The organism is Caballeronia sp. LZ032, assembly GCF_031451315.1.
Taxonomy (GTDB): domain Bacteria; phylum Pseudomonadota; class Gammaproteobacteria; order Burkholderiales; family Burkholderiaceae; genus Caballeronia.
The window spans coordinates 322791-438133 of sequence record NZ_JARUXP010000002.1 but is presented as its reverse complement, the minus strand read 5'-3'; the positions used below and the strand labels follow the sequence as shown (position 1 = coordinate 438133).

Annotated in this window: 79 protein-coding genes (2 of these 79 cut by a window edge); 28 read left to right on the top strand and 51 right to left on the bottom strand. The window is 66.9% G+C overall.

What is annotated here, in order from left to right:
• The 22 genes from QCE69_RS17475 to QCE69_RS17370 form a co-directional block, all read right to left on the bottom strand.
• A protein-coding gene (locus tag QCE69_RS17475; RefSeq protein ID WP_309932079.1) for a hypothetical protein crosses the window boundary here: on the bottom strand, window positions 1-228 show its start. It extends 1521 nt beyond the left edge of the window; the window shows 228 of its 1749 coding nt (coding positions 1-228); it begins with the start codon at window positions 226-228; its stop codon lies off the left edge, out of view.
• A 65-nt stretch (window positions 229-293) separates the two neighbouring features.
• Window positions 294-1439 (bottom strand): type VI secretion system protein TssA, encoded by a 1146-nt coding sequence (gene tssA / locus QCE69_RS17470; protein WP_309932078.1) that lies wholly within the window; start codon window positions 1437-1439, stop codon window positions 294-296.
• The gene (locus QCE69_RS17465) at window positions 1436-5563 is read right to left on the bottom strand and encodes a type VI secretion protein IcmF/TssM N-terminal domain-containing protein (protein WP_309932077.1); all 4128 of its coding nucleotides are present in this window, start codon (window positions 5561-5563) and stop codon (window positions 1436-1438) included. Before QCE69_RS17465 ends, tssA begins: the two co-directional genes overlap by 4 nt.
• A 55-nt stretch (window positions 5564-5618) precedes the next feature.
• Window positions 5619-6371 (bottom strand): DotU family type IV/VI secretion system protein, encoded by a 753-nt coding sequence (locus QCE69_RS17460; protein WP_309932076.1) that lies wholly within the window; start codon window positions 6369-6371, stop codon window positions 5619-5621.
• 49 nt (window positions 6372-6420) lie between these two features.
• A complete protein-coding gene (gene tssK / locus QCE69_RS17455; protein ID WP_309932075.1) occupies window positions 6421-7755 on the bottom strand; it encodes a type VI secretion system baseplate subunit TssK in 1335 nt (444 codons plus the stop codon).
• Window positions 7752-8213, bottom strand: a complete 462-nt coding sequence (locus QCE69_RS17450; protein WP_309920817.1) for a hypothetical protein — start codon at window positions 8211-8213, stop codon at window positions 7752-7754. The genes tssK and QCE69_RS17450 overlap by 4 nt, the downstream gene beginning before the upstream one ends.
• A complete protein-coding gene (locus QCE69_RS17445) occupies window positions 8210-9634 on the bottom strand; it encodes a cation:dicarboxylate symporter family transporter (protein ID WP_309932074.1) in 1425 nt (474 codons plus the stop codon). Before QCE69_RS17445 ends, QCE69_RS17450 begins: the two co-directional genes overlap by 4 nt.
• Window positions 9631-10332, bottom strand: coding sequence for an amino acid racemase (locus tag QCE69_RS17440; RefSeq protein WP_309920811.1), 702 nt, complete (start codon window positions 10330-10332; stop codon window positions 9631-9633). The genes QCE69_RS17445 and QCE69_RS17440 overlap by 4 nt, the downstream gene beginning before the upstream one ends.
• A 20-nt stretch (window positions 10333-10352) precedes the next feature.
• The gene (locus QCE69_RS17435; RefSeq protein ID WP_309920808.1) at window positions 10353-11627 is read right to left on the bottom strand and encodes a cation:dicarboxylate symporter family transporter; all 1275 of its coding nucleotides are present in this window, start codon (window positions 11625-11627) and stop codon (window positions 10353-10355) included.
• A 48-nt stretch (window positions 11628-11675) separates the two neighbouring features.
• The gene (locus QCE69_RS17430; RefSeq protein WP_409017869.1) at window positions 11676-12608 is read right to left on the bottom strand and encodes a substrate-binding periplasmic protein; all 933 of its coding nucleotides are present in this window, start codon (window positions 12606-12608) and stop codon (window positions 11676-11678) included.
• 11 nt (window positions 12609-12619) lie between these two features.
• Complete coding sequence (locus QCE69_RS17425; protein ID WP_309920805.1) at window positions 12620-12850, bottom strand: hypothetical protein; 231 nt, start codon at window positions 12848-12850, stop codon at window positions 12620-12622.
• A gap of 9 nt (window positions 12851-12859) precedes the next feature.
• Window positions 12860-13246: a DUF4280 domain-containing protein gene (locus tag QCE69_RS17420; RefSeq protein WP_309920802.1), complete on the bottom strand. Its 387-nt coding sequence runs from the start codon at window positions 13244-13246 to the stop codon at window positions 12860-12862.
• A gap of 30 nt (window positions 13247-13276) precedes the next feature.
• Entirely contained in the window at window positions 13277-13969 is a 693-nt protein-coding gene (locus QCE69_RS17415; RefSeq protein WP_309920800.1) for a toxin-antitoxin system YwqK family antitoxin, read from the bottom strand.
• An 8-nt stretch (window positions 13970-13977) separates the two neighbouring features.
• Window positions 13978-15897, bottom strand: a complete 1920-nt coding sequence (gene tssI, locus QCE69_RS17410; protein WP_309932073.1) for a type VI secretion system tip protein TssI/VgrG — start codon at window positions 15895-15897, stop codon at window positions 13978-13980.
• A 4-nt stretch (window positions 15898-15901) separates the two neighbouring features.
• Window positions 15902-18589 (bottom strand): type VI secretion system ATPase TssH, encoded by a 2688-nt coding sequence (gene tssH / locus QCE69_RS17405; protein ID WP_309932072.1) that lies wholly within the window; start codon window positions 18587-18589, stop codon window positions 15902-15904.
• Window positions 18590-18594: 5 nt separating this feature from the next.
• Window positions 18595-19677, bottom strand: coding sequence for a type VI secretion system baseplate subunit TssG (tssG, locus tag QCE69_RS17400; RefSeq protein ID WP_309920793.1), 1083 nt, complete (start codon window positions 19675-19677; stop codon window positions 18595-18597).
• Complete coding sequence (gene tssF / locus QCE69_RS17395) at window positions 19632-21389, bottom strand: type VI secretion system baseplate subunit TssF (protein ID WP_309932071.1); 1758 nt, start codon at window positions 21387-21389, stop codon at window positions 19632-19634. The genes tssG and tssF overlap by 46 nt, the downstream gene beginning before the upstream one ends.
• 1 nt (window position 21390) lies before the next feature.
• Window positions 21391-21822, bottom strand: coding sequence for a type VI secretion system baseplate subunit TssE (tssE, locus tag QCE69_RS17390; RefSeq protein ID WP_309932070.1), 432 nt, complete (start codon window positions 21820-21822; stop codon window positions 21391-21393).
• A gap of 74 nt (window positions 21823-21896) precedes the next feature.
• On the bottom strand, window positions 21897-22388 hold the full coding sequence (locus tag QCE69_RS17385; RefSeq protein ID WP_309920785.1) for a type VI secretion system tube protein Hcp: 492 nt from the start codon (window positions 22386-22388) through the stop codon (window positions 21897-21899).
• Between the two features lie 63 nt (window positions 22389-22451).
• Complete coding sequence (gene tssC, locus QCE69_RS17380) at window positions 22452-23957, bottom strand: type VI secretion system contractile sheath large subunit (protein WP_309920780.1); 1506 nt, start codon at window positions 23955-23957, stop codon at window positions 22452-22454.
• Window positions 23958-24054: 97 nt separating this feature from the next.
• On the bottom strand, window positions 24055-24564 hold the full coding sequence (tssB, locus tag QCE69_RS17375) for a type VI secretion system contractile sheath small subunit (protein WP_309920777.1): 510 nt from the start codon (window positions 24562-24564) through the stop codon (window positions 24055-24057).
• A gap of 1238 nt (window positions 24565-25802) precedes the next feature.
• On the bottom strand, window positions 25803-26591 hold the full coding sequence (locus tag QCE69_RS17370) for a hypothetical protein (protein WP_309920775.1): 789 nt from the start codon (window positions 26589-26591) through the stop codon (window positions 25803-25805).
• A gap of 258 nt (window positions 26592-26849) precedes the next feature.
• On the opposite strand from QCE69_RS17370, the gene QCE69_RS17365 reads away from it, so the two are divergent.
• From QCE69_RS17365 to QCE69_RS17350, 4 genes are all read left to right on the top strand, one after another.
• Entirely contained in the window at window positions 26850-27677 is an 828-nt protein-coding gene (locus QCE69_RS17365; protein ID WP_309920773.1) for an aminoglycoside phosphotransferase family protein, read from the top strand.
• A gap of 93 nt (window positions 27678-27770) precedes the next feature.
• On the top strand, window positions 27771-28787 hold the full coding sequence (locus QCE69_RS17360) for a sensor domain-containing diguanylate cyclase (protein ID WP_309932069.1): 1017 nt from the start codon (window positions 27771-27773) through the stop codon (window positions 28785-28787).
• 7 nt (window positions 28788-28794) lie between these two features.
• Window positions 28795-29409 (top strand): HAD family hydrolase, encoded by a 615-nt coding sequence (locus QCE69_RS17355; RefSeq protein ID WP_309932068.1) that lies wholly within the window; start codon window positions 28795-28797, stop codon window positions 29407-29409.
• Between the two features lie 191 nt (window positions 29410-29600).
• Window positions 29601-29804: a hypothetical protein gene (locus QCE69_RS17350; RefSeq protein ID WP_309920766.1), complete on the top strand. Its 204-nt coding sequence runs from the start codon at window positions 29601-29603 to the stop codon at window positions 29802-29804.
• Between the two features lie 30 nt (window positions 29805-29834).
• On the opposite strand, the gene QCE69_RS17345 is transcribed toward QCE69_RS17350, so the two are convergent.
• On the bottom strand, window positions 29835-31142 hold the full coding sequence (locus tag QCE69_RS17345; protein WP_309920763.1) for an MFS transporter: 1308 nt from the start codon (window positions 31140-31142) through the stop codon (window positions 29835-29837).
• 274 nt (window positions 31143-31416) lie between these two features.
• Entirely contained in the window at window positions 31417-32340 is a 924-nt protein-coding gene (locus QCE69_RS17340) for a LysR family transcriptional regulator (RefSeq protein WP_309920759.1), read from the bottom strand.
• A 125-nt stretch (window positions 32341-32465) separates the two neighbouring features.
• Here QCE69_RS17340 and QCE69_RS17335 point away from each other — a divergent pair, with 125 nt between their 5' ends.
• A complete protein-coding gene (locus tag QCE69_RS17335) occupies window positions 32466-33176 on the top strand; it encodes an SDR family oxidoreductase (RefSeq protein WP_309920756.1) in 711 nt (236 codons plus the stop codon).
• Window positions 33177-33188: 12 nt separating this feature from the next.
• Here the strand turns inward: QCE69_RS17335 and QCE69_RS17330 are convergent, their stop codons facing one another.
• The 16 genes from QCE69_RS17330 to QCE69_RS17255 all read right to left on the bottom strand — a co-directional run bounded on the left by QCE69_RS17330 (window position 33189) and on the right by QCE69_RS17255 (window position 81207).
• The gene (locus QCE69_RS17330; protein WP_309932067.1) at window positions 33189-35672 is read right to left on the bottom strand and encodes a penicillin acylase family protein; all 2484 of its coding nucleotides are present in this window, start codon (window positions 35670-35672) and stop codon (window positions 33189-33191) included.
• A 45-nt stretch (window positions 35673-35717) separates the two neighbouring features.
• Window positions 35718-37364: a cyclic peptide export ABC transporter gene (locus QCE69_RS17325; protein ID WP_309920751.1), complete on the bottom strand. Its 1647-nt coding sequence runs from the start codon at window positions 37362-37364 to the stop codon at window positions 35718-35720.
• A 48-nt stretch (window positions 37365-37412) separates the two neighbouring features.
• On the bottom strand, window positions 37413-45332 hold the full coding sequence (locus QCE69_RS17320) for a non-ribosomal peptide synthetase (protein ID WP_309932066.1): 7920 nt from the start codon (window positions 45330-45332) through the stop codon (window positions 37413-37415).
• A 2-nt stretch (window positions 45333-45334) separates the two neighbouring features.
• A complete protein-coding gene (locus QCE69_RS17315; protein ID WP_309932065.1) occupies window positions 45335-53641 on the bottom strand; it encodes a non-ribosomal peptide synthetase in 8307 nt (2768 codons plus the stop codon).
• A gap of 6 nt (window positions 53642-53647) precedes the next feature.
• On the bottom strand, window positions 53648-54634 hold the full coding sequence (locus QCE69_RS17310) for a YqcI/YcgG family protein (protein ID WP_409017866.1): 987 nt from the start codon (window positions 54632-54634) through the stop codon (window positions 53648-53650).
• Window positions 54635-54804: 170 nt separating this feature from the next.
• The gene (locus QCE69_RS17305; protein WP_309920741.1) at window positions 54805-56235 is read right to left on the bottom strand and encodes a peptide synthetase; all 1431 of its coding nucleotides are present in this window, start codon (window positions 56233-56235) and stop codon (window positions 54805-54807) included.
• 147 nt (window positions 56236-56382) lie between these two features.
• Window positions 56383-58518 carry a TonB-dependent siderophore receptor gene (locus tag QCE69_RS17300; RefSeq protein WP_309920739.1) on the bottom strand — a complete coding sequence of 712 codons (2136 nt, stop codon included), beginning with the start codon at window positions 58516-58518 and terminating at the stop codon, window positions 56383-56385.
• Between the two features lie 44 nt (window positions 58519-58562).
• Window positions 58563-58778 (bottom strand): hypothetical protein, encoded by a 216-nt coding sequence (locus QCE69_RS17295; protein ID WP_309932064.1) that lies wholly within the window; start codon window positions 58776-58778, stop codon window positions 58563-58565.
• A gap of 153 nt (window positions 58779-58931) precedes the next feature.
• Entirely contained in the window at window positions 58932-60947 is a 2016-nt protein-coding gene (fhuB, locus tag QCE69_RS17290) for a Fe(3+)-hydroxamate ABC transporter permease FhuB (RefSeq protein ID WP_309932063.1), read from the bottom strand.
• A 1-nt stretch (window position 60948) separates the two neighbouring features.
• The gene (locus QCE69_RS17285) at window positions 60949-61890 is read right to left on the bottom strand and encodes an ABC transporter substrate-binding protein (RefSeq protein ID WP_309932062.1); all 942 of its coding nucleotides are present in this window, start codon (window positions 61888-61890) and stop codon (window positions 60949-60951) included.
• Entirely contained in the window at window positions 61887-62678 is a 792-nt protein-coding gene (locus tag QCE69_RS17280; RefSeq protein ID WP_309932061.1) for an ATP-binding cassette domain-containing protein, read from the bottom strand. Before QCE69_RS17280 ends, QCE69_RS17285 begins: the two co-directional genes overlap by 4 nt.
• A gap of 65 nt (window positions 62679-62743) precedes the next feature.
• The gene (locus QCE69_RS17275; RefSeq protein WP_309932060.1) at window positions 62744-68179 is read right to left on the bottom strand and encodes a non-ribosomal peptide synthetase; all 5436 of its coding nucleotides are present in this window, start codon (window positions 68177-68179) and stop codon (window positions 62744-62746) included.
• Window positions 68176-79125, bottom strand: coding sequence for a non-ribosomal peptide synthetase (locus QCE69_RS17270; RefSeq protein ID WP_309932059.1), 10950 nt, complete (start codon window positions 79123-79125; stop codon window positions 68176-68178). The genes QCE69_RS17275 and QCE69_RS17270 overlap by 4 nt, the downstream gene beginning before the upstream one ends.
• 73 nt (window positions 79126-79198) lie before the next feature.
• A complete protein-coding gene (locus tag QCE69_RS17265; RefSeq protein ID WP_309932058.1) occupies window positions 79199-80173 on the bottom strand; it encodes a TauD/TfdA family dioxygenase in 975 nt (324 codons plus the stop codon).
• The gene (locus QCE69_RS17260) at window positions 80161-80958 is read right to left on the bottom strand and encodes an alpha/beta fold hydrolase (RefSeq protein WP_309920721.1); all 798 of its coding nucleotides are present in this window, start codon (window positions 80956-80958) and stop codon (window positions 80161-80163) included. The genes QCE69_RS17265 and QCE69_RS17260 overlap by 13 nt, the downstream gene beginning before the upstream one ends.
• Before the next feature lie 3 nt (window positions 80959-80961).
• Complete coding sequence (locus tag QCE69_RS17255; protein WP_309812671.1) at window positions 80962-81207, bottom strand: MbtH family NRPS accessory protein; 246 nt, start codon at window positions 81205-81207, stop codon at window positions 80962-80964.
• 384 nt (window positions 81208-81591) lie between these two features.
• Here QCE69_RS17255 and QCE69_RS17250 point away from each other — a divergent pair, with 384 nt between their 5' ends.
• The 4 genes from QCE69_RS17250 to QCE69_RS17235 all read left to right on the top strand — a co-directional run bounded on the left by QCE69_RS17250 (window position 81592) and on the right by QCE69_RS17235 (window position 86877).
• The gene (locus QCE69_RS17250) at window positions 81592-82224 is read left to right on the top strand and encodes a nitroreductase (protein WP_309920718.1); all 633 of its coding nucleotides are present in this window, start codon (window positions 81592-81594) and stop codon (window positions 82222-82224) included.
• A gap of 96 nt (window positions 82225-82320) precedes the next feature.
• Window positions 82321-83508 carry an efflux RND transporter periplasmic adaptor subunit gene (locus QCE69_RS17245; protein ID WP_309920715.1) on the top strand — a complete coding sequence of 396 codons (1188 nt, stop codon included), beginning with the start codon at window positions 82321-82323 and terminating at the stop codon, window positions 83506-83508.
• Window positions 83502-85496, top strand: coding sequence for a MacB family efflux pump subunit (locus tag QCE69_RS17240; RefSeq protein WP_309932057.1), 1995 nt, complete (start codon window positions 83502-83504; stop codon window positions 85494-85496). The genes QCE69_RS17245 and QCE69_RS17240 overlap by 7 nt, the downstream gene beginning before the upstream one ends.
• Window positions 85497-85503: 7 nt before the next feature.
• On the top strand, window positions 85504-86877 hold the full coding sequence (locus tag QCE69_RS17235; protein ID WP_309932056.1) for an efflux transporter outer membrane subunit: 1374 nt from the start codon (window positions 85504-85506) through the stop codon (window positions 86875-86877).
• On the opposite strand, the gene QCE69_RS17230 is transcribed toward QCE69_RS17235, so the two are convergent.
• Window positions 86874-87380, bottom strand: a complete 507-nt coding sequence (locus tag QCE69_RS17230) for a MarR family winged helix-turn-helix transcriptional regulator (RefSeq protein ID WP_309932055.1) — start codon at window positions 87378-87380, stop codon at window positions 86874-86876. The genes QCE69_RS17235 and QCE69_RS17230 overlap by 4 nt on opposite strands.
• A 113-nt stretch (window positions 87381-87493) precedes the next feature.
• Here QCE69_RS17230 and QCE69_RS17225 point away from each other — a divergent pair, with 113 nt between their 5' ends.
• Window positions 87494-88492 carry an ABC transporter substrate-binding protein gene (locus QCE69_RS17225; RefSeq protein ID WP_309932054.1) on the top strand — a complete coding sequence of 333 codons (999 nt, stop codon included), beginning with the start codon at window positions 87494-87496 and terminating at the stop codon, window positions 88490-88492.
• Window positions 88493-88496: 4 nt separating this feature from the next.
• On the opposite strand, the gene QCE69_RS17220 is transcribed toward QCE69_RS17225, so the two are convergent.
• Both QCE69_RS17220 and QCE69_RS17215 read right to left on the bottom strand, forming a co-directional pair.
• Complete coding sequence (locus QCE69_RS17220; protein WP_409021208.1) at window positions 88497-89804, bottom strand: MFS transporter; 1308 nt, start codon at window positions 89802-89804, stop codon at window positions 88497-88499.
• Complete coding sequence (locus QCE69_RS17215) at window positions 89801-91000, bottom strand: M20 aminoacylase family protein (RefSeq protein ID WP_309932053.1); 1200 nt, start codon at window positions 90998-91000, stop codon at window positions 89801-89803. The genes QCE69_RS17220 and QCE69_RS17215 overlap by 4 nt, the downstream gene beginning before the upstream one ends.
• A gap of 126 nt (window positions 91001-91126) precedes the next feature.
• On the opposite strand from QCE69_RS17215, the gene QCE69_RS17210 reads away from it, so the two are divergent.
• Window positions 91127-92050 (top strand): LysR family transcriptional regulator, encoded by a 924-nt coding sequence (locus QCE69_RS17210; RefSeq protein ID WP_309920704.1) that lies wholly within the window; start codon window positions 91127-91129, stop codon window positions 92048-92050.
• Here the strand turns inward: QCE69_RS17210 and QCE69_RS17205 are convergent.
• A complete protein-coding gene (locus tag QCE69_RS17205; RefSeq protein ID WP_309932051.1) occupies window positions 92047-92985 on the bottom strand; it encodes a LysR substrate-binding domain-containing protein in 939 nt (312 codons plus the stop codon). The genes QCE69_RS17210 and QCE69_RS17205 overlap by 4 nt on opposite strands.
• A gap of 101 nt (window positions 92986-93086) precedes the next feature.
• Here QCE69_RS17205 and QCE69_RS17200 point away from each other — a divergent pair, with 101 nt between their 5' ends.
• Complete coding sequence (locus QCE69_RS17200; RefSeq protein WP_309920698.1) at window positions 93087-94307, top strand: MFS transporter; 1221 nt, start codon at window positions 93087-93089, stop codon at window positions 94305-94307.
• 10 nt (window positions 94308-94317) lie between these two features.
• Here QCE69_RS17200 and QCE69_RS17195 read toward each other — a convergent pair whose 3' ends face one another.
• Entirely contained in the window at window positions 94318-94518 is a 201-nt protein-coding gene (locus tag QCE69_RS17195; protein WP_309932049.1) for a hypothetical protein, read from the bottom strand.
• Between the two features lie 321 nt (window positions 94519-94839).
• On the opposite strand from QCE69_RS17195, the gene QCE69_RS17190 reads away from it, so the two are divergent.
• The 4 genes from QCE69_RS17190 (at window position 94840) to QCE69_RS17175 (ending at window position 98587) form a co-directional block, all read left to right on the top strand.
• A complete protein-coding gene (locus tag QCE69_RS17190; protein WP_309932047.1) occupies window positions 94840-96012 on the top strand; it encodes an epoxide hydrolase in 1173 nt (390 codons plus the stop codon).
• A gap of 276 nt (window positions 96013-96288) precedes the next feature.
• Window positions 96289-97263 carry a ferritin-like domain-containing protein gene (locus QCE69_RS17185; RefSeq protein WP_309932046.1) on the top strand — a complete coding sequence of 325 codons (975 nt, stop codon included), beginning with the start codon at window positions 96289-96291 and terminating at the stop codon, window positions 97261-97263.
• 253 nt (window positions 97264-97516) lie between these two features.
• The gene (locus QCE69_RS17180) at window positions 97517-98185 is read left to right on the top strand and encodes a hypothetical protein (protein ID WP_309932044.1); all 669 of its coding nucleotides are present in this window, start codon (window positions 97517-97519) and stop codon (window positions 98183-98185) included.
• A 45-nt stretch (window positions 98186-98230) separates the two neighbouring features.
• Window positions 98231-98587 carry a hypothetical protein gene (locus QCE69_RS17175; protein ID WP_309920685.1) on the top strand — a complete coding sequence of 119 codons (357 nt, stop codon included), beginning with the start codon at window positions 98231-98233 and terminating at the stop codon, window positions 98585-98587.
• Between the two features lie 10 nt (window positions 98588-98597).
• On the opposite strand, the gene QCE69_RS17170 is transcribed toward QCE69_RS17175, so the two are convergent.
• Window positions 98598-99845 carry an ABC transporter substrate-binding protein gene (locus QCE69_RS17170; protein WP_404987398.1) on the bottom strand — a complete coding sequence of 416 codons (1248 nt, stop codon included), beginning with the start codon at window positions 99843-99845 and terminating at the stop codon, window positions 98598-98600.
• A gap of 67 nt (window positions 99846-99912) precedes the next feature.
• Window positions 99913-101157, bottom strand: coding sequence for a DUF1479 domain-containing protein (locus QCE69_RS17165; RefSeq protein ID WP_309932042.1), 1245 nt, complete (start codon window positions 101155-101157; stop codon window positions 99913-99915).
• Between the two features lie 94 nt (window positions 101158-101251).
• Between QCE69_RS17165 and QCE69_RS17160 the strand changes: the two genes are divergently transcribed.
• Window positions 101252-102208: a helix-turn-helix domain-containing protein gene (locus QCE69_RS17160; RefSeq protein ID WP_309920678.1), complete on the top strand. Its 957-nt coding sequence runs from the start codon at window positions 101252-101254 to the stop codon at window positions 102206-102208.
• Between the two features lie 15 nt (window positions 102209-102223).
• Here QCE69_RS17160 and QCE69_RS17155 read toward each other — a convergent pair whose 3' ends face one another.
• Window positions 102224-103267 carry an AraC family transcriptional regulator gene (locus tag QCE69_RS17155; protein WP_309920676.1) on the bottom strand — a complete coding sequence of 348 codons (1044 nt, stop codon included), beginning with the start codon at window positions 103265-103267 and terminating at the stop codon, window positions 102224-102226.
• Between the two features lie 309 nt (window positions 103268-103576).
• Here QCE69_RS17155 and QCE69_RS17150 point away from each other — a divergent pair, with 309 nt between their 5' ends.
• The 3 genes from QCE69_RS17150 (at window position 103577) to QCE69_RS17140 (ending at window position 104783) form a co-directional block, all read left to right on the top strand.
• Window positions 103577-104410 carry a class I SAM-dependent methyltransferase gene (locus QCE69_RS17150; protein WP_309932040.1) on the top strand — a complete coding sequence of 278 codons (834 nt, stop codon included), beginning with the start codon at window positions 103577-103579 and terminating at the stop codon, window positions 104408-104410.
• The gene (locus tag QCE69_RS17145; protein ID WP_309920671.1) at window positions 104407-104583 is read left to right on the top strand and encodes a hypothetical protein; all 177 of its coding nucleotides are present in this window, start codon (window positions 104407-104409) and stop codon (window positions 104581-104583) included. The genes QCE69_RS17150 and QCE69_RS17145 overlap by 4 nt, the downstream gene beginning before the upstream one ends.
• Before the next feature lie 68 nt (window positions 104584-104651).
• Window positions 104652-104783 (top strand): DUF3563 family protein, encoded by a 132-nt coding sequence (locus tag QCE69_RS17140; protein ID WP_309920669.1) that lies wholly within the window; start codon window positions 104652-104654, stop codon window positions 104781-104783.
• A gap of 24 nt (window positions 104784-104807) precedes the next feature.
• Here the strand turns inward: QCE69_RS17140 and QCE69_RS17135 are convergent, their stop codons facing one another.
• Both QCE69_RS17135 and QCE69_RS17130 read right to left on the bottom strand, forming a co-directional pair.
• Window positions 104808-105656 carry an oxidoreductase gene (locus tag QCE69_RS17135; protein WP_309932038.1) on the bottom strand — a complete coding sequence of 283 codons (849 nt, stop codon included), beginning with the start codon at window positions 105654-105656 and terminating at the stop codon, window positions 104808-104810.
• A gap of 225 nt (window positions 105657-105881) precedes the next feature.
• Entirely contained in the window at window positions 105882-106115 is a 234-nt protein-coding gene (locus QCE69_RS17130) for an adhesin (protein ID WP_309812610.1), read from the bottom strand.
• A gap of 374 nt (window positions 106116-106489) precedes the next feature.
• Here QCE69_RS17130 and QCE69_RS17125 point away from each other — a divergent pair, with 374 nt between their 5' ends.
• Window positions 106490-108025 carry an NADH-quinone oxidoreductase subunit M gene (locus QCE69_RS17125; RefSeq protein ID WP_309932036.1) on the top strand — a complete coding sequence of 512 codons (1536 nt, stop codon included), beginning with the start codon at window positions 106490-106492 and terminating at the stop codon, window positions 108023-108025.
• Window positions 108026-108064: 39 nt separating this feature from the next.
• On the opposite strand, the gene QCE69_RS17120 is transcribed toward QCE69_RS17125, so the two are convergent.
• On the bottom strand, window positions 108065-109009 hold the full coding sequence (locus tag QCE69_RS17120) for a LysR substrate-binding domain-containing protein (RefSeq protein ID WP_309932034.1): 945 nt from the start codon (window positions 109007-109009) through the stop codon (window positions 108065-108067).
• Between the two features lie 172 nt (window positions 109010-109181).
• On the opposite strand from QCE69_RS17120, the gene QCE69_RS17115 reads away from it, so the two are divergent.
• The 7 genes in view from QCE69_RS17115 to QCE69_RS17085 are tightly spaced (at most 42 nt apart) and all read left to right on the top strand, a layout consistent with a single transcriptional unit that may run on beyond the window.
• Window positions 109182-110249: an ABC transporter substrate-binding protein gene (locus QCE69_RS17115; protein WP_309932032.1), complete on the top strand. Its 1068-nt coding sequence runs from the start codon at window positions 109182-109184 to the stop codon at window positions 110247-110249.
• 42 nt (window positions 110250-110291) lie between these two features.
• On the top strand, window positions 110292-111380 hold the full coding sequence (locus QCE69_RS17110) for an ABC transporter ATP-binding protein (RefSeq protein WP_309920654.1): 1089 nt from the start codon (window positions 110292-110294) through the stop codon (window positions 111378-111380).
• Window positions 111367-112239 (top strand): ABC transporter permease, encoded by an 873-nt coding sequence (locus QCE69_RS17105; RefSeq protein ID WP_309812592.1) that lies wholly within the window; start codon window positions 111367-111369, stop codon window positions 112237-112239. Before QCE69_RS17110 ends, QCE69_RS17105 begins: the two co-directional genes overlap by 14 nt.
• 16 nt (window positions 112240-112255) lie before the next feature.
• Window positions 112256-113053, top strand: coding sequence for an ABC transporter permease (locus QCE69_RS17100; RefSeq protein ID WP_309834186.1), 798 nt, complete (start codon window positions 112256-112258; stop codon window positions 113051-113053).
• Window positions 113050-114186 carry an FAD-dependent oxidoreductase gene (locus tag QCE69_RS17095; protein WP_309932030.1) on the top strand — a complete coding sequence of 379 codons (1137 nt, stop codon included), beginning with the start codon at window positions 113050-113052 and terminating at the stop codon, window positions 114184-114186. Before QCE69_RS17100 ends, QCE69_RS17095 begins: the two co-directional genes overlap by 4 nt.
• Before the next feature lie 7 nt (window positions 114187-114193).
• Window positions 114194-114556 (top strand): (2Fe-2S)-binding protein, encoded by a 363-nt coding sequence (locus QCE69_RS17090; RefSeq protein WP_309920647.1) that lies wholly within the window; start codon window positions 114194-114196, stop codon window positions 114554-114556.
• Window positions 114546-115343, top strand: the 5' portion of a protein-coding gene (locus QCE69_RS17085) for an FAD-dependent oxidoreductase (protein ID WP_309932028.1). The gene runs 609 nt beyond the window's last position; only the first 798 of its 1407 coding nucleotides appear in the window; the start codon lies at window positions 114546-114548; its stop codon lies beyond the right edge, outside the window. Before QCE69_RS17090 ends, QCE69_RS17085 begins: the two co-directional genes overlap by 11 nt.

Here is a 115343-nt window from a genome sequence, read left to right as displayed (position 1 = left end):
ATAGACCTTCATCTGGTTGTAGAGCAGGTGCGCCGCGTAGCGTTCCTGATCCGGCGACTTGTTGACCTGCGCGTAGAACGCCTTGTAGCACTCGTCCATGGCGAGCGTAGACGGACTGCGTTTCGAGAACGTCAACGAAGTCTTCTTGATCCATTCGTCGGGGCTCGGCAAGGCGCCCAGCGTGGGCGTGAGCGACGAAATCCTCGGAAAGCTGGCAGGCATGTTCATGACAGGACCCGTTGGTCAATGATTGTTGTCTTGGTGATGGAGCGAACCCATGGAGCGAACCAGCGTCATTCGATGCCGAGCATCGACAGATAACGGGCCATGTCGCCTTCGCTGCGCACGACTTCGCGCATCAGTTCGGGCAGCGGCATCTTGCCCCAGGCCACCGCGCGCCACAACAGGAAGGGCGTCGGGCTGTGCGGTTCCTGCTCGGCGAGATAGTCCGCCACGAGTTCGAGCAACTGATACGCATGCGCGCGACTCTCCACGCGCGAGAGCGGGACGGCGCCCGCCACGCTCAGCGGCATCGCGGGAGCAACGGGCGTCGTCGGGAGTTCGTGCAACACGGTGTCCATGGCGTGCTCCTGCGAGGCAAATTGAGTGTGGGCGAGTGCAGCGCCGACATGGATCGGCTCGGCCGGCGCCGGCCGCGCGTTGTCGCCGAGCAGGCTCGTCACCGCTTGCAGCACGCGTCCGAGCGTGTCCGCGACGCGCCCCAGATGCGGCGCGTCGTGTCCCAGCCGCTCGTCGAGCCGCGCGCTGAAGGTACGCCACGCGGCCTGCGCGGTCTCTACCTGCTGATGCAGCGACACCAGCGCCGCGAGGTTGCCGGCGCGGCGCACGTGCTTGTCGAGCAGATCGCGCGTGAGCGTGGCGCCCTCGCCCGCCTGCGACGTGATGACGTGCTGCCATTCGTCGAGGTTCACGTACTCCGGCTCGCGATCCTCGATCATCAGCAGCGGCAGATGCACGGTGAGCACGAGCGGCAAGGCTTCGTTGAGCCACGCGAACGGCGCAGTGCGCGCGTCTGCGTCGCCGGGTTCGAGTTCGGGCCATGCGTGCGGCCAGTAGCGGTCGGCAAGCGCAATCATCAGCCGCGTGCCCGCGATCAACCCTTCGACGCGATGCATCCGCGTCCACGCCTCGCACAGCCACGCCGCCAGCTGGAAGTCCTTGCTGCGGGTGGCGAGCGCCTCGGAGCACAGCGCCGCGACGCGCTTCCAGTCCGCCTTGACGAGCGGCCGTTCCCATTCGCCCATCGGCAGCGTGGCGTCGTCGTGACGGCGCGCATCGCGGATCTGCTGATACACCGGGTCATAGCGCAGCGACACACCCGCGCCGTGGTTGTCGTCGTCGTTGCTGACCGGTTCGAGCAGCGCGTCGAAGTCGATCACGACCGTCGCTACGGTTTCCATCGGATAGGCCTGTTTCATAGTGCGCTCCATTCGGGTGCCCGAACCGGGAAGCTGCCGGGCCACGGCAGCGGCGTCTTCTTGCCCGCGGGCATCAGCGTGACGCGCATGAAGAGGCGCCCGCGCGCCTGCTTCGGCAACAGCGAAAGATCGGCCGGGTTGGCCGTGCTCAACGGGAATTCGAGGCGCAGCAGTTGCGACATGCGATCGCCGCGCGGCCCCGCATCCGCCACGCGCTCACGGTTCACGAACGAGATCAGCGCCCACGGATCGTTGAACTGCCAGGTCAGCGTGCGGCCGTCGGTGCTGTAGCCGCGTTGCTGCGGATCGGCGGCGGCGGCCAGCGGCGAGTCCTTCGCGAAGTGCACCGTGAGCACGACCGGCGTGCCGAAGTCCCAGTGCAGCGTGCGCGGCGTGTCGTTCATCGACAGGCTTTGCGAGCCGGTCGTGAGCGTCCAGTCGATCATCTGGTTGCCGGCCACTTCGGCATTGCGGTTCACGCGGAACTCGACGTTCAGGTCATAGCCGTTGGGTGCGCCGTCGTCGGACGGATAGAGCGGCGCGAGCAGCGTCTTCACCTGATCGAAGTTGTCGATGAACTGGCGCACCTTGTTGTTGGTCAGCGACGCCGTGGAGCCCGAGGCATGGAAGGTCTCCGACACGGCGTCATAACGCTTCAGCACCTGCCCCAGTTCGCCGAAGTCCGCGACGGTCGGCGTGGCCGCGTTCGCGCGCGCCGCCACCGGCTGCATGCTGGCGCTCTCGAACGGCAGGCGGCCCGCGACGCTCTCGTTGAACGCGCTCGCGAAATTGCCCCATTCCTGCCGCAGGTCGAACACGTAGCCCGAGCGGCAGCGCGCCAGCAGACGGTCATAGAGACGCGCATGCAGGGTCGCGAAGAAATCGTCGCCGCCGCCGCTCGACACGCGGCCCGAGAACTTCGACATGCAGCCCGCGCCATTCGGATCCGCCGCCACCGACAAAGCAAATTGCTCCAGACGCAGCAGGCTGCTGTTCGGGTTCTTGAGCCGATAGCGTTCGAGATCGCGTTCGATGGCCTGCCAGCGCTGCGCCAGCGGCGAAGCGGCATCGGCGCTATCGAGCGCGGCGAGATAGGTCGCGGCCTGCTTGCCGAGCGCCAGCGCGCGCTGCGCCTGCTGATCCAGATACGGCGCGAGACCGGCCGCATCGTTGACGCCGAAGGCCGCTAGAATCGGCGCACGCGTGCTGTGCGCGGTGTCCGGCAGGTCCTGACGCGTCGCGTACAGCTCGGATTGCGAGAGCCCCTCGTCGACCCGCTGAAGGTGCTGCATCGCATCGCCGGACACGAGCGAATTCAGTTCGTCGATCTGCGCGCTCGCGCCGAGCTCCGTCAGCAACGCGCCGATGCGCGCGATCCGCGCCCGCGCCGCGTCGAAGGCGGCGGTGTCGGCATCGCTCAGCGGCGCTGCGGGACCGATGTTCGCCGCCGACGCCGTCTGCGCAATCAGCAAGCGCGCAAACTGCTGGTCGAGCGCCGTCTCGACAGCGGGACGCGCCGTCGCCGGCAGGTTCACGAGGCCATCGGTCAGGAAGCGCTTGCGCATGTCGCCGAGCGCGAGCGCCTGATCGAGCTGCGTGCGGTCCCAGACGATCGCGGTGCCATCGACGAGCGTCGGCAGTTCGCGGTCGCGCGGCGCGATCATGAACGGCTGGTTCAGCAGGTTCGACAACGCATCGCGCAGCGCCGCGCGGCCCGGCGACACCGTGTAGCGCGCGTCCTTGTCCGACCAGACCACGCCGCTGTCCGCGCCGCCGAAACGCAGCGCCAGTTCGCTGCGGAAGGCCTGGAAGCCGGTGTCGTCGCGCTGGCGCATCTGGTTCGCGAGATCGGCGCCCAGCAGGCGGTTCTGCGCGATACGCGAGAGCGTGCGGTCATACACCGCGCCCGGCATGAACTGCGCCTGATGCAGCCAGCCGCCCTTGCCCGAGGCCAGCAGTTCGCGCTGCGTATCGACGCCCGCCACCACCGCGCGATAGCCCGCCGCGATACGCGTGATGTCGCCGGCGTTGCCATCGGCCATGCCGAGTCCATTCAGATGCTCGCTGATGCCGCGTTCCGCCGTGAGCAGCGGATTGTTCGCGAACAGGCCGTTGTCGAGTTGCTGCGCGCCCTTGTCGAGGGTGCAGCGGAACGCCTGGCGCACCGCATTCACGTCGACGCCCGCATCCGTGCTCGCCACGCCGTCGCGGCCCGCACGGGCGCGATGAAAGTACGGCACGCTGTCCGCGACGCTGCCCTGCAACTCCGCGCCGAGCGCATAGCGCACGACGAGCCGCAGCGCGTCGGCGTTGCCCGACGAGGGCTGCTGCAAGCGTTGCAGCGCCTGCAGCGCGGCGTCGAACTGATCGACGTTGTTCACGTACAGCTGAAGCGCGCGCATCTGGGGCAGATCGTCGATGGCGAGGCTCGCGGGCGCGAGCGCATCGCTGCGCGCGCCGGCGGGCGCGGCGCAGTCGTCGCCGATGATCAGTTGCCCCGTGCTCGGGTCGCGTCCCACGCCGGTCAGCGTGCTGACGCGCGCGACCATCTGGCGTTCGAGCGCGGCCACCGCAATCTCGCCGAACTCACGCTCGAAGCGCTCTTTCACGCGCGCGTTGAGATCGTCGATGAAGGCCCACGAGCCCGGCATGAACACGGTCCACCCCGTGCCGGTCTTGATGTTCTGATTCAGCGCGATCAGGCCGAGCGCCTTGCGCCGGTACCAGTCGGCCGGCATGTCCTGGCCTTGCTGCGCGGCGGCGGCACGCTCGGCCGCATCGCGATGCAGCGAACCGAGCGCCGCGACGAGTTCGCCGTTGCGATGACTCAGCTGCGCCGTCGCCACTACCAGTCCGATGCCCCAGCCGCCCAGCAGCGCCACGCCGCCCCAGCGCAGCGCGCGATTGAGCACCGGCCGCGTCAGATGCTGCGACCGCGAAGGACGTGTGAGGCCGTACTCGGAGAAGATCTTCTTTTCGAACAGATCGCGCAGGAACGCGGGCTGCAACATCAGGTCGTTGATGTGCGCGTTCGGTTCGCGGCGGCCATCGCCGAGTTCGTGTTCTGCTTCGGGCGCTTCGTCTCCCGGCAATGCTTCCGGTGCGGCGGTCATGGCGTCCTGAGCCACGCTCCACTGCGCGAACTCGCTCGCATCGCCGGTCAGGTAGATGCCGCGGAAGAAGAACGGCTCGTGGTACGCGCTCGCGCGCAGCAGTTCATCCACGTAGGACTGAAGCTGCGCACGCATGGCGTCGATGCGCGAAGGCAGTTGCAGGAACTGGCGTGCATCCAGATGCGCGGGATCGAGCGCGAACAGTTCCGCGCTCGCATCCGACACCGAACGCATCACGCTGTTCATCGCGGTATCGACCCAGCCGGGCTGATACGTGGTCGAGAGATCGTAAGGCGACGACCAGCCGAGCATGCTGGCGCGCAGCGGCTCCGGCAACGCGCGCGCGAAGGTCGCGAAACCCGGCAGCGCATCGCAACCGGTCACCACGACATACACCGCGAAACGCATCGCGAAGCGGTTCTGCGCGAGCCACAAACGGCGATGCGCAAGCTTCGCGTGGCGCACGAGTTCGAGGCGCGCATCGGTGTCGTCGGCGAGCAGGGTTGCTGCGGGCACCGTGATGACCACCGAATCGAACGGACGCTGCGGCCGATAATTCCGGCACAGGCTCAGGAACTCGTCCCACGGCTTGCCTTCGTCGTCATCCGGCGAGCCGAGATAGGCCGCCTTGATATCCACGACGATGCCGCGATCGAAGAAGTGCCACGAGATGCCGTCGGTAGCCGCGAGACTCGACGCATCCGCGCCGAGCACGCTCGCCACGCCCGCCTGCGCGATCGGCAGCGGACGCGGATCGTCGCCTTCGTTGAGGATCATCACCCACGGAATGTTGTAGCGTTCCGCGCGCGTGGCGATATTGCCCTCGATCAGTTCGACCGCCTGCCGGAACGCGCTGCGCAGCGAATCCGAGCGCAGCCGCACGATCTTGCGCTCGGCCTGCGGCTTCGCATGCGAACCATGCAGCGCGAAGTAGACCACCGCGCCGAGCACGGCCAGCACGACCAGCGTGAGCACGCCGATCGACAGCAGAAAGAGATTGCTCGTCAGCATGGCCGCGCTCCTTGCTGCGCGCGGCGCGCCGTGTTCATCGTCGAAATCATGCGCTTCATTGGCTCACTCCCGCGACCGGATCGGCATGCAGCGCTTCGCGCACGGGCCACGACTGCCACAGCCACAACAACTCCGACACCGCGAGCAGCGACACCGCCGCCAGCATGACAATCACGGCCCAGCGGCTCACGGTCGGCAGCTTGCGCGGCGCGACGTGCGACAGCGTGTTCGCATACGCGGCCTCGGACAGCACGCGGTCGCGCCCGCCGAGATCCGCGCGGCGCTGATACACGAACTCATACAGTTCCTCGCGATAGCTGCGCAGGCGCGCGGCGGCATCGGTGCCGCGAAAACGGCCCTGGAAGCCCATCGCCAGCGTGAACAGATACAGCCGCGCGATATTGCGGCGCGACGGCTCACGATCCGACAGCAATTGCTCGATACGGCGAAACACCAGGTCGCCCGCAACATTGGTGCGGAACAGCGTCGATTCGAGCAGATACGCGGTCCAGCGCTCCTGCCCGGCCCACGGGGTGTTGAGCAGCAGTTCGTCGGCGAGGACGGCCTTCAGATAGCGCGCGTCCGACACCGTCTCCATCTCGAAGCGCGTCGTGTCGCGGCGCGATTGCAGCGTCTGGATTTCGAGCAGATTGATCAGGTGCCGGCTCATGCCTTGCGCGGCGAGGTCCGGATCGGCGTCGGGCAGTTCGGAGAGGCGCGCCTGAGCCTTCACGAGTTCATCGAGAAAGGTACGGAACTGCTCCGTGACGACGTCGTCTTCTTCGGGTTCGGGTCGGTTGCGTGCCATGCTTAACCTGCTTTCGTCTCTGCTTTCATCTATGTGGATGCGCTGCGCGTCAGCCCTTCACGAACAGCAGCATTTCCTGCGGGCGCTGCGCGCTCGCGCCTTCATTCGGGTTGCCGATCACGAGCAGTTCGCTGGCGAGCACCAGCGCCGGCTCCGCCATCAGCTCGAACAGCAGATAGCCCGAGCCCGAGCGCAAGCCGAGATCCTCGGCATAGTCGATCCCGCGTCGAGCCGCGCCGAGCACACGCCGGCTGCGCAGCGACGCATACACCGACTGCGAGCCGATCACCGCGCCGTCCATCCACGCGAGCAGGTCGCGATCCGACTGGCCGCGCAGGCCCACGACGAGCCGCTCGCCGATCCAGTCCGGATCGAGCGCCAGTTCGAACGCGCCATGACGGAACTCGAACTTGTGCTCGCGATATTCCTCGTTCACTTCGGACATCGATTCGCGCAGCGAGCGCAGGAGCGGCGTGAAGACGCCCAGAGGATCGGCGTGATCGTAGTCGGGCGGCGCGGGCGGCAGGCCGCCGGGCTTGAGCGTCGCGAGCGAGCCGTTGAGCGCCGCGAGCGCGTGATACAGCCCGAGCGGATGCAGATGCGGCGTGCGCAACACGGCTTCCGCGAGCGGCAGCGCGCTCATCAGGCTGCGCAGGCGGTCCTTCAGTTCGAGCTGTGTCAGACGGTCATCGACCTTCGACGAAGGATTCGCCGTCTGACGCGCGACGAAGGCGGCCTTGCCGCGCAACTGACCCAGCAGCGATGCAACGCTCGTCCACAGCGGATTGTCGCGGGCGATTTCGAGCAGCGGCGGCTGATGCTCGCCGAGATGCACGACTTCATTGTCCTTGTAGAGCGAGCCGAGGCGCAGCCACACGTGCATCGCGGAAGGCACGTCACCTGCCGATAGCGCGAGGTTCGGCACGAGGCGCGGGATATCGGCGGGCGGGGCATCGGAGACCTGGTCGTCCACCGGCTCGCCGGAGGTCGAACGGAAGCGGCGCACCTGCGCGGCGCGGCGCATCGCGCCTGCACCCGGCAGCGTCAGGTAGAAGTCCAGCGGCCCGTTCGACAGCTGCTCCGCGAACGGCTCCAGCGAAAGTTCGAGGCGCGCGCCGTCGCTGTGCTGCGCGTCGTAGGTGACGGCGGTGCCGTCGGGCAGGATCGCGTCGAGTTCGAGCACGCGCAGCAGGCCCGCGGGCAGCAGGCCCTGATCGAATCTCAGTTTGCGCACGCCCCAGCTGAACGGCGCGGCGGCGAGCGTCTGCCACGCGACGAGCGTATCGACGCGCGCAGCCATCTGCTGGAAATGCTGCGGCGAGAGCAGCATGCCCTCGTACCACTCGATACGCTCGGTCACCGCCGGCGTGCGGTCATGCATCATTTCGAATCCGTCACGATAAGGTTGTTGGCATTCAGCTGCACGACCATGCGGCCGCTGAAGCGCTCGATCCGCACGCGATGCGCGCCCGGGTCCCGATAGTTCGCGAACACGAATGCGCCCGCGACGCGCGGACCCGCAAACGTCTCGCCATTCACCTCGATGCGAAAGCCCGGCACGATCTCCCAGCTTTTGTAGCGCAGCGCCTTCGGGAAGGTGCGCGCGAGATCCTCGCGGCCCGCGAACCACTTCGACGCGGGCAGTTCCGCGATGCGCGCGAGCATCGCCTCGTCGCTGACGAGCACGATGTCCACCGCGACCGGGCTGTTGTTGTTGATGTCGTCGCTCGCGTCGAGCGTGACTTCCGACCACTTCGCCTTTTCGCCCGACAAGCCCAGCGCGCCGCAGCCCGAAAGCGCGGCCGCCAGCAGCAGCATCACGATCAGATTCACCTTCTTCATCTTGCTCCCACTCCAATTCCCAGCAGCACGATCAGCGAGGCCACCGTCATCAGGCAGCCGGTCGCGAGCGCGAGCTGGCCGCGCGTGAACGTGAAGCGCAGTGTCGTATCGAGGCGCGCCACGCCGCCCGTCGCCTCGACCGCCGCATGGCGCTCCGAAGGCAGGCCCGCCGACACCAGCGCGATCACCATGCACGCCGACAGCAGGCTCAGCGCATTGCGCGGCCCTTCGCAGATCAGGTCGAGCGTCACGAACAGCACGCCGGCCGCTTCCACCGGCAGGTTCAGCATCGACAGGACGATGCCCATGTAGCCCACCGACGCCACGCCGCCCTGTCCCGCCGACACCAGCGCGGCGATCACCGACGCCGCGCAGACGATCAGGATCTCGCCCGCGCCGAGCGGCCGGTTGTAGAGGTTCGCGACGAACACGGCGGCGAGCGCGTAATACAGCGCGGCGCCGGCGCGCACGAACACGGAGCCGAACGGCACGACCAGTTCCACGACGCCGCGCGAGAAACCCAGCCGCTGGCTGAGCGCTTCGATGGTGTGCGGGATCGGCGCGGTCGCGCTGCCCGACGTGAGGCCGACCAGCAGCGGCGCCTTCAGCTGGCTCAGCACCTGCATGAAGGGCTGGCCGGCGCGCACCGCGATGGTCACGAGCGCCAGTCCGCCGAGCGCGCACGAGGCCAGACCGAAGCACACGAGGAAGCTGCTCATCGCGTGGAGCGTCGCGGCTTCGGTGTTCGCCACCAGATGCGCGGCGACGCCGAACGCGAGCACCGGCAGCAGCAGATTGGCGCGCGCAATGATGGTTTCGAGCGCGCGATACACGCCTTCAAACACGCTGCTCAGCGTGCCGGTCTGTTCGCGCGACAGCGCCGCGAACGCGAGGCCGAACAGGATGGTCGCGGTGAAGATGCCGAGCGAATGACCCTGCGCGAGCACGCGATAGAAGTTGTCCGGAAAGATGTCGCCGACGCCGACGAAGCTCGCACCCGCTGCGGCCGCCGCGCCGTGGTCGAACAGCGCGACCTGCACGTCCTCGGCGCTGCTGGCGCTTTGCAGCACGAGGCGGCCGAGTTGCGCGCGCGCTGTGGCGGACAGGTCCTGACCCGGGCCGGCCATCACGCCGATCAGCGTGCCCGCCACGCTGCCCAGCACCACGAGACCGAACGCGACCAGCAGCATCATGCCGATGCGGGTACGCGGACGCGGCAGCGCGATTACCTGGCGCAGCCCGAAGAAGGTCGCGACGACGAGCAGCGGAATCGCTGCCATGTTCACCACCGCGAGATACATCTGGCCGACGAAATACGCCGCCGCGCCGGCCGGCTCCGCAAAGACGCCGCACAGCGCGCCCACCGCGATACACACGATGAGCCCGAGCGTGCTTTGCGAGAGCGTATGCAGTGCCTTCATTGCGGGCGGTTCCAGCCGCGTTCGCACGCGTAACGGACGGTGGCGCGCGCGAGTTCCAGCGTGCTGTCGATCAGCGTGACCGGCGGCTTCCCGATGCGCCGGGCCGCCAGCGGAATCTCGGTGCAGGCCATCAGCGCCGTGCCGATGCCCTGTTCCGCGAGCAGCGTCAGCGCGGCTTCGAGATGCGCGGCGGCGGCATCGAGATCGCCGGCCTTCACTTCGCGGATGCAGTCGCGCACCAGCGGCTGCATGGCCGCGTCCGGCACGACGGGTTCGATGTCGAGCTCGGTCAGCGCCTGCTGGTAGAAGCCCGACACGAGCGCGCCGCCGGTCGCCAGCAGCGCCACGCGGCGGGCCGTGCGCGGCACCGCCGCCACGCAGGTCTGCGCGATGTGCAGCACCGGCGCGGCGCTGCGCGCGCGCATCGGCTCGTACCAGTGATGCGCCGAGTTGCACGGAATCGCGATCAGGCCCACGCCGTTGCGGTTCAGCAGGTCGATGCCGTCCAGCAGCGCCGGCAGCGGATCGGCGCCGTTGTCGATGATCGCGCTCGACCGGTCGTCGATGTGCGGCAGGTTCGCGACGATCATCGGCAGATGGTCCTGGTCGCGGCTTGCCTGCGTGAGCCGCACGACCTTGTCCATGAAGTCGACCGTGGCGAGCGGTCCCATGCCGCCGAGAATGCCGATCAGTGCCATGACGGTGGGCTCCTCGATTCCTAGATCTTCAGCGGACGTGGGCAGATCACTGAAACCGCCGCCGCGTTGCCGATCACCAGCACCAGCGTGCGCAGCATGTCGCAGATCGGATCGACGGCGAGGAACAGGATGAACGCGGCTTCAAACGGCAGTTGCAGGTACGAGCAGGTCATGCCGACCAGCGACACCGTGACGAGACCCGTCATGCCCGCCGACGCGAAGCCCGCCAGCACCGACGCGAGCAGCACCGTCACGATCTCGACCACGCCGAGCGAATGCCCGTACAACTGCGCGATGAACAGCGTCGCGCACACGTAGTACACCATCGGGCCGACGCGCAGCAGCGAAATGGTCAGCGGCACGAGCAGCTCGACACGCGAGCGCGCGAAGCCCAGGTCATCGACGAGGCTCTCGATCATGCTCGGCATGCAGGCGGCGCTGTTGCGCGTGGCGAGCGCCAGCGCGAACGGGGCGCGCAGTGCGTCGAGGGTCTTGCCGAGGCTGTGATTCGAGCGCTTCCAGATGATCGCGGCGGCCAGCACGATCAGCAGCGCCGTCGCGATGACGAACGCGATCACGAATTGCAGCATCGCGTGCAGCGGGCCGACGCCCGACTTGCCGAGTTGCGTCGCGCTCATGCAAAACAGGATCAGCGGCAGCGGATAGCTGAGCCAGTGCATCAGCTTCTGGCACGCGTGATAGACGGTTTCGAGCGACTGGCTCAGGCCCACCGAAATGCGCTCCGGCACACGGCCCACCGCGAGGCCGAACAGCAGCGCGAACACCAGCGCCTTGAGTGCGTCGCCGCTGGCGAGCGCCGCGAAGATGTTGGTCGGCACGAGGCTCGACAGCACGTCGGCCAGGCTCAGCGTCTTCTGCGGCAGGTCGGCGCCGTAGAGGTTCATGACCGTGTCGCTCGACGAGCTGTCGCTGCCCACCATCAAGCCGAAGGTCTGCATCGTCGCCGTCGAAATGTTCGCGCCCGGATGCATGACCAGCAGCACGATGGCGCCCACCGCGGCGACCGTCGCCGACGCGCCGAGGAACACCGTCAGCACGCGCACCAGCAGGCGCGAGGTGCCGCCGTCGCGGAACAGGCGCTGCAGGCTGAAGATCACCGCCGAGATCATGAAGGGCAGCGTGGTCATCTTGAGCAGATCGACATAGATGTCGCCGAGCAGGCCGAGCTTCTGTGCTTCGGCGGGCATCAGCAGACCGAACGTGCCGCCGAGCGCCAGGCTGCCGATCACCACCCACGGGTTGAGTACGAATGCATAGATCCTGCTGGAATTCATGGCTTTCTCTTAGGGAAGTCTTATGGTCTCGTCGCGTACCGCCAACGCTCAGTGGTCCGCCGCCTGAAGTACCGAACTCACGTTCAGCTTCACGCTGCGTTCCGAGAGGAACTGGTTGATGAAGGACAGCAGCGCCGGGGCGTTCACATTCACGCCGATGGCGAGCGTATCTTCGAGGTCCTGCAAGGTCACGACGCGCAGGCGCAGCGAAGCGGTCGGATCGACCTTGAGCACGCGCTTGACTTCGAACTCATCGCGGTAAGCGGCGGTGATTTCGCCGGCATTGAGCGCCTTCAGCACGTCTTCCCAGGTCGCGAAGCTGCGCACCTGCGCATGCGGGAAGTTATTGACCACATAGCCCGCATACGACGAATTCGCGACCACGCCGATGGTGCTGTCGTAGTTGCGGATCACTTCCGGCACCGAGCGGCCGTGCGCCAGTTGCGCGAACTTCACGCGGTTCAGCAGCAGCGCGCGTTCGAGGCGCAGATAGGGCGTGCTGAAGGAGATCACCGTCGCGCGCGTCAGCGTGCGGGAGAGCTTGCTCACGGCGATATCGGCCTGGCCGCGCGCCAGCAGATCGACGACTTCGTCGAAGGTCTTCGCGTCGCGGTTGAAGCGGACCTTCACGCGCAGCTTTTGCGCGATGTCCTTGGCCAGATCGATGTCGAGGCCCGTGAGCGTGCCGTTTTTCTCTTCGAAGAACGGCGGCTGATCGACGCTCAGCACCGCGACCACCAGTTCACCGCGCCCGATGATGCGTGCGAATTCCGGCGCGAGCAGGCGTCCGTCCGGCATCTGCACGAGGCCGGTCGAGGTGAGTGTCTGCGGTGCGGCGGGTGCGGCTGTCGTTACGGGAGCGGCGAGCGGAGGCGTTGCAGCGAACACGCTTGCCATGGCAAACAGCATCGGCACGGCGGCGGCCAGCGCGCCGATGCGGCGAAGGTGTGTCGAAAGCAGGCGGATGAAGGTCAACGGCATGAAAGACGGTCTCAATTGGAAGAAGCAGAAGCGCTCGACGCCGCGGACGGATCCTGCGGCGGCAACAGGTCGGTGGGCGCGGACGCGGCGATGGCAGGCGTTGGGCTTGCCGACACCGCCGCCGGATGCCCCATGCGCGCGCCGATCTCGACGCCCAGCAGGAACAGCAGCACACACAGCAGCAACGCGCTCGCCGCGGCGATTGTCACCATGCGCGAGGTCATCGAAAAAACGTATTGCATCGTCGGTCCTCAGGCGGTCATCGTCGTGACCTGGGCGGGCGCGACCACCTGGATCACGCCGGCCCACATGCACATCAATTTGGAAGAGTTCTGCAACGCGGGCAGCGAGCCGATCAGCACCGTCGGCGAACCCGGCGCCCACGGCGCGGTGGTGGCGGGCACGCACGGCATCGGCGTCAGCGCGCCGAGCGCGGCGGCCGTCGCGGCGGCCACGACCGGATTCGCCATCGAGGTGCAGGTGCCGAACGGCAGCACGTTGACCATCGGCACGTTGTCCATGATGGTCGCCGCCGGCGTGCCGCACAGCACGCGGTTCACGGGCAGCACCTGCAGCGTGCCCGGCGCCGCGCCAAAGCTGCATTGCAACGTCGCCCCCGCTGTCACCTGGATTCCCATGTCCCTGTTCCTCGTTCTCGTGCGGGCCGATCAGCCGCGCACCCACTTTTCCAGCTTGTTCACCAGACGCGGACCGCGCGCGCCGTCGCCGGGCTGCGCCCCGGCCTCGACCGCGCGCCATTCGCCTTGCGGCTTGCCGAGCTTGTAGCTGCGCTCGTGCGTCACCGCGCCGTCCGGCGCGTAGCGGCGCGCCGTGCCGTGCAGCAGTCCCGCGCGATACGGCAGGCTCGCCGCGAGCCCGCCGTGCATGTCGTACTCGCGCGTCTCGCCTTCGAACTGGCCCCGCGCGTAGCGCACGCGGCGCGTGACCACGCCGTCGTGCATGAACACCGCTTCGCCGTCGGGCTTGCCCGCTTCCATCTTCATCCGCGACGTCACCAGACCCGACGGCGCATACGTCACGCTCTCGCCGTGCAGCACACCGAGCACATAGTGCTGACGTGCCGCGAGCCGCCCGTCCTGATACAGCGACATCACGCCGTCCAGCCTGCCGCCGCGATAGTGCGACGCCTGCACCGGCGCGCCTTCCGCGTCGAAGGTCTGCGTCGGGCCGTCCAGCACGCCGTGCGCGTACATCGCGCGCAGCAGCGTCGTGCCTTCCGGCGTGCACTGCATGGCCTCGCCATGCGGCACGCCGTTCGCGAAGTGCATGTGGCCGACCCGATTGCCGAGCGCATCGCGCGTTTCGACCAGGGTGGTGTCCACCGCAGCGGCTTCCTTCATCACACGCCTCAGTTCAACTGCACGACGCCGCCCTTCAGGGCCAGCTGCGCCGATGCCTCGACGGTCTGCGTCGCCGAAGCCTTGTGCGAAATCATCGCGCCCTCGGTGCTGAGCGTCGTCGCCGCCTTGCTGGCGTGCGTCGTGCCCGCTTCGGTCGCGAACGAGGTTCCGGCCTTGATACTGACGGAGCCTGTCACCTCTATCGTCAGATTGCCGCCGACCTTGAGCGTGTAATTGCCATTCACCGTGTGGGCGTGGTCGCCGCTCACGGTGTGGGTGAACTTCGCGTCGTTGGTATGCGCTTCGTCGCCGGTCACGGAGAGCGTGCGCTTGCCCTTCACCGAGTGCGTTTCGTTGCCTTCGCTCACCGCCACCGTGCGGTCGCCCTTCGACACCGTGTGGGTTTCCGCGCCCGCCTTGACCGTCGTGGTCAGCGCGTTCTCGATATCGACCTTCATGTCCTTCTGCGCGCGGAAGAACAGCTCTTCGGCATCGAGCTTGTCATCCATGCGGATCTCGTTGCCCGCCGCGCCGTTCTTCGACGAGCGCGAGCGGATCACGCTCTGCGTCTGGTTGGCCGGCAGCGTGACGGGCGGCGCGTTCTGGCCGTTGTAGACGCAGCCGGTGACGATGGGCCGGTCCGGATCGCCGTCGACGTAACTCACCACCACTTCCTGGCCGATGCGCGGCAGGAACAGGTGTCCCCAGCCCGCGCCGGCCATCGACTGCGCCACGCGCACCCAGCACGAGCTGTCTTCGTTCGAGCCTGCGGAGCGGTCCCAGTGGAACTTGAGCTTCACGCGACCTTGCGAGTCGGTCCAGATTTCCTCGTCCGACGGCCCGACGACCTTCGCCGTATGCGTACCGGCCACCAGCGGACGCCGGCTCGCGTGCGGCGCGCGGAACGGCACGGTGGCCGGGAACACGTCGAAGGTATTGCGATACGACGCGTTCGACGCCGTGTGCCGCACCGCGCGCACCACATAGCTGGTGTTGAGCGCGGCGCTCGGATGGCCGCTCAGCGTGAACTTCGCGCCCGCCGCGAGGCTGTAGCAGCCGCCCTCGCCATGGCCGGTCTGCGCTTCGAGCGTATGCGCCTTCAGGTGCGTGCCGATCAGCGCGCCGCCGCGCGTCGTGTCCGTATACTTGCCCGGAAATAGGTAGCGCGGCGCGGTCTGGATGGTCGAGCTGCCTTTGTCCGTCGTCAGCAGCGCGACGTCCGGCGCCGTGTAGTCGTAGTCGCCCGTGATGTGCTCGCCCGCCGTCACGCCCTGCGACATCGAGAAGCGGCCCAGATGCTGCGCCTGCGACACCTGGCTCTCGGGCATGTAGTAAAGCGTGCTCACGGGGCCGTCGAGGTGCGCGGAGGTGTCGTCGGCGAGCACCAGCGTGTGCTGGTCCGCCGCGAACTCGAAGAAGAAGAAGATGCCTTCCTCTTCCATCAGCCGCGACATGAACGCGAACGGGCTCTCGTCGTACTGCACGCAATATTCGCGCGCCGTGCTGCCCGCGCTCTTGGTGCGGTCCGCGAAGGTCACCGCATACGTGTTGAGCAGCTGCTTGATGATGTCGAGCGGCGTCTTGTTCTGCCAGATCACGCGGTCCTGGCCGAGCGCGAGCAGCCACAGGCGCGGCGCGAGTTCGGCGGAATAGAACGCGTGATTGCCATCCGCGCCCGCATGCGCGAAGCGCGTCACGATGCCGTTGAAGCAGCGCGGCGTGCCGCTGCCGTCCTTGAGCGTCACGGTGACGCTCTTGCCGACGATCTGCGCCGCATCCAGCGACATCTCCGTCGAACGCATCCGCAGGTCGAAGCGAAACAGCTCCGACAGCGCCTCGTGTCCGCCGAAACCGTCGAGCAGCAGCACATCGGCTCCGAACGGCGTGGAGACGGTGGCGAAGCTGTTGGTCTGGGTCGGCGTGGACATGCGCTTACGCCTCCGCCGGGGCGAAGCGGAACACGATCTCGTCCGCCGCCGACAGCGTCAGATGCACGCCGCCGAACGGCTCGGAGATCGAGATCCGTTCCAGCACCTGTTGCGCGAGTTCCGGCAAGACGGCCTGCGTCAGGATGTGATCGACATTGCGCGCGCCGCTGTCCACTTCCTTGCAGCGTTGCGCGATCAGCGTGGCGACGCTCTCGTCCCACGTCAGCGGCGCATGATGATTGCGCTCGAAGCGCTTCGCGATGCGCTCCAGCTTGAGCGTCACGATCGCGTTGATCTGCGCGTCGCCCAGATGGTAGTAAGGCACCAGCACGAGCCGGCCGAGGAACGCCGGGCTGAACTGGCGCAGCAGCGCCGGGCGCAGCTTCTCGATGATCTCTTCCGGCGGCGGACGGCGCCCGCCCCGGCAGGCGTCGGTGATGACGTCCTGCGCCGCGTTCGAGGTGAGCAGGATCAGCGTGTTCTTGAAGTCGATCGGCACGCCTTCGCCGTCTTCCATCACGCCCTTGTCGAACACCTGGAAGAAGAGTTCCAGCACGTCCGGGTGCGCCTTCTCCATTTCGTCGAGCAGCACGACGCTGTACGGACGGCGCCGCACCGCTTCCGTCAGCACGCCGCCGCGCCCGTAGCCGACATAGCCCGGCGGCGCACCCTTGAGCCCGGACACGCTGTGCGCCTCCTGGAACTCCGACATGTTCACGGTGATCATGTTGCGCTCGCCGCCGTACAGCATGTCCGCGAGCGCAAAGGCCGTCTCCGTCTTGCCGACGCCGCTCGGCCCCACCAGCATGAACACGCCGACCGGCTTGCCCGGATCGTCGAGATCGGCGCGGAAGGTGCGCACGCGGCGCGCGATGGCGTCGAGCGCTTCGTCCTGCCCCACGACGCGTTCCGCCAGCTTGTCCTGCAGATACAGCACGGTATGCAGTTCGTCGGCGAGCATGCGGCCCACCGGAATGCCGGTCCAGCCCGAGATGACCTTGGCGACCGTCTCCGAATCGACGCACACCGGCACCAGCGGCTCGTCGTTCTGCACCGCTTCGAGACCCTTCTCCAGACGCGACAGATTGGCGGTCAGCGACTCGGCGTCGTCGCCGTCCTCGTGTGCAGCGGGCGTGTCCTGCTCGACGAAATCGCGGATCTTCTTGCGCCACGCGAGGATTTCATCGACAGCGCGCTTTTCGGTGGCGAGCTTGTCGGTCAGGCGCGCGCGCTGCGTGCGCTCCTCTTCCAGCGTCTTCGACAGCGCCGCGATGGCTTCCGCGCGGTCCGTGCCCGTCGCCGCTTCGTGGCGATAGATGCGCAACTGGTTCTCGGCGGTATCGATGGAGCGGCCCAGCGCCTCGATGTCCTCCGGCACGCCGTTCTGGCCGATCGCGACGCGCGCGCAGGCCGTGTCGAGCACGCTGATCGCCTTGTCCGGCAACTGCCGTCCCGAGATATAGCGATGCGACAGCTTGACGGCGTCGCGCACGGCGTCGTCGAGAATTTCCACGCCGTGATGTTCTTCCAGCTTGCGTACCATGCCGCGCAGCATGTCGATGGCGACCGCCTCGCTCGGCTCCTCCACCTTCACCACCTGGAAGCGCCGCGCGAGCGCCGGATCGCGCTCGACGTACTTCTTGTATTCGGCCCACGTGGTGGCTGCAATCGTGCGCAGTTCGCCGCGCGCCAGCGCCGGCTTGAGCAGATTGGCGGCATCGCCCTGCCCTTCGCTGCCGCCCGCGCCGATCAGCTGATGCGCCTCGTCGATGAACAGGATCACCGGCACCGGCGACGCCTTCACTTCCGCGATCACGGACTTGAGCCGGTTCTCGAATTCGCCCTTCACGCCCGCGCCGGCCTGCAACAGCGCGAGATCGAGCGAACGCACCGAGACGTTGACGAGCGCGGGCGGCACGTCGCCCTGCACGATGCGCTGCGCGAAGCCTTCGACCACCGCCGTCTTGCCGACCCCCGCCTCGCCCGTGAGGATCGGGTTGTTCTGGCGGCGGCGCAGCAGCACGTCGATCAATTGACGGATCTCGCTGTCGCGGCCGCGGATCGGATCGATCTTGCCTTCGCGCGCGAGACCGGTCATGTCGACGGTGAACTGGTCCAGCGCCGACTGCCGGCCGTTCGCGTTCGGCGCCATGGTCGGCATGGCTATCGCCGTTTGGGCATCGGGTGCGGCCGCGGGCGTTTGTGCGCCGCCCGCATCTTCCGCCGATCCCGCGAGAATCGCCGCGAGCCGCTCGCGCAGGTTCGCGCGCGGGATGTTCAGCAACGCGGGCGCGGATTCGAGCAGCATGCCGCGCAGGCTGTCCACTTCGAGCAGCGCGAGCGCCAGCGTGCCCGAACGGATCTGCTGTTCGCCGAGCAGCATCGAGCTGAGCAGCCACGCTTCCTGGAACAGCGGCGCAAAGTTCGGCGACAGCGCGGGCGTGCGGCCATTGCCGCGCTTGAAGGCATCGACGGCTTTTTGCAGCTGCGCCGTCAGCGTCTCCGGCTTGATGCCGAAGTGCCCGAGGATCGCCTTCAGGTCGGGGGCGTCGGCTTCGAGCAGCACCAGCAGCAGATGCTCGACATCGACGTTGTAATGGGTCTGGCGCACGCACAGTTGCGCGGCCTGCTCCATGGCGAGCTTGCATTCGGGATTGAGACGGCCCAACAAGGTGCGGATATCGATGTCCATGCGCTTCAGGAGTTCGTCGGCGCGGCTGCGGGCGTCTCGCGCAGGGCGAGGCGCACCGGAGCCGGCGCGTGATCGGACCCGCGCGAACCGCCGAGCCACGAGGTCCAGCCGAGGCGGGACGCACGCGGGCCGCCGGCCTCGCAGGCAGTGCGTTGCGGCGCGAGATGCAGAACGAAATGCACCTCGAGGTCCTGCTGGAGATACGCGCGCGTCAGCCAGGCAGCGAGCGCGTGAAGGCGTCCGCCGGGCAGGAGCGCGTCGAAGTGTTCCTTCGACAGATCGGGAAACACGAGACTGATGCCGCTCGCCTGATCCCAGGTCCGCTGGCCGAGCACGGTGAAGGACGTGAGACGCGGCGCGCCCGAGCCGGCGCGCGCAAGGCGCAGCGCATCCGCGCGATCCAGTTCGCGCCAGCCGCCTTCGAACTGCGTGCCGCGCACGGTCAGGCCGAGCCGGTCGGACAGCAGCGCGACGAGACCGCTCATCGAACGCGGCGCGGCGCTCATCAGGCCCGCGTGACGCATCCAGAGCCGCACGCCTTCCGGGCCGCGCACGCCCGCGCGCAAGCCGAGATTCGACAGTGCGTCGAGCGCCCCCGCCAGCGCCGATGCATGCGGCGAACGCCAGTTCAGACCCGGCGCGTGCTTCTTGCGGCTGCGGTACAGGAACGACAGGAAGCGGTGATTGAAGATGTCGAGCAGGTCGGCGGTCGCGTGATCGCGCTTTGCGCGGCGTTCCAGCACGAGTTCCGTGAACGACACCGGCAGCGGACCGTTCGCACCCGCCAGCGTGAGCACCGGCGTGGTCAGCGTCCAGGCAGCGCGCGGCGTGTAGTCGGGCGTGGCGGCATCGGCTGCGGTGTGCGCCTGCACGCGGCGCACATCGCTCGGTTCGAACGCGAGCGACACATGCCCCGTCAGCCGCACGCCTTCGCCAAGACCGTTGCCGCGCCCGAGCGGACGCGCGGACGGCACGGCGCGTTCCAGGAGACTGATCGCCTGGAACAGATCGAAACGCTGCGGATTCGCCTGGAGACGGGCGATCAGAGCAGCTGCTGGCAGCCGGTCATCGGCTCCCATTGCTTCCATGTCTCGTCTCCGCGGCGCACGACCAGCCGCACGAATGAATTGACCGAGGTGTACATCGCGAAGAAGCGCGCGAGCACGGCGCCCATCAGCAGCGGCGAGCCGCCCACGAAGGTGTCGGGATCGAACTCGACCGCCACTTCGGTGCCACGGCAATAGCCCCGCCACGCGTCGCTGCCGACGTGCGCCGTCACGCTGCGCGCCTCAACACTGCGGATGCCGCGAATCTGTTCCTGCTCGCGGGTGGTTTCGGCGGCGAACAGGCGCAGCATTTCCTGCAACTGCGCGCGGCCCGTCGCGCCGCTCACCAGCGAGTGATAGTTCAAAGTGAGCAGCGAGATCAGGCGCCACAGCGTTTCGCTGCCGAGCGCCGGACTGCGCTGCGCGGTGGGCTCGTACAGGCAGCGCACGCGGGCGTTCTGCGAAACCTTTTCGACGAACATGCGCGCGCCGATCGGCACGTGTTCCGCGAGGCGCCGGTTGGTACAGAGCACGTTCGCGTAGACCACCGGCGCGCCGGGTTCGGCGAGCGCGCTGGCCGCGTTGACGAAGCTCAGGAAGGTGTCGGTGCCCTGCACGTTCTCGCGCAGGCTGTGCTCGCGCCGCGCCGACCAGAACACGGTTTCGCCATCGGCTTCGACGTGGTCGATCGCGGAAAAGCACGGCACGGTTTCCGCGCGTTCCAGCGAAGGATCGGACGCGACGACCGAGACCACCGAATGAATCTCGGTGATCGACTCGCGGCGCTGATCGGCGACGAGGCGGTATTCGTAATGACGCTGATCGACGACGATCGGCTCGCTCGTCTGCGAGAACAGGTTGATGACCGGCGTGCAGCCCAGCTGGAAATTGCCCGCGTTCAGCATGCCGAGACCGCGCGGCGCGCGCGTCAGGTGCAGGATGATTTCGCAGCTGCGGCCACGGCCGAGACGCCCTTGCAGATGATGCAGGTCGAAGAAATGGAACTTGCGCGGAAACGCGAAGTATTCCTGCATCAGCGCGTAGGCCGGTTGCGCGTTCGGCGGACGCGGCAGCACGTCGTCGTGTTCGCCGTAGCCCACTTCGCGGAACGCGCGCGCGGGCAGCAGCGTCGCGGCGCGCGCGCCTTCGGGCCGCACCGAGACATCGGCGACGCCGGACACGAGCAGCTCGTAGAGCGGCATCGTCACCATCCAGTCGCCATGCAGATGCACGCGCAACTGCGTCAGTTCCAGTTCGCTGAAGTCCGCGCCGCCCGTGCATTCGAGCGTGAGACGCAGCGTAGCGTCGTCGCCGAACTGCGCGCGGCTTATGACGAGCGGCCACAGCGTGGTATCCCACGCGGTGCGGAAGCGGCACACGTCGCCGCTTTCGGTATGGGCCTGCAAAGACGTATGGCGCGGCACGGCGAAACCGGCCGTCACCTTGCCCTGGCTCGGATCGAGTTCGAAGTGCGCGACCGTCATCGACGGCACCGGCTGCACGAGCGTCGGACAGACGTTGTCGAGCAGCGCCGACGCCACTTGCGGAAACTCCTGATCCAGGTCGCGATGCACGCGCGCGGCGAGAAACGCCGTGGCCTCGATCAGGCGTTCGGTATGCGGGTCCAGCGATTCCGTGCCATGCAGCGCAAGCCGCGCCGCGATTTTCGGATAGCGGCGCGCGAAGTCCGCGCCCTGGATCCGCAGATAGGACAGCTCGCGCTTGTAGTACTGAAGGATGTCGTCGGGGGCCATGTCAGACCGCTTCCGCTTCGCGGACGGCGAAGGCGTCGCCGTCGGCGGCCAGTTCGAAGGCCACGTGCTGGACGTTGCGGCCGGCGCGCAGCTCGCCGCCCACCGAGACCACGGCGCGCGCGTCGAACTTCACGCTGACATTGACGAGACGCGGCTCGAAGCGCGCGATGGCTTGCTTCACCGCGGCGGCGATGGCCTCGCGGTCGAACGCCGATTGCAGCGAGCGATCGGAGAAATCAGGCAGGCCGTAATCGAGCACGGTGCCGTCGCTGGCGGCGAAGGCGTCGAGCGTCAACGGCGAGCGCGTATTGAACAAGCGGCCGAGTTCGCGCGCGACCGACTCCCGCAGCGCATCGGCGCCCGAGAGCTGCGCCTCGCCGTCGCCGGCGAGGCGGTCGAACAGAGGCATCGGTGAACCGCTTGCTGCCGGCATGGCGCGCGTACTCCAGAAAACCACGACTGCGCGGCACGCTTCGCTGGTGCGAGGCGCGCCGCGTTGGGACAGGATCAGCTTGCGGCAGGCGCAGCGTCGGCGTCGGCGGCGACATCCCAGCCGAACGACGTCTTGCCCTTCTGCGTCGAGTCGGTCTTCTGCTGCGTGTAGACCGCCGTGATCTTCGAGTAGCCGATCGCGAATGCATCGCTCGGCTGGCCCGCGCCCGACGTGTTGACGTTCGAGATCATCGCGTCGGTCAGCACGTAGGTCATCAGCTCCATGAACTTGCCGTTTTCCGTGCGGCCGATGCTGATGGTCGCGTCGCCCAGCTTGTCGCCGGCGGCGCACGCGCGGTACAGCGACGGCGTGGCCAGATCGGTGATCTTGGTGCAATGCACTTCGCTGAACATCGCGCGGCCGAGCGTACGTTCGGTCGCCGAGGGATCCGGGTTCATCGGCAGCTGGATGCCGAACGAATAGCTGCTGAGGATGATCTGGTCGGCGTGGCCGGTCAGCGCGCTGTTGCCCTTGATCTTGTCAATCTTGAGGAGAATCGTATCCATGACCAATTGTTATCAATGAAGTGGAATCGGGTCGGCGCGCGGCATGAACCGCACGCCGTGCCATCACGCTGCGGCTGCGGGCAGTTCCGCGACCAGGCGAATCGAAGCGGTCAGCTCTTCCATCTGGAAGTGCGGCTTCAGGAAGCAGGTGGCGCGATATGCGCCCGGCTTGCCGGGCACTTCCGTCACGTCCACGCGTGCTTCGCCGAGCGGGAAGCGCGCCTTCTGCGCCTGCGAAGCCGACGGGTTCAGCAGCACGTAGTCGGCGATCCAGTTGTTCAGATACGACTCGATGTCGCTGCGCGTCTGGAAGCTGCCGATCTTGTCGCGCATCATCACCTTCAGGTAATGCGCGAAACGCGAGGCCGCGAGCACGTACGGCAGACGCGCGGACAGTTGCGCGTTGGCGTTGGCCGAGTCCTTGTTGTAGACCTTCGGACGGTTGGTCGTCTGGCCGCCGAAGAAGGTCGCCGAGTTCGAGCCCTTCGAGTTCACCAGCGCGATGAAGCCGAGGTCGTTCAGTTCCTTCTCGCGGCGGTCGGTGATGGTCACTTCCGTCGGGCACTTGAGGACGATGTCGCCCTCGCCGGTCTTGAACGCGTGCGCCGGCAGGCCTTCCACCTTGCCGCCGCCTTCCACGCCGCGGATCGCCGTGGACCAGTTGTACTTGGCGAAGGCATCCGTGATGCGCAGGCCGAGCTGATAGGCCGAGTTGGCCCACAGGTACTTGCCGTGCTCGGTGCCGTCGACGTCTTCCTCGAAGCTGAAGCTGTCGACCGGATTCGTCTGCGCGCCATACGGCAGGCGTGCGGCATACGAGGGCAGCACGAGCGACACATAACGCGAGTCTTCCGAATCGCGGAAGCTGCGCCAGCCGGCGAGTTCGGCGCTTTCGAAGACCTTCGACAAATCGCGCGTCACGCCGAGTTCGGTGAACGACTTCAGGTCGAACAGGCTCGGCGCCGCTGCTGCGACGAACGGTGCGTGCGCGGCGGCGGCCACCTTCGAGATGCGCTCGAGCAGCGCGATGTCCTGCGGATGTCGGCCGAACGTGTAGTCGCCGATCAACAGCGAGTACGGCAGGCCGCCGAACGTGCCGTATTCGTCTTCATAGACCTTCTTGAAGAGCGTGCTCATGTCGTGATCGACCGCGGTTTCGAGGTCTTTCAGCAGTTCCTTCTTGGTCACGTTCAAGAGGCGCAGCTTCAGCTGCGGGCCCGTTTCCGTGCCGTAGACCATGTCGTGCAGGCCGGTCCACGACGCTTCGAGCGCCTGGAATGCCGGGTCGTGCATGATCGCGTTGAGCTGGTCCGTGAGCAACTGGTCGATTTCGGCGACGCGCTCGTTGATCATCGCGACGACGCTCTTGTCCGGGCTCGTGCGCATGCCTTCGTCGAGGATCTGCGATGCGAGCTGGCCAATCAGTTTCTTCGCGTAGCCGCTTTGCGACGGCTCCACGGCCATGTTGCCTTCCTGGACGATGCGCTCCAGGAGGCTCAGTTCGGCGGTGGCCGCGTCGAGCGTCCGGGCTTCGCTGCCGGCCGCGCCGGCTGCAGTCGTGCTTTCCATCTGAATCACCTTTGCAAGTTCGTTGCGCTCACGATCGGACGCTTCTCGTCCCGATCGCGTCTGCTATGCGGGTTGGGGCCTGAGGCCTGTGGCTGTCTCAGGCGCCCGGCGTGGCGCTGGCTTGCGCCTGGCTCTGAACCGCCTTCAGTTCTTCGCTGCTCAGGACGATGCGCTCGAGCATGGAGTCGAGTTCGTCGTTGCCGTCGAGCTTGCCGAGCAGATCGCGCAGTTGCTGGCGCGCTTCGAGCAGCTTCGCGAGACGCGGAACCTGGTTGACGATGCTTTCGGGATGGAAATCGGAGAACTGTTCGAACTTGAGTTCGACCTTGAGGTTGCCCTCGCCCTTCATCGTGTCGGGCACGGACAGGTCGAGACGCGGGGCGATGTTGCCCATGATCTCGTCGAAGTTGTCGCGGTCGATCTCGACCAGGCGACGCTCCTTGAGCTTGGGCAGCGGCGTTTCCGGCTGACCCGAGAGGTCGGCCAGCAGGCCCACCACGAGCGGCAGCTCGCGCTTTTCGGTGGCATCGCCGACTTCGACGTCATAGGTGATCTGGACACGCGGCGGACGGTTGCGGCCCACCCACTTTTGCAAACTGTTCGACATGGATCTCTCCGGAGACGCTTGACTCTGTTTAGATGACTGACTACCCGCATTGCCCGCGAGCCTGGGTACGACGTGCAAAAGCCGGTGGAGAACGCAACGTTGTGGTGCAAAGGACGCGCGAACGCCTTCCCGCTGACGCTGGCTAACGTCAGCGCGGGCATGTTTCTTTAGCTTTCGTGGAACCGGACTACCCCACACGAAGGGTCGAGCGAGCCTTGCGCGAACAGCAAGCCGCCATGAAGAACACCGAAAAGCAGAGTCAGCGCTCGTCCCCGTTTCCTCAAGGGCCATGAGCACTACCCTGGTCGGAGGTAATGGCCTGCATGGAGGAAAAATTACTTGCTTGAATCAGGCGGAAGTGTGTCTCGTGAACGTTTGTTTGCCTGATGATTTCGGCAGCATTAGAGCACAGACTTTTTACGTCTACAAGACGGAAAACCGTGAGCCGATAACTTTTTTTAGCGCATCGGTATAAGCGCTTGTGGGTGGGTTGCTTATGCGCTGATGCAGTGCGTCATTGTAATTTCTTACCTTGGACGCGGCACGCGGGGCCGCTGTGGCGGGGCTTTCGGGGCCTGCGCGAGCGTCAGGGGCGGAGCTTGATTCACGCATTTCTAAAAACCGTCTGGTTGAATATCAATTATCAAGTCAGAGCGCGCTTTTAAGAGGAAGCCTGCGGTGTTAGATTTATTATCTTTGCGGATCTGATTAAACAATAATCGATGCATTAGACACGGCACGACAGGTAACTATTTCTTTTAACAAAGTTGTCATGTGGCCGGAAAGCCTGAGATAACCCGTGTCATGCGATCGCGCCTGACCGTTGTTTAGCACGTGGCGCATGCTTGTTTCCCAAGCGTGGCAAGGACGTGCGGTGAGTCTTTGTTCATATGATGCTACGCAAACGCGACGCAGTCTTCGTAACAATGCCGTAAGCGCTTTAGCAGTGGATGCTTAAGTGCGCCGAGCGTCGCGCTAAAGCACGTGCAGATGTGTCCGGTCAAGCAGATCCACCTGGTCGGAGGTACCGCGTGAAACCTTATATCCTACGTTTCCAAGGCCGATTTAATCCGTTCGATTTCACACATAGCAATGAAGCCGTGACCGGCGCGTTCCTTCGCGATGCCGGAAGCTATCAGCAGAGGAAGAAGCGGCACACTCGTGCGTTTTGTAAAGTGCGCCGCCCATGCATGAATCGGCAAACGATTGCCTTGCGCGCGTCCGGGTTGTGAAGCAGTTCAAGGCAGGCGGATGAACGGACTATTCAGGAATGGCGAGTTCTTGAAGCGGTCGGGCAGCGTGTCGCGCAGCAATTCCTGGAGCTTGCTTGCGCGCGACACCTTGAGCTCCGTGATCATCGACAAGGTGGATCCGGGCGGAACGGAGACGTCCTTGTTGAACAACGGATTGAAGCCGGTGAACGACACGACCGGCAGCACCGTCACCTGGCCGAACGGCGGCGGCGTCTCGGTGATCGGGCCATTCGTGATGACCGCGACGGTCGTGCCGGTGACATCCAGTCCGCTGTAGTTCGGCACTTCGAGGCTCGCCTGGGTCGGCTTGAAGCCGAGGCCGGTCATCGAGAGCGTGATGGGCGATGAGGTCTTGTTCAGGATATCGACCTTTTCGGTGATGCGCGAACTGAGCGACCCGGACGTGTCGCCCTCGACGGTATAGACCACGCCGCCCACGACCGTGGCTGCATTGGCGCCCGTCACATAGCCGAGCATCAAACCCTGCACGTGGATCTGATTCGCACCGACGTGCGCATTGGAATGCATGTGGCCGAGATCGAGGAAACTCGACGGCCCCGAGGGATAGACCAGGATGCGCCGTCCATCGACGGTCCATTCGAGGGTTCTCAACAACTGCACGGGGTCGCTGGGTAGCGCGAGGTTATAGATGGGATCATCGCGCGTGACCTTCAGCGTGGAATTGTTGCTGGAGATGCTGACACTTTCCGCCAGCACTTCGCTTGAAAACGCCATCAACACGCACGCACACAGCAGAGTGGGTTTTGCTCGCATTTCAACCTCCGTCGTCAGGCTCGGTCCCACGGGACATGACGGGGCGCTGGGCACACATCGTCCCGTCCGCTTGAGCCGTTCGAATCGGTTGAGGAAGAAGGCGGCCTACCGGGTTGAATCGGCATCCTATCGGAAACGTTAGCTCACGATTTGCAAATTACAAGGTGCCGACATAACTTTTCAATCAGCCTGTGAATGAAGTGCAGAATGGGAGGGGGGTTGAATGAAATCTCGCCCTCGCATTCCACCGATCGACTCATGGCACAACCTGAAAGACACTCCAGCATGTTCGAGCCATACCTGAAGCGATGGGAGCTCACGATAGACGGCGAACCCTTCTCTTCCCGGAATGCCTGTCTTGTTCCGGTACGCCACCGTGATACACCTGCCATCCTCAAGATCTCTTCCGAGCCCGAAGAACAGGCAGGAGGCGCAGTCATGGCGTGGTGGCGCGGCGGCGGCGCAGCGCCCGTGCTGGCTCACGACAGCGAAGCGTTGCTGATGGTGCGTGCGCAAGGCTCAACCTCGCTGACCGAGATGGTGAAAGAAGGCCGCGATGATGAGGCGACCCGCATCCTGTGTGCCGCCGCTTCACGCCTGCACGGGCCTCGTTCAGAGCCGCTTCCTGCGTTGGCGCCGTTGAAGCAATGGTTCAATGCCTTGCTCTCCGGAGCCAGCACTCATGGCCGCCTGTTCGAGCACTGTGCGCGTACCGCCGACGAACTACTGCGCCTACCACGCGATATCACGGTCCTGCACGGCGATATCCATCACGGCAACGTGCTCGACTTCGGGCCGCTCGGCTGGCTCGCGATCGACCCGAAAGGACTGCACGGCGAACGCACCTTCGATTACGCCAATCTCTTCTGCAATCCCGACGCCGAGAGCGCGCTGACGCCGGGCATCTTCGCGCGGCGCATCGATCAAGTCGCCGATGCGGCGAATCTCGAACGACGACGTCTGCTGCAATGGGTGCTCGCATGGACCGGTCTGTCGACGGCCTGGATACTCGAAGACGGCGGCCACCCGGGCAGCACGCTCGACGTGGGAAGACTCGCCGCAGCCGCGCTCGGCATGATCGATTGACGGTCTCCAAGGGCACGCAAAGCCGCCCCGCCCTGCAAGCTCCATTCTTTCCCGTTTACAATCCTGCTTCCCCAAGACTCGCGGACAGGATCCATGGAATCGATGCTTGAGCGGCTGTCGGAAACGGTGGCCGCGGCAGAAAGTCTCGAACAACTCACCCGGCCACTCCTCGAAATGCTCGAGATCGTCACCGGTCTGGAGTCTGTCTACCTGACGTCCGTCGATGAGGCCGCCGGCATCCAGACCGTCGACTTCGCGCGCAACTCCGGCGATCTCGACATCAGCGAAGGCCTCGAAGTGCCGTGGTCGGACACATTGTGCCGGCGCTGCATCGACGAAGGACGCCGCTTCACCTCCAATGTGAGCGAGATCTGGGGCGATTCCCAGGCAGCGAAGGCGCTCGGCATCGAGACCTACGCCAGCGCGCCGGTCTGCGGCAGCAATGGCGCGGTCATCGGCACGCTGTGCGCCGCGAGCCGCCGCAGCAAGGCGATCGGTCCGCGCGCGCGCAGTGCGCTCAACCTGTTCTCGAAGATCATCGCCCAGCACGTGGAACGTGAACGCCTGATGGGCGAACTGCGCCGTTCCAACGAATATCTGACACGCTTCGCGCTGACGGACGCGCTCACCGGACTGCCCAATCGCCGCGCCATGCAGGACGAACTCGGGCGGCTGCTCGCGCGCGCGGCCCGCGATGGATCTTACGTGCTCGTCGGCATGATCGATCTCGACGACTTCAAGAAGATCAACGACGAGTTCGGCCATGCCGCGGGCGACAGCCATCTGAAGCAGTGCGCCAACCTGGTGTCCGGCGTCACGCGCGACACGGACATGCTCGCGCGCATCGGCGGCGACGAGTTCGCCTTCGTCGGTCCAGGCGCTCTCGATGCGGACGAAGCGCATCGCATCGCCGAAGAAATCCGCGCGCGCATCATGGAAGCGGGCAACGGTACGAGCGCATACGGCGAACACGCCGGGTTGAGTGTCGGCGTGGTCGCCGTGCGTTTCGTGACCGCGGATCAGGCCATCGCGCTCGCCGATACCGCCATGTACGAAGACAAGCGTGAACGCAAGCGCCGCCGCCGCGAAGCCCAGGCGACGCAGGAGTAACGCGGTCATGACCATCAAGGCCGTGGTCTTCGATGCATTCGGCACGCTGTGCGAGATCGGCGACCCGCGACGGCCTTATGTGCGGCTCTTACGGCTCGCGCAGCCGCAACCGGACCGGCTCGAAGCGCGCGCGCAGCTGATGAGCGCTCCGTTGTCGCTGCGTGATGCAGCCACAGCACTGAATGTCGGGCTCGACGGTATCGATGCGCTGGAGCGCGACCTCCAGGCGGAACTCGCGAGCATCCGTCTCTATCCGGAAGTGCCGCGCGTGCTGCGGGCCTTGCGCGCGCAGGGCTATGCGCTGGCTGTCGCGTCGAACCTGGCGCTTCCCTATGCGGCGCCGTTGCAGGCGCTGTTGCCCTTCCCCCTCGATGCGCATGCATGGTCGTTCGAAGTCGGCCATGTCAAGCCCGACCCGCGCCTGTTCGACTTCGTCTGCCGCACGCTCGACGTGCGCCCGAACGAGGCATTGATGATCGGCGACACCTATGCGGACGACTATCTCGGCGCGACCCGCAGCGGGCTCGCGGCGCTGCATCTCGACCGTGGCGCCCAGCCGCGCGCCGGTTCCATCCGAAGCCTCGACGCGGTGCTCGAACACCTCGCCATCCCGCTCGACTGAAAACGCCACACTGTTGGCGCGCCGCTGACCGGAAGACGGCGAATGGTGGTTGCCGGCCCACACGACCGCGTGCTTCATGCACGGAGAGCACGGCGAGCACGGCCCGCGCGAATGGCATAACAAATGCATCGGCTCCTGCAAGCGACCGGCCGCCCATGTGTTCTCTTTTCAACCTTGCCAGGAGCGCAACCATGAACCTATTGACCATCAGCGACATTCCCGTCGCCGTCGATCTCGACAGCCAGCAGATGAAGGACATCCACGGCGGCCGCATGAAGCTGCCCGGACAACAGCCCAAGGGCGCGATTCTCGTCTCGCCCGACGGCGAGCCGGTCTCCGTGTACGTCGACGGCTCGCTGCAGAACTCGGTCAGCGACGGCTTCTATCACCTGTGAGATCGAAGCCGGATGGTGCGCCGTCCGGCTTCACACCTGCTCGCGATCCAGACGTGCTTCTGGCGCACGCGTCTCGACCGGCGCGGCGTGCTCACTCGCCGCCTCATGCAGGTTGCTGCCGCTCGTTTCCGGAAGGAACACGGCCGCGATGAACGCGACGCCATACGCGCACAGCGCGCACGTCCCCATTGCAGTACCGAGCGGCAGGTTCGCGGCAAGCAGCCCGACCGTGGCCGGCACGACCGATCCGAACCCACGCCCGCCGCCCAGACAGAATCCCTGACCGCTCGCGCGGATGGTGGTCGGGAACAGTTCGGCGAAGGTCGGCAGCATGCCCGACGCCAGCGCGCCCTGAAACGCACCGAGGAAGAAGCTGAGAATGACGGTCACGCCGGCGCCGATCGGCGCGAGCAGATAGATGGCCACGTTGATGGCCTGCAGGACGAGGAAGGTCATGAACGCGGGCCGCCGGCCCAGCCGGTCCGAGAGCAGCCCGTACAGCAGCGGACCGACCAGCGACCCCAGGATATTGCACGCCAGATACCCCGCACTCGATCCGACCGACAGATGCAGCGCGGTGCGCAGGTACGTGGGCAGCCAGGTGATCATCACATACGCGCCGCCGAAGATGCCGGTCGCCATGATGACGGCGGCCAGCGTGCGGCGCAGATGGCGGGTCGCGAAGATTTCCCAGAACGGGCTGGCGGAGACGCCGTTGGCGCGGGCCACCTTGGCTTCCGCATAGACGCCCGATTCGGGCACCAGCCGGCGGATGAAGAACACGAGGATGGCGGGCACCACGCCGAGCGCGAAGAACACGCGCCAGCCGAACTGCTCGGGAAACAGTGACGCGATGACCGGCAGCAACGCCACCGACAACGCATAGCCCAGCGCATAACCGCTCTGCACGGCAGCGGCGACCCGGCCGCGCAGCACGGGACGGATCACTTCGCTGATGAGCACGCCGCCGACCGCCGCTTCACCGCCGTAGCCCAGGCCTTGCAGGAAGCGGATGCCGAACAGCACCGGGAAGGTGCTGGCGAAGGCTGCCGCGATGGTCGTGATGGCCACCCAGACGATGGTGAATTGCAGGATGCGCACGCGTCCGATCTTGTCGGCGAGAATACCCGCGCCCCAGCCGCCGATCGCGGTGCCGATCAGCGCCGCCGTGGCCAGATAGCCCACTTGAGGATGCGTGAGCCCGAGGGTGGCGATGAGCGCGGGGATGACCAGCGAGAAAATGCTCGAATCCATCGAATCGAGACCGAATCCGGCGAAACACGCCCAGAACGTTCGCCGCTCGACCGGCTTGAGGCTTGAGTACCAACCCAGACGCATGCTTCCCTCTTGATCTTGCTTGCAAACGGCGGACGTTAGCCAGATCGGGGATCGTAAGCAGGCTAGGGTTTACCCATGGCAAAGAGCGCAGCGGCAAGCAGCGGCACAGGGGTGTGCCGCTGTTCGACGGCATGAGAAGGGATTCCGGCATCGCACCAGGGCCCGGAGCGATGTCCTTTTTGCAGCGTCGTCCGATAAACAAAACTGATGGCATTGGCTGCACATCGGAAGCGGGAAGCGGGAACGACACGATCCCGCGCAACCGTCTACGCGATCACTCGTCGAGCGCGTCGCGGCAAACGGAAATGAAGATGTCGCGCAGCCACTTGTGCGCGGGTTCGCGGTCCATCCTGGGGTGCCACATGGCGGAGACCACGATCTCCGGCGCAAGCACCGGCAGTTCGAAAGCGACGAGGCCCTCTGCAAGCGCGGCCGCACCGGGCAAGCGTCCGCGCATCAGGCTGCGCGGCACTTGCGCGAGCACATCCGAGTCGCGGGCGATCCGTAACGCATCGGGAAAACCGGGCACGACGGCCACGATGGACCGCCTGAGCCCGAATTCGGCCAGCGCCCGGTCGATAGGGCCTTCGAAGTCGGCCTTGCGCGAAGCAACGACATGCTGGCAGGCAGCGTATGCCGCGGGCGTGACGGGATCCCGCAGCAACGGATGGCCGATACGCGCCACGCCGACGAAGCGATCCCGGAAGATCGACCGGGTCCGGACTTCGGGTGCGGATTGCCCGAGCACTCCGATCTCGAGATCGACCTGCCCTTCGCGCAGTGACACCGCATCCTTCACCACGCGGGGAACGAAACGGAGCCGCACGCGCGGCGCCTCCCGCGCGACCGTGGTCACCAGCGCCGCGGCAAGCAGTGCGATGAAGCCTTCGTTCGCCCGCACGACGAAGGTCCGCGCAAGCGTGGCGGGATCGACCTCGGTGGCTTGCGGGCCAAGCAATGTCCGGGCATCCCGGGCGACATCGCGCACCCGGTCCTGCATCGCCATGGCGCGCGGCGTCGGCACCAGTCCGTTGCCCGCGCGCACCAGCAAGGGATCTCCGGTCATCGATCGGAGGCGGGCAAGCGTACGGCTCATCGCGGAAGCGCTCAGGCCGAGGCGCCGCGCCGCAGCCGTCACGCTGCATTCGTCGAGCAAGGCATCGAGCGCCGGAAGAAGATTCAGGTCGATATCGGTCATGACTGCGTTCGGTGGATTGCACGGCCGGCGTGGCGCGGCGTGCAACACCATTGTGCACGCCACGCGTCTGGCGCACGACGGCAGCGGCGCCGATACTGGACGCATCCTCACCACCGGAAACACTCATGAGCGATGCAAAATCCCCACGACCCTCGATCCTGCTGATCGGCGCCTCGCGCGGCCTGGGCCATGCAATGGCGGAGGAATTCGTGAAGCGCGGCTGGAACGTCGTCGGCACGGTGCGCGGCCATGCCAGAACGGCACTGCACGCCCTCGCGGATGATCACCCGGAGAACGTGACCATCGAATCCGTCGACATCACGGATCCGGACCAGTTGGCCGCGCTGCGCGATCGGCTGGCCCCACGACGTTTCGATGCGCTCTTCGTGAATGCGGGCACCGCCAACGAGCAGCACGAAGATACGATTGCGGAGATCACGACGGAAGAATTCATCAGGGTCATGGTCACGAACGCGCTCAGTCCCATGCGCGCCGTTGAAACCCTCGAGCCGCTCGTCGCGGAAGGCGGCTTGATCGGCGTCATGTCCTCGGGACAGGGCAGCGTGGCGGGCAATGAGAAAGGCGGGCGTGAGCTCTATAGAGGTTCGAAGGCCGCGCTGAACATGTTCATGCGCAGCTATGCCGCCCGGCAAGCGAACAGCCAACGCTCACTGCTCCTGATGGCGCCAGGCTGGATTCGCACGGACCTGGGTGGACCGGACGCGCCATTCACGATGGCCGACACCATTCCCGACGTGGTCAGCGTGATCATCGATGCGCAGGGCAAGCCGGGGCTGCGCTATGTCGATCGCAACGGCAAGACGGTTGCGTGGTGACGGCGGCAGGTCTCACCGCGCCGCCGTCCGCGCCCCCGTCAGCACCGTCTTCGTCACATCGGGAATCGCGTCCAGCGCCTGCTCGCTGAACGGGAAGCGGGTCCAGGTCTTCTGCGCATAGACGCGTGTGGTCGCGCGATACCACGGCGACGCCGGATCTTCGGATACACCGGTCGTCAGCATCGTGTCCGCCTGCGGACCCTCCGCACCGAAGCTCACGACCTGCATATAGCTGTTGCCATGGGCATCGCTGTCCAGCGACTCACCGGTCTTGTTGAGCGGCTGCATCGCGCACGCCACCGTGAAATAGCCTTGCAGATCACAGCCGCCGTACAGCGGAATGCGCCGGGCTCCGTCGCTGATGTAATGCATCTCGCCGCGCGTCGCGTCGACGGCAAAGTCATTCGCACGCAACGCCAGCACCGCGCCGCCGAGCGCATCGCCAAGCGCCCGCACCGTCGCGGGATTCGACGTGTCGAGGCCATCGGGCGTGGTGAGCGGATGCGCGGCATCGAAGGGCGTCGTGTAATGCTGGAGCGCCGGCATCGACGCGGCGCGCTGCCAGAACGCATCCCACAGATTCGCGCCGCGCGCATTCACATTCGCCGTGCCATCCCATTGCCGCAGCGCCGCGCAGGCAGCGCGAATATCCACCTCCTGCGCCTGATCCGGCTTCGCCGGGTCCGCCGTCACGCGCACGATGGCCGTCTTGCAGACCGCATCGGTCATGGGCTTCAGGAACAACTGCGCGGACATCGACGTACTGGCCAGCACCGTCCGCTCCAGCGCCGCGCGATCGACCCCGCCGGGTGCAGACATGGCCTGCGCGGCGATGCCATGTCCCAGGCGGGTGCGCAGGGACTGCACCGTGCCCGTTTGCCCGAGCACTTGTGCGTAGCCCGTCAGCGGTGCGTGCGGATTCGTCAGCCAGTAGCTGCCGTTGAAGTTGCCGACATAGTCCGCGCGCCGCAACTCAGGCATCGATGCCACCGGCATGCGGCTTGTGCGCACTGCGCCGGACAGCTTTTGCGCCGTCCAGTCGCACGCCGCGCGCGAACCGTCGAGGAACGGCACGCCGGGCAGGCGCGCATCCACCGCGCGGCCCGCAGGCGTCGTGCAGGCGTTGGCAAGCGCATCCGTCACGCCCGGCACGGCGCCGATATCCGCGAACCAGACATCGGCGCTACCGCGCCCGATGGCGAACGTGTTGACCCATGGCATCGATGCCGCGTGCTTCTGCGTCGCGATGAAATCGTCGAGCGAGCTGGCCTGATTCCATTGCAGGAAGTTGGAGAAGGTGCCGGGGTTGTCGGCGTTGACATCGGCGAGTGCGAACGCATGCTCGCCGTTCCACGCCAGCGCTGGCGACAGCGACGACAGATCCGCCACCGGCCCGAAGCGCGTCCGGTACAGCGTGCGCGTGACGGGCGCGAGCGCGCCGGTCTTCATGTCGCGCACCTGCACGGTGACGGGCACGGCGCGCATCGCTTCATCGCGGCCTTCGTAGCGATAGTGCGTCGGCGCGCCCGGCACGAGCGACAACTGGAAGATGCCGAAGCGCCGCGCGCTCGACACCGTATGCGTCCACGCAATGTTCTCGTTGAAGCCGATCATCACCATCGGCACGCCGAGGAACGCCGCACCCGCCGCATCCATCTGCTGCGGAATGCGCAGCTGCATCTGATAGAACCGGTCCGGACCTTGCCAGAACCAGTGCGGATTGCCGAACAGCAGACTCTGGCCGTCCTTCGTGCTGGCCGCACCGAACGCCAGCGCATTGCTGCCGATGCCGGCCTGCCCGCCTATTGCGAGTCCATTGGCGCTGGCGAGCGTCGCAACCTCGCCGCCCGTCGCTGCTGCACCCGCAGCCCCCGGCGGCTGCGCCCGCGCGATGCCGCGCAGGAACGGCATCGTGCCGCCCGCCAGATTCGCGGCGATGAAACGTCGATACAGATCGTCGGTATCGATATGCGTGACCCAGCGCGCGCCCGCACAGCTTGCATGCGCGCCCGGAAAGTGTCCCGCATGAAGCTCGTCGATATAGCGGTTGTAGCCATCCGCATAGCCCGCGACGAGCGCACGTTCGCGCGGCGGCTGGGCATCGCGGAAACGCGTCACCGCGTCATGATCGATCACCGAGCGGAAGAAGAAATCGGCATCGAGATTGGCGGGCTGGCCGAAGGTCGATGGCCCCGGCGGATGCCCTTCCGCGCCGAAGTTCGCCGACCGCTCGCCGCGCCAGGTGACGAAGCCATCGGACAGCGTGCACAGCGCATCCTGCGCCTGCGCGAAGCCGACGCCATAGCCGAGGCTGCCCCAGTCGGCGGCATCGATATGCGGCACGCCGTCCGGGGTCCGCTTGATCGTCACGTCGTAGGCCGCGCCGGATGCTTGTTCCGCCGGCGTATGACACCCCGACACCAGCACCAGCAGCACGGCGCTGCCACACATTGCCGCCAGCTTCCGGGCGGTCTTCGAAATACTCAGTACAGGCATGTTCGCGTTACGTGGTTCTTTGCAGCACTGCGGGGAAATATGGGCTCAGGCGGCCGCGTCGAGCGAATGCTGCGCGAGCTCGCGTCCGTCGCCTGTCGCGGCGATCTGGCCGTAATCCAGCTTGATATAGCGGTCCGCCAGCGAGAAATAGCGGTCGTCGTGCGTGATGACCAGCACGGTCTTGCCGCGCGCCTTCAGGTCGGGCAACAGCCGCCGGTAGAACACGTCCTTGAAGGCCGGATCCTGATCCGCGGCCCATTCATCGAACACATAGAACGGACGGTCTTCCAGATACGCCACCAGCAACGCAAGACGCTTGCGCTGGCCCTGCGAGAGATCCGTGGTCGAGAACCGGCCGTCGCGGATCGTCACCTTGTGCTCCAGATGCAGCAGTTCGAGCAGCTCCTGCGCCTGCGCGTCGAGTCCGTCGATGGCAAAGCCATGCAGTTCGTCGAACAGGAAGAAGTCGTTGAACACCACCGAGAAATGCTGCCGATAGCGCTCGCGGTCCGCCTCGTTCACCGGCCGGCCGTTCAGTTCCACCGTGCCGGTCTCCGGCGCATACAGGCCCACGATCAGCTTGGCCAGCGTGGTCTTGCCGCTGCCGTTGCCGCCGATCAGATAAACCAGCTCACCCGGCTTGAACGCGAGGTTCGCGGGACCGAGCTTGAACACTTCGTTCTCTTTCTCGCGGAAATAGCTGTGCGTGATGTTGTTGAGCGCAATGCTGTCGAACGCGGTTGCCGCTTCCGAGGGCTCGACGTTTTCCTTCGGCAGGTCGCGGTTCACCTTGTCGATGCGTTCCAGCGCGACCTTCGCCGAACTGAGCGACGGAATGGACGACAGCAGGCCTTCAATCGGCATGATCATGTACAGGAACACGACCGCATAGCCGGACAGCACGTGCACGTCCACCGCATGAAAGCGCGTCAGCACGAACAGCACGCAGCCGATGAACGCCAGCAGGATCATGCTGCCCCAGCTGGCCGCCGCCGTGTACAGCACATAGCCGCGCGTACGCTGCACGCGCACGGCTTCCACATTCGCGGCGATGGCGTCATCGACGAACGCGGTCCTGCGGCGGCGATGCAGCTTCAGTTCCTTGGCGCCGTCGAAGAGCGCGCGGAAATGCTTGACGAGATCGTCCTCGCGATTGCGCGAGCTGCGCAGATGGAACATCGCGCGCGTGTTGGCCAGATGGAAACCGAGCGAGCCGATCACCACCGTGACCACCGCGAACACCAGCACCTGCCACGACAGAAAGCCGAGATAAGCCAGGCAGCCGATCACGATGGAGCCGTTCATCGCGAGCGAGGGCAGGCTCAGGAAGAACACGACGATGGTGTCCAGGTCCGAAGTCAGCACCGTCAGCGCGCTGGATGCGCCTTGCCGTTCGAGGTTCTGGTACGAGGCCTCGGTGACGCTGTGAATGGTCCGCATGCGCAATGCGGCCTTGGTGTTCTGGCCGAGCTGCACGAAGGCGGTCTGCGACAGCGTGCGCGTGACGAGCACCGCGAGCGCCAGCAGCAGGAACTGCCAGCCCAGCGTGGGCAGCCGTTCGGGCGTGGCGCCGAGCGCCTGGTTGATGATGGCCACGAGACCCGCATTCGCGAAGCCGCCGACGACGCTGATGATCAGCGCCAGCAGCAGGATCCAGCGCGACTGTCGGATCAAATTCAGGAGCAGGGACATGTCGATCCTCAAAAACTTGTTATCTGTTCGGTGTTCACGTGCGCACCGTCACAACTGCGCAAGGATATCGCGCATTGCGCCGGCCATCGCCGCGTCATCGGCAACGGAGTGTTTCAGCGCGTCCAGCGCGGCCGCGAGTTCATGCAGCGGCTGATTGCGCATCAGGTCGGCGAGCGGCGCGTCGATGCCGAGCTTCGCCCGCAGCGCGGACTGCACCTGCATCGCCGCGAGCGAATGGCCGCCCAGTTCGAAGAAGCGGTCGGAGCGGCGCACCGGCGATACGTCCAGCACGCCCGACCAGACTTCGGCCAGTGCGGTTTCCATCTCGCCTTCGGGCGGATCGGCCAACGCAGCCGACGACGACACGCCCGGCGCGGGCAGCGCATGCCGGTCTATCTTGCCATTCGGGTTGAGCGGCATGCGGTCGAGCACCGTCACGGCCGCGGGCACCATGTAGTCCGGCAGGCTCGCGGCCAGCTGGTCGCGCAGTTGCCGCCCATCGAGCGTCGCGCCCGCCGCCACGGCATACGCCAGCACGCGCACGCCGGTGGGACCATCGCGGGTGATGACCACCGCTTCCCGCACGTTCGGCTGCTGCGCGAGCAGTGCTTCGATCTCGCCCAGTTCGACGCGAAAGCCCCGCACCTTCACCTGATGGTCCGTGCGACCGAGATAGGCGAGCGTGCCGTCCTCGTTCCAGCGGACCACGTCGCCGGTGCGATACAGCCGTGCGCCCGGCGTGCGCGCATGCGGATCGGCGATGAAGCGGGTCGCGGTGAGTCCCGAGCGCCCGAGATAGCCGCGTGCAAGCAGCGCCCCGCCGATACACAATTCGCCCGCCGCGCCCATCGGCACCCGATTGAGTTGCGCATCGAGCACGCGCAGCGTGCGTCCGTCGAGGGGCGTGCCGAGCGGAATCTGCGCGGGTAAGGATGCGTCGTTGCGCACGTAAGGCGTGCAGTCGAACAAGGTTGCCGTCACGACTGCTTCGCTCGGACCATAGGTATTCGCCAGCGCCACATGCTCGAGACCCGCCGCGCGCCATGCCCGCACGCCATCGGCGGGCATGGCTTCACCGCCCGCATGCACGCGCCGCAGCGTGCCACAGCGCGCACGCACTGCGTGCGCGCCGCGTTCTGCAAAGTCCTGAGCAAGCGCGTTCCAGTACGCCGTGGTCAGGTCGGCGACGGTGATGCGCTGCTGCGCCACCTGTTCGAGGAAGCGCTCGCTGCTCCATAGCTCCGGTCCGCGCAGGATCAGCGTCGCGCCGGCGGCGAGCGTCGGAAAGACCTGTTCGACGAAGCCGTCGAAGTTGAAGGTCGAGAATTGCAGCACGCGGTCCCGCGACGTGATGCCGAACATGCCGATCGACACGTCCGTATGACGCGCCAGCCCGTCGTGCGTGATGCCGACGCCCTTCGGCCTGCCGGTCGAGCCTGATGTGTAGATCACATAGGCGAGGTGCGAGGGCACGATTGCAGCGGGCGCTGTTGAAGGCGTTGCACCGTCCTCCGTCATGCGATGCACGTCCAGTGTCCTGACGCCGAGGCGCGCGAGCGCATCGACCGGCACATCCGAGGTCTCTTCCGTGGGCGCGGTCAGCGCGACCGCAATGCCGCTGTCCTCGATCATGAACGCGAGACGCTCCGCCGGATACGACGGATCGAGCGGCACATAAGCACCGCCCGCCTTCAGCACGCCGAGGATCGCGACGATCATCGTCAGCGAGCGCTCGAGCAGCACGCCCACGCGCGCTTCGGGTCCGACACCCGCCGCGCGCAGATGACGCGCGACGCGTTCTGCGCGGCGGTCGAGCGTGCCGTAGTCGATCGATTCGTCATCGAGCACCAGCGCCTGCGCATCCGGCGTGCGCGCGGCCTGTTGCGCGATGCGCAGATGCACGGGCGCGGACGCTGCGACATCGGGCGCGCTGCCCCAGCCTTCCAGTTGCGCGCGCTCGCCGGGGGCCAGCATGTCGAGCGCTCCGAGCGGTGCATCCGGCGCGGCGATGAACGCATCGAGCAGCGCCGACAGATGCGCTGCCATGCGGGCGATCTGCGCGGCATCGAAGATATCGCTCGCGTAGTCGAAGTCGATGCGCAGCGCTTCCTCGCCCGCCCTGCCTTGCGTGACCGACAGCGTCAGCGGATAACTCGTGCGGTCCTCGTTGCGCAAGCTTGAGAACTGCAACTCGCGCGCGCCGGAAGCATGCAGGATGTCATCGACCGGATAGTTCTCGAACACGACGATGCTGTCGAACAGCGCCTGTCCGCCTTCGATGCGCGCCCAGCGCTGGATGTCGTAGAGCGCGACGTGTTCGTGCTCGCGCGCCGCGACGCCCTGCCGCTGCACGCGTTCGAGCCACGCCGAGACGCTCGTCGCGGGATCCGGCGCGCCGATCACCGGAATGGTGTTGATGAACAGGCCGAGCGTGCGGTCCGCGCCCGCGAGCGCTTCCGGACGGCCCGCGACGGTCGCGCCGAAGCTCACCGCGCGCTGCCCCGTATAACGTTGCAGCAGCACGAGCCACGCGGCCTGCACCAGCGTATTCGGCGTCACGCGGCGGGACTTCGCAAAGCGGCCAAGCGACGCGGCACGCGCGGCGTCCCACGTCAGTGAATGCGTGCCGTATGAAGCGGCGCTCGCTGCATCGGCGCGTGACGGTGCGGGCAATGCATGGCTCAGCAGCGTCGGGCCTTCGAGTGCGCCGAGTTGCTCGCGCCACCAGGTCTCGCCGACAGCCTGCGGCCGCTGGCCCAGCCACGCGATGAAGTCCCGATAGCGTCCCGGCACGCCGGTAGCCGGTCGTCCCTCATAAGTCGCCAGCACTTCGGCGAGCAACTGCGCGGCGCTCCAGCCATCGAGCAGCGCGTGATGGAACGTCCACACGAAATGATGTCGATCCACGTCCGTGCGCAGCACGTCCACCCGCCACAACGGCGCGCGCGCCAGATCGAAACCCTGCGTCACGCGCGCGGCGGCGAAACGGTCGAGACGCGCATCGAGTGTCGATGCTTCTTCGTTACGCCAGTCCTCGGTGAAGAACGGCGTCGCGATGCTGCGCGCCACCCATTGACGCGGGGCATCGTCGAAGGACAGAAAACCGGTACGCAAGGTGTCGTGACGCGCGGCAACGGCAGTCCATGCCGCTTCGAAACGCGCGCCATCCAGCCGGCCGATATCCACGCGCAACTGGTTCACATAGGCGCCCGGCTGCTGTCCGAGCAGGCTATGGAACACGATGCCCGTCTGCATCGGCGCGAGCGGATACAGGTCCGCGACGTCGGCGGCACGCACGGGCAACGCATCGAGACGCGCCTGGTCGATGCCCGCAAGCGGCACATCGGAAGGCGTCAGCCCGGATGCGCCGCTTTCGCAGTGCGCCAGTACGGCCAGCAGTTCGCGCTGCAGCGCGTCGGCGAGCGTCGTCAGCGTGGCTGCGTCGTAGCGGTCGCCGCGCGGATGCAGCAGCGTGAGCGACAGTGCGCCCCGATGAACCTGCGCCGAAATTTCGAGTGCATGCGTCGCGCGATTCAGTTCACTCGACGTGCGCCCGCTCGCCTCCGTGGCGAGTTGCCAGCCTTGGCCGGGGTCGTCGTCGTCGAACTGGCCGAGATAGTTGAACAGCACCTCCGCGTGACCGATGCCCGCCAGCGCCGCGCGACTCGACGGCGTACCGAGATACTTGAGCAGATTGAAGCTCAGGCCGCGATGCGGCACCGCGCGGCGCGCTTCCTTCACGCGCTTGAGCGCCGCGCCGGGCTCGCCGGTCGGCGCGAGTTCGAACGGATACACGCTCGTCAGCCAGCCGACCGTGCGGCTCAGATCGGCGTGGCCGGAGAGCGGCTCGCGTCCGTGACCTTCGAGGTCGATACGCAACGCCGCGCTGTCGGAGAACGCGCACAACGCGCGGCCCGTGGCGAGCAGCAGCAGATCGACGAGTTGCGTCCGATAAGCCGCCGATGCGTCCTGTTGCATACGCCGCGTCGTCGCGCGATCGAACTGCACGACGGCGCGCTGCGGCACGCCAGATGCGTGCGGCATGCCCGGCGGCAAGGCCGCGCGCACTTCGGCGAGGCGTTGCCAGTGCGTGAGGTCGCGCTCGACGTCCGGTATGCGCGCCGCTTCGTGCAGCTGGCGTGCGAAAGCCTGACACGAGGTCGTGCGTTCGGGCAGCGTTGCCGCTTCGCCGCGCACGCGTTGAGCGTGAACGCGTTGCAGGTCGTCGATGAGAATGCGCCACGACACGGTATCGACCACCAGATGATGGATCGCGATGAACAGCCGCCACGTGCCGTCTTCGATGCCGAGCGCGATCGCGCGAAGGAGCGGGCCGTGCTCGATGTCGAGGCTGGCCTGCGCCGCGTCGCAATGCTTCCCGATCTCCGCGAGCGCGACGCTTTCAATGACATCGAGGGACGGCGCGGCTTCATCCTCCGTGGCATAGCGTTGACGCCAGCCCGACTCGCACGGCTCGAAGCGCACGCGCAGGCTGTCGTGATGCGCGACCACCGCGCTCAGCGCGTCTTGCAGCGCGCCGGTATCCAGCGTGCGGCCCACGTCGAGCAGCACCGCCTGATTGAAGTGATCGCGCGCCGCGAATGCTTCGCTGAAGAACCACGCCTGGATCGGCAGCAAGGGAACAGGCGCGCTTGTGTCCACAGTCGAATCCGGCAGCGCGGCTTCGGCGGGCGACGCACCGAGCGGCGTGACGACGCTCGCCAGTTGCGCGATGGTCTGCTGCTCGAAGATCTGTCGTGCGCTGAGGCCGAGGCCCGCGCGACGCGCACGCGCAACGATCTGCAAGCCCATGATCGAATCGCCGCCCAACTCGAAGAAGTTCTCGTGACGTCCGATGCCCTCGCGCCGCAACAACTGCGACCAGATTCCGGCGAGCGTGATTTCGGTATCGCCCTGAGGCGCTTCGGAGAGCGGCGCCGCGACGATCTCCGGCGCAGGCAGCGCGCGCCGGTCGATCTTGCCGTTCGGCGTCAACGGCAACGCATCCAGCACGGTCAGCCAGGAGGGCACCATGTAGTCGGGCAGCGTGGCGCCGAGCGCCGCGCGCAGGGCGGCCGGGTCGAGTGGCTGTCCCGCTGCTGCCGTGACATACGCTGCAAGACGTCTGGACGCCGTGCCGTCGGCTGCATCCAGCGCGACGACGACCGCCTCCGCGACGCCGTCCTGCATGCGCAGCCGCGCCTCGATCTCGCCAGGTTCGATCCGGAAGCCCCGCACCTTCACCTGCTCGTCGAGGCGGCCCAGATATTCGAGCTGACCATCGGCGCGCCAGCGCACCAGATCGCCGGTGCAGTAGAGGCGCGCGCCGGGCGTGTCGGAAAACGGGTCCGGCACGAAGCGCGCCGCGCTCATGCCGGGCTGGCCAAGATAGCCGCGCGCCAGCGCCGCGCCGCCGATATGCAGTTCGCCCGGCACGCCAGGCGGCACCGGGTTCTTGCGCGCATCCAGCACCCATGCGCTGCGTGCGCCGACGGGCTGGCCGATCGGCGCATAGGCGCTGTCGAACGCGGGCTCATCGGCTTGCCAGACGGTCGGCGTGATGACCGTTTCCGACGGACCGTAGGCGTTGAAGACGCGCTGCGGCGCGAGCCGTTCGCGCACGGCATCGAAGCCCGCGCGCGACCACGCCTCGCCGCCGACGATGCAGGTCCGCACGCTCACCGCGCCCGCCGCCGTTTCGCGCGCGAAGGCATCGATATAGGCCGGCGGCACGTTGAGCGAGGTGACGCCGTGCGCGCGGATCTCATCGACCAGCCGCCCGGCCGACCACACTTCGTCGTCGCGCATCAGGACCGAAGCGCCGTGCGTAAGCGGCACCCAGAGCTCTTCGGCGGCGACGTCGAAACTGATCGACGCGAAATGCAGGCAGCAATCCGACGCGTCATAGCCGAACAGTTCGCCGATCGCCCGGCAGTGCGACGCCAGCGCGCCATGCGCCACCGCGACGCCCTTCGGACGGCCCGTCGTGCCCGATGTGTACACGACATATGCAAGATTGTCAGGATGCAGGGCGGGCGCGGGATCGGTGTCGGGTTCGCCGGACAGGTCGAGCGTGTCGAGGTTCAGCACGGGCACGCTACAGGCGTCGCGCATGTGCGCTTCCGACGCATCGTCGACGAGCAGCAGCGCGATGGCGCTGTCGTTTGCCATGTGCGTGAGGCGCGCGGGCGGGTACGCCGGGTCGAGCGGCACATACGCGCCGCCCGCCTTCAGGATGCCGAGCATCGCGGCCGTCAGGCCGGCGGTCCGCGACATGGCCAGGCCGACACGCACTTCGGGACCGACACCCTCGCGCATCAGACGCGCCGCCAGACGGTTCGCGCGACGATCGAGTTCGGCATAGGTCATCCGGCCGTCGATGCCGGTGACGGCGAGCGCGTCCGGTGTGGCCTGTGCGCCGGCGGCGATGCGTCGGTGAACGAAGTCGTCGGCTTCTTGTGCTTGAGTGGAGCCGCTGCCCCATTCGCGCAGTTGCCGCCATTGCGCCGCATCGAGCAAGGCAATTTCACCGATGCGCTGCGCCGGGTCATCCGTCAGCGCTCGCAACACGTTCGCGTAATGCGCGCCGAGCCGCTCGATGCTCGCGGCATCGAACAGTTCGTCGGCGTAGATGAACTCGGCCTCCAGCGTGCCGTCCGTCGATTCGATGATGTTCAGCGTCAGTTCGAACAACGCCGCTTCGTCCGGCAGGGCGTAGGGCTCGATGCTCAGGCCCGGGAGTTGTTCCAGCACGCGCCAGTCGCTGCGCTGATGGTTGAACATCACCTGGAACAGCGGCGTGTGGCTCAGGCTGCGTTCGGGACGCAGGGCATCTACCAGTACGTCGAAGGGCAGGTCTTGATGCGCCTGTGCGTCGAGCGTCGTCTGGCGGGTTTGTTGCAGCAGGGCTTCGAGACTTGCTTCGCCATCGATCTCTGCACGCAACACCTGCGTGTTCACGAAGAAGCCGATCAAGCCCTCCGTCTCCACGCGATGTCGGTTCGCCACCGGCACGCCGATGCGGATATCTTCCTGTCCCGTATAGCGATGCAGCAGCGCCTGGAACGCCGCGAGCAGCACCATGAACGGCGTCGTGGACGTACTTTGCGCGCGCGACTTCACCGCTTGCGAAAGCGCTTCAGGCATCTTCAGCCGATACCGCGCCGCACGATACGATGCATTCGCCTGACGCGGCGAGTCGGTGGGCAGTGCCAGCACCGGCTGTGTATCGCCCAGCGCCTTGCGCCAGTAGGTCAATTGCTGTTCGCGTTCGCCTGCGTCCAGCCAGTCGCGTTGCCATGCCGCATAGTCCGCGTATTGCACCGGCAGCGCTGCCAGCTTCAACGGCTCTTTCAACACCGCTGCGCGGTAATGCGCCACCAGTTCTTCGAGCAGCACACGCACCGACCAACCGTCCGAGACGATGTGATGCATCGCCAGTACGAAAAGGCTTTTGCCCGCTTCCTGCGTGTGAAAAAGCCCTGCACGCAGCAACGGTCCTTGCGCCAGATCGAACGGACGGCTCGCGAGCACGCGTGCTGCGTCATCGATCTGCGTCGCCGGTAATGACGCTTCCTGCCAGTCAAGCGTTCCCTGCGGTTCGATCCACTGCTGCACCTGACCCGCGTCATCAGCGACAAAGCGCGTACGCAATACCTCATGCCTTGCGACGATCGCCTCGACGCTCGCCTTCAACGCAGAAGCATCCACGTCACCATTCAGCAACAAGCCACCCGCCACGTGATACGCGCTGCTCTCCGGCGCCAGTTGCCACATGAACCACTGACGCTGCTGCGCATGCGAAGCCGCCACGCCCTGCCCTGCCTGACGCGTGCGCGGCAGGATAGGGAACTGCGCGGGCGCGACGCCCTGCTCGTTCATCTTCTGCCAGAACACACGCCGCTTCTCCGGCGTCAGTTCGATAAAGCGTTCAGCGATGCGTCGCGCCGCGTCCTTGTCCATAGCCATGCTCACAGCGTATCCATGAAGAGATCCAGGCGATTCAGCGCGTCGTCGGAAGGCTGCGCGGCGCGCGTCTGCGCCACCATCGCGGCTTGCGCGGCCAGCGTCGGCGCATTGAACAGCGTGGCGAGCGGCAGACTCGCGCCCAGATCGAGACCGATGCGCGCGTTCAGTTGCACCGCGAGCAGCGAATGCCCGCCCAGATCGAAGAAATCGTCGTGACGTCCAATCCGCTCGACGCCCAGCAGCGTCGACCACACCGTCGCCAGTTCCGTCTCCATGCCCTCGTGCGGCGCTTCGAAAGGCGCGGCATCGTCGAACGCGGGCTGCGGCAGCGCATGCCGGTCCACCTTGCCGTTGGCGTTGAGCGGCATCACATCGAGCGGCACGATGCGCCACGGCACCATGTAGTCCGGCAAAGTTCGAGCGAGGGCGATGCGCAGGGCATCGGCATCGGACACAGCGCCCGTCACCCACGCGATGAGCCGGTCATCGCGCGCCATCACCACCGCTTCGCGCACGCCCTGGCCGAGCAAGGCCGCCTCGATTTCGCCCAGCTCGATACGCAAGCCGCGAATCTTCACCTGGTGATCGACGCGGCCCAGATAGTCGAGCGCGCCGTCTTCGCGCCAGCGCACGACATCGCCCGTGCGGTACAGGCGCGCGCCGTCCGCGCCGAACGGATCGGGCACGAAGCGCTCGGCGGTCAGCGCCGCCCGGCCCAGATAGCCGCGCGCGAGGTTCGCGCCGCCCAGATACAGTTCTCCCGGCACGCCCGGCGGCACCGGCGACAGGCGCGCGTCCAGCACCCAGGTCTGCGTTGCGTCGATAGGACGGCCGATCGGCACGGCTCGCGCCGCTTCGTCCACGCAGGTCCACGCGGTCACGTCGATGGCCGCTTCCGTCGGGCCGTAGAGGTTGTGCAGCGTCACCGAGGGCAACGCTTGCGCCGTCGACTGGCGCAAGCCGGCGGACAGCGCCTCGCCACTGCACACGATGCGCGTCAGCGACTCGCCGCAGTGAGAGGCCGCGCCGCTGTCGATGAAGGCTTGCAGCACCGACGGCACGAAGTGCAGTGTGCTCACCGCATGGCGACGCATCGTCGCGGCGAGCAGCGCCGGATCGCGATGCGCGTCGGGCGCGGCGATGGCCAGCCGTGCGCCGACGCGCAACGGCCAGAAGAACTCCCACACCGAAACGTCGAAGCTGAACGGCGTCTTCTGCAACACGGTTTCGCCGCGCCGCAGCGCATAGGCGCGCTGCATCCATTCGAGCCGGTTGAACAGCGCATCGTGACGGTTGCCCACGCCCTTTGGCCGGCCCGTCGAACCGGACGTGTAGATCACGTAGGCGAGATTGGCGCCGTGCAGCACGGCATCCGGGTTGTGCGCCGGACAGGCGCGTGTATCGATGTCCTCGAGCACGAAGCACGGCACGCCGCCCTCCGGCGCGGGCAGTGCGATGCCGCGCTGATGCAGCACCAGTTGCGGCCGGCTGTCGCCGATCATGTAGGCGAGGCGATCGGCCGGATAGGAGGGATCGAGCGGCACATAGGCCGCGCCCGCCTTGACGATGGCATACAGCGCGACCAGCAGATCGAAGGAACGCAGCGCCGCGATGCCGACGCGCGTTTCCACGCCGACGCCCTGCGCGAGCAGCCAGTGCGCGAGCCGGTTGGCGCGGGCGTTGAGTTCGCCGTAGGTCAGGGTGGCGTCGTCGAGCAGCAGGGCGATGTTGTCCGGATGACGCTCTGCGTGACGCTCGAACGCGCGGAAGACGGGCTCGGCGCCTTCGTTGTGTGCCGGGTTCACGCTCCAGCGCGCGAGCGTGGTGGCTTCGGCTTCGTCCACCATCGCGATCTCGCCGACGCTCTGGCGGCTGGCCGCAGCGTCCGCGAACGCCGCGAGTATCCGTTGGTAATGCTGCGCGAGACGGGCGATGGTCGCTTCGTCGAAGAGTTCGCGCGCGTAGGTCAGTTCCAGCGATAGCGTGCCGTCCGGCTCCTCGCGCGTGTCGAGCAGCAATTCGAATTGCGCCATCGGGGCGGGCAGCGGATACGGCTCGATGGTCAGGCCCGGAAGCTGTTCCAGCACGCGCCAGTCGCTGCGCTGATGGTTGAACATCACCTGGAACAGCGGCGTGTGGCTCAGGCTGCGTTCGGGACGCAGGGCATCTACCAGTACGTCGAAGGGCAGGTCTTGATGCGCCTGTGCGTCGAGCGTCGTCTGGCGGGTTTGTTGCAGCAGGGCTTCGAGACTTGCTTCGCCATCGATCTCTGCACGCAACACCTGCGTGTTCACGAAGAAGCCGATCAAGCCCTCCGTCTCCACGCGATGTCGGTTCGCCACCGGCACGCCGATGCGGATATCTTCCTGTCCCGTATAGCGATGCAGCAGCGCCTGGAACGCCGCGAGCAGCACCATGAACGGCGTCGTGGACGTACTTTGCGCGCGCGACTTCACCGCTTGCGAAAGCGCTTCAGGCATCTTCAGCCGATACCGCGCCGCACGATACGATGCATTCGCCTGACGCGGCGAGTCGGTGGGCAGTGCCAGCACCGGCTGTGTATCGCCCAGCGCCTTGCGCCAGTAGGTCAATTGCTGTTCGCGTTCGCCTGCGTCCAGCCAGTCGCGTTGCCATGCCGCATAGTCCGCGTATTGCACCGGCAGCGCTGCCAGCTTCAACGGCTCTTTCAACACCGCTGCGCGGTAATGCGCCACCAGTTCTTCGAGCAGCACACGCACCGACCAACCGTCCGAGACGATGTGATGCATCGCCAGTACGAAAAGGCTTTTGCCCGCTTCCTGCGTGGGAAAAAGCCCTGCACGCAGCAACGGCCCTTGCGCCAGATCGAACGGACGGCTCGCGAGCATACGCGCTGCGTCATCGATCTGCGTCGCCGGTAATGACGCTTCCTGCCAGTCAAGCGTTCCCTGCGGTTCGATCCACTGCTGCACCTGACCCGCGTCATCAGCAACGAAGCGCGTACGCAACACCTCATGCCTTGCGACGATCGCCTCGACGCTCGCCTTCAACGCAGAAGCATCCACGTCACCGTTCAGCCACAAGCCACCCGCCACGTGATACGCGCTGCTCTCCGGCGCCAGGTTCCACATGAACCACTGACGCCGCTGCGCATGCGAAGCGAGCGTGCGCCCTCGCGATGCCTCAGGCAGGCGCGGAATCGTGCTCTGCGGCGCCGCCTTGACTGCCGACGCCTCATCGAGCCGCGCCGCCAGTTGCGCCAGCGTGAGCCGCTGGAACAGCAGCTTCGGCGTGATCGACAGCTTGGCCTTGCGGGCCTTCGCCACCACCTTGAGACCGAGAATCGAGTCGCCGCCCGATTCGAAGAAGTTGCGATGCCGGCTGATCGATCCCGGCTCCATGCCGATCACGTCAGCCCAGATCCGCGCGAGCGCGACTTCGGTTGCGCCATGCGGCGCATCGGCGGCGTCCGCAGGCGCGCTCTCCGACACCGACGGCAACAGCGTCCGCAAAGCCACACGGTCGAGCTTGCCGTTCCCGTTCAGCGGCAAGGCCGCGACGGTGACGATATCGGCGGGCACCATGTATTCCGGCAGCCATGCCGCGAGCGCGCCGCGCACCGTGTCCGCCGTTGCATCGCCGGTCACGACGGCCGCCAGGCGCAAGCCGCCCGCCGCTTCATGCCCGAGCACGGCAGCTTCGCGAACGCCTTCCACACGCCGCAGCGCGCGCTCCACCTCGGCCGGTTCCACGCGGTAGCCCCGGACCTTCAACTGATCGTCCGCACGGCCCAGATACTCGAGCAGGCCGTCCGCATGGATCCGCACGCGATCCCCCGTCCGATACAGCCGCTCGCCCGAAGCGAACGGATCCGGCACGAAGCGCTCCGCGCTCAGCGCCGCACGGCCGTGATAACCCCGCGCGACGGACGGCCCACCCACGTACAGTTCGCCAATTGCACCTGATTCGACCGGCTGGAGCGCATCGTCGAGCACGTGGAGGCGCGCGCGGGGCAGCGCGGCACCGAGCGGCAGATCGCGCTGTGCGTCGAGCGGGCCGCGCTGCGCGTACATCGCGACGCCCACCGTCGTTTCTGTCGGGCCATAGTGATTGAAGATGCGGCACGCGGGTGCGAGCGCCTGCAAACGCGCGAGCAGCGCGGCGGAAGTCGTCTCGCCGCCGACGATCAACGCATCCCACGGCAACACGTCGCGCGGGCGAGCCGCACTCAGCAACGCCGACAGATGCCCCGGCACGATCTTCAGCACGCCCACTTCATGTTCCGCCATATAGCGCGCGAACTGATCGGGATTGAAGGCCAGTTCCGGTGCGAGCAGATGCAGCGTGCGCGCCGAGCACAGCGCGCCGAACAGCACGGTATGGCCGAGATCGGCGGCGGGTGTCGAGACCATCGCGAAGGACGCGTCGGGGCTCGCGCGCAGCGTGTCCAGCATGCCGCGCACATAGCTGCCGAGCGCGCGATGCGAGACCACCACGCCCTTCGGCTCGCCCGTCGAACCCGACGTATAGATCATGTACGCGGCCTGATCGGGATGAACCACGCACGGCAACTTGGCTTGCGTGTTCTCGCCGGCCGCGAAGCTCACGTCGAGCGGCACGGCCTGCGCCGTGTCCAGCCCGTCGGGCAACGCGGCGGCATGCAGCAGCACCCGCGCGCCGCAATCACGCAACTGGGCGCTCAGGCGCGCGGCGGGCGCGGCCGGATCGAGCGGCACCCAGGTCGCGCCCGCCTTCAGCGCGGCCAGCATGCCCAGCACATGTTCGATCGACCGCTCCGCCAGCACGCCGACCCGCGCCTCCCTCACCGCGCCATGCTCGACGAGACGCGCGGCGAGCACGCTGGCGGCGGCGTCGAGTTCGGTGAAGGTCGCGCTGCGTGCGCCATCGCGCAAGGCGATCTTGTCCGGATGACGCGCGACGCTGTCGGCCCACATGGTCAGCACGTCCGCTGACGGCGCTTCGTCCAGATGGCGTCCGATCGCTTCCTGCGGCGCATCGGTCAGGCGTTGTGCCAACGTCGCGAACAATCGAGTCAGACGCGCGATGAACGCGGCATTGAACACGGCATCGTCATAGGCGACGAGGAAATCGATCTGCGCACCGGTATCGGTGAAATCGACGGCGAGGTCGAAGTGCGGGGCATCGTTCAGCAGCACGTGCAGCGACGCATCGAGCGGTGCGAATCCATGCGCCGCGAACGGACGCTGTTCGGTGAGCTTCACCTGAAACAGCGCGTCGCCGGCTTGCGCGCGCTTCGGCAGCAAGGCGCTCATCAGCCGGTCGAACGGCACGTCCTGATGCTCCTGTGCCGCGAGCACGGTTTCACGGGCGGCATCGACCAGCGCGCCGAAATCCTGCTGCCGTTCGACGCGCGAACGCAGCACCTGCATGTCGATGAAATAGCCGATCAGATGCTGCGCCTCAGGCCGCTTGCGCGACGACACCGGCGCGCCGATGCGGATATCGTCCTTGCCGCTCAATACATGCAGCACCACGTTGAAGACAGCCAGCACCGTCATGAACAACGAAGCGCGATGTTCGCCCGCGAGCCGTCGCATGCGGGCGGCCAGATCGGCTTCGAGCGCAAACTTTGCGCCGCGCTGGCGGCCGCGCGTGGCCTCCGCCGCAGCCGGGAACAGACGCGCGGCTTGCGCGGGATCGCCGTCGGCGGCGAGTTGCGCGCGCCAGTAGTCGAGTTGACGGGCGAGCGTGGAAGCATCGGCCGAGGCGCGGCTCCACGCGGTGTAATCGGCGGACTGCACGCGCCGCTGCGTGGCTTCGGGACGCGCGTAGTACGCATCGGCCAGCGCTGCGAGCAGCACGTTCACCGACCAGCCATCCGCGATGATGTGATGCAGCGCCAGCACCAGCCGATGCTCGTCTTCGCCCACGCTGACCAGATGCGCCCGCACGAGCGGACCGGTTTCCAGATCGAATGGCGCGCGGGCGATGCGGTCCGCGAGTGCTTCAAATGTGCCTTCATCGCACGAGTGGCCCAGCGTGATATCGAGCGTGTCGTCGATGAGTTGCACGGCCTCGCCTTCATCGTCGATCACGAAGCGAGCGCGCAAGATGTCATGCTGCTTCACGACAGTCTGGAAAGCGCGTTGCAGCGCGGTCACGTCAAGCGCGCCGTGCAGCCGCAATACGCCGCTCATGTTGTACGCGGCGCTCGATGGATCGTGCGACCACGTCAGCCATAGGCTGCGTTGCGCGTCCGAGGCACGCGAACGGGCGCGCTGTGCGTCGTCGAGGAGCGGCAGTGCTTCAGTCTGAGCCTGCCCTTGCGCCACGTGTGCCATCCGCTCGCGCACGCGGGCTGCCGCGTCGCGCAACACGGGCGCGGCAAAGACATCGCGCGGCATGAAATCGATCGACCAGCGCGCGCGGATCGCCGCCGCGACCTGCACGGCCGCGAGCGAACTGCCGCCATGCGCGAAGAAGTTGGCGTCGGCAGTGAGCGCGCCGGCGCCGTGCAACGCATCGCGCCACAGCGCGGCCAGCGCCGCTTCCATTTCGTCCAGCGTCACAGGCGCGGCTTGCGGCGCTTCGTCGCTATCGATGCGGCGGCCTTGCAGGAACCATGCGTACGCGTCGAGCGAACGCTTCCGCCAGCCGAGCGCACAGGCCGCGCGCTGCACCTTGCCGCTCGACGTCTTCGGCAAGCCGCCCGGATCGAGCAGCACGATCGCGCCGGCCGTTTCGCCGCACGTCTGCGCGACGGCTTCCGTCAAGGCCGCCGCGATGTCCTGCGCCGCAACCAGCTTGCGCATCTTCGGCGACACCTCGGCTGCGATGCCGATCGCCGCCTGCCCGTCGATCTCGACGGCGAACGCCGCCACCCGGCCCCGCCGCACAAGCTCGACCTCGCGTTCGATCGCCAGTTCGAGATCCTGCGGATACAGATTGCGTCCGCGCACGATCAGCAGATCCTTGATGCGTCCCGCCACGTACAGCTCGCCGTCGTGCAGGAAACCGAGATCGCCGGTATGCAGCCAGGTCACGCCGCCGCGCGTCCTGAACGCCGAGGCGCTCGCGTCCTCGCGCCGCCAGTAGCCCGCCGCGACGCTCGGCCCGCTCACACAAATCTCGCCAATGTGGCCCGGCGCGAGCACCGCGCCGCTGTCCGTATCGACGATGGCAATCTCATGCCCCGGCGCGGCCTTGCCGCACGACACCAGCGCGGCGGAATCGGCCTCGCCCGCCGCGACGGCAACGCGGCCCTGCTCCATCGCGGCCTGATCGAACGATGCCGCGCGCACACCCGCACCGCGCGCCACGCCGCTCACGTAAAGCGTCGCTTCGGCAAGCCCGTAGCAGGGAAACAGCGCGCCTGCATCGAAACGCGCGGAAGCAAAGCGTGCGACGAAGGCATCGAGCGTCGGCTTGCGCACCGGCTCCGAGCCGGAGAACGCCACGCGCCAGCTCGACAGATCGAGCGCATCGCGCTGCTCGTCGCCGACGCGGTCCGCACACAGCCGATACGCAAAATCAGGACCGCCGGAAATGCTGCCGCGATGCCGCGCAATCGCTTCGAGCCAGCGCACCGGCCGCTCCAGGAAATACTGCGGCGACATCAGCACGAGCGGAATGCCGCTGAACACCGGTTGCGACAAGGTGCCGATCAACCCCATGTCGTGATACAGCGGCAGCCAGCTCACGAACACGTCGTCGCCCGTGACGCTCAGGCCCGCGCGGATCGCCGCTTCGTTGGCCCACAGGCTGCCGTGCGTGACCATCACGCCCTTGGGGCTCGAGGTCGAACCGGACGTGTATTGCAGGAACGCCACATCCACCGGCGCCGCGCGATACGGCTCGAACCTGGATGCATCCGGGTCAGGCACGAGCGCGTCCATCGACACGCGCACGGCTTGCGGCGCGATCTCGGCGAAGGCGTCGCCCAGGCTGGCTTCGAGCGCAGCCGTCGTGACGATGAAGGCAGCGTCGGCATCGGCGGCAATCGCCTGCAAGCGCGCCAGGTGCTGGCCGCGCCGCGACTCCGGCGGATACGCCGGCACCGCCGTCGCTCCGGCATACAGGCAGCCGAAGAACGCGGCCACATAGTCGATGCCGCTATCCATCATCAGCAGCACGCGCATGCCTTCGGTCCAGCCGTCCGCGCCGCGCAGACGCCGCGCCAGCGCGGTCGCGCGGCGGTCGAGTTGCGCGTAGTCGTAACGCGTGTCGCCGTGCGCATCGACCGTCACGAGCGCCGTGTCCGTGCCGCGCGAAGCGGCCAGCGCCCGCAACCGCTCAATCATGTTCTCAGCCATGTCCATCCCGTCCGCGCCTTGTGCCTGTGATGCCATTACGCCTCAGTCCTCGTCATACTCGCGCACCGTCCGCTCGCCGTACGACACCGCGTGCCGCTCCACTTCGAGATGCACCGGACGCAGCGGATAACGCGCCTCGTCCGGCGACACGGGCCGCGGCTGCCACCACGTCGGGCGCGCGGGATCGGCGGGCGGCTTGCGCGTCTCCACGACAGGCGCTTCCTGCTGCGCCATGCGCTTGCGCTTGAGGAACGGACAACGGTCGTCGGCGGGGGTGTTGGCATCGTCGAGGAAGTATTGCTTCCATTCGAGATTGCCCGGATCGCCGAAGAAACCGAGATCCGGATGCGCGCCGATCTCGTCCCAGGTCTCCAGACGCTTGCGCACCTGATTGCGCGCCTCGCGGCCGATGACCTTGTTGGTGATCGTGTCGACGAACACGCTGCGCGGCTGGAACAGCAGCACCATGCCCGGACCGAGATTGCGGCTGTGCCGCGCGCGGAACGACGGGCACGCGCACACCACGAAGGTCTCCACACCCGCGAAGGAGAACTCCCAGTCCTCGCTCGACGGCTCCGGCTGCGCGTCCGCGTGCGGGTCCGGATCGACATCGTGCAGATGCTGGAGGATCTTCCAGAACAGTGCGTGATAGGCGTCGTGCGAGAGCGGCTCGGCATCCGGCTCGAAGAACACCGCAATATTGTTCTTGCGATACTCCGGCAGCGAGACCAGTTCCGCGAAGGTCTGCATGGTCGCGGCAAGCTGGCCGATGTCCTTGCCGTTCACATACGAATAGAACATCTCGCCGCGCTTCTCGGCCATCGTGCCGAAGAAGCACGGATAAGCCGGATCCATGACCTGCGCGCGCAGCGTCTCGTAAGAGGCATCCAGCCACGCGGGCGGCTGCACCTCCGCACCCGTGGCGCGCCCGGCGATGATGCGGCTCTTCCAGTCGCCCGGATCGAACCCGCTGCCTGCGGGCGCGCCCGCTTGCGTTTCAGCATTGACGCTCTTTGCTTGATCGTCCACTGTTTCCTCGTTCCTTTGCATCGTCGATATCCTCGTTCTTCACGCGCGCCCCTGCCTCTTGCACGGGCGAACGCGCGCGCGAGCCGCAGACGCCGCGGCTCGTCGATGAAAGCGTTTCTTGCAGGGAAACAGGCGTCCTGTGCCGGACGCTCTGGGATGATGCTTTTCGTTCAGGCCGACGCCTTCGCGTCGAGCTCCGCAACCAGCGCGCGGACCCAGTCGTCGGGGATGATCGGCTGGTGATAGGTGCATTCGCCCGATACCACCGTCGAGCCATGCAGACGGCCATCGGGAATCAGCACCATGTCGCCTTCGTTCATCTTCAGCTGCATGCCGAGATTGCCCCAGAAGAGCATCTCGCCTTCCTGGATGGTCACGAGCCGGTGATCGTTGTGAACGTGCGTGGTCGAGCACATCTCATGCGGCTCGATGAAGGTCTCGCGATCGATGTCCGGACATTCGGCGTCGATACGCGTGCTGATGCGGTGCGCGAACGCCACGTAATGACGGATCGACGACAGCCACAGCAATTGTTCGCCGAGATCCCAGCGCGCGCGTTCGGCCAGCCGTTCGCCGGCAGCCATGCCTTGCGCGGTCATCGCCACGGCAGAGGCACCGTAGGCCGCGCCGATCGTTTCGAGCGCCTGCGCGCCGCGCCGCAACAGTGAATCCTTGCGCGACTGCGCATCATCGTTGCTACGGTTCGCAGGCTTCAGATGCGCACAGGCGCGTTCGAGCGCGATGCTGAATGCCAGCGCTTCCGCTTCCGCCGCGAACGCCGCGCCCACCAGCCCGAACGCGCGATCCGGCCGGCGCGCGAGCGCATACAGCAGGTTGCACTTGGCCAGGCTGGTCGGCAGATAGAACTGCCAGTACGCATGCTGCTGGCGCGTCACGCCGCACGATGCCGCCACTTTCGCGTACAGCGCGGCATCGGTTGCATCGGTGTCGGGTGCGGGACGCTGGTCGGCGGGAAGCATGTCGAACAGGCCGCTCGCCGCCGCCCGCGCCAGCGCGCGCTGCTTCGACGGCGCCAGCGACCAGCGCTGCACCATGATGAAACGCAAGCCTTCCTCGAGGTAATCGTTGCGCATCAGCCGCGCAAACGTTTGATCCCAGAACTGCAGTTCGGCATCGAGGATGCGGGCGAGTCCTTGCGTCGCATCCGAAGCCTGCCCGGGAGCGGTCTGCTCCTGGCACAGATACTCGAACGCGTACGCTTCGAGGAACGGCGCAATCTGTGCGCCGAGCACCTGCGCCTCTTCGCCATAGAACTCGACGAAGCGTTGCCAGTCGGCGGGCGCGGCCGAGGCCGGCAGACGCGCCGTGCCCAGTTCGTAGATCGACAGCAAGGTACGGTTCGATGCCAGCGCAGGCAGGCGGCTCACGTTATGCGGGCGCACCGGCTTCGCGAACTTGAGGAACTCGAAGTCTTCGGGGCGCAGCGGCCGGCGATGGTAGTCGTCGTCGAGCACCAGTTCGCTGACCTCCGCGCTGCGAAACGGCTGCGCGGCGGCGAACTGCTTGATGAGGCCGACATAGCGTTCGCTCTGGCCCGCGAACGGTGAGAAGTCAAACAATGAAGACGAGGGTTGCGTCATGATCGTATTCCTGCGGCTGACTCACTGAAGATGAGAGAAACGTGTTGCGCCCGTGTGTTGAGCCGTGCCGTCCGCGCACGGCTCGCCGGATGGGATCTGCTGCTGCGTGTCGGCCGGCATGTCGCGGCATGCCGGCTCGACGCGCTTTTAAAAGTCCGACCGGACCGTCAACATCACATTGCGACGCTGACCGAACTCGCTGAAGAAAGTGCCCGGCGGACGAATGTAGTAATCGCGGTTGAAGATGTTGTTCAGGTTGAGCGACGCCTGAAGGTGCTTGTTGAACTGATAGCCCATCTGCGCGTTGAAGATCGCGTATGCGCCCTGCTCGACGCCGCGCGAAATGCGCGTCTGCGCCAGCATGCCCCCGCCCACCGAGAAGCCGCGCAGTGTGCCCTGGGTGAACAGGTAGTTCGTCCACAGCTTGAACAGATGCTTCGGATCGGTGCCGGTCGTCAGATCCGGCTGATCGTTTTCATAGTTGACGTTCAGGTACGTGTAGCCCGCATACACGTTCCAGTTCGCCAACGGCTGGCCCGCGATCTCGAACTCGAAACCTTCGTCCGTCGACTTGCCGCCCGCGATCGAGCCGGTCGGATTGTTCGGGTCGGTGATCGCGCGGTTGTTGTCGTTGATGTGGAACGCCGCCGCCGTGGTCGTCAGCCGGTTGTTCAGGAAGCTGGTCTTCAGGCCGACTTCGTATTGCTCGCCGGAGCGCGGGGGCAACAGTCCGCCCGTATAGGTGAGCGCGGTCTGCGCGGTCAGGAAGCGGGAATAACTTGCGTAAGCCGTCATCGAGCGCGTGATGTCATACACGAGCCCCGCGCTTGGCAGGAAACGGTGATTGACCTGCGCCTGCGTGCTCCAGTCCTCGACGGTCGGAAGCGTGGACTGGGACGTTTCCTGCAGGAAGGCTTCACGCGCGCCGAGCACGAGCGTCAACGGCGTCAGCAGCTTGATGCGCGCCTGCGCGTAAATGCCGTACTGCTCGGTGCGGTTGTTCGATCCGAAAGTGAACGGCACGTCCGTTTTCGGCACGGCGTTCGGATCGAATACGTTGAAAGTCTGGCCGTCGAACGGACCGTTCAGCGCAGCAAAACCCGAATCCGCGGTGCCCGTCTGCAGCGAATAGTTCGCACCGATCGTCAGCGTATGGGTCTGGCCGAACGCGCGGATCGGGCCGCTCACGTTGGTATCCGCGCCCCACCAGTTATAGGTGTTGCGCTGGCGTTGCTCGCCGTAGAAACTCAATCCGTCCGCGGTCGTGCCCGGACCCGCGTACGCATAGTCGGCCTTCGTCAGCAGATGGCGATAGAACAGCGTCGTGTTGGACTTCCAGCCGTTCTCGAAGCGATGCACGAGATTGCCGTTGACCTCTTCCATCGCGCTGTACGAGTAGTTCCAGCTCGGGCTGAAGTTCTGCGTGTACGAACTCTGCAATCGGCCGAGCAGATTGCCGTCCGGATCGGTCACGCCGCTCACGCCGTAATCGATGCCGCTGATCGGGTTGACCTGATACGCCGCCGACAGCGACAACGTGGTGCGCGGGTTGAAGTCGTAGTCGATGGCGCCGTACGCCATCACTTCCTTCTGGCGCGTGCCATCCACCGACTGCAAGCCGTCGCTGCCCACCAGCACCGCGCGGCCGCGCAGCGAGCCGTCCTTGTTCAGCGGGCCGGTCACGTCGATCATCTGGCGGAAGCTGCCGAACGAGCCGACCTGCGTTTCCGTCGCCACATGGAAGGTGTCCTGCGGACGCTTGCGCACGAAGTTCACCGTGCCGCCCGGATCCGTCACACCATCCATCACGCCAGTCGGGCCGCGCAACACTTCGATGCGGTCGTACATCGCGAGGTCGAACTGTTGCAGATATTGGAGGCCGCCCGGCGTCGACACGCCATCGAACTGCACGCCCAGGAAGTTGCCGCGCGCCTTGTAGTAGGCGGTGCCGTCGCCGTAATCCACCGACTCCACGCCGGTCACGTATTTGAGCGCGTCCTGGATGGTCGTCAGGTTCTGGTCGTCCATGCGCTGACGCGTCAGCACCGACACCGATGCCGGAATCTCCTTGATGGACTGCTCCGTCTTGCCCGCGACCGTCGCCGTGCGGCCGGAATACGTGCCGCTGCCTTCCGTGGTGGCATCCGGCGTGGCATTCACTTCGATGGCTGGCAGATTGCGATTCGACGGCTGCGCGTCCGTGGCTTGTTGCGCATGCGCGGACGTGCCCCACATGGCGACCAGCGCCAGCGCAATGGGCGTGAGTCCCGATCGGACGGGCAAGCGGTGGTTGGGCCGCGGTGCGCGGCGCCGTTGTCTGTTGTTATTCATTGTGCTGATCGCATCTGCCTGATGGTGGAAACCCGTTGAAGACCCGAAGAAGACTCGTGGAAAACCCTGGCGCCCATCGCATCGATGGACGTGTTCAGGATTGCCAAGTTGAGAATCTGGAGATACAGCGAGGCGCCCGACGAACAGCGTGCACGTCTGTCCGTCATGGCCGGGAACAGCGTCGCGCGCAGGTCATGCTGAATGCTGAACACGTCATCGACGTGACGAGACGGCGTGAAATTCTGGCGCGCTTCCGTCTCGACATCGACACTATACAAGAATGATTCGCATTTGCAAGCCTTGACACAGTTTATGTCTTGCTTTCAAAAAGCCGACGTGCTAATCCCCTGCGCGGGAGAGATTCGTCACGTAGCTGACACGGATTTGCGCAGCGTCAGCGCGATCAGATAAGGCCCGCCAATGAGCGTCGCGACCAGACCCGCGGGCATTTCCTCGGGGAACATGAGCTGGCGGCCGAGCCATTCCGCGAAGCCCATCAGCAGCGCACCGAAGATCGCGGCGACGAAGATCTGCACGCCGGGACGGCGCGCGCCCGAATAGCGCGCGACATGCGGCGCGATCAGGCCGACGAACGACAAGGGTCCGACAATCAACGTCGATGCCGCCGTCAGCAGCGCCGCCACGATCAGGATGGCAAAGCGCGCGCGCGTGACGGGCACGCCGAGTCCCTCGGCCATGTGGGTGCCGAGTCCGAGCGCCTCCAGCCAGCGCGACAGCAGCGGCGCGAGCGCCAGCCCGAGCACGGCGATGGCGGCGGCCGTGTAGGCGGACGACGCTTCGACGTAATAGGTCGAGCCGATGATGAAGTTCATCAGCATGCCGCCGCGCGGATCGCCGCTTGCGAGCAGCGCGCCGACCACGGCCTGAAACAGCGCGCTGATGGCCACGCCGATCAGCAGCAGCCGTTCTGGCGCGAACGCGGCCTTCGATCCGAGCCACAGCAGCAGCGCCAGCGTGACGATCGCGCCCGCGAGGCAGCCGGCGAACAGCACGCCCGGCGACGGCGTCAAACCCGCGAACAACACGACCACGATGCCGAGCGCCCCGCCCGAACTCACGCCGAGCAGGTCGGGGCTGGCCATCGGATTGGCGGTGACGCGCTGGATCAGCGTGCCCGCGACCGCGAGCAGCACGCCCGCAGCGAGCGCCGCGACGGTATGCGGCAGGCGCCAGAACATCAGCGCGTCGAGATCGCTGCGGCTGGCGAAGCGCCAGCCATCGAGTCCGCGCGACACACAGAACGACAGCACCAGCACCGCCACGAGCGCGGCGCACGCCCACGGCAGGCGGCGCTCCAGCTTCGCGGGCGGCGCATGCGCGACGGCCGCCGCATGCAGGTCCGGCTGGGTGCGCAGACGCGGCAGCAGCGCGAGCAGCAGCGGCACGCCGAGCAAGGAGGTGACGGTGCCGGTGGGCACCAGATGCGCCGAGAACAGTTCGCCCGATGCGATCACGCGGACGATTTCATCGGTGCACCAGAGCAGCACGGCGCCGAGACACGGCGCCCACACGAGCCGCTGACGCAGCCGCCGCGCGCCCGCGAGCCGCGCGAGCGTCGGCGCGGCCAGTCCGACGAAGCCGATCACGCCCACCGCCGACACCACGCACGCAGTCAGCACCACGGCGATCAGCAAGGCCGCGAATCGCGTGCGCTGCAGTGCGATGCCCAGTCCCTGCACGGTCGAATCGCCGGCCTCGAACACGCCGAGCGGACGCAGCATGAAGGCCGTCAGCACGAAGCACGCGAGCACGCCGACGAACAACCGCGCGCTCTCGTGCCAGCCGGTCTGGTCGAGCGCGCCGCCGCCCCAGATCATCAGGCCGCGCATCAGGTCGAAGTGCGCGAGCGTGATGCCGAGCGCAATCGCGCCGCAATAGAGATTGACGATCATGCCCGACAGGATCACCGCCAGCGACGACATCCGCTGCCGCCACGCGAGCGCGAACACGAGTGTCATCGCCAGCGCGCCGCCGCCGAGCGCGACGGCCATGCGTCCGCTCGCCAGCAGCGAAGGCGCCCACAGTTCGGCGAGCATCAGCGCGAGATAGGCGCCGGGGAAGATGCCGAGCGTCATCGGCTCGGCGAGCGGATTGCGCAGGACCTGCTGTGCGAGCGTGCCGGCCAGCGCGAGCGCGCTGCCGCATAGCAGCGTCATGGCGATGCGCGGCAACATGCTGTCGCGCACCAGCACCTGATGCAGGTCGGTGCGGTCGGGCATGAAGAGCGTCGACCAGAACGATGCGCCGCTCAGTTCGCCGTGGATGCCGGCAATCGACAGGCACAACGCCACCAGCCCGAGCACGCCGACCAGCGCCACGCGGAAATCGCGCGGCGCGCGCGGTCCGGATACCGCCGTCATGTCACGCGACACCGCCGCCTCCCGCCGCAATCAGGGTGAGGGCGTCGTCGATGGCGTGCGCGAAGCGCTGCATCGAGACAAGTCCGCCGTAGGGCGCGATCACGGGCAGCTTGGCGACGCGCTTCGAGCGCACCGCCGGCAGCGCCTGCCAGATCTCATTCGAGCCGAGCTGCGCGACGACCGGCGCCGCCACCGGTCCGACCAGCAGCAGGCTCGCCTGCTGCACGTCCACCAGCCGTTGCAGCGGCACCATCGCCGCGCCCACCTGCGTGGCCCACACGCGGCCGCCCGCAGGCGGATTCACGGCGTTGACGACGCCGAGCTTCGTGAGCATCGCGTCGAAGAGACTGCCTTGGCCGTAGACGCGCAGATGCCGGTCGTCGACCAGATCCGCGACGATCACCGGCGCCGCGGTCAGCGCCGGCCGCGCGCCGATCCGCGCCCGCACCGCGTCCGCCGTGCGCTGCGCCGCGCCGATCAGCGCGGCCGCGCGTGCCGGAAGTTGCAGGCGCGTGGCCAGTTCGGCGGTTTCGGCGCACAAGGCCGAGTATGGCGCGGGGTTCGACATGTACGTGCCGAGCGTGATGGTCGGCGCGAGACGCTCCAGCGACGGTTTCGCCGGCGCGTGTTCGACCGTGATGACGAACAGGTCGGGGTCGAGCATGCGCAGCACGTCGAAGTTCGGCTGATAGAGCAAGCCGATATCGGCGACGCCCTGCGGCAGCGGCGGCTGCACGATGGTCGTGCGATACCAGTCCGGCAACGACGTCCCGACCGGAGCGACGCCCAGCGCCAGCAGCGTTTCGGTCAGTTCCCAGTTCATCGTGACGATGCGGCGCGGCGTGGCACTTTCAGCGGCGAACACCGATGGCGCGGCGAGCCCCGCCGTCATGGCAAACGCCGTCGCGAGCCAGCGACGTCGGTTCAAAGCAACGCGCTTCATCGCGGGAATCCGATCAGATAACCGCTGACGGCATCGGTCATGACGCCCATCGGAACGCCGTAGATGGCTTGCAGCACATCGGGACGCATGGTCTCGGCCGGGCTGGTCTGCATCAGCAGCTTGCCGCCGCGCAGCGAGACCAGTTGCGTGCAGAAACGCGTCGCCATGTTGACGTCGTGCAGCACGATCACCGCCGTCATGCCGCGCTCGTCGCACAGCTTGCGCACGAGGCCGAGCACTTCGAGCTGATGGCTGATGTCGAGCGCCGAAGTCGGCTCGTCGAGCAGCACGCAGCGGCTGTTCTGCGCGATCAGCATCGCGAGCCACACGCGCTGGCGCTCGCCGCCCGAGAGACTGTCGACGGGTCTGTCGGCGTAATGCGCGACATCGGTCCAGGTCATCGCCTCGTCCACCAGCCGCTGGTCCTCCGCCGTGAAGCGCCCGAGCGCGCCATGCCACGGATAGCGCCCGAGCGCGACCAGTTCGCGGACCAGCAGGCCGTCGGTGGCCGGCGTGTATTGCGGCAGATGCGCGACCTGCTGCGCGAAGCTGCGGTGCGGCCAGCTGGCGAGCCGCTCGCCGCCGAACTCGATGGTGCCGCGCGTCGGCTGATGCAGCCGCGCGAGCAGCCGGATCAGCGAGGTCTTGCCCGAGCCGTTATGGCCGATCAGCCCGACCACCTCGCCCGTGCCGATGCTGAGCGAGATGTCGTGCAGCAGTTGCTTGCCGCCGATCTCGAAATCGACGTTCGACAGCGTGTAGAGGGCGTCTTCTGTTGTGTGCTGCATGACCCGATGTTGCCTTTTCGATGGTGGGAACCGCGGCCTTGGCGCGCCGCTGTGTTTTGGCAGGTTCAAACGGAGCCGGCGATCCCGCGCAAGCGTTCCACGACGCTCGCGTGCAAGGCCGGATGATGGACGATGGCGCTGTGCGTCGCATCGATGCCGATCTCCTCGACTGCCGCGCTCGTGTACGGCCGCCAGTCGCGCTTGCGCTCGGCGGAGGTATCGCGCGCGGCGCGCCAGAACGTCACCGGCACGTCGATGCGCGGCAGCGCGTGCGCCAGCCGCAAACGGTAATGCAGGTCGTCGAGCGCGGCGGTGCGGTCAAACAGCGCACGCAAACGCGCGCCGTCCGGCTGGGCGTCGAGCCAGGCGGACAGGGGATCGCCTGCCTCGGCGGCTTCGGGGAGATCGTTCGTATGCGTCGCCGTATCGAGCAGGCCGAGGAAATCGACTTCATGGCCGCGCGCACGCAACAGTCCGGCCACGCTCAGCGCGAGCCGTCCGCCGAACGACCAGCCCAGCAGACGGAACGGCCCCGCGCGCTGCACGCCGAGCATCTGCTCGACGCAGGTCTCGGCGAGTGCTTCGAAGGACTTCGCGTTCTGAAAGTGCTCGTCGGCGAGACCCGGCGAACGCAGCGCGATCACCGACGCCACGCCTTGCAGCGCCGCGCCGAGAAAGCGGTATTCGCCGACCATGCCGAAGCCCGGATAGAAGCAGAACAGCGTGAGCGGCGCGCCGCTCGCGTTGAGCGGCTGCACGCACGCATCCGCCGACGGGCACAGCATCGCCTCGGTGATGAAGCGTTGACGCCAGAGCTCGAAGGCTTGCTGATTGTCGTCGTCCGTGGCGACAGAGGCGCTCTGCGTGAGTCCGTCGAACAAAGGCAAGGCCGCTGCGCGCGCGCTCACGGCGACGCCACTGTCCGCGTCGTCGGCCAGCGTGCGTACGTGTGCGTCGAAACTCGCGACGATGCGTTCGAGCCGCTCCTCGTCGATCACCGTTGCCGCCGCGCTCCAGTCCACCTTCAGGCAGCCGTCCGCGATCAGGCCGTTCAGGTCGAGCACATGACGCGGTCCGGCGGCCACGCTGCCGCGCGTGCCATGGCCGCTGTCCTCCGCCGCGAACGCGAAGCGCCCTTCGCTCAGGCGTTCCTCGAAGCGGCCCAGATAGTTGAAGCCGATGGTCGTCGGCGACAGCGCGGCCAGCGTCGCGCGGCTTTGCTCCGTCCCGGCGTAGCGGAACAGGTTGTAGTGCAGGCCATCGGCGGGCACGGCGCGCAGGGCCGATGCCAGCGCACGCCGCGTCGCGCGCGGATGAGCGAGCGCGGTCACGCGCAGCGGAAACTGCGTCGTGAACCAGCCGACCGTGCGGCTCAGGTCGAGACCCGCGACGCGCTCCGTGCGGCCATGCCCTTCCATCTCGACCACCACCGGCAACGCCGGCAGATGCTCGGCGCAGGCATGCGCGAGCGCGGCGAGCAGCACTTCGTCGATGCGCGCGCCCGTGCCGGTCAGACGTCGTGTGGATGCGGCATCGAGAATCCAGTCGAGATGACGGGTGGCGTCGTCTTGTGGCGTAGCGAAAGAGGTGTCGTGGCCCAGCTGCGCCTGCCACCACGCCAGCTCACTCAAGTGTTCCGGCAAGCGCGCGTAGTCGGCAAGCGCCGCGTTCCACTGCGCCCAGCTCGTGGACGGCGCGGGCAACGCAGCATCGCCGCCCGGCGTGCGTGCGGCTTCGTAGGCCGTCATCAGGTCATCGAGCAGGATGCGCCACGACACGCCATCGACGACCAGGTGATGAACCGCGATCAGCAAGCGCGAGCCGTCCGGCGTCGCGATACACGCGGCCCGCAACAGCGGACCGTTATTCAGATCGAGACTGTCGTGCACGCGTTCCGCGATCGCTTCGATGCGCGCCGCCGGATCTTCCGAAGCGCGCAGGTCTTCGACGATCAACGCCTCAGCGGCAAACGCGCCCGCCGACGATGCCGCTTCGATCGTCTGCGTCCACACCTGCCGCGCCGTATCGAAACGGAAGCGCGCCCGCAACGCGTCGTGGGCCTCGATCAACGCGGCGAGCGCCGTGCGCAACGCGTCGGCGTCGAGCGCTTCGGCCGCGCGCAGCAGCACCGCCTGGTTCCAGCGCGACGGCGCAGCCGGGAAGCGTTCGAAGAACCAGTGCTGCATCGGGGCAAGCGGCGCATCGAGCGGGCCGCTCGGGGTCTGCGCGGCGGCCGCTTGCGTATCGGCGGGACGGGCGACGCGTGCCAGCAGGCGCACCGTCGGATGCTCGAACACCTGGCGCGCCGTCACCATCCAGCCGGCGCTGCGCGCCTGGGCGATCACGCGCAGGCTCGAAATCGAGTCGCCGCCGAGTTCGAAGAAATGATCGGTCACGCCGATATCCTCGCGCCCCAGCACGGTCTGCCAGACGGCCAGCAAAGCCGTCTCGACGACACCCTCCGGCGCGGCCGAGCCGGTCTCCAGCAACGCATCCGGGTCGGGCAGCGCACGGCGGTCCAGCTTGCCGTTGGGCAGCGTGGGCAGCGCGTCGAGCCGCATGCACGCGGACGGCACGTGCGACGCCGGCAAGGTCGCGGCGAGCGCGGCGCGCACGTCATCGGCCTCGATGGCGGCGTCTGCCAGAGTTGTGAAATACGCGACGAGCCGCTTGCGCGTACCCTCGCCGCGCACCTCGGCAATCGCTTCGCGCACACCGTCGATACGACGCAGCGCCACTTCGATTTCACCCAGTTCGATGCGATGCCCGCGCAGCTTCACCTGCTGGTCGATGCGGCCGAGAAAGTCGATCACGCCGTCGGTCCGCGCGCGGCACAGGTCGCCGCTGCGATACACGCGCGCGCCGGGCGCGCCGTACGGGTCCGGCACGAAGCGCTCGGCGGTGAGCGCGGCGCGGCCGAGATAGCCTTGCGCGAGCGTCGCGCCGCCGATGCACAGTTCGCCCGGCGCGCCGGGGGGCGCGCGATTGCCGTCGGCATCGGCGACATAGGCGTGACGCGACGGATAGCAGCGCCCGATTGCGACGATTGCATGATGCGTGTCGTCGCGCGTCACCGGATGATGCATGCACGCGACGGTGGTTTCGGTCGGACCGTAGAGATTGTCGATGGCAACGTGCGCGAGCGGTCCTTCGTACCAGCGTTGCAGCGCGTCGCCGGGCAGGCCTTCGCCGCCCACGGTGATCTGCCGCAGCGCGATGCGTTCGGCCGGCGGCAGCGCGATGCGCCATTGCTGCCACAGCGCGGTGGGAATGCGCGCGAAGGTCACGCGCTCGTCGATCAGCGTGCGGTTCAGCGTGTCGAGTTCCCACGCACGCGGGCCGCGCATCACGACGCGTCCGCCCATGATGAGCGCGGGCAGCAGCTCGTGCAGCGCGACATCGAAATTGATGGTCGACGATTGCAGCACGACATCCGTGTCCGCGATGCGGTGGTCGTGCAGGAAGTCGTCGAGATGCAGCGTGAGCGAGCGATGCGAGATGGCGACGCCCTTCGGCGTGCCCGTCGAGCCCGAGGTGTAGATCACATAGGCGAGCGCATCGCGGGCGACGGTCCATGCGGGCGTCGCGGCCTGCGCGGTGTCATGAGCAGCCTGCGCGCAGAGGGCGCGCTGCGCCGCAAGCAGATCGCGCCAGCGTTCGCGCGTCGACGGATCGGCGACGATGCGTTCGAGCCGCGCGTCGTCAATCATCGCGCGCAGACGCGCTTCCGGGTATTCCGGATCGAGCGGCACGAACGCGCCGCCCGCCTTCAGCACGCCGAGCAGCGCCGCCGGCAGCGCCAGCGAACGTTCGAGCAGCAGGCCGACGCGCTCGCCCGGCGCAAGCCCGTCCGCGCGCAAGGCGAGCGCGATGCGGTCCGCCCAGGCATCGAGCGCCGCGTAGGTCAGCGATTCGCCTTCGCAACGCAGCGCCACGCGGGTCGGGCATGCGCGCGCCCGCTGCGCGATGCGCAGGTGAACCGGTTCGGTGCTGCGGGCGATGTCGTCGGCATGTGTTTCCGGCGTGCGTTGCACGGCCAGGTCGCCGATGCGGCACGCCGGCTGCGCCGCGACCCGTTCGACGAGCGCCGCGAAATCGTCCAGCATGCGCTGCGCGGTCGCGGCGATGAAACGATCCTGCGCATAGGTCAGCGCCAGTTCCACGGGCTGGCCCGCGCCCCGGTCCCGCGCGTTCAACGCGAGATCGAAGCGCGCGGTGACGGCGGCATCCGCGATCGATTCGACGCGCAGTCCACCTGTATCGCCGGCGATGACATCTTGCGGCGTATCCACGGCGAGATCGAACATCACCTGGAACAGCGGCGAGCTATCGAGATTGCGCTCGACGCCCAGCGCCTCCACCAGCCGCGCGAACGGCACGTCCTGATGCGCCTGCGCTTCGAGCACGCGGTCGTGCAGGCCGCTGAGCATGGCATCGAAAGTCTGCGCGGGTTCGAGGTCCGCCCGGACGATCAACGTGTTGACGAAGAAGCCGACCAGATGCTCCAGCTCACTGCGCGCACGCCCCGCCGCCGGCACGCCGACCACGACCGTACGCTGCCCCGAATAGCGATACAGCAGCACGTCGAACACGCCGAGCAGCACCGTGAACAGCGTCGTGCGCCGCTCGCGCGCAATGCGCCGCGCGACATCGGCCAGGTCCGCGCGCAGCGTCAGCCGCGCCAGACCGCCATCGTGAGAGCGCGTCGCGCGCGGCGGGACATCGCGCGGCAAGGTCAGCGCGGCGGGCGCGCCGTCGAGCCGCGTGCGCCAGTAGTCCAGGTGTCGGGCGAGCGCGTCGTCGGCGCTCCATTCGCGCTGCCACAGCGCGTAGTCGGTCATCTGCACGGGCAATGACGGCAACCCTGCTCCGCTCTCGTCGCGATACAGCGTCAGCAGGTCGCGGAACAGGACCTGCATCGACCACGCATCCGCAACGATGTGATGCACGACCAGTTGCAGCACGCACTGCTCGTCGCTGGTCTCGAACAGCCCGACTCGCAGCAGCGGCCCGCGCGTCAGGTCGAACGGCTCGCAGGCGAACGCGCTCAGCACCGCGCCTTCATCTTCGATGCGCGTCCGCACGAACGCACAGTCGGCGTCTTTGGCGGCGTATTGCATCGGCACGCCGTCCTGCGCGTCGAAGCGCAGGCGCAAGGCTTCGTGACGCCGCACCAGTTGTGCGAGTGCGCGTTGCAGCGCGGCGACGTCGAGCGCGCCCGACAGCCGCAGCGCATGCGCGATGTGATAACCCGCGTGATCCGGATCGAGACACCACAGGAACCACAGCCGCTCCTGCGCGGGCAGCAGCGGAAAGCGCGCGGGACGCGGCGCGAGCGGCACGACCGGCAGCGCGCCCGCGTCGAGGCCCTGGGCGCGCGCACGCGCCCGGAACAACGCGCGCTTGTCCTCGGCGAGCAACGCGTATTGCTGCGCGAGGCGCAAGGCGTCGGGGCGGCGCGGAACTTCGGTGGCGCGGGGAGTGTCGAGCGTGTCGGTCATAGCGAATCCATCAGGTCCTGCAACGCATCGAGCGTGTCCGCGCCGGAAGCACCGGCGGTGGGGGCATCGCGATCCAGCCTCGCGGCCAGATCCGCGAGCACCGGATGCTCGAACAGCAGCGTCAGTTCGATCTTGCGGCCCAGCGTCTCACCGGCACGCGACGCCACGCGCACGGCCAGCAGCGAGTGGCCGCCGAGCACGAAGAAATCGTCATCCAGCCCGACGCGCTCCACGCCAAGCACCTCGGCCCAGATCTCGCACAGCAGCGTCTCGGTGGCGGTGACAGGCGGCCGGTAGCCATCCTTCGACGTCGCGCCCAGCAACGGCAGCGCCTTGCGATCGAGCTTGCCGTTCGCGGTGAGCGGCAGCGCGTCGAGCCGTTCGATCTGCGCGGGCACCTGTTGCGGCGGCAGACGGTTGGCGAGCAGCGTCCGCAATGCGCCCGGTTCCGCGCGGCCCGTCACGAACGCGACGAGCCGGCGCGCCGTGCCTTCGCCCTGCACCTGGCACACGGCGTCGTCGACGCCATCGAGCGCGCGCAGCGCCGCTTCCGTGTCGCCCAGTTCGATGCGGAAACCGCGCAGCTTGGTCTGCTGATCCGCGCGGCCTAGATAGTCGAGCTGGCCGTTGCGGCGCACGCGGCACAGATCGCCGGTGCGGTAGAGGCGCGCACCCGGCGCGCCGTGCGGGTCCGGCACGAAGCGCTCGGCGGTGAGCCCGGCGCGCCGCGTATAGCCGCGTGCCAGATTGTCCCCGCCGATGCACAGTTCGCCGATGCCGTTTTCCGGCACCGGATTGCCATCGGCGTCGAGCACCATCAGGGACGTGTGTTCGAGCGGCGCGCCGAGCGTGACCGGCGTACCCGCCGCCAGCGGCGCGGCGCTCGACCAGATGGTCGTTTCGGTCGGTCCGTAGAGATTCCACAAGCTCACGCCGCGCGCATGCAGCGCGGCGGCGAGATCGGCGGGCAGCGCTTCGCCGCCGCACAGCGCGCGCAACGGCGCGGCGCGCTGGCCTTGCCAGCCGCCGTCGAGCAGCACGCGCCAGCCCATCGGCGTGGCCTGCATCACGCTCGCCTTCGACGCCTCCAGCAGCGCCGCCAGCCGCCTGCCGTCCGCGATCGTCTCGCGAGTGGCGAGTTCCACTGTCGCGCCCGTGAGCAACGGCAGATACAGCTCCAGCGCGGCGATATCGAAAGACAGCGTGGTCACGGCGAGCCACACGTCATCGGCGTCCAGGCGCAGGCGCGTCTGCATGCTGTCGAGGAAACGCGTCAGCGCGCCATGCGGCACCGCGACGCCCTTCGGCTTGCCTGTCGAGCCCGAAGTGTAGATCACGTAGGCGAGTTGCCCGGCGTGAACCGGCGCCAGCGTTTCGACAAGGCCGGGCGCGTCGTCGTCACGTTCGACCGCAATCAGCGCGTGATCGCCTGCGATCTCCGCGAGCCGGTCGCGGCCGGCGGCATCGGCGACGATGCAGGCGAGTTGCGCATCGTCGGTCATCACGGCCAGATGCGAGACCGGATAGTTCGGATCGAGCGGCACATAGGCCGCGCCGGTCTTCATGACGGCGAGCGTCGCCACCAGCATGTGCGGCGAACGCGCGATGCACACGCCCACCCGCGCTTCGACTCCCACGCCCTGCTGCAACAAGCGTTGCGCGAGACGGCCGGCGCGTGCATCGAGTTCGGCGTAGGTGAGCGTCGCGCCCTCGCAGCGCACGGCGATGGCATCCGGCGTGCGGCGCGCCTGCTCCGCGACGCGCACATGCACCGGCACGAACGCGGCATCGGCGTGTTGCGCGCCGCGTTGCGCGACAGCCTGCGCGGCGAGCGGCAGATCGCGCAGACGCACGGCGTCCTCGCGCACGATGCCTTCCAGCACGCCGATGTAATCCCGCGCGATGCGTTCCACCGTGGCCGGATCGAAGATATCGGCGGCGTAGCTGAACGTCAGGCCCGTGCGTTCGCCAACCGACACGTTCAGGCTCAGATCGAACTGCGCCGCCGAACGCCGCGTGCCCACCGCGGACCAGCGCAGCCCCGTTCCGGCGTGCCGCTCGAAGGGACTCGCGGGCACGTCGAGATTGAACATCGCCTGGAACAGCGGCGTCTGGTTGGCGGCGCGCACCGGCTGCAACGTATCGACGATCTGCGCGAACGGCACATCCTGGTTCGCATGCGCCTCGAGCACGCGTTGCCGGACCTGCGACAGCAGCGCATCGAAGCGCGCCGCACCGGACACTTCGGCGCGGATCACGGCAGTGTTCACAAAGAAGCCGATCAGCGCTTCGGTCTCCACCTGTTCGCGCCCGCCGAGCGGAATGCCGACGCGAATCTCACGCTGGCCGCCATAGCGATGCAGCAGCGCCTGGAACGCCGCGAGCAGCGTCATGAACACGGTGGCGTCGTGACGGCGGGCGTAGCGTTGCAATGCATCGGCGAGCGAGGCGTCGAGCGCCGTTTCCACTTCGCCGCCGCGTGCGCTGCGCACGGCCGGACGAGGACGGTCGGCGGGCAGTTCGAGCACCGGCTGCTCGCCGCCGAGTTGCGCGCGCCAGTAGTCGAGCTGCTGGCCGAGCGCGGCGGCATCGAGCGACTCGCGCTGCCACACGGCGTAATCGGTGTACTGGACCGGCAGCGGCGCAAGCGCGGGCTTTTCCCCCTCACGCAGCGCCCCGTACACGGAGAGCATTTCGTCGATCAGCAGGTTCATCGACCAGCCGTCCGCCGCAATGTGATGCACCGTCAGCGCGAACACATGCGAGCCGTCGCCGAGCCGTGCAAGCCGCGCACGCAGCAGCGGGCCGCGCGCAAGATCGAAGGCGCGGTCCGCGCCCTCGCGCAGCCAGGCGGCGAGCGCCGGGTTCGTGTCATCGACGGCATCGGGGAACATGGACTCGGACCACTCGGCGCCGATCGCTTCATCCACCACGAGCCACGGCGCGCCATCGCGCTCCTCGAAACGGCTATGCAGGATCTCGTGCCGCTCGACGACCGCATCGAGCGCCGCGTGCAGCGCGCGCGCATCGAGGGCGCCGTCGAGCCGCACGGCGAAGGACAGGTGATAGGCGGGATTGTCGGGCGTCAGGCGCCACAGGAACCACAGGCGCTCCTGGCCATGCGTCGGTCTGGCTTCCCGTCGATGCAGACGGCGCACCGGCTCGCGCGCCTGCTTCGACAGTCCGTCGAGCGCTTCGGCCAGCGCACGCAATTGCGGATGCTCGAACAACAGGCGCAGCGGCACTTCGCGGCCGAGCGCGCGTTGCAGCCGCGCCGCGACTTGCAGCGCGAGCAGCGAATGGCCGCCGAGCGCGAAGAAATCGTCGTGCGCGCCCACTGGCGCGCTGCCCAGCACGCTCTGCCAGATGTCCGCGAGCAGCGTTTCCGTGCCGTCAGCGGGCGCGACATGGCCCGCGTTGCGCGCGTCGATGTCGGGCAGCGACTTGCGGTCGAGCTTGCCGTTCGGCAGGGTCGGCAGGACGTCGAGCATCGCGAGGGCCGACGGCACCATGTATGCGGGCAGCACGTCCGCCAGCGCGTCGCGCAATGTTGCGTCCGTCAGGCTTGCGTTGCTGGCGGGCACGACATAGCCCAGCAGCCGGCGCGCTTCCTGTTCGCCGCGCACGATCACGACTGCCTGCGCGACGCCCGGCTGCGCGCTCAGCGCGCGCTCGATCTCGCCCAGTTCGATGCGATAGCCGCGCAGCTTCACCTGCTCGTCGATGCGTCCCAGGAACGCGACGCCGCCATCCGGCAGCCAGCGGCAGAGATCGCCGGTGCGATACAGACGTGCGCCCGGCGTGCCGGCCGGATCGGGCACGAAGCGCTCGGCCGTCAGCGCCGCGCGGCCGAGATAGCCGCGCGCGAGCGTCGCGCCGCCGATGCACAGTTCGCCGCTGCCGCCTTCGGGCACGGGCTCGCCGTCGGCATCGAGAATGCGATAGTGACGCGACGCCCACGGCAGCCCCACCGGCACCGCGACGCTCTCCGCATGCGCCGCCGTGACGGCTTCGCCGGAGGTCGTCACCGTGGCTTCGGTCGGGCCGTAGGTGTTCACCAGCGTCAGGCCGCCGAGCGGCCCGGCGCACCATTGCGCGACCGCCGCGCCGGGCAGCGCCTCGCCGCCGACCGTCACGCGCCGCAGGACGAGGCCTGACAAGTCAGCGGGTGCTTGCTGCGGCAGATGCTGGGTCCATTGCTTCCAGTAGCCGGTCGGCAGATCGGCCACCGTGATGCGCCGCTCGCGCAGCACGCGCGTGAATTCGTCCGCGCTCCACAAGGCCGGCCCGCGCACTTCCAGCGATGCGCCCGCCGCCAGCGTCGCGAAGACATGTTCCACCGCGCCGTCGAAGTTGATCGTCGCGAACTGCAACGCGCGATCCGCGGCGCTCAGGCCGTTCTCCGCGATGAAATCGTCGAGATGCAGGCTCAGCGCGCCATGGCTGATGCCGACGCCCTTCGGCTTGCCCGTCGAGCCCGACGTGTAGATCACGTAGGCCAGTTGTTCGGGATGCGGATCGGTGGCGTTCTCAAGTTCCGGCCAGCCGTCGGTCTGGTCGATGCGGATTGCCGGGCAATCGCTCAGTTCGGCATGCAGCGCGTGCGTGCCCGCATCGGTGACGAGCGCGGCGAGTTGCGCATCGTCGATCATGTCGCGCAGGCGTTCGCGCGGATACGCCGGGTCGAGCGGCACATAGGCAGCGCCCGCCTTCATCACGCCGAGCAGCGCCGCGATCATCCCCGCCGAGCGTCCGACCAGCACGCCGACGCGCCCCTCACGCCGCACGCCTTCAGCGTCGAGCCGCGCCGCGATCCGGTTCGACCACGCGTGCAATTCACGATACGTCAGCGAGACGCCGTCGCAATGCACCGCGAGCGCCTCTCCTTGCCTCCGCACCCGCTCCTCGAAGCGCGCGATGAACGGCCGGTACGCATGTGCCGCCGTGCCTTCGGGCACGCCGCGCTGCAGGTCGCGGCCAGGCACGCGCAGCAGGCCGAGCGTGGCGTCGCGGGAAGCCGTATCCGCGATCTGCCGCAGCAGGCTCACATAGGCGTCGCGCACCTGTTCGAGCGTCGCGTCCGGCAGACGCCGCGCGTCCCAACTCCATTCGAGCGCAATGCGCTCGCCCGGCACGATGCCCAGCGTCAACGGGTAATGCGTGCGCTCGAACGACTCCGACGCGCTCACGCTCAGGCCGAGCGAGCCGTCGTTCAACGCGGCATCAACGGGGAAGTTCTCGAACACCAGCAGCGAATCGAACAGCACGCCGAAGCCCTGCCCGGCCCATTGCTGGATCGACGGCAACGGCGTATGGCCGGCCTGCCGCAACTCGACGTTGGCGGCTTGCAGGTCGCGCAGCCAGTCGGCGAGCGGCCGGTTCGACGGTACGTCCACCCACAACGGCAGACTGTTGATGAAGAGGCCCTGGATGGCATCGGCGCCCGGCAGATCGGCGGGACGTCCCGCCACCGTCACGCCGAACGCCACCTGCCGCCGGTTGCCGAAGCGCGCCAGCAACAGCGCCCACGCGCCCTGCACCAGCGTATTGAGCGTCACGCCACAGACTTGCGCCGCCTGCGCCAGCGCCGCGCCGAGCGTGGCGTCGAGCCGGTCGTCGCGACGATGGAACGCGCTTTCCGCCGCGTTTTCCGCCGCGTTTTCCGCCGCGTTTTTTGATTCGGCCATGCGCGTGGCGGGCACGCTGTCCAGCAGCAACGCCGGACGATCCGCGCGCGCAATCTGGCCGCGCCACCAGACGTGCGCATCCGGCTGCGCGCGCAGCCATTCGACATACGCGCGATACGGCACGACCGGATCCAGCACGAGCGGCTCGCCCCGGCTCGCCGCCCGATAGGCGCGGCCCAGTTCGCTCAGCAGGCGCGCGCTGCTCCAGCCGTCCGCGAGCGCGTGATGGTTGATCCACGCCAGATCGTGCGCGCCGTCCGGACGCCGGAACAGCGCGACGTGCAGCAAGGGCGCGGCGTCGAGGTCGATCAGTTGCGGCGCGCGATGCTCGAACCAGTCGGTGAAGGCGGTCTCGTAATCGTCGCGGCTGCACCAGTCGTGCACCGCGAAGAACGGCTGCACCTTCGCCTGCACGACCTGCAACATGTCGCCGCCATGCGCGCGCGTGAAGCGCGTACGCAGCACCGCATGCCGCGCGACGACGGCATCCCAGGCCGCGCGCATCGCGTCGATGTCGAGCGCGCCGTGCAGCGTCAGGCGCTTGCGGTTCACGTAGGCATCGCGCTTCAGCAGGCTGTGGAACACCAGGCCTTGCTGGAGCGGCGTCGCCGGATAGAGGTCTTCGACCTCATCGGGCGCGATGCCGAGCGCATCGAACTCGTCCTGAGTGAGCGCGGCCAGCGGGAAATCGCTGGCGGTGGCGCGCGGCGGCGTCGCGGCGCAATGCGCGACGAGCCGCGCGACTTCGGCATCGAAGGCTTGCTTCAGCGCTTCCACTTGAGCCTGCGGCAGCACCGCCGGATCGTAGCGCCAGCCGAACGACAGACAGCCATCGACGATCATGCCGTTCAGATCCAGCGGATACACCAGCGCTTCGTCATCGGGTTGCGGATCGCCGCCGTTTTCCGTCGCGAAGCTGAAGGCGCCATCGGCGGCGAGGTTCTGGTCGAACTGGCCGAGATAGTTGAAGCTCACGCCCGGCACGGGCAGGTCCGCGAGCGCGGCGGCGTGGTCGCCGTAGGCGTGCAGCCAGCCCCACGACGCGCCGCCGTCCGGCAGCGTGCGCAGGCGTTGCTTCGTCGCGATGAGCGTGGCCGCATCGTCGGGATGCGCGCGCAGCCAGACCGGATAGCGCGTCGTGAACCAGCCGACCGTGCGGCTCAGGTCCACATCGTCACGCGCGGCGGCATCGCGGCCATGGCCTTCCAGCGCGATCAACGCGCCCGTGCCGCCGAACACCGTCGTCATCGCGCGTGTCAGCGCAGCCAGCAACAGCTCGTCGATACCCAGCCGGTACGCGCGCGGCGCGGCGCGGCGCAAGGCATCGGTGGCGGCGGCGTCGAGGCGCCAGTCGAGCACGCGGCTCGTGGCCGTCGTGCCCTGCGCGGGCGCGAGCGTCCGCCGGGCGTCGCGCATCACGTCGAGCCAGGCGGGCAAGGCCGCTTGCAGCTTCGCGTCGGTGATCGACTCGCGCTGGGTGACGACCCATGCGCTCCACGGCGTCGCCGCTTCGACCGCCGGTTCGCGGTTCGCACGCGCGGCGTCGTAGGCCGTCTCGATGTCGCGCAGCAGGATGCGCCACGACACGCCATCCACGACGAGGTGATGGATCACCAGCAGCAGTCGGCCGCTGTCCGGTGTCCGGAAATACGTGGCCTGCAACACGCGGCCCGCCTGCGGGTCCAGTTGCCGCTGCGCGTGCTGCGCCTGCTCGGTCAGCGCGGCGCGCCAGTCGGACGCGTGATCGCGCAGGTCGTGTTGCTTCAGCAGATCGGCCGGCACTGTCGCGCTCACTTGCTGACGCCAGCCATCGGCATGTGGTTCGAAACGCAGCCGCAATGCGTCGTGACGCGCCACCACCGCTTGCAGCGCGCGTTCGAGCGCGGCCGTGTCGAGTTCGCCGCGCACGTGCAGCAGCACCGACTGGTTCCAGTGCCGTTCGCCCTGCGGATGACGCTCGAAGAACCACGACTGGATCGGCGTGAGCGGCAACGGTTCGACGATCTCCTCCGCCACCGAGTGACTCTCCAGCGGCTGCATCACGGCGGCGAGACGCGCGACGGTCGGATGTTCGAAGACCTGTCGCGGCGTCACCAGCCAGCCCTGCGCGCGCGCCCGCGCGATCAGTTGCAGGCTCAGGATCGAATCGCCGCCGACCGCGAAGAAATCGTCGTCCACGCCGAGATCGTCGCGGCCGAGCACCGCCGCCCACAGCGCGAGCACGATGCGCTCCGCCTCGTTGCGCGGCGCGATGCGCTCGCCCTGCGCGACCAGCGCAACCGGCGGCAGCGCGGCCCGGTCCACCTTGCCGTTCTGCATGACCGGGAGCGCGTCGAGCACGGCGATCGCGGACGGCACCATCGCGGCCGGCAGTTCGTGCGCCAGCGCGCGTCGCAGTGCGGCGTCGTCGAGTTGCTGCTTGCCCACCACGTACGCGACCAGATGCGGCGCACCGGAATCCGTGACCAGCACGACGACCGCACTCGCCACGCCCGGCTGACGGCGCAACGCGGCCTCGATCTCGCCCGGCTCGATACGGATGCCGCGCAGCTTGATCTGCTGATCCAGCCGTCCCAGAAAATCGATCGCGCCATCCGCGCGCATCCGGCACAGATCGCCGGTGCGGTACAGGCGCGCGCCCGGTTCGGACGGATCGGGCACGAAACGCTCGGCCGTCAGCGCGGGCCGGTCGAGATAGCCGCGCGCGAGCGTATGTCCGCCGATGCACAACTCGCCCAGCGCGCCGACCGGCGCTTCGTTTCCATCGCGGTCCAGCACGCGCGCCGTGCGCGATGCGTAAGGCACGCCGATCGACACCACCGCCTGCGTCACGTCGCTGGCCGTGGTCGCGCGGAACATGCAGGCGACGGTGGTTTCGGTCGGGCCGTACAGATTCGCCAGCTCGATGTGTCCGAGCGGCCCGCTGCGCCATTGCGCGAGCGCGTCGCCCGGCAGGCCTTCGCCGCCGACCGTGATCTGCCGCAGCGCCGCGAGCGCCTCGGGCGCCGGCGGCGAGCGCAGCCATTGCTGCCAGTACGCCGTGGGCAGGCGCGAGAACGTGACGCGCGCGTCGATCAAATGACGGCTCGTCGTATCGATGTCCCACGCCTGCTGGCCGCGCATTTCCACCTTGCCGCCGCGCAGCAGCGCGGGCAGCAGCTCGTGGAGCGCGACATCGAAGTTGATGGTCGACGATTGCAGCACCGTATCGTCCGCACTGATGGCGTGCGCCGCCATGAAGTCGTCGAGGTGCGACGCAAACGCGCCGTGGCTGATGGCGACGCCCTTCGGCCGTCCCGTCGAGCCGGACGTGTAGATCACGTAGGCGAGTTGCTCCGGATGCGGCGCGATGGCGTTGAAAACCGGCGCGCTCGAAGCGTCAGACGGACGCACGCCCACGTCGAGCGCCACGCGCCCCGCGAACAGCGCGCCGCATTGCGCGAGCGCGGCGGCATCGGTCAGCACGATGCGCACGCCTGCATCGTCCATCATCATCGCGAGACGGTCGGCGGGATACGCGGGATCGAGCGGCACGAAGGCGCCCGGCGAACGCAAGGTGCCAAGCAGCGCCGCGACCATCGCGACGGAACGCGTCATGCAGATGCCCACGCGTTCGTCGGCGCGCAGGCCTGCGTCGGCCAGCCGCCGTGCGATGTCCGCCGCCCACGCGTCCAGTTCGCCATAGGTCACGCGCTCGCCTTCGCAATGCACCGCGAGCGCATCCGGCACGCGCGCGACGCTTTGAGCAAAGCGCGCCGACACCGGCTCGAAGGCCTTCTTCGGCGGCAACGCGTTCTGTCCGCGCGTCAGTTCGAACGCACCGAGCGGCCGCGCCGCATCCTCCGCGATCTGTTCGAGCAGACCCACGTAGTGATCGAGCATCTGGCCGATCAGCGCCGGATCGAACAGGTCTTCCGCGTAGACCAGCGCCACTTCCAGACCCTGCGCCCGCTCGCGGGCTTCCAGCACGAGATCGAAGCGGGCGGTATCGGTGGCGATGTCGTGCGTCGCGACGTCGAGGCCCGGCAGGCGCAGGCTGTCGCGCTCCGTGCCGAGGTAGTTGAACATCGCCTGGAACAGCGGCGTGTGGCCGAAGCTGCGCTGCGGCTGCAAGGCTTCGACGAGCTTCGTGAACGGCAGGTCCGCGTGCGCCTGCGCTTCGAGCACGCGATCGCGCACGCGTTCGAGCAGCTGCGCGAAGCTCGCGACGCCCGCGAACTCGGTACGCACGACCAGCGTGTTGACGAAGAAGCCGATCATGTCCGCCACTTCGGGCCGGTCGCGCCCGGCCACCGGCACGCCGACGCGAATATCCGTCTGGCCGCTGTAGCGCGCGAGCAGCAGGTCGTAGGCGGCGAGCAGCGTCATGAAGAGCGTGGCGTCGGCGGTCAGGGAGACGCGTCCGAGCGCTTTTTGCAACGCCGGCGGCACCATCCGCGCGAGCCGCGCACCCGCACCGCTGCGCATGCCGGCGCGCGTGTGCGCGTGCGGCAGGTCGAGCACCGGATGATCGTTGCCGAGACGCGCGCGCCAGTAATCGAGCTGGCGCGCGAGCGTGTCTTCGTCGAACCATTCACGCTGCCATTGCGCGTAGTCGCCGTATTGGATGCTTGCCTTGTCGGGTTTTTGATGCGGCGTGCCTTCGAGCGCATCGCCATAGGCCGAGGCCAGTTCGCTCACGAACACTTCCGTCGACAAACCATCCGCCACGATGTGATGCAGCGCGAAGTGCAGAACCTGATCGTCCGGCGCGAGCCTGAACAAACTCGCGCGCAGCAGCGGGCCGCTTTCGAGATCGAACGGCAGCGCCGAACGGCGGGCCAGTTCGGCGTCCAAAGATGCGTTGACGGCAAGGTCCAGCGCTTCCCAGCCGTAGTCGCCCGAGCCCGTCCGCTGGAACGGCACGCCGCCCGTCTCGCCAAAGCGCTGGCGCAGGATTTCATGCGCGTCCATCACGCGGTCGAGCGCACGGCGCAGCGCGGTTTCGTCGAGCCTGCCGCGCAGCCGCACCGCGCCCGTCACGTTGTAGGCCGCGCTCGACGGCTCCAGACGCCACAGGAACCACAGACGCTCCTGTGCATGCGACAGCGCGAAGCGGCGCTCGTTGTCGGGGAAACGCGAGATCGGCAGACGTGCGGCGTCGAAGCCGCCGGCCTTCAGCCGCTCGCGGAACGCCGCGCGCTTGTCCGCAGGCAACGCGGCATAGGCCGCCGATATCGACAGCATTTCCTTCGACACTTCGCGGGCAATCTCAGTCATGAATAATGTGGGATCCGAAGATGAATGGCCGCGCATGCAGGGCGCCGCCGATGCGACGCCACGGCACGGCAGCTCAGGCGCTCATCGCGACCAGCACGCGGCGCGGGCCGGCAAACGGCGCGCGGCCGTGCGACATCAGCAGGTTGTCGAGCACGAGCGCATCGCCGGCCTGCCAGGGGAAGGCGAGCATCGTGTCGTGATAGACGGCGCGGATTTCGTCGAGCATGGCGGCGTCGATCGGCGTGCCGTCACCGAAGAAGGTATTGCGCGGCAGACGGTCTTCATCGACCACGTCGAGCAAGGCCTCGCGCACCGGCTCCGGCAAGTTGGACACGTGGAACAGATGCGCCTGGTTGAACCAGACGCTTTCGCCCGTCAGCGGATGACGCAGCTCCGACTGGCAGACCTGGCGCGTGCGCAGCGCTTCGCCGTCATCGAGCCATTCGAAGTCGATGCGATGCGCGCCGCAATAGCGCTCCACCTCCGCGCGGTCCTCGGTGCCGAACACCTGTTCCCACGGCAGATCGAGGCCGTTGCCATAGTTGCGCACGTACATCACGCCGTGCTCGGCGAAGCGCTCGCGCAATGCCGGCGACAGGCGCGCATGCACGAGGCGGCTGTCGGCGACCGGCGTCGCGCCGCCCGACTGCGCGGCGACGGTGCAGTAGAACCAGATCGAGCCGGGCCACTTGAGCGTGTAGGACTGTTCGTTATGCTGGTCGATCCATTGATCGGCGGGATATTCCGTCGACGAGTACACGTCCTTCTCGATCCGGCTGCGCGGCGTCGAGCCGAACTCGTAGGAAAGCAAAGGTTTGCCAAAACTCGCGGCAAACGCGTTGAACTGGGCAGCGTCGAGCGGCGTGAAGCCGCGCAGCAGCACGCCGCCGTATTGCAGCTTTGCCGCGTCCACGCGCGCGCGCAGCGCGGCCGGATCGGGCGCGGCGGCCTCGTCATGCGCGGGACGGATCTCCAGCACACGCGTGCCGTTTTCCTCGATCACGCGCTCGCTGAACGCCGTTTCGATATGACTGGTCATCGCATCCATGCTTCACCTCTTTCGCGCGGCTCGCCGTCCAACGGGCGCGCCCCCGCCTGCGCAAGCGCAGCGGCGACGCATTCCAGCACCGCATCCAATGCTTCATCGAGATAGAAATGGCCGCCCTCGAAGGCGCGCCGCGCGAACGCGCCGCGCGTCTCGTCCCGCCAGCGCAGCACGTCCTGTTCACGCACCGTGGCGGGATCGTCGCGGCCGGTGAAGACGGTGAGCCGGCAGTTGAGCGGCTCGCGGGCCTTGCCGCCTGCTATGAAAGTTCCGCACAGGTGAAAGTCGGCGCGCAGCGTGGGCAACAGGAACGCGATCAGGTCACGGTCCGCGAGAAAGGCCTCCGGCGTGCCGCCGAGCGCGCGCAGCTTGTCGATCATCCGGTCCACGCCGCACTCGAGCCAGTCCGTTTCGAGCACGCGGCAAGCCGGACCCACCGACGCCGACGCCCCCAGCCACACCGCCTCGCCCAGGCCGCGCCCGCGCAGCGCATGCAACAGCTCCAGTCCGACGAGCGCGCCCATGCTGTGTCCGAACACGGCGAACGGCAACGCGGGATTGCGCGCCGCGCGCCAGTCCGCGCACAGGCCGTCGATCAACGCGGGCCACTGCGTGTGCGCGGGCTGATCGCGGCGCGCGCCGTGCCCCGGCAACTCCAGCGGCACGACCTGGACCTCCGCCGGCAGCCGCTGCGACCAGCGCCGGTACAACGCAGCCGTCCCGCCCGCATGCGCGAGACAGAACAGCTGCACGCGCGGCATGACGCCGGGTGCGGCGGCGAACGCCATGCGTCAGGCGGCCGGATCGGCCTGTGCCGTTGTCGCGCGGGCGGCATCCGCCTCCATCGCGCGGCGCAGGCTCAAGGGGCGCATGTCGGTCCAGACTTCATCGATATAGGCGAGGCACTCGGCCTTCTTGCCCGACTTGCCGGCCTGTCGCCAGCCCGCGGGAATCGCCTTGTAGTCCGGCCAGATGGAATACTGCTCTTCGTCGTTGATGACCACATGAAAATTCGTGTCTTCGTCGCCCCAGCTCATCGATCGCTCCAATGGATCCGCAGCCGAGCGGCTGCCATGCGTGACGGACACAACGAAACTCACTTTTGCGATCAGAAAGATCGCCGGACAATGCAGCGATGACGGGGACGGCGACACTGGACAGCCAGCATTCGCGACGCTCGGCGCATCTCGGCCCGCATCGTCATAAATGAGAATCATTGCTGTTTAGAAGCGCTACTCTGAGCGTTGCAGCGGTCTTTGTCAAGCTGACGCGCGGTTCGTCAAAACGCGCAATTGCCTTGTAAGCGGTCCGTAAAACGTCGGAAGTGAAGGCAATTCTTCACCTTCACCAAATGCGAATCGTTTGCGTTTAGTGTCGAGTTCGGCCATCATGACGGCGGTCCAAACCAGCCCGTACTCGCGATGAATTCGCCTATTCCGAACGCTGCTCTCACCGCAGAACATTCCGATCGCGCGCAGGCCGTGCTTGCTTCGCTGCTGTCGCGTCAGTCGCACTGGCCGCTCGCCGAGCCGGGCCCGGACGATGCCGAGCTCGCACAAATCTTCGATGCCGCATTGCGCGCGCCGGACCATGCGCGCCTGCGTCCGTGGCGCTTCGTGCTGGTGCGGGGCGACGCGCGCGGCGCGCTCGGCGACGTGCTGGTGGACCTCGCCTGCGCCCGCATGCCGGAGGAGCCGCGCTCGGCGCATGCGCACCGGCGGCAGAAGGCGTTTGCGGCGCCGGTGGTGATCGCGCTGGGCGCGGCCATCGACGCAAGCTCGCACGTGCCGGAAATCGAGCAGCTGATGTCGGTCGGCGCGGCGACGATGAATCTGCTGAACGCCATTCACGCGCTCGGCTACGGCGGCTTCTGGGCCACCGGCGACGATACCTACGAACCCGCGATGCACGCGGCGCTGGGCTTCGGCGCGTCGGAACGCTTGCTGGGCTTCCTGTTCGTCGGCACGCCGAAGCGCTCGTCCGAACGGCCGCCGGCGCGTCCCGAACGCGCGGAATTCGTGCGTGAACTGACCGTGCCCGCCGCCGCGTCCTGACACGCTCGAAGTCCTGCAGCGGCAGCTCCTTAAAAGAATCAGTGCCGTGCGGCGTGGCGCCAGCAGAACGCACGCCGCCGGCTCGAAACTGCATCGATGAGACACGCCATCAAAGCCTCCCCACGGGCCCTTGCTCTGCTCGCCGTCGCGCTGCTCGTGCTGCTCACGTTGTGGGCGCTGCTGTTCAGGACGGTCGAGCACGTCGATACCGTCGCGATCTCGCGCGGCGACATCCAGTTGAGCGTCACCGCGCTCGGCACCTTGCAGCCGCACAGTTACGTCGATATCGGCGCGCAGGCTTCCGGCGAAATCCGCCGCATCACGGTGCAGCCGGGCGATACCGTGAAGAAAGGCCAACTGCTGGTCGAGATCGATCCAAGCGTGCAGCAGGCCCGCTACGACGTCGATGCCTCCGCGCTCAAGAGCCTGCGCGCGCGCCTCGAAGGCGAGCAGGCGAAACTTGCGTTCGCGCAGCATCAGTACGAACGCCAGCGCCGCATGATGTCGGAAGGCTCGACGCGCGAGGAAGACCTGCAAAGCGCGCTGTCGGCGTGGCAGAGCGGCCGCTCGACGGTGGCCGACCTGACGGCGGAAATCGACGGCGCGCGCGCCACCTTGCAGGGCGACGAAGCCCAGCTCGGCTACACGAAGATCTACGCGCCGATGTCCGGCACCATCGTCACGCTCGATGCGCGCGAAGGCCAGACGCTCAACGCCACGTACCAGACGCCGATCATCCTGCGCATCGCCGATCTCTCGACGATGACGGTCTGGACGCAAGTCTCCGAAGCCGATGTGCTGAAGGTGAAGCCCGGCATGCCGGTCTGGTTCACGACGCTCGGCGCCGACACGCGCTGGAACGGCACGGTGCGCCAGGTGCTGCCCGCGCCGCCCAACACGGCCCCGCCGAGCGGCGGCGACCAGCAGGCCGCGCCGAACGCCAACGCGATCAACACCGGCAAGGTCGTGTCCTACACGGTGTTGTTCGACGTGAAGAACCAGGACAACCAGTTGTTGCCGCAGATGAGCGCGCAAGTGTTTTTCGTCGCGCAGGAAGCGCATGACGTGCCGCTCGCGCCCTTGTCCGCGCTCACCCCGGTGGCCGGTTCGAGCGACCGCTACCGCGCGCGGGTGCTGGCGGACGGCCGGGTCGTGACGCGTGACGTGCGCGTCGGCGTGCATGACCGGCTCAACGCGGAGATCCGCTCGGGCCTCGCGCCGGGCGAGCGGCTCGTCACCGGCATCCGGCGCGTGCGCGGCGCCGACGGGAAGTTCGAATGGTGACGCCGGCATCCTCGCCGCCGCATGACGCGCCGCTGATCGAACTGCGCGACGTCTGCAAGTCCTATGGCGGCGACGGCACCGAGCCGCCGGTGCAGGTGCTGCGCGGGGTGTCGCTGTCGATTGCGGCGGGCGAGTTCGTTGCGATCGTCGGCGCGTCCGGTTCGGGCAAGTCCACGCTGATGCATATCCTCGGCTGCCTCGACCGGCCGTCGTCGGGGAGCTACCGCTTCGCCGGGCGCGATGTCGCGACGCTGTCCGCCGACGAACTCGCCTGGCTGCGCCGCGAGGCCTTCGGCTTCGTATTCCAGGGCTATCACCTGATCGCGACCGAATCCGCGCGCGAGAACGTGGAAGTGCCCGCCGTGTATTCGGGCGTGCGGCCGGAAAAGCGCCGCGAGCGCGCCACCGGACTGCTCGCGCGGCTCGGGCTCGAACAGCGGCTCGATCATCGGCCGAACCAGTTGTCGGGCGGACAGCAGCAGCGCGTGTCGATTGGCCGCGCGCTGATGAACGGCGGCCACATCCTGCTCGCCGACGAACCCACCGGCGCGCTCGATTCGAAAAGCGGCACGGAAGTGATGGCGCTGCTCGCGGAACTGTCGGCGGCGGGACACACGATCATCCTCATCACGCATGACCGGCAAGTGGCCGCGCGGGCGCATCGGTCGATCGAGATACGCGACGGCTGCATCGTCGCCGATTCCCTCGACGCCACCGACAACCAGGCCGCGCCGAACCCCGCCGCGCTCGATGGCGCGTCGCTGCTGCGCTCGATGTCGAGCGGTTCCGCGCACACCGCGTCGTTCCTCACCGACGCGCACGAAGCCATGCGCGCCGCGTGGCGCGTCGTGTGGATCAACCGCTTCCGCACGCTGCTGACCTTGCTCGGCATCATCATCGGCGTGGCGTCGGTGATCGTGATGCTGGCGATCGGCACCGGCACGGAGCGCGAAGTGATCGCGAAGATGGCGAGCTTCGGCACCAACCGCATGTACGTGACGCCCGACGGACCGTCCGCGCATGCGCCGGGCGGCACGCTGTCCGTCGCGGACGTCGATCTCGTCTCGCACGTGCCGAACGTCGAATATGCGATGCCCTTCCTCACCGGCGGCGTCACGCTGCGCTACGGCAATGCGGACACGCGCACGTCGCTGTGGGCGGTCGGTCCCGAAGGCTCGCGCGTGCTGAACTGGAAGCCGGCGCGCGGCGTGTTCTTCAACGCGGAAGACGAGCGCCGGCTCGCGACGGTCGCGCTGCTCGGCAAGCGTCTGCGCGAGAAGCTGTTCGGCCCGGCCGATCCGGTCGGCAAGTACGTGCTGGTGAACAACACGCCGTTTCTCGTGATCGGCGAACTGGAAGAGAAAGGCGCGACCTCGGGCGACGCCGATGACGACGACGTGCTCCTCATCCCCTTCTCGACCGGCAGCCGCCGCGTGCTCGGCACGACGCATCTGTCGTGGATCTCGGTGCTGGTCGATCACATCGCGCAGTCGGAGCAGACCGCCACCGACATCGGGCGGGTGCTCGAAGGAGCGCATCATCTGCGCGACTTCCACGTCTACAACCGCGCGGCGTCGGTGAAGGCGCAGTCGGAGACACAGGACACGCTCACGCTGATGCTCGGGCTGATCGCGGGCATCTCATTGCTGGTGGGCGGCATCGGCGTGATGAACATCATGCTGATGACCGTGAAGGAACGCACGCGCGAGATCGGCATCCGCATTGCGACGGGCGCGCGGCAACGCGACATCCTGCGCCAGTTCCTCACCGAAGCGACGCTGGTCTCGGGCATCGGCGGCGCGCTCGGCGTGCTGGCGGGCGTGCTGATCGGCGCGGGCTTGATTGCGGCGAGCGTGCCGGCCATCTTTTCCGTGCGCGCGATCATCGGCGCGTTCGCGTGTGCGCTGCTCACCGGCCTCGTGTTCGGCTTCATGCCCGCGCGCAAGGCCGCGCGGCTCGATCCGGTCGTGGCGCTGGCCAGCGAATGAGGACGCCATGAGACGCTTCCTCTCCTTCGCATCCGTCACTGCCTGCGTGCTGCTGGCCGGCTGCCTGAGCCGGCCGCCCATCCCGCCCGCCGATGTCGCGACGCCCGCGACGTACCGCTATGCCATCGCAGGCGGACCGGAAGACGCCGTCACCGCCGACTGGTGGCGACGCTTCGACAACAACGAACTCGACCGCCTCGTCACGCAGGCGACGGCGCAGAACTTCGATCTGGCCGCCGCCGTCGCGCGGGTGAAACAGGCGCGCGCCAGCGCGACCATCGCGGGCGCGGCGCTGCTGCCCGCGGTGAGCGGTTTCGCCGATGCCAGCCGCCAGGGCGGCTTCATGGTGAACAACCAGCTGCCGAGCGGGAGTGCGTTCGACCTGGGGGTGTCGGCGACATACGAGCTGGATTTCTGGGGAAAGAACCAGGCCACGCGCGACGCCGCCGTGGAGCGCGTGCGCGCCTCCGCGTTCGACCAGGCGACCGTCCAGATGACGCTCACCGCCGACGTCGCCGACAGCTGGCTGCAAACCGTCGCGCTGCGCGAGCGCGAGCAGATCGCGCAACGTAATCTGGAAACGGCGCGCGCGATCCTGCGCAATGTCGAGTCGCAATATCGCGCGGGTTATGTGACCGCGCTCGATGCCGCGCAGCAGCGCACGCTGGTGGCGTCGCAGCAGCGTGCGGCGGCCGCGTTGCATCAGCAGGGCAACGACAGCGAAGCGCTGCTCGCCACGCTGCTCGGCGTGTCCGCGACGGGTTTCACCGTGACGACGCGCACGCTGGATGCCGTCAACGCGCCGGGCGTCGATGCGGGCGTGCCCGCGTCCTTGCTGACGCGCCGTCCGGATATCGCGTATGCGGAAGCGCAACTCGCCGCCGCGCACGCCGACGTCGCCGCCGCGCGCGCCGCGATGTTCCCGAGCATCACGCTGAGCGCTTACCTTGGCACGGGCAGCGACCGCGCGCAGCGCATCTTCGACAATCCGCTCTACAGCGTGGCAGCGGGCCTGACCGCGCCGATCTTCGATGCCGGCGCGCTCGCCGCCGGGCGCAATCTCGCGCAGGCGCAGCAGGAGGAATTGCTGGCGGCGTACCGCAAGGCCATCGTGAGCGGGTTAGCGGATGTCGAGCGTGCGCTCAACGCCAGCAGCGGCGCCGATGTACAGACACGCGCGCAGGACGATGAGCTAAGCGAGGCGCGGCATACGCTGGAACTGGCGCAGAGCCGCTATCGCGCGGGCGCCGAAACGGCGCTCACCGTGCTCGATGCCCAGCGCACGCTGTACAGCGCCGAGGATGAACATGTGCAGCTGCATCTCGCGCGACTGCGCGCGGCGGTGGCGACGTATCGGGCGCTGGGCGGCGGGTGGCATTAGCCGGGCTCCGCTTCATCCGTCTGTTGCTCAATGCGATGAAGCAGCGTCGAAAACGTCTTGAGCAGATCGCCCTCGGGCATCCCTTCTTCACCGAACAGCCGCCGCTGCACGTCGACGGCAAGCGGCAGCGCCTTCCGCACCCGCGTCAGTCCTGTACGCGTCAGCTGCACGTTCTTCATGCGCACATCGACGCTGTTCGACGCCCGCTGCACCCAGCCCTTCGCTTCCAGCGTCTTGAGGATCTGCGAGAGCTGCATCTTGTGGATGTCGCTGGTGCGGCTCAGTTCGGCCTGTGACACCTCTTCGCCGTTCCGCGTGGCCCAGGCGATCAGCGTCAGCACCGTGAACTGGAGATGCGTCAGATCCAGCGGCGCCATGGCCCGGTCGATGGCCCGCTGGTAGCGATGAAACATGCGCCACAGCACGAAGCCGATGGCACGCTCGGGCGCGCCCAGCGACACGTTCGCGAACATCTCCTTCAGTTCGGTTCCCTTGATCTTCATCCCGGTCGCGCTCCGTCGTTCCTTGTGAAGAATATCTCACATACGCCAGCACTTGCATATGGTAAATATATTTACTACTCTGTTCCTCAAGCCCATCTCGAAGGAGACGCTTCATGAATCAGATACCGCTCGACATCGCATTCTGGAACTATGACCGCGTTCATGCATTGAGGGATGGCACGGTCGGCATCGAGGGAGTGGAGGCGCGCTATCACACCGAGCGCATCGTCACGCAGATTTTCGAGGGCATGCTTCGTGCACGGCGCTTCGACGTCGCCGAGCTCGGCGTGACCTATCTTCTGCGCGCGATCGATTCAGGCGAGGACCTGCTCGCGCTTCCGGTGTTCCTGAACCGGTGCTTTCGCCATTCGGCCATCTACGTGAACAAGGCGAGCGGCATTGAGAGCCCGGCGGATCTGGCGGGCAAGCGGATCGGCGAACTGGCGCTCTATGGACACGACGCGGGCGTCATGGCGAAGGGCATGCTGTCCGACGAACATGGCTTCGACCCGGCACAGTGCCGCTGGCTGATAGGCGGCATCGACTTTCCGATGGACCCCATCGATTTCGTGGAAAGGCCTTATCCGGCGGGTATCGAAGTGGAATGGGCGTCGAAGGAAGTCGATCTGGGGCAACTGCTCGAAGCGGGCGAGATCGACGCGCTGATTTCCGCCGACATCCCCGCATGCGTGCTGCGAGGTTCGCCCAACGTAGGCCGGCTCTTCGAAAACTTCGTGGAGATGGAAAACGACTACTTCGCGCGCACGGGCATCTTTCCGATCATGCATACGGTGGCGCTGCGTCGTTCACTGGTGGAGGAACAACCGGAGATCGCGAAGGCCATCTATCGCGGGTTCTGCCTTGCAAAAGACGCCGCCCGCGAAGCATTGACGAAGGGCATGACCTTCAACAACATGGCGACGATGGTGCCCTGGCTCACCGATCTCATGCAAAGCAATCTGAAGCAACTCGGCGACGACTGGTGGCCCTACGGCATCGAGCACAACCGCAAGGCGCTCGATGCCATCCTGCGCTATCACCACGAGCAGGGGCTCACCCGCCGGCGTCATACGATCGAAGATCTCTTCGTGCCGTACCTTCTGGCGACCTGACTCTTCAGTCGAGCGCCTTGCCGCCCGTCTCCTCGAACATCGAGACGGCGATCAGCGAGATCAGCACGCAGCCGATCATGTACCACGCGGGCGCCATCTTGTTGCCCGTCGCGCGGATCAGCCACGCCGCGACCAGTTGCGCGGTGCCGCCGAACGCCGATACGGCGATCGCATACGCGCTCGACATGTAGCCCGCGCGCAGATGCTTCGGGAAGTTCTCCGGCATCAGCGCATAGGCGGGCGCGGAGCCCATCGTGTAGCACAGCATCAGCACGATCAGCGCGGCGAGCACGACCGGCAGCGACGGAAAATGCGTCATCACCCAGAAGGCCGGATACAGCAGCACGATCAGCGCAACGCGTCCGATCAGCGTCAGCGGCTTGCGCTTGCCCATGCGGTCCGACCATGCGCCGTAGATCGGGCACATCACGAGCGAGATCACGCTGGACGCGACACCCGCGAGCATCGACATCTTCGCCGGCAGCCCGAGGTACTGGATGCAGTACGTAGGCATGTAGTACATCATCACATACGTCGACACCGACATGCCCATGATCGAGAAGATTGTCAGGAACCAGTTGCGCACGTAGAGGCCGCGCTTCGGATCGTCACGCGTGGCGACCGCCTTCGCGGCAGGCGGCTCTTCCTGGATGTGTCGGCGCAGATAGATGCCGACCGGCGCGATCAGCGTGCCCATCAGGAACGGAATGCGCCAGCCCCAGCTGTGCATGGTGTCATCGGAGAGCAGGAAGCCGAGGCTCGCCGCGAGACCCGAGCCGAGCAGCGCCGCCGCGCCCTGGCTCGCCAGCTGCCAGCTCGCGCGGAACCCGCGGCTCGCCGTGCCGCCCATTTCGAGCAGCGTGGCCGTGGCCGCGCCGAATTCACCGCCCTGCGCGAAGCCCTGCACGAGACGCGCGACCACGATCAGCAACGGCGCGGCCAGCCCGATCTGCGCATAGGTGGGCGCAAGGCCGATGGCCACCGAACCGAGCGCCATCAGCAGGATGGTCAGCGTGAGCGCGGGCTTGCGGCCGGCGCGATCGGCATAACGGCCGAGCACGAAGCCGCCGAGCGGACGCATCACGAAGCCGACCGCGAACACCGCGAACGCGAGCAGCGACGACGTCACCGGATCGTTCGACGGAAAGAACTGCCGGCCGATGGTCAGCGCGAAATAGCTGTAGACCGTGAAGTCGAAGAACTCGAGCAGATTGCCGATGACCGCCGCGAAGACGATCTTGCGCTGCTGCGCGGGCGACATCTGCACGTCATGCGCGCCCGCGCTGGAAAGCGATTGCGTCGTGGCGTTCATGCGCGGTCCTGGCTGAGGAAACGTTCGACGAGCCGCGTCCAGAAGGCCGCGCCCACCGTGAGGTTGTCGTCGTTGAAGTCGTAGCGCGCGTTGTGCAGCATCGGCTGGCCTTCGCCGTTGCCGAGCCGCACGAAGCAGCCGGGCACCTTCTGCAGATAGAACGCGAAGTCCTCGCTGCCTGCGATCGGCGGAAACGGCGAGATGATCTTCTCCGGTCCGACCAGCTCTTCCGCGACCTGACGCGCGAATTCCGTCTCGGCCGCGCTGTTGACGAGCACCGGATAGCCGCGGATGAAATCGATCTCGACGGTCGCGCCATACGCCTGCGCCTGCGCTTCCACCAATGCACGAATGCGCTGCTCCAGCGTCGCGCGCACCGTGGGCGAGAACGAGCGCACGCTCATTTCGAGCGTGGCGTCTTCGGGAATCACGTTGGCCGCGAAGCCCGAACGGAACGAGCCGACCGTGACGACCGCCGCCTCGTTCGGATCGACATTGCGCGCGACGATGGTCTGCAAGCCCATCACGATGCTGCTGCCGACCACCACCGGATCCACCGCGAGATGCGGACGCGCCGCATGGCCGCCCCGGCCGACGATGCGCAGCTTGACCGTGTCGCAGGCCGCCATCAGCGGGCCGGCGCGAAAGCCGAAGGTGCCGGTCGCGACGCCCGGATGATTGTGCAGACCGAAAATGGCTTCACAGGGGAAACGCTCGAACAGGCCATCGGCGATCATGCGTTCCGCGCCGCTGTCCGAACCGGCTTCCTCGGCGGGCTGGAAGATCAGGTGGACGGTGCCGTCGAAATTGCGCGTCTTCGCGAGATGCTGCGCCGCGCCCAGCAGGACGGTAGTGTGGCCGTCGTGGCCGCATGCGTGCATCTTGCCGTCGTGGACGCTCGCGTAGGGCAGACCGGTCTGCTCCTTGATCGGCAGCGCGTCCATGTCGGCGCGCACGCCGACCGTGCGCTTGCTCGTGCCGGCCGAAAGCGACGCCACCAGCCCATGTCCGCCCACATTGCGGGTCACCGCATAGCCCCAGGCTTCGAGCTTCTCGGCCACGAATTGGGACGTCGCCGCCTCTTCGTACGACAGCTCGGGATGCTGGTGGATGTGATGACGGATTTCGTCGAGTTGCGGGCGGGCGTCGGCGAGATCGGCGAGTTCGCAGAAATGCTGTTCGTGGGCTTGATTCATGGCGCGGGGCTCCTCCTGTTATGGCTGCGCGGAAGTCATACGGCGAGTATTGCACCGACGAAAAACTCGACCGATGACTGCAACGCGTCCAAAATGTTGCCTTCAAGTCAACAATGGACGGACGAAGTGAGCGATTCGATCGAGGACATCGGCGAGCGTGCACTGCGTTATCTCGCCGAAATCGCCGCGACTGGCGGCGTGCGGATGGCGGCGGAAACGCTGGGCGTGAATCCGTCGGTGATCAGCCGGCAGATTGCGGCGCTGGAGCGGCGGCTGCGCTTCCCGCTGGTGGAGCGGCGCGGACGGCATGTCGTGGTGACGGAAATCGGGCAGGTGCTGATCGAGCATTACCGCGACGGCCAGCGGCGTCAGCGCGACCTCGCCGCGCGGCTGGAGGAATACCGGCACCTGCGGCGCGGCCGGGTGGCGCTGGGCGTCGGCGAAGGGTTCATCGGCAATCTGATTGCGCGCGCGCTGCAACGCTTCTCGATGAAATATCCGGACATTCTGGTGGAGATCCGCTCGGGGCCGACGCCCGCCGTGCTCTCGATGGTGCGCGACGATGCCGTGGACATCGGCCTCTCCGCCCGTTCCGCCGATGATCCCGCCATGCGCATGCATCCGTTCGCCGCGCGCCCGCTGTGCGCGGTGGTGGCGCCGACGCACCGCTTCGCCTCGATGCCGAAGGTGCCGCCCGCCGAACTGGAGGGCGAACGGCTCATTTTCATGACCGAGGCGTTCGGCGTGCAGCAATTCGTGCAGTCCCTGCTCGACGATGTGCGCCTGACGGTGATCCCGGCCTATCGCGTGGATTTGTTCAACACGGCGCAGACGCTCGCGGCGGCGGGACTGGGCGTGGCGTTCATGTCGTCGATCACGGCGCGGCGCGGCATCGACCTGGGCGAACTCGTGGCGGTGCCGATCGATCATCCGATCGCGACGGGCTTCGCCAGCCAGATGATGACGCGCGTCGGGCGTCGGTTGTCGCCTGCGGCGGATCACCTCTGGAAGCAGCTTGCGCAGAGCTTTCTGGAGGAGAAAGTGCGTTAGGGCGTCACCGCGTGACGTGACGCCTGCTCCCGGATCCATCCCTCGAACGCCATCACGGCGTCATCGTCCGCACGCTCGGCGTTCACGACCAGTGTGTAATCCGGCCCGCGCCACACCGGCCCCGCGAGCGGACAGACGAGACGTCCGGCGGCCATGTCGCGTTCGATCAGCGGCAGCGACGCCAGCGTCACGCCGAGCCCTTCCGACGCCGCGCCCAGTTGCAGGAAAACGTGATCGAAGTCGAGATGATGCGCGCCCTGCAGGCCCGGCGCACCCGCCGCGCGCAGCCAGTCGGACCACGCCGTGCGCGTGCTGGTGGAATGCAGCAGCGTGTGGTGGCGCAGATCGGCGACGGTATGAATCGGATGGCTCAGCAGTGTGGACGGACTGCACGCGGGCAGGCGGACATCGGGCATCAGTGTGCTGGAGTGCAGGCCGCTGGCTTCCTCCGGACCCGAGCGCACGCCGATATCGAAGGCATCGCCGACATAGCGCAGCCTGCGCGACGTAGTGGACAGCCGCACGTCGATATCCGGATAACGCGCCAGGAAATCGGCGAGGCGCGGGATCAGCCAGCACAGCGCGAAGCTCGCCAGCGCATTGACGCGCACGACGCCCGTGATCCGGCGAGTGATCGATTCGTGGCGCAGCCGCGTGACCGAACTGCTCAGGCGCGCGAACGCGCCGTTGACGTCATTGAGCAAGGCAGCGCCTTCGTCTGTAGGCACGACGCCGCGCGAATGGCGCTCGAACAGCGGCACGCCGAACCAGTCCTCCAGCAGGCGGATCTGCTTGCCGACCGCCCAGTGCGTGACGTGCAGATCTTCCGCCGCAGCGGCGAAGCTGCCCAGGCGTGCAACGGCCTCGAAGTGCCGCAAGGCATTCAGCGGCGGTAGCTTGTCGGGGTCTTTCGAGGTGCGTCCGTGCGTGCTCATGAGGTGACTTTTTTTCCCGTCTCACCCGATTTTACGTCAGTTGCCGGGCGTTTCTGGGCCACCTAGACTCGAAGGCTCGGAACCATCACGCTCATCGAAGCATGCGACTCTTTTCCTTCTCTTCCCCGGTCACGCGCGCGGCTGACGAACGCGGCCAGCCGGGCGTCGAAACGCGCAAGCGCGTCCTGTGGCTTTCCTGCGTGGCCCATGCGCTGCACGACGGCTACACCGACATGATCTACGCCCTGCTGCCGGTCTGGCAGGCGGACTTCGGCCTGGGCTATGGCGCGCTGGCCATCCTGCGGGGCGTGTACGCCGGCACCATGGCGACGCTCCAGCTACCCGCCGGACGTCTCGCGCGTACATGGGGCACGCGCGCGACGCTCGCCTGCGGCACGCTGCTGGCCGCGCTGGGTTATGCGGTCGCGGGGCTGTCGGGAACGCTGCCGGGCTTGTGCGTGGCGCTGGCTGTCTCGGGGAGCGGCTCGAGCACGCAACATCCGCTGGCCTCGGGCGCCGTCTCGCGCGCCTATGGACGCCAGGCGCGCGGCCCGCTGAGCGTCTACAACTTCGCCGGCGACCTCGGCAAGTCCGCGCTGCCGGCGGCCATCTCGCTGCTCATCACGGTCATGCCGTGGCGGCACGCACTCTGGGCGATGTCGTGCATCGGCATGCTGGTCGCCGCAGTCATTGCACTTTTTCTCCCGTCGATCCCGCGCAGCGCCGCCGTTGTCGAAGAGCCCGCGCCGCAGGCCGTGCAGGGCGCGCGTTCGGGCTTCTCGCTGCTGCTCACCATCGGCGTGCTCGATACCGCCGTGCGCATGGGCCTGCTGACCTTCCTGCCCTTCCTGCTGAAAGCCAAGGGCATCTCCCCGGCGATGATGGGCACGGCGCTCGCGCTGGTGTTCATCGGCGGAGCAGCGGGGAAGTTCGTGTGCGGCTGGCTCGGTGCGCGCATGGGTCCGATCGGCACCGTGCTGGCCACCGAAGGCGGCACGGCGGCGCTGATTCTCGCCGTGATCTTTCTGCCGCTCGCGCCCGCGCTCGTCGTGTTGCCGCTGCTCGGGCTGATGCTCAACGGCACATCGTCCGTGCTGTATGGAACGGTGCCGGAACTCACGCCGGTGGAACGCACGGAGCGCGCCTTCGCGCTGTTCTATACCGGCACGATCGCGTCGGGCGCGCTCGCGCCGGTGGCTTATGGGCTGCTTGGCGACCGCATCGGCGTGCAGGACGCCACGATCGCGACCGCGCTGACGGCGCTGGTCATCGTGCCGGTCGCGCTGATGCTGGGGCGGCATCTGCGCGAGACGGGCAGCTAAAGGAAGAGACTCAGAGAGACGGCGCGGCGTCGAGCAGCATTCGCACGGGGACATCTGGCCGGACTCGCACGGCCAGCCGCAGCGCTTCGGCCTGACTCGCCGTGACGACGACGAAACAGCCATTGCCGTGCGCAAATTCGATACGCCATCCCGCGCAGGGACGGGGGCGAACGACTGTCTCGGAGATGTCGAAGCCTTCGGTGGTGACCACGGTCGATCGAATCCCGGCGCGTTTCAGTGCTTGTGATTGTGCCATGCATGGCCGTATCTTCTCGACGCTTCAATGAAGCCGGACAAGGCTTTCATCAAAGTTCATGCGCCTTTTTACCGCGACCTTTTGGCAAAAGGTCGACAGAGATCGATTCCGCCGCGGACATCGCTCGCATCGCTCCGAAAAGAACCAGCACTGAAGCGTTCAGGACGCTCATCGTGGGAACAGCCATTGCGGCCGGTCACACCCAAGCCATGTCTTCCCATTCATGAGAGATCACGATGACCTGTTGCCGATCATGGCGTTCCCGGCGTAAGTTCAGTGCGCACCTTCCCGTGCTTCCCCAAGGAGACTCCGATGAACGATTTCAAGGTCGACTGGACCGCGGCAAGCTTTGATCAACTTCGCCGTAAAGTCAGGGACGTTTCCCTTCCTGCTCTTCCACAGGAGAATGGCTGGTCTTACGGCTGTGATCCGGCCTACCTGAGATCCTTTCTCGACTTCTGGGCCGACGAGTTCAGCCTCGACGCCTGCGTACGCGAACTGAATCGCTTCCCGCAGATCATGGCGCGGGTCGATGATCTGGATATCCACGCCATCCATGTGATCGGCGAGGCGCGCGGAACCAACCCGCTCCTGCTGCTTCACGGCTGGCCCGGCTCGGTCGTCGAGTTCCGCGATGTCATCGAGCCGCTGGCTTTTCCGTCACGGTTCGGCGGCAGCGCAAGCGACGCATTCGATCTCGTCATTCCATCGCTGCCGGGTTTCGGATTCAGCGCGAAGCCGGCCTCGCCGATCGGCGCGCGGACGACCGCCGGCATCATGAACACACTCATGCAGCAACTCGGCTACAACCGATATCTGGCGCAAGGCGGCGACTGGGGTTCGGGAATCGCCGCGTGGCTGGGGATCGAGCATCGTGCGGCCGTCAAGGGCATCCACTTGAACTACGTGCTCGTCCATCCCGATGCCCAGCCGCAAACCGACGAAGAACGCGAATGGAAAACCAAGGTCGAGCGCACGCAACAGACACTCGGCGCATACGCGCAGCTTCAGGGGAGCAAGCCCGCGTCGCTGGCCTATGCGATGCATGACAACCCGGCTGCGCAGGCGGCATGGATACTCGAACGGTTCCACGACTGGTCGGATCGGCGGGAAAGAAGCTTTGAAGAGATCTTCCCGAAGGAGCGGCTGCTCGCCAATATCCTCGTCTACCTGATGAACGATGCCTTTGCGTCCTCGACGAACTTCTATCTCGGCAGCCGGATGGAAGGCGTCCGGCAAATGCCGTCTGGGCATACCGTCGATGTCCCGACCGCGGTGACCTGCTACCCGGATCCGCGCATGCCGGCGCCGCCGCAGAGCTGGGTGCGCAAGGGCTACGATCTCAGGCGCTGGAACGTAGCGCCGCAAGGCGGACACTTCGCCGCGATGGAAGCACCTGCGTTCTTTGTCGAGGACTTGCGGGGCTGGTTGAACGATTCACGCCGATAGCGAGTCAGCCAGCGAGCGCCAACGAACGCGCCTTGGAATCGGCGTTCGATACCGACTACCGCATCCCGGCTCCGGTAAAGGTACGCGAATTGGTGAACGAAGTGAAAGCATCTGTTACGGCGCGAATCCGGTTGGAGACCGCTTCTCGTATCGCCCGATGAGCGGTACGAGCTGAGCGCGAAAGCTCATGTTGCAGGTCCGCTCTCCCGCGGCGTGCGTTCATCCCGATCCGGACTGAACACACGCCGTCCAACGATCAGAACCAAGGAGATGGACATGGCAGACAATGCTTCGATCACCGACGTATTCGAGCGGCGCGTCGAACGGCGCGAGAAACGGCGCCAGTTCTTTCGCAGCGCGGGCGGTCTCGGCTTGGGGCTCGTGGGCGGCACCATTCTCGGCGCATGCGGGGGCGGCTCGGGCGATAACGCCAACGCGGCAAGCGGCCCGACCGACGCCGAGATTCTCAACTTTGCGCTGAACCTCGAATATCTCGAAGCGACCTTCTATGCCTATGCGACGACCGGGGCCGGCCTGCCTGCGAATCTCATGAGCGGAACCGGCACGCCCGGCAAGGTGATTCCGGGTCAGCAGGTGTCGTTCTCCGATCCCGTCGTGGCCGCCTATGCACGGGAGATCGCGAAGGATGAACTCGAACACGTGGCCTTCCTGCGCACGGCGCTGGGCACGTCGGCGGTGGCCATGCCCGCGCTCGACGTGGGCGGCACGGATCCCAATGGCGCGTTCTCGCTCGCGGCGCAGGCTGCGGGCCTTGCGCCCGCTGGCACGCCGTTCAACCCCTATCTGAACGACAATAACTTTCTGCTCGGCGCGTTTATCTTCGAAGACGTCGGCGTCACGGCCTATAAAGGCGCTGCGCCGCTCATCACCAACAAGACCTATCTCGAAGCGGCCGCCGGCATTCTGGCGGCGGAGGCTTACCACGCGAGTCTCGTGAGGACCGTGCTGTACTCGAAAGGCATCCAGACGCCGAGTCTCGTGAGTGCAACGCAGGCCATTTCGGATGCACGCGACTCGCTGGATTCATCGAGTGACGTGGACCAGGGCATCGCCGGCGTGAACGCGGATATCTCCAACATCGTGCCGCTCGATAACAACGGCATCGCCTTCAGCAGAAGTTATGACGACGTGCTCAACATCGTCTATCTGAACAAGGGCGCGGTGACGCAAGGAGGGTTCTTTCCTGCCGGCGTCAACGGCACGCTTCACATGAGCAGCGCTTTCGCCTAAAACGAAGTCAATGGCCTGAACGTCCGGTCGCGACGGCTCCAGGCCCTCTCGCGATCGGACACCAAACCTTGGAGGTTCTTCATGCGCGATTTGTCTGCGGGTGCATGGCGTTTCCGCATCCGGCTCGTCCTGGGCGTCTCATTCCTGCTCACGGGTGTGGCGCTGCAATTGCTCCACTCACGGTGATCTCTGCTGCACTGATCGTCTTTCAATCTTCACTTGAATTCATTCATCGGGAGGAACACACGTTTTGATGATCCGTCGATTCGATCGGCCTGTTGTTATCGGTGTGAGCGTGACGGCCCTGGTCGTTGCGCTCGCAGGCGTGTGGCTCAAACACGATGCGCCACGCGTGGACGATCAGATGAACTCTTCACGGCAACGCGGGGCGGTGTCGGCGGGGGCGGTGCGGGAGCAGCCTGTTCCCGCAGCTCCGATTGCGCCAGCGCCGGGCGCGGCCGTTGACGCGCGGGACGAAAGCAAGAGCACACCCGAAGCAGACCGGCCTCCTGCAGAAGCCAAACCGGCTCCGGAGACGAAGAGCGCACGTTCGGATCACGTAGCCAGCACGAAAGCACACGCCAAACGGTCCGCGCAGCTGCGCAATGAAATAGCGCAAGCGCACAAGCCGACCGTCTCCCGGCCTCCCGCCGATCCGCTGCCCGTCAATGAGCCTCCAGCGGCCGAGACAGCAAAGCCTGACGCAGCGCAGAGCGAGCAAGCTGTGTCCGCAACGCCGGCACCGCCTGAACCGGCGCGTTCGACACCCACAGCCGATACCTCGACAGGTCCCAAAACCCGCAAGCAAGTGGAAGACGAACTGCGCGCCGCAAGGAACAGCGGCGCCCTGCCCCGTTTCGGCAATCCCGATCCGGCTGGACCCGGCGGTTCGCCGGGCAACCTCAGCCGAACATCCGAGTAGGCGAGGTTCTTCCCGCATCCGGCACACCGCTTCGCTCGTATTCAAGTGAAGAACCCAGGCGCTCTTTCACTGCTTTGGGATCGGTCGCAGGAACAACATCAGGAGATCGCCATGAACCATTCAAGCGCTTCCAGCAGGGTCCTTATCATCGGTGCGGGCGCATTGATCGCGCTCGCTTCATCCGTCGCACTTGCGGGAGGCAACGGCAACGGCGGAAACGGCAGCGGCGGTTCGCATGGCGCCGCGACGGCCGGAATGACCTATCACAGCGAGCCCGTGTCGAGCCCGTGGAATCGCGTGCCGGGCGACATGAGCATGAGCAGCAGCGCTCGCCAGCGTGACAACGATGCGTCGACCACCGCAAGCCGCGACATGCGCCAAGCGCCGAAATCCACCGAGTAAGTGCAGCGCGCTATTTCACCTTCGCCGCAGCGGCCAGCTTCCGCACGCCCTCCTTCGCATCCTCGTTCGAGTTCATGAAGGTGGTCACGACGTCGGTGATCGCGCCCGCCGTCACCGGCGATTGCAGTTCGCCGAACGCAAGCGACGGGAAAAAGCTGCCCGACTTGAGCGTCGCCTGCTCGTCGGCGCGGGACTTCTTCGCGCAACTGTCGAACTTGTCCATCGGCACATCCAGCCTGACCGGAATCGATCCCTTGTTCAGGCTGAACTGTTCCTGGAACCCGGGCGACATGATCGTCCGGGCCATCGCCAGCTGCCCTGGCGTAGCGTCCTTCTTGCCGTTCTGCTGGAAGAACACGAAGGCATCCGCCGTGTACGTGAAGGCCTGCGCCGTGCCCGGCGCGGGCGCGCACACGAAATCGGCATCCGCCTTCTTGTTCGCGTTCAGGAACTCGCCCTTCGCCCAGTCGCCCATGAACTGCATGCCGCCCGAGCCGGAGATCACCATCGCTGTCGCGAGGTTCCAGTCGCGGCCGTGATAGGCCTTGTCGAAGTAGCCGCGGATCTTCTGCACGGTCTCGAAGACCTGCACCATCTGCGGCGAAGTGAGCGTCTTCTGATCCAGATCGATGAGCGCCTTGCGATAAAAGTCCGCGCCCTGCGACAGCACGACCGTCTCCCAGATCGTCATGTCCTGCCACGGCTGGCCGCCGTGCGCGACCGGCGTGATGCCCGCTGCGCGAAACTTGTCGGCCAGCGCGAAGAACTCCGGCCACGTGTTTGGCGGCTGGCCGCCTACCTTGTCGAGGTCGGCCTTGTTGATCCACAGCCAGTTGATCCGATGCACCGAGAACGGCACGGCCACGTAGTGACCGTCCGCTTTCATCCCCTGATCGATGGGCGCGGGCAGATGACTCTTCCAGTCGGAGGCGGCCTGATCGATCGTGACGAGCACGCCCTGGTCGGCCCAGTCCTGAATCAGCGGCCCCTTGATCTGCGCCGCCGATGGCGCGTTGCCCGAGATCACCTGCGTCTTGAGCGCCGTCATCGCAGCCGTGCCGGACCCGCCTGCCACCGCGAAGTCCTTCCACTCGTAGCCCTGCTTGCTCATGTCGTCCTTGAGCACGCGGATCGCCTTCGATTCGCCGCCCGACGTCCACCAGTGCAGCACCGAAAGCGCTTCCGCCGCGTGTCCCGCCTGCATGCCCGCGATGAGCAGTGCGGCTGCCGCCGCCATCGACGTCAAGTGTCGTTTCATTCCAGTCTCCGAAGTATTTTTATGGATGCAACGCAATGCAACGCCATGCAACGCTCAAGCCGCCGGACTACAGGTCGAATCCGAGTTGCGACCGGCCGAGCGGCGTCAGATCGTCTGCCGTGGCACGGCCGATGAAGTCGGTTTCGAAGTGATCGGCGGGAAAGTCGGGCGGGCTCTCGCCCTTCAGGAAGCTCGGCCGCTGACGCCTGAGATACGCATCGTTCTTCGCGCACGCTGGCGCCGACGCGATGTACATCACGTTGCTGTAGCCCGCGCCCTTGTGCTCGTCCTCGACCGCGTGAATCACGTCGCTGTGCCAGAACACGGTGTCGCCGGCCTCCATCTTCGGGATCGACGACAGCGCCTCGAACAGCGGCGCATGAAACTCTGGCCGGATGGAGAGCGCGCGACCGGGCATCGCGCCGCACAGGTCGTCATCGGCGACATCGTCCTGAAGCGCGCGCAACAGGATGTACGCCATGGCGTTGGCGATGGGCACGAGTTGCAGCGTGCCGTCGCCCGGACCTTGCGGCGTCAGCGCGGTCCAGCCCTGGAAGGTGCGGAACATCGAGCACACGGCCGGCGAAGCAATCTCCTCCACGTCGGTGCGATGCGCGGCGTCGAAGGCATCGTAGGCGCGCCAGTTGCCCGCGAACACGTGCCGATAGACCTTGCGGAAATTGCCTTCGATCCAGCGTTCGACAGAGCCGCCGTCGCAATGCGCCGAGAGCCCAAGCGATGCCGAACCCGGCGGCCTGCGCCGCAAGCGGTCGGCGTAGACAGGCACGCGCGAAGGATCGAAATGCACGCGCCCTTCGCTCTCGTGACGCCATAACCCGTTGAGAAAGGTGCGCGCTTCGGTCAGCGCTTCCGACTGCCGCGCCAGCACTTGCGGCTTTGACCAGTACACGCCATAGATCTGCGGCTTGCTGGACGCCAGTTGACCGAAGTACTTGTCTTCGGCGCGGTGTTCGAGACGCTGGTCGAGATGATTGCGCTCTACATAGGCGGCGATGTCGTCGTCCCAGCCCTGCACCAGCGCCCGCGGAAAGACGCCGCGGATCACGCACGCGCCGCGCGCTTTCACGAGCGCGATGTGCGCATCGGAAACGCGCTTGCCGGCGATGTCGGCGTACTGGATTTCGGGGATGACGTTCTCGCCGCGACCGCGCTGTGCAGCGATCCTCCGTGCTTCCTCGCTGATGGCTTCCTCGACTTCCGCGAACACCTCGCGATAGTTCGGCAAGGCCGCGCGTAACTCCTTTTTTGCCTGACGGATCGCGCCCGGCAAGTCGTCGATATGCAGCGCCATGATCGTCTCCCGTGTGAATAGCCTGAGCGCAAGCATATGACGCACGCCAAAACCTCGGTGATACTATTCAGGCAATCTCTTCGCGTATCCGGTCATGAAACCAGCCTACGAACACGTGGAGTTCGGCGAGGATTGTTCGGTGCGGGTATACCATCGGCGGCTGCCGCGCATACCGTTCGAATGGCACCATCATCCCGAGTACGAGCTCACGCTCACCATGAACAGTCACGGCAAGCGTTATATCGGCGATGCCGTCGATGACTACGCCGCGCAGGATCTCGTGCTCGTGCCGCCGGACTTGCCGCATACGTGGTCGTCGAACAAGTCCGTCGAGCCTTCCGCGCCGCAGGTGGCCATCGTCATCTGGTTCGACGGCGACTGGGCGCGGCGCATGGCGGATTGCTGCCGCGAATACGAGCCGCTGCGCAGGCTGTTGCGCCGCGCCGCCTGCGGACTGGCCTTCGAGCCGCCTGCGGGCGAATGGATGCGCGGCCGCCTGGAACCGTTGTTGTCGCACGTGGCGCGCGAACGCCTGAGCGCCGCACTCGACATTCTCTGCACCCTCGCCGATGCTCCCGGCCGGCCGCTCGCCTCGCCAAGCGCCTTCAATCAGACCGATACCGGCCCGTCCGGCCATGAGCCCGAGCGCATCAACCGGGTGCTGTCTCTCATCGACGCACGCTTCGCCGAGCCCTTGCGGCTCGCCGACCTGTGCGCGGCGGCGAGCCTCTCCGAACGCACGCTCACGCGCTACTTCGTGCAACACATCGGCGAGAGCGTCGGGCGGTATATCGCGCGGGTGCGCATCGGTCATGCATGCCGGATGCTCGGCGACACATCCCTGCCCATTTCCGTGATCGCCACCCGTTCGGGATTCGCGAACGTGGCCAACTTCAACCGGCAGTTCAAGGCCGCGAAGCTGACGACGCCGGCTGAGTATCGGCGGCGTTTTGCGACTGAACGTGCTGCAACGCAGGATGAAGAGGCTCGTCTGATGGAACGGTCGCCGTCGCTGCAACGCACGTCGAAGCAACGGCGCGAGCGCGCATGAAGCCACGCATGAGCTTTATGCAGCGATGCCGTCGGATGCCGTTCCGTCGATCACGCCCTTGCCCTGGCTGCGCCGCCAACTCGCGGGCGGCATGCCGAACTGGCGCTTGAACGCCCGGTTGAACGCCGCCTCCGAGTCGTAGCCGACACGCTCGGCCACCGCCGCGATCGAGTGCGGTCCGGACAGCAGGTCTTGTGCTGCGACTTGCAAGCGCCAACTGCCGAGATACTGCATGGGCGCCTGCCCAAGCAGTTGCGTGAAGCGTTGCGCGAACGCGGAGCGGGACAGGCCGACGCGGCGCGCGAGTTCATCGACGGTCCAGTCATGGCCGGGCTGTGCGTGCAGCGCGGCCAGCGCCTTGCCGACGAAGCGGTCGCCGACACCCGCGAGCCAGCCGCGCCGGTCGGCGGGCATCGCGGTGATGCAGCGCCGCACGGCCTCCACGAACAGCAGTTCCGACAGCCGCGCCAGCACCGTTGCACTGCCGGGCCGCCATTCGGCCGCCTCCGCCGCGGCAAACTTCAACGACGATTCGAGCCACGCCGAGTGCGGATCGTTGCGCATGTCGACCTTGAACAGACGCGGCAACGACGACAGCACCGGATTGGCGAGCATGTCGTCGCATGCGAGAAAGCCGCAGATGATGCGCGTGGCCTCTGCTGCCTGCGTCACATTCGCTCGATCCGGCTGGTCCGGGCCATAGCTCAGACGCATCACTTCGCCGGGCGAGGTTTCCAGATATCTCGCCACCATCACATCCGCCGACACCGGCGCGAGTTCGAGCGAACTGCCCATCAGATGCGCTTCGCCTTGCGGAACCACGAGCAGTTCGCCCGCATCGACACGCATGGCCGTGGCAGGGTCATCGGTCAGGGAGGCCCAGCAACTTCCCTCCACGATCAGGTGATACGACACGACGCGCTCGGCACGCGGCAGGAAGGTCGCGCACAGCGCCGGCGACACGTGACCGATCACGCACCACGGCGCAGTGAATTCGGCATTCAGGTATACCGCGCCGCTGAGACGCAGCAGCCGGAGAACATCGGAAAGCGCATCCATGAGCAGTCCAGGATCCGGCGTCCTGCGCAAGACATCTGGACGCACGGTCATTCATAAAATTCGCCCGCGCGCCAATACTTCTCTTCACGCGATGCCTCTTCGACAAGAGGTTAAGCGCACCGGACCGAAACGCCAACCCGCAACTGCGGGGGATGCCCGCAAACGGTCGCCGCTTGCGGCGAAAGCAGGCGGCGCGGTCCGTCGACGATGAAGGAAGTGCCGAAGACAAAGCACCGCGGGCATGCGCATCGCCCGCGGGTTCGAGTCGTCGGGCGGCCTTCGCTCAACTCATTCATCAGGAGTCACGACATGTCCGCAGTCGCTTCCGCTATCTCGTCCGTCACCGATCTCTCCGCGGTCAAAAGCCGTCAACAAGCCGCCTGGTCGACGGGCAACTACGCCGTCGTCGGCACGACGTTGCAGATCGTCGGCGAAGCATTGTGCGAGGCGCTGGACTTGCGCGCGGGCAGCCGCGTGCTGGACGTCGCGGCGGGCAACGGCAACGCGACCCTCGCCGCCGCGCGACGCTGGTGCGAGGTCACGTCCACCGACTACGTCGCGTCCCTGCTCGATGCAGGCCGCGCGCGGGCGCAGGCCGAAGGACTCGACGTGCATTTCGAGCAGGCCGATGCCGAAGCGCTGCCGTTCGATGACGCCTCGTTCGATGTCGTGATGTCCACCTTCGGCGTGATGTTCACGCCCGACCAGGAACGCGCTGCGAGCGAACTGATGCGCGTGTGCAGGCCGGGTGGAAAGATCGGGCTGGCGAACTGGACGCCCGACAGTTTCATCGCACAGGTGTTCAGGACGATCGGGAAGTACATCGCGCCGCCTGCGGGCGTGAAGTCGCCCGCGCTATGGGGCACCGAGGCACGCCTTGCGGAACTGTTCGGCGGCCATGAGGCCCGCATCTCGGCAATGAGCCGGCAGTTCGTGTTCCGCTATCGCTCGGTGGCGCATTTCATCGATGTGTTCCGCACGTACTACGGTCCGATGAACAAGGCGTTCGCCGCGCTGGAAGGGGAACGGCAAGCCGCGTTTCTGCGCGACCTGACGGCGCTGATCGACAGCCGCAACTGCTCCGGCGACCGGACGCTCGTGTTGCCCAGTGAATATCTCGAAGTGGTGGTGGAACGAACATGATCCTGCTCAAACGTCATCTGTTCGCGGCGCCGGCCGTCTGCACGCAACTGGCTTCGCTCGTGTTCCTCGCGAGGCTTCGCTATGGCTCTGTGCTGGTCGCGCTGCCGCTGTGCTCGTCGATGTGCTTCTTCGCGTTTCGCTTCGTGCTGTCGGTGTATGGCGTAGCGGTCTGACAATGCGCGCCTTGCCTGACTAGGCACTCCGGCAAGGCGCGCAGCGACATCATCGTTCGGAGGAACGCGTGATCTTCTATCTCTACCTGCTGTTTGAAAAAGCGCTCGATCTCGCCGAGCACGGGCGCCGCGATTCGTATCTGCGCGACGCCGTCGATATCGCCGAACTCGAACGCCGCATGCGCTCGTTCGATGACTAAACGACGCGCGCAGAGGTTGACGACTTACTCGGGATCGAAGTCCGCCGATAGGCTCAGCTCGCGCAGGCCTTCGATGTCCTGCACGACCTGATGCAGCCGCCCGACCACCGCGTCATGGCCCCATGCGCCCAGCACGAGGTGGCGCGGCGCCTCGGCGTTGTTGGCGATCGAGATCATCGCCTCGCCGGCGCGCACCGGATCGCCGGCCTGGGTGCCGCTCGTCGCGCGAGTGCCTGCCTGGCGCTTGCCGGCGGTGTCCGCGTAGTCGTCGATCCGCGTCACGGTCTGACGCAGCGAACGGCCCGCCCAGTCGGTGCGGAACGGGCCCGGCTCCACGCAGGTCACGCCGATGCCGAGCGGCGCCACTTCGGCGCGCAGCGAATCCGACCAGCCCTCGACCGCATGCTTGGACGCCGCATAGTAGCCGGAGCCCGGAAAGCCGATGAACCCCGCCACCGAACTGATGTTGATGACGTTGCCGCTGCGCTGCGCGCGCATGACCGGCAGGACGGCGCGCGTCATCGCGAACAGGCCGAAGACATTGGTATCGAACTGCTCGCGGATCTCGGCTTCGACGCCTTCCTCGGCCGTGGCCTGATAGCCGTAGCCGGCGTTGTTCACGAGCACGTCGATGCGGCCGAACTTCGCGCGGGCCGCCGCCACGGCCGCTTCGATGTCCGCTGAGCGGGTGACGTCGAGCGCCAGGGCCAGCACGCGGTCTTCCGCGCCGCGCGCGAGTTCGGCGAGGCTCGACGCATCGCGCGCCGTCGCCACGACGCGCCAGCCGCGCGCGACGATCAGGCCGGCGAGTGCGCGGCCGAAGCCGGTCGAGCAGCCGGTGATGAACCAGACAGGAGTTTGGGAGGTTGACATGAGGTGTTCCGGGTAGGATCCCGCCGCGGCAGGATGTGGACAGAGCCCGCCGGGACGCAGGAGCGCTACGGCACGGCTTCAGGCCGATAGCTTATGAAGCTCGCCGGCCGGCAAAAAGAGCCCCGTCCTGGATACACCTGTCAACGAAACGGGCTAATAGACGCGTCGCACCGCGCCACGTCAGCAAAGAGAAAGGGATTGAAAGCAAAAACCGAAAGCCGCTTGTCAGCGAGCGCGCTCCGCCGACCCCATCACCAGGCATTGCGCCCTGAACGCTTCCCCCTGGCTGCTGGCGGCCGCATGGCTCAAGCCCTTGCCGAGCGCGTCGAATTCGACCTGCGAGGCGTGGCGGACACAAGATGCGCTATCGACGTCACGGCCCTGCGCGTGCAGCGCGGTGCGATCGGCGACCAGATAGGCAACGAGCGCAAATACCGCAATGTTGAATGCTTTTTTCATGCGTGTCTCCTTGGCTCTAGGCTAAGGGCCAGACTTGGAGAGGCAAATCAGGGCAAGCCCGGAGACGCCATGCGCCCCGTGCAGCAAACGATTGCGCCGCCTCATGCCGACCTCGTACCCGATGTCAACGCCATGCCGCGCAATGAACTTGATACGCGGCAAATTCCACGAAATTATTTCTTTTGAGTTATCCTCGTTAACCCTAGGCAACAGGCTTTCATTTTCATTTCATACGCGCGCGAGGCCTTTCCTTACGCGCAACTTTCCCGCCCGTCGTCCATCAAGCCGCCGCGCAGTCCGTCGCGAGCCCGCCTCATCGCGTGCCCGCCGCGCTTTTTTGCCCGATCCAAAGCAACCCGATCTAAAGCAACCGTATGCATCTGCCGTCCGTTCTCAGCTTTCTAATCTGGATCCCCGTGGTGTCCGGCATCTTCGTGCTGACCTTCAGCGCGTCGGCCACCCTGTCGCGAGCCGTCGCCCTGTTCGGCGCGGTGCTCGGCATCCTGCCGCTGGTCCCGCTGCTCGCCCACTTCGATGCCTCCTCCAGCGCCATGCAGTTCGTCGAGCAGATCGACTGGCTGCCGCAGTTCGGCATCTCGTACCATCTCGGCGTGGACGGCATCTCGCTCTGGTTCACGGTGCTCACCGCCGTCACCACGCTCATCATCTTCATCGCGTCGTGGCAATCGGTGACGAAGCAGGTGGCGCAGTACTACGGCGCGTTCCTGGTGCTGTCGGGCTGCATGCAGGGCGTGTTCGCCTCGCTCGACGGCATGCTGTTCTTCGTCTTCTTCGAAGCCTCGCTGATCCCGCTGTATCTGCTGATCGGCACCTGGGGCGGCGGCGAGCGGCGCGTCTATGCAGCGCTGCGCTACTTCCTGATCTCGCTGGTCGGCTCGCTCGCGATGCTCGCCGCGCTCGTCTACCTGTGGACGCAGGCGCACAGCTTCGACATCGAGGCCTGGCGCGCGCTCAAGCTCGACTTCACGCCGCAGGTCGTGATCTTCCTGTGCTTCGTCGCGGCCTTCTCGGTCAAGGTGCCGATGTGGCCGGTGCATACCTGGCTGCCCGACGTCAACGCGGAAGGCCCCACGGGCGCGGCCGTGCTGCTCGGCATGCTGAAGGTGGGCGGCTATGGCCTGATGCGCTTCGTGCTGCCCATCGTGCCCGACGCGTCGCACTTCTTCGCCCCCGCGATGATCACGCTGGCGCTGGTCGCCGTGATCTACGGCAGTCTCGTGGCGCTCGCGCAGACGGACATGCGCAAGCTGCTCGCGTATTCGTCGGTGGCGCACATGGGTCTCGTGACGCTCGGCCTCTTCACCTTCGACCGCCTCGGCACCGAAGGCGCGGTCGTGCAGATGCTGTCGTACGGCGTGGTCTCGGGCGCGATGCTGCTGTGCACCGGCGTGCTGGTCGACCGCACCCGCAACGGCTCCATCGACGCTTACGGCGGCGTCGTCAACACCATGCCGAAGTTCGCGACCTACGCCGTGCTGTTCTCGATGGCCAATGTCGGCCTGCCGGGCACGTCCGGTTTCGTCGGCGAGTTTCTGGTGCTGATGGGCGCGATCCGCCTGAACTTCTGGATCGGGGCGATTGCCGCGACCACCTTGATTCTGAGCGCGGCCTACACGCTGTGGATGGTCAAGCGCGTGATGTTCGGCGCGGTCCGCAACGAGCGCGTGGCCTCGCTGCGCGACCTGGGCAAGCGCGAGTTCGTGCTGTTCGGCGCGATGGCGGTGCTGGTGCTGGGCATCGGCGTGCATCCGAAGACCTTCACGGACGCGATCGGTCCTTCGGTCGAGCATTTCCTCTCGGCGGCTCAAGGCTCGTCCCTCCCGGACGATGCCGGCGCGGCCTCGTACAACGCGCACAGCGTGGCCGAAACCGAGCGCCAGCCCGGCTAAGCTTTCCGACGCGCGGGCGCCCTGCCCGCGCGCGCCTCGTCAGCGGCCGGCCGCCACCGCGCGCCGCGCCCGCCGTGGCGGCGGCTCCACCACATCCTCCAGCAGTTCCTCGTGCAGTTCGCGCAGCACGTCCACGAACGCCGACGCAAGCCGTTCGCGCGGCCGATGCGGCGGAAACAGCAAATACGTGGGAAAACGCGTGTCCGGCAGGAACGGACGAATCGCGATTTCCGGCCCCCGGTAGTCCCGCGCGACGATCGGATGCGCCAGCGTCACGCCCATTCCATGCCGCACCATTTCACAGCACATGGCCGTGTACTGCGCCTCGATGGCCAGCACGCGCTTGACGCCCGCGCGCTGGAACACTTCGTCCATGAGCGCGCGCGTGCCGTCGCCGTGACACAGCGAGATGAAGGACTCGCCTTCCAGGTCTTCCGGCCGGATCACGCGCTTGCTCGCGAGCCTATGCTGCGCGGGCATCACGCACACGGCCGAAACGCTCGATAACTGCTCCACTTCACAGTCCGACGCCTCGCTCACATACACGGCCACGCCGAGATCGCAGAACTGCGACGCCGTCCAGTGGTTCACCGTGCCCGACGTGTTCACGTGCAGCGAGACGGTCACTTCCGGAAAGCGCTCGACGAAGCGCTTGATCGCATGCGGCACGAGCGTGATGCCCGCCGAGGGCATCGCCGCGATGCGCAGACGGCCGCTGCCGAGATTGCGGATTTGCGCGGCCGCGTTGGCGAGTCCCTGCAAGCCGACGAACGCCCGCTCCACTTCACGGAAGAACGCGGTGCCCTCGCTGGTCGGGATCAGCCGCACGCCGCTGCGCTGGAACAATTGCAGGCCGGTTTCGCGTTCCAGTTGCGAGATCAGGCGGCTCACATTCGGTTGCGACGTGAACAGCGCCTTGGCTGCCGCGGTCATCGAACCGGACACCATGACCGCCCGGAATGCCTCGATGTGCTTCAGGTTCATCGTGGGTTTCTCCCCGTGTTTTCCCTGTTCTCGTTAAGCCGAGTCCATATCATTCTTGCATGGATAGCTATTTTATTCGTATTGGACGATATGGTTTGACGGCGCGACACTGATTTTCAGCGACGGGCGCAACAGCCCGCTCCCCCACATACCGGATCTGGAGATCGTCGTCATGAGAAGCGCGCTGCATCGCCGTCTGTCCGTCCTGTCCCGCACCGCTTTCGCGGGCGTCTCGATCACCGGCGCGCTGGCTGCGCCGCTCCTTGCCCACGCCGAAACCACGCTCTATGTCGCCAATGTCGGCGGCTCGAACGAGCAGCTCTACCGGCAGAAAATCATTCCGCCCTTCGAGAAGGCACACAACGTCAAGATCGTCTACGTCGCGGGCAATTCCAGCGACACGCTCGCCAAGCTCCAGGCGCAGAAGGGGCATCAGCAGATCAACGTCGCGGTGATGGACGACGGCCCCATGTATCAGGCCATGCAGATGAACCTGTGCGCGAAGCTCGATGACGCGCCGATCATGCAGGACGTGTATCCGCTCGCGAAGCTCGGCCCGACGGCGGTGGGCGTCGGCATGGTGGCGACGGGCATCGGCTATAACGAGGAAGCCTTCAAAAAGGCCGGTTTGCCGCCGCCGGATTCGTGGAAGGTGCTCACCGACAAGCGCATCAAGGGCAAGCTCGGCGTCCCGCCGATCACCAACACCTATGGCCTGCATACGCTCGTGATGCTGGCGCGCCTGTCGGGCGGCGGCGAGAAGAACATCGATCCCGGCTTCACCGAGATGACGAAGCAGGTCGCGCCGAATGTCCTCTCGTGGGCGCCGACGCCCGGCGAGATGGACGGCCAGATGCAGTCCGGCGACGTGATCCTCGCGCCGTATGGCAGCGGCCGCGCCGTCGCGTTGCAGAACACCGGCTTCCCGCTCAAGTTCATCTACCCGAAGGAAGGCGCGGTGGCCTTGCAGGTGGCCGCGTGGGCCATTGCGGAGAACGCCCAGCCGCAGCTGTCGCAGCAGTTCGTGCAATACCTGCTGACGCCCGAAGTCCAGATGCTCCAGGCGCAGAACATCGGCCTGGGTCCGGTCAACAAGACGGTGAAGCTCACGCCTGAAGTCGCCGCGCGCGTGCCCTACGGTCCCGATCAGATCGCGAAGCTGACCGCGATGGACTGGACCACGATCAACCAGCATCGCACCGAATGGACCGAGCGCTGGAACCGTTCGGTCGAGCGCTGAGCCGCACACGCGATCCGTTGACGTGACGAAGGAGCGAGGCACATGGCCTTTCTGACACTGCAAGGCATTTCGAAACGCTACGGCGATTTCACGGCGATCGAACAGCTCGATCTCTCGGTCGAGCGTGGCGAACTGCTGTCCCTGCTCGGCCCGTCGGGCTGCGGCAAGACCACGACGTTGCAAATGGTGGCCGGCTTCGTCACGCCGACCACCGGCCGCATCCTGCTCGATGGCCGCGACATCACCCACGAACGCCCGGAGAAACGCGGCCTCGGCGTGGTGTTTCAAAGCTATGCGCTGTTTCCGCACATGACGGTGGCCGGCAATGTCGGCTTCGGTCTGGAGATGCGCAAGGTGAAGCGCAAGGAACGCGATGAACGCGTGGCCGAAGCGCTCGCGCTGGTGCGTCTGAACGGCCTCGGGCATCGCTATCCGAAGGAGCTCTCGGGCGGGCAGCGGCAGCGCGTGGCGATTGCGCGCGCCATCGCGATGCAGCCCCAACTGCTCCTGCTCGACGAACCGATGTCCAACCTCGACGCCAAGCTGCGCGAAGAGATGCACATCGAACTGCGGGCGATCCAGAAGCGTCTCGGCATCACGACCATTCTCGTCACGCACGATCAGGTCGAGGCCATGACGATGAGCGACCGCATCGCGGTGATGCATCGCGGGACGATTGCGCAGCTGTCCACGCCTTACGACGCCTACGAGCGGCCCGCCACGCCGTTCGCGTCCACGTTCCTCGGCCGCACCAACGCATTCGCAGGCGAAGTGCTGCAACGCAATCCGCGTTGCGCGATCGTCGATGTCGCGGGCACGACGCTGCACGTGCCGCACGAAGGCCGCGCCGTCGATGGCGCGGTGAACGTCTATATCCGTCCGGAGAAGGTCCATCTCGCCAACGGCAGCAACGGCGAAGCACGCTTGCGCGGCCGCATTGCGACGCGCGTGTTCGTCGGCAACCAGTGGCTGCTGGAAGTGGAGACCGGGCTCGGCAAGCTGCGTGTCGCGCAGCCGAACCATGGCGCGCCGCCGCCCGAGGAAGGCGACGAAGTCGGCCTCGACTGGACCGACGACGACCTGCGCGTGCTCACGCAGGAACTGCGGGAGAACGCGCATGGCCACGCTTGAAGACGCCCGCCCCGGCGCGGCGCCGTGGCTGCTGTCCGGGCCCGCGCTGCTGCTGTTCACCGGCCTGCTGCTGGTGCCGCTGCTGCTCACGTTGCTGCTGTCGTTCCGCGTCTTCAGCGATACGGCCGGCGTCACGCCCGCCTACACGCTCGGCAACTACTGGGAAGTGGTCAGCGACCCGTACTACGGCACCATCTTCCTGCGCACGGCCGGCCTCGCGTTCGCGGTGACGCTGTTGTCCATCGTGCTGGGCGTGCCGGAAACCATCGTGCTGGCGCGCATGAAGCGGCCCTGGCAATCCGTCTGCCTGCTGATCGTGCTCGGGCCGCTGCTGATCTCGGTGGTCGTGCGCACGCTCGGCTGGCAGATCCTGCTCGGCAACAACGGCGTGCTGAACAACGTGCTCCAGGCGCTGCACATCACCGACGAGCCCATTCGCCTCGTCTTCACGATGACCGGCGTCATCATCGCGCTCACGCATGTGCTGGTGCCGTTCATGGTGATGTCGGTCTGGGCCACGATGCAGAAGCTCGATCCGCAAGTGGAGTGGGCCGGCCGCTCGCTCGGCGGCTCGCCGTTCAAGGTGTTCCGCCGCGTGGTGCTGCCGCAGATCATGCCCGGCGTGCTGTCCGGGTCGATCATCGTGTTCGCGCTGTCGGCCTCGGCGTTCGCCACGCCTGCGCTGATCGGCGGACGGCGTCTGAAAGTGGTCGCGACCGCCGCCTACGACGAGTTCCTCGGCACGCTCAACTGGCCGCTCGGCGCGAGCATCGCGGTGCTGCTGCTGATCGCCAACGTGGCGATCGTGATGGGTTGCAGCCGGCTCGCGGAACGCCGCTTCAAGCACATCTTCGACTGAGCGGAGGACTCCCGTCATGAAAGAAAACGGCTGGCTCGGCCTCACCTTCAACGCGCTGTTCCTGACCTTCATCGCCGCCCCGCTCGTCGTGGTGATGCTCGTCGCGTTCACCGACAAGGGCTTCATCTCGATGCCCTTCGACGGCGCCTCGCTGCGCTGGTTCCGCGCGATCATCGAGAACGGCGACATCGTCTCGGCGTTCTGGCTCTCGGTGCGGCTTGCGTTCGCGGCGGCCAGCATCGGCGTGCTGCTGGCGGTGCCCGCGGCGCTGGCCATCGCGCGTTATCGCTTTCCGGGGCGCGCGGCGCTCACGAGCTTCTTCCTCTCGCCGATGATGATCCCGGCCGTCGTGCTCGGCATCGCGTTCCTGCGCTTCCTGTCGCTGCTGCATCTGTCGGGATCGTTCTGGTCGCTGGTCGCGGCGCACGTGATCATCGTGCTGCCGTATGCGCTGCGGCTCGCGCTGTCCGCGGCCGTCGGCCTCGACCGCGACGCGGAACGCGCCGCCTTGTCCTGTGGCGCAAGCCGCTTCACCGCGTTCCGGCGCGTCGTGCTGCCGATGATCCGCACCGGCGTCGCGGGCGGCTGGGTGCTGTCGTTCATCCAGAGTTTCGACGAGCTGACCATGACCATCTTCGTCGCGACGCCCGGCACCACGACGCTGCCCGTCGCCATGTACAACCAGATCGCGCAGACCATCGATCCGCTGGTGGCCTCCGTGTCGGCGGTGCTGATCGTCGGCACGGTCCTGCTGATGATCCTGCTCGACCGCATGGTCGGACTGGACCGAATCCTGATCGGAGAAGCCCGATGACTCTTTCTTCCACCGCCAGCCCCGACGTCCTGGTTGTCGGCGGCGGGCTGGTCGGCTCAGCCGTGGCCTACGGACTCGCCCGCGAAGGCGCGCGCGTCACCGTGCTCGACGAAGACGACGGCGGCCTGCGGGCGTCGCGCGGCAACTTCGGCCTCGTGTGGATCCAGGGCAAGGGCTACGGCCTGTCGCCATACGCGCGCTGGTCGCGCAGTTCGGCGCTGCGCTGGCCGGACTTCGCCGCGGCGCTGCGGGCGGAAACCGGCGTGGATGTCGCGCTGCGCCAGCCCGGCGGCTTCCACTTCTGTTTCGACGACGCCGAACTCGCCGAACGCGAGAAGCGTCTCTCGACGCTGCAAGCCGAACTCGGCGACTACCCGTACCAGATGCTCGACGCCGCCGAGGTGCGCGCGCGCATTCCGCAGATCGGCCCGGCGGTGATCGGCGCGAGCTATACGCCGATGGACGGCCACGTGAACCCGCTCAAGCTGTTGCGCGGCCTGCACGGAGCGATGCAGGCGCGCGGCGTGCAGCTCGTTTCCGGCGAGCGCGTGGAGCGCATCGTGCCGGAGCGCGGCGGCTTCACCGTGCAGGGCCGGCGCGGGACTCATCGCGCGGCGCGCGTGGTGCTCGCGGCCGGGCTTGGCAACCGGACGCTTGCGCCGTTCGTCGGGCTGAATGCGCCGGTCGCGCCGAATCGCGGCCAGGTGCTGGTGAGCGAACGCGTCGCGCCGTTCCTCGACTATCCGACGCTCAACGTGCGCCAGACCGACGAAGGCAGCGTGCAGTTCGGCGATTCGATGGAGGAAGTCGGCTTCAACGACTTCACGACGACGTCCGTGCTGTCGGACATCGCCCGTCGCGGCGTGCGCGCATTCCCGATGCTGCAGCACGTGCGGCTCGTGCGCATGTGGGCCGCGCTGCGCGTCTACAGCCCCGACGGCTTTCCGGTGTACGACCAGTCGGAGGCGCATCCGGGCGCGTTCGTCGTCACCTGCCATAGCGGCGTGACGCTGGCCGCCGCGCATGCGATGCGCGTCGCGCCGTGGATCACCGGCGCGCCGATCCCGGATGAACTGCCCACCTTCTCCGCGCGCCGCTTCGAGCATGCCCAAGAACTGACTCCCGCACATTGAGTTCGACATGACAGTCCACACGCATCCCCCACTCTTCAAGCCTCTCGATGGCGAGGCCGGCGCCACGCTCGACATCTCCTTCAACGATCAGCCGCTCACCGTGCCCGCCGGTTGTTCGGTCGCGGCGGCGCTGCTCGCGGCGGGCGTCTCGCGGTTCCGGGCCACGCCGGTTTCCGGCGCGCCGCGTGCGCCGTTCTGCATGATGGGCGCGTGCTTCGAATGCCTCGTCGAGATCGACGGCGTGCCGAGCCGCCAGAGCTGCATGGTGGAAGTGCGCGCCGGCATGCGGGTGCGCTCGCAGGAAGGCGCGCGCGATCTGCCGCCTGCCGTTGCGCTCGATACTTCGCTGGAGAACGTCCATGGCCGCTGATTTCACTTCCGAAGCCGTCGATGTCGTCGTGATCGGCGCCGGTCCTGCCGGCATGAGCGCCGCGACACGCGCCGCACGGGCTGGCTTGTCGACCGTGCTGATCGACGAGCAGGACGCCGTGGGCGGACAGATCTATCGCGCGATCGGGAAGGCCGATGCGCGCCGCAAGCAGATCCTCGGCCCCGACTACGCGGCAGGAACGGCGATCGCGCAGGCGTTCGCCGCGTCCGGCGCGCGGCACGTGACGCAAGCCAGCGTCTGGCAGGTCACGCGCGAGCACGGCGTCCATTATCTGAAGGACGGCAAGATCGGCTCGTTCGAGGCGCAGCGCGTGGTCCTCGCGAGCGGCGCGCTGGAGCGTCCGTTTCCGATTCCCGGCTGGACGCTGCCCGGCGTGCTGAGCGCGGGCGCCGCGCAGATCCTGCTGAAGAGCGCGGGCGAAGTGCCCGCCGCGCCGCCGGTGCTGGCGGGCTGCGGGCCGCTCCTGTATCTGCTCGGCTGGCAATACGTGCGCGCCGGCGTGCCGATCCGCGCGCTGGTCGACACGACGCGCCACGAAGACCGCTGGCGCGCGAAGAAGCACATGTTGTCGGCGCTGCGCGCTTGGCCTTTCCTGTCGAAGGGATTGCAGCTGATCCGCACGCTGCGCGAAGCAGGCGTGCCGATCTTCGAAGCCGCCGACGACTTGCGTGTCGAATCCGCCGTCGGTGCGGACGGGGTCGAACGCGCGGCTGCGCTGCGCTTCACGACGCAGGGCGTTGCGCATCGCATCGAGGCGGACGTGATC

Bases quoted from the DNA above. Each gene is read 5' to 3' on its own strand.
- tssA (WP_309932078.1), bottom strand. From the start codon at position 1,439: ATGAAACAGGCCTATCCGATGGAAACCGTAGCGACGGTCGTGATCGAC.
- QCE69_RS17465 (WP_309932077.1), bottom strand. From the start codon at position 5,563: ATGCTGACGAGCAATCTCTTTCTGCTGTCGATCGGCGTGCTCACGCTG.
- QCE69_RS17460 (WP_309932076.1), bottom strand. From the start codon at position 6,371: ATGGCACGCAACCGACCCGAACCCGAAGAAGACGACGTCGTCACGGAG.
- tssK (WP_309932075.1), bottom strand. From the start codon at position 7,755: ATGATGCATGACCGCACGCCGGCGGTGACCGAGCGTATCGAGTGGTAC.
- QCE69_RS17450 (WP_309920817.1), bottom strand. From the start codon at position 8,213: ATGAAGAAGGTGAATCTGATCGTGATGCTGCTGCTGGCGGCCGCGCTT.
- QCE69_RS17445 (WP_309932074.1), bottom strand. From the start codon at position 9,634: ATGAAGGCACTGCATACGCTCTCGCAAAGCACGCTCGGGCTCATCGTG.
- QCE69_RS17440 (WP_309920811.1), bottom strand. From the start codon at position 10,332: ATGGCACTGATCGGCATTCTCGGCGGCATGGGACCGCTCGCCACGGTC.
- QCE69_RS17435 (WP_309920808.1), bottom strand. From the start codon at position 11,627: ATGAATTCCAGCAGGATCTATGCATTCGTACTCAACCCGTGGGTGGTG.
- QCE69_RS17430 (WP_409017869.1), bottom strand. From the start codon at position 12,608: ATGCCGTTGACCTTCATCCGCCTGCTTTCGACACACCTTCGCCGCATC.
- QCE69_RS17425 (WP_309920805.1), bottom strand. From the start codon at position 12,850: ATGCAATACGTTTTTTCGATGACCTCGCGCATGGTGACAATCGCCGCG.
- QCE69_RS17420 (WP_309920802.1), bottom strand. From the start codon at position 13,246: ATGGGAATCCAGGTGACAGCGGGGGCGACGTTGCAATGCAGCTTTGGC.
- QCE69_RS17415 (WP_309920800.1), bottom strand. From the start codon at position 13,969: ATGAAGGAAGCCGCTGCGGTGGACACCACCCTGGTCGAAACGCGCGAT.
- tssI (WP_309932073.1), bottom strand. From the start codon at position 15,897: ATGTCCACGCCGACCCAGACCAACAGCTTCGCCACCGTCTCCACGCCG.
- tssH (WP_309932072.1), bottom strand. From the start codon at position 18,589: ATGGACATCGATATCCGCACCTTGTTGGGCCGTCTCAATCCCGAATGC.
- tssG (WP_309920793.1), bottom strand. From the start codon at position 19,677: ATGGAAGCAATGGGAGCCGATGACCGGCTGCCAGCAGCTGCTCTGATC.
- tssF (WP_309932071.1), bottom strand. From the start codon at position 21,389: ATGGCCCCCGACGACATCCTTCAGTACTACAAGCGCGAGCTGTCCTAT.
- tssE (WP_309932070.1), bottom strand. From the start codon at position 21,822: ATGCCGGCAGCAAGCGGTTCACCGATGCCTCTGTTCGACCGCCTCGCC.
- QCE69_RS17385 (WP_309920785.1), bottom strand. From the start codon at position 22,388: ATGGATACGATTCTCCTCAAGATTGACAAGATCAAGGGCAACAGCGCG.
- tssC (WP_309920780.1), bottom strand. From the start codon at position 23,957: ATGGAAAGCACGACTGCAGCCGGCGCGGCCGGCAGCGAAGCCCGGACG.
- tssB (WP_309920777.1), bottom strand. From the start codon at position 24,564: ATGTCGAACAGTTTGCAAAAGTGGGTGGGCCGCAACCGTCCGCCGCGT.
- QCE69_RS17370 (WP_309920775.1), bottom strand. From the start codon at position 26,591: ATGCGAGCAAAACCCACTCTGCTGTGTGCGTGCGTGTTGATGGCGTTT.
- QCE69_RS17365 (WP_309920773.1), top strand. From the start codon at position 26,850: ATGGCACAACCTGAAAGACACTCCAGCATGTTCGAGCCATACCTGAAG.
- QCE69_RS17360 (WP_309932069.1), top strand. From the start codon at position 27,771: ATGGAATCGATGCTTGAGCGGCTGTCGGAAACGGTGGCCGCGGCAGAA.
- QCE69_RS17355 (WP_309932068.1), top strand. From the start codon at position 28,795: ATGACCATCAAGGCCGTGGTCTTCGATGCATTCGGCACGCTGTGCGAG.
- QCE69_RS17350 (WP_309920766.1), top strand. From the start codon at position 29,601: ATGAACCTATTGACCATCAGCGACATTCCCGTCGCCGTCGATCTCGAC.
- QCE69_RS17345 (WP_309920763.1), bottom strand. From the start codon at position 31,142: ATGCGTCTGGGTTGGTACTCAAGCCTCAAGCCGGTCGAGCGGCGAACG.
- QCE69_RS17340 (WP_309920759.1), bottom strand. From the start codon at position 32,340: ATGACCGATATCGACCTGAATCTTCTTCCGGCGCTCGATGCCTTGCTC.
- QCE69_RS17335 (WP_309920756.1), top strand. From the start codon at position 32,466: ATGAGCGATGCAAAATCCCCACGACCCTCGATCCTGCTGATCGGCGCC.
- QCE69_RS17330 (WP_309932067.1), bottom strand. From the start codon at position 35,672: ATGCCTGTACTGAGTATTTCGAAGACCGCCCGGAAGCTGGCGGCAATG.
- QCE69_RS17325 (WP_309920751.1), bottom strand. From the start codon at position 37,364: ATGTCCCTGCTCCTGAATTTGATCCGACAGTCGCGCTGGATCCTGCTG.
- QCE69_RS17320 (WP_309932066.1), bottom strand. From the start codon at position 45,332: ATGGCTATGGACAAGGACGCGGCGCGACGCATCGCTGAACGCTTTATC.
- QCE69_RS17315 (WP_309932065.1), bottom strand. From the start codon at position 53,641: ATGGCATCACAGGCACAAGGCGCGGACGGGATGGACATGGCTGAGAAC.
- QCE69_RS17305 (WP_309920741.1), bottom strand. From the start codon at position 56,235: ATGACGCAACCCTCGTCTTCATTGTTTGACTTCTCACCGTTCGCGGGC.
- fhuB (WP_309932063.1), bottom strand. From the start codon at position 60,947: ATGACGGCGGTATCCGGACCGCGCGCGCCGCGCGATTTCCGCGTGGCG.
- QCE69_RS17285 (WP_309932062.1), bottom strand. From the start codon at position 61,890: ATGAAGCGCGTTGCTTTGAACCGACGTCGCTGGCTCGCGACGGCGTTT.
- QCE69_RS17280 (WP_309932061.1), bottom strand. From the start codon at position 62,678: ATGCAGCACACAACAGAAGACGCCCTCTACACGCTGTCGAACGTCGAT.
- QCE69_RS17275 (WP_309932060.1), bottom strand. From the start codon at position 68,179: ATGACCGACACGCTCGACACTCCCCGCGCCACCGAAGTTCCGCGCCGC.
- QCE69_RS17270 (WP_309932059.1), bottom strand. From the start codon at position 79,125: ATGACTGAGATTGCCCGCGAAGTGTCGAAGGAAATGCTGTCGATATCG.
- QCE69_RS17265 (WP_309932058.1), bottom strand. From the start codon at position 80,173: ATGGATGCGATGACCAGTCATATCGAAACGGCGTTCAGCGAGCGCGTG.
- QCE69_RS17260 (WP_309920721.1), bottom strand. From the start codon at position 80,958: ATGGCGTTCGCCGCCGCACCCGGCGTCATGCCGCGCGTGCAGCTGTTC.
- QCE69_RS17255 (WP_309812671.1), bottom strand. From the start codon at position 81,207: ATGAGCTGGGGCGACGAAGACACGAATTTTCATGTGGTCATCAACGAC.
- QCE69_RS17250 (WP_309920718.1), top strand. From the start codon at position 81,592: ATGAATTCGCCTATTCCGAACGCTGCTCTCACCGCAGAACATTCCGAT.
- QCE69_RS17245 (WP_309920715.1), top strand. From the start codon at position 82,321: ATGAGACACGCCATCAAAGCCTCCCCACGGGCCCTTGCTCTGCTCGCC.
- QCE69_RS17240 (WP_309932057.1), top strand. From the start codon at position 83,502: ATGGTGACGCCGGCATCCTCGCCGCCGCATGACGCGCCGCTGATCGAA.
- QCE69_RS17235 (WP_309932056.1), top strand. From the start codon at position 85,504: ATGAGACGCTTCCTCTCCTTCGCATCCGTCACTGCCTGCGTGCTGCTG.
- QCE69_RS17230 (WP_309932055.1), bottom strand. From the start codon at position 87,380: ATGAAGATCAAGGGAACCGAACTGAAGGAGATGTTCGCGAACGTGTCG.
- QCE69_RS17225 (WP_309932054.1), top strand. From the start codon at position 87,494: ATGAATCAGATACCGCTCGACATCGCATTCTGGAACTATGACCGCGTT.
- QCE69_RS17220 (WP_409021208.1), bottom strand. From the start codon at position 89,804: ATGAACGCCACGACGCAATCGCTTTCCAGCGCGGGCGCGCATGACGTG.
- QCE69_RS17215 (WP_309932053.1), bottom strand. From the start codon at position 91,000: ATGAATCAAGCCCACGAACAGCATTTCTGCGAACTCGCCGATCTCGCC.
- QCE69_RS17205 (WP_309932051.1), bottom strand. From the start codon at position 92,985: ATGAGCACGCACGGACGCACCTCGAAAGACCCCGACAAGCTACCGCCG.
- QCE69_RS17200 (WP_309920698.1), top strand. From the start codon at position 93,087: ATGCGACTCTTTTCCTTCTCTTCCCCGGTCACGCGCGCGGCTGACGAA.
- QCE69_RS17185 (WP_309932046.1), top strand. From the start codon at position 96,289: ATGGCAGACAATGCTTCGATCACCGACGTATTCGAGCGGCGCGTCGAA.
- QCE69_RS17180 (WP_309932044.1), top strand. From the start codon at position 97,517: ATGATCCGTCGATTCGATCGGCCTGTTGTTATCGGTGTGAGCGTGACG.
- QCE69_RS17170 (WP_404987398.1), bottom strand. From the start codon at position 99,845: ATGAAACGACACTTGACGTCGATGGCGGCGGCAGCCGCACTGCTCATC.
- QCE69_RS17165 (WP_309932042.1), bottom strand. From the start codon at position 101,157: ATGGCGCTGCATATCGACGACTTGCCGGGCGCGATCCGTCAGGCAAAA.
- QCE69_RS17160 (WP_309920678.1), top strand. From the start codon at position 101,252: ATGAAACCAGCCTACGAACACGTGGAGTTCGGCGAGGATTGTTCGGTG.
- QCE69_RS17155 (WP_309920676.1), bottom strand. From the start codon at position 103,267: ATGGATGCGCTTTCCGATGTTCTCCGGCTGCTGCGTCTCAGCGGCGCG.
- QCE69_RS17150 (WP_309932040.1), top strand. From the start codon at position 103,577: ATGTCCGCAGTCGCTTCCGCTATCTCGTCCGTCACCGATCTCTCCGCG.
- QCE69_RS17145 (WP_309920671.1), top strand. From the start codon at position 104,407: ATGATCCTGCTCAAACGTCATCTGTTCGCGGCGCCGGCCGTCTGCACG.
- QCE69_RS17135 (WP_309932038.1), bottom strand. From the start codon at position 105,656: ATGTCAACCTCCCAAACTCCTGTCTGGTTCATCACCGGCTGCTCGACC.
- QCE69_RS17130 (WP_309812610.1), bottom strand. From the start codon at position 106,115: ATGAAAAAAGCATTCAACATTGCGGTATTTGCGCTCGTTGCCTATCTG.
- QCE69_RS17125 (WP_309932036.1), top strand. From the start codon at position 106,490: ATGCATCTGCCGTCCGTTCTCAGCTTTCTAATCTGGATCCCCGTGGTG.
- QCE69_RS17120 (WP_309932034.1), bottom strand. From the start codon at position 109,009: ATGAACCTGAAGCACATCGAGGCATTCCGGGCGGTCATGGTGTCCGGT.
- QCE69_RS17115 (WP_309932032.1), top strand. From the start codon at position 109,182: ATGAGAAGCGCGCTGCATCGCCGTCTGTCCGTCCTGTCCCGCACCGCT.
- QCE69_RS17110 (WP_309920654.1), top strand. From the start codon at position 110,292: ATGGCCTTTCTGACACTGCAAGGCATTTCGAAACGCTACGGCGATTTC.
- QCE69_RS17105 (WP_309812592.1), top strand. From the start codon at position 111,367: ATGGCCACGCTTGAAGACGCCCGCCCCGGCGCGGCGCCGTGGCTGCTG.
- QCE69_RS17100 (WP_309834186.1), top strand. From the start codon at position 112,256: ATGAAAGAAAACGGCTGGCTCGGCCTCACCTTCAACGCGCTGTTCCTG.
- QCE69_RS17095 (WP_309932030.1), top strand. From the start codon at position 113,050: ATGACTCTTTCTTCCACCGCCAGCCCCGACGTCCTGGTTGTCGGCGGC.
- QCE69_RS17090 (WP_309920647.1), top strand. From the start codon at position 114,194: ATGACAGTCCACACGCATCCCCCACTCTTCAAGCCTCTCGATGGCGAG.